The 115343-nt window shown below is 61.9% G+C and carries 94 protein-coding genes, 1 tRNA gene, 1 rRNA gene and 2 pseudogenes; 34 read left to right on the top strand and 64 right to left on the bottom strand.

Translation table 11 applies throughout. The features are described 5' to 3' along the window. The first annotated feature begins 234 nt into the window (after positions 1 to 234). The 8 genes from AC07SI_RS06290 (at position 235) to AC07SI_RS06255 (ending at position 8365) form a co-directional block, all read left to right on the top strand. Positions 235 to 1011: a hypothetical protein gene (locus AC07SI_RS06290; protein WP_495005394.1), complete on the top strand. Its 777-nt coding sequence runs from the start codon at positions 235 to 237 to the stop codon at positions 1009 to 1011. A 187-nt stretch (positions 1012 to 1198) separates the two neighbouring features. Continuing rightward, positions 1199 to 2440 carry an SfnB family sulfur acquisition oxidoreductase gene (locus AC07SI_RS06285; protein WP_495005393.1) on the top strand — a complete coding sequence of 414 codons (1242 nt, stop codon included), beginning with the start codon at positions 1199 to 1201 and terminating at the stop codon, positions 2438 to 2440. 25 nt (positions 2441 to 2465) lie between these two features. Next, positions 2466 to 3659, top strand: coding sequence for an SfnB family sulfur acquisition oxidoreductase (locus AC07SI_RS06280; protein ID WP_495005392.1), 1194 nt, complete (start codon positions 2466 to 2468; stop codon positions 3657 to 3659). After that, positions 3659 to 5011: an LLM class flavin-dependent oxidoreductase gene (locus AC07SI_RS06275; RefSeq protein WP_495005391.1), complete on the top strand. Its 1353-nt coding sequence runs from the start codon at positions 3659 to 3661 to the stop codon at positions 5009 to 5011. Before AC07SI_RS06280 ends, AC07SI_RS06275 begins: the two co-directional genes overlap by 1 nt. A 70-nt stretch (positions 5012 to 5081) precedes the next feature. Then, complete coding sequence (locus AC07SI_RS06270; protein ID WP_065899576.1) at positions 5082 to 5897, top strand: MetQ/NlpA family ABC transporter substrate-binding protein; 816 nt, start codon at positions 5082 to 5084, stop codon at positions 5895 to 5897. Then, complete coding sequence (locus AC07SI_RS06265; RefSeq protein WP_495005390.1) at positions 5894 to 7009, top strand: methionine ABC transporter ATP-binding protein; 1116 nt, start codon at positions 5894 to 5896, stop codon at positions 7007 to 7009. The genes AC07SI_RS06270 and AC07SI_RS06265 overlap by 4 nt, the downstream gene beginning before the upstream one ends. Next, a complete protein-coding gene (locus AC07SI_RS06260; protein ID WP_016974994.1) occupies positions 6999 to 7643 on the top strand; it encodes a methionine ABC transporter permease in 645 nt (214 codons plus the stop codon). Before AC07SI_RS06265 ends, AC07SI_RS06260 begins: the two co-directional genes overlap by 11 nt. A gap of 95 nt (positions 7644 to 7738) precedes the next feature. After that, positions 7739 to 8365, top strand: a complete 627-nt coding sequence (locus tag AC07SI_RS06255; RefSeq protein WP_495005389.1) for a class I SAM-dependent methyltransferase — start codon at positions 7739 to 7741, stop codon at positions 8363 to 8365. 117 nt (positions 8366 to 8482) lie between these two features. Here AC07SI_RS06255 and AC07SI_RS06250 read toward each other — a convergent pair whose 3' ends face one another. Genes AC07SI_RS06250 through AC07SI_RS06240 form a run of 3 tightly spaced genes read right to left on the bottom strand, consistent with a single transcriptional unit; the run spans position 8483 to position 13715 of the window. After that, positions 8483 to 11548: an efflux RND transporter permease subunit gene (locus tag AC07SI_RS06250; RefSeq protein WP_065899572.1), complete on the bottom strand. Its 3066-nt coding sequence runs from the start codon at positions 11546 to 11548 to the stop codon at positions 8483 to 8485. Continuing rightward, a complete protein-coding gene (locus AC07SI_RS06245; RefSeq protein ID WP_106805455.1) occupies positions 11545 to 12615 on the bottom strand; it encodes an efflux RND transporter periplasmic adaptor subunit in 1071 nt (356 codons plus the stop codon). Before AC07SI_RS06245 ends, AC07SI_RS06250 begins: the two co-directional genes overlap by 4 nt. Further along, positions 12612 to 13715 carry an efflux RND transporter periplasmic adaptor subunit gene (locus tag AC07SI_RS06240; RefSeq protein ID WP_495005388.1) on the bottom strand — a complete coding sequence of 368 codons (1104 nt, stop codon included), beginning with the start codon at positions 13713 to 13715 and terminating at the stop codon, positions 12612 to 12614. Before AC07SI_RS06240 ends, AC07SI_RS06245 begins: the two co-directional genes overlap by 4 nt. 121 nt (positions 13716 to 13836) lie before the next feature. Between AC07SI_RS06240 and AC07SI_RS06235 the strand changes: the two genes are divergently transcribed. Next, positions 13837 to 14997, top strand: a complete 1161-nt coding sequence (locus AC07SI_RS06235) for an AAA family ATPase (protein WP_106805457.1) — start codon at positions 13837 to 13839, stop codon at positions 14995 to 14997. Between the two features lie 133 nt (positions 14998 to 15130). Here the strand turns inward: AC07SI_RS06235 and AC07SI_RS06230 are convergent, their stop codons facing one another. The 11 genes from AC07SI_RS06230 to AC07SI_RS06180 all read right to left on the bottom strand — a co-directional run bounded on the left by AC07SI_RS06230 (position 15131) and on the right by AC07SI_RS06180 (position 24518). Further along, complete coding sequence (locus AC07SI_RS06230) at positions 15131 to 15985, bottom strand: transporter substrate-binding domain-containing protein (protein ID WP_106805458.1); 855 nt, start codon at positions 15983 to 15985, stop codon at positions 15131 to 15133. Next, positions 15982 to 16758 carry an amino acid ABC transporter ATP-binding protein gene (locus AC07SI_RS06225; RefSeq protein WP_065899568.1) on the bottom strand — a complete coding sequence of 259 codons (777 nt, stop codon included), beginning with the start codon at positions 16756 to 16758 and terminating at the stop codon, positions 15982 to 15984. Before AC07SI_RS06225 ends, AC07SI_RS06230 begins: the two co-directional genes overlap by 4 nt. Then, positions 16755 to 17414 carry an amino acid ABC transporter permease gene (locus AC07SI_RS06220; protein WP_032884905.1) on the bottom strand — a complete coding sequence of 220 codons (660 nt, stop codon included), beginning with the start codon at positions 17412 to 17414 and terminating at the stop codon, positions 16755 to 16757. Before AC07SI_RS06220 ends, AC07SI_RS06225 begins: the two co-directional genes overlap by 4 nt. Further along, positions 17395 to 18060, bottom strand: a complete 666-nt coding sequence (locus tag AC07SI_RS06215) for an amino acid ABC transporter permease (protein ID WP_057725386.1) — start codon at positions 18058 to 18060, stop codon at positions 17395 to 17397. Before AC07SI_RS06215 ends, AC07SI_RS06220 begins: the two co-directional genes overlap by 20 nt. Positions 18061 to 18752: 692 nt before the next feature. Beyond that, complete coding sequence (locus tag AC07SI_RS06210; RefSeq protein ID WP_063033612.1) at positions 18753 to 19535, bottom strand: MetQ/NlpA family ABC transporter substrate-binding protein; 783 nt, start codon at positions 19533 to 19535, stop codon at positions 18753 to 18755. A 149-nt stretch (positions 19536 to 19684) separates the two neighbouring features. Then, on the bottom strand, positions 19685 to 20605 hold the full coding sequence (locus tag AC07SI_RS06205) for a sigma 54-interacting transcriptional regulator (protein ID WP_106805461.1): 921 nt from the start codon (positions 20603 to 20605) through the stop codon (positions 19685 to 19687). Between the two features lie 49 nt (positions 20606 to 20654). Next, a complete protein-coding gene (locus AC07SI_RS06200) occupies positions 20655 to 21236 on the bottom strand; it encodes an alpha/beta hydrolase (protein ID WP_065899566.1) in 582 nt (193 codons plus the stop codon). Positions 21237 to 21432: 196 nt separating this feature from the next. Beyond that, positions 21433 to 21834 (bottom strand): ExbD/TolR family protein, encoded by a 402-nt coding sequence (locus AC07SI_RS06195; protein WP_010565408.1) that lies wholly within the window; start codon positions 21832 to 21834, stop codon positions 21433 to 21435. A 1-nt stretch (position 21835) separates the two neighbouring features. Next, positions 21836 to 22558 carry a MotA/TolQ/ExbB proton channel family protein gene (locus AC07SI_RS06190; protein ID WP_106805733.1) on the bottom strand — a complete coding sequence of 241 codons (723 nt, stop codon included), beginning with the start codon at positions 22556 to 22558 and terminating at the stop codon, positions 21836 to 21838. Between the two features lie 51 nt (positions 22559 to 22609). Further along, positions 22610 to 23428, bottom strand: a complete 819-nt coding sequence (locus AC07SI_RS06185; RefSeq protein ID WP_065899560.1) for an energy transducer TonB — start codon at positions 23426 to 23428, stop codon at positions 22610 to 22612. A gap of 238 nt (positions 23429 to 23666) precedes the next feature. Then, positions 23667 to 24518: a LysR family transcriptional regulator gene (locus AC07SI_RS06180; RefSeq protein ID WP_120447374.1), complete on the bottom strand. Its 852-nt coding sequence runs from the start codon at positions 24516 to 24518 to the stop codon at positions 23667 to 23669. A gap of 105 nt (positions 24519 to 24623) precedes the next feature. Here AC07SI_RS06180 and AC07SI_RS06175 point away from each other — a divergent pair, with 105 nt between their 5' ends. The 3 genes from AC07SI_RS06175 (at position 24624) to AC07SI_RS06165 (ending at position 27274) form a co-directional block, all read left to right on the top strand. Continuing rightward, a complete protein-coding gene (locus AC07SI_RS06175; protein WP_495005387.1) occupies positions 24624 to 25085 on the top strand; it encodes a nucleoside deaminase in 462 nt (153 codons plus the stop codon). Then, positions 25072 to 26241 (top strand): CynX/NimT family MFS transporter, encoded by a 1170-nt coding sequence (locus AC07SI_RS06170; protein ID WP_262135626.1) that lies wholly within the window; start codon positions 25072 to 25074, stop codon positions 26239 to 26241. Before AC07SI_RS06175 ends, AC07SI_RS06170 begins: the two co-directional genes overlap by 14 nt. 97 nt (positions 26242 to 26338) lie before the next feature. Beyond that, positions 26339 to 27274, top strand: a complete 936-nt coding sequence (locus AC07SI_RS06165; protein ID WP_083221306.1) for a LysR family transcriptional regulator — start codon at positions 26339 to 26341, stop codon at positions 27272 to 27274. Here the strand turns inward: AC07SI_RS06165 and AC07SI_RS06160 are convergent. Then, positions 27165 to 28259 (bottom strand): fatty acid desaturase, encoded by a 1095-nt coding sequence (locus tag AC07SI_RS06160; protein ID WP_495005386.1) that lies wholly within the window; start codon positions 28257 to 28259, stop codon positions 27165 to 27167. The two genes, AC07SI_RS06165 and AC07SI_RS06160, sit on opposite strands and share 110 nt — an antisense overlap. Before the next feature lie 101 nt (positions 28260 to 28360). Between AC07SI_RS06160 and AC07SI_RS06155 the strand changes: the two genes are divergently transcribed. Further along, a complete protein-coding gene (locus tag AC07SI_RS06155) occupies positions 28361 to 29365 on the top strand; it encodes an AraC family transcriptional regulator (RefSeq protein ID WP_065899554.1) in 1005 nt (334 codons plus the stop codon). A gap of 220 nt (positions 29366 to 29585) precedes the next feature. On the opposite strand, the gene AC07SI_RS06150 is transcribed toward AC07SI_RS06155, so the two are convergent. Further along, positions 29586 to 29957, bottom strand: a complete 372-nt coding sequence (locus tag AC07SI_RS06150; RefSeq protein WP_065899553.1) for a response regulator — start codon at positions 29955 to 29957, stop codon at positions 29586 to 29588. 38 nt (positions 29958 to 29995) lie between these two features. Next, positions 29996 to 30682 carry a Crp/Fnr family transcriptional regulator gene (locus tag AC07SI_RS06145; RefSeq protein ID WP_495005385.1) on the bottom strand — a complete coding sequence of 229 codons (687 nt, stop codon included), beginning with the start codon at positions 30680 to 30682 and terminating at the stop codon, positions 29996 to 29998. Between the two features lie 83 nt (positions 30683 to 30765). Between AC07SI_RS06145 and AC07SI_RS06140 the strand changes: the two genes are divergently transcribed. Beyond that, entirely contained in the window at positions 30766 to 31293 is a 528-nt protein-coding gene (locus AC07SI_RS06140) for an Mpo1 family 2-hydroxy fatty acid dioxygenase (RefSeq protein WP_495005384.1), read from the top strand. A gap of 108 nt (positions 31294 to 31401) precedes the next feature. Here the strand turns inward: AC07SI_RS06140 and AC07SI_RS06135 are convergent, their stop codons facing one another. From AC07SI_RS06135 to dibA, 6 genes are all read right to left on the bottom strand, one after another. Further along, entirely contained in the window at positions 31402 to 32382 is a 981-nt protein-coding gene (locus AC07SI_RS06135) for a sulfate/molybdate ABC transporter ATP-binding protein (protein WP_065899550.1), read from the bottom strand. 3 nt (positions 32383 to 32385) lie between these two features. Next, positions 32386 to 33258, bottom strand: coding sequence for a sulfate ABC transporter permease subunit CysW (cysW, locus tag AC07SI_RS06130; protein WP_065899549.1), 873 nt, complete (start codon positions 33256 to 33258; stop codon positions 32386 to 32388). 13 nt (positions 33259 to 33271) lie between these two features. After that, on the bottom strand, positions 33272 to 34090 hold the full coding sequence (gene cysT / locus AC07SI_RS06125; protein WP_065899548.1) for a sulfate ABC transporter permease subunit CysT: 819 nt from the start codon (positions 34088 to 34090) through the stop codon (positions 33272 to 33274). Positions 34091 to 34290: 200 nt separating this feature from the next. Then, positions 34291 to 35301, bottom strand: coding sequence for a sulfate ABC transporter substrate-binding protein (locus tag AC07SI_RS06120; protein ID WP_053137687.1), 1011 nt, complete (start codon positions 35299 to 35301; stop codon positions 34291 to 34293). A gap of 75 nt (positions 35302 to 35376) precedes the next feature. Then, the gene (gene oscA, locus AC07SI_RS06115) at positions 35377 to 35559 is read right to left on the bottom strand and encodes a sulfur starvation response protein OscA (RefSeq protein WP_003170956.1); all 183 of its coding nucleotides are present in this window, start codon (positions 35557 to 35559) and stop codon (positions 35377 to 35379) included. Positions 35560 to 35861: 302 nt separating this feature from the next. Next, positions 35862 to 37772 carry a phosphodiesterase DibA gene (dibA, locus tag AC07SI_RS06110; protein ID WP_495005383.1) on the bottom strand — a complete coding sequence of 637 codons (1911 nt, stop codon included), beginning with the start codon at positions 37770 to 37772 and terminating at the stop codon, positions 35862 to 35864. Positions 37773 to 37938: 166 nt separating this feature from the next. Here dibA and desA point away from each other — a divergent pair, with 166 nt between their 5' ends. Then, positions 37939 to 39123, top strand: a complete 1185-nt coding sequence (desA, locus tag AC07SI_RS06105) for a delta-9 fatty acid desaturase DesA (protein WP_065899546.1) — start codon at positions 37939 to 37941, stop codon at positions 39121 to 39123. Positions 39124 to 39311: 188 nt separating this feature from the next. Continuing rightward, positions 39312 to 40313, top strand: coding sequence for a sensor domain-containing diguanylate cyclase (locus AC07SI_RS06100; protein ID WP_065899545.1), 1002 nt, complete (start codon positions 39312 to 39314; stop codon positions 40311 to 40313). A gap of 98 nt (positions 40314 to 40411) precedes the next feature. On the opposite strand, the gene AC07SI_RS06095 is transcribed toward AC07SI_RS06100, so the two are convergent. From AC07SI_RS06095 to gabD, 3 genes are all read right to left on the bottom strand, one after another. Then, on the bottom strand, positions 40412 to 41620 hold the full coding sequence (locus tag AC07SI_RS06095) for an HDOD domain-containing protein (protein WP_065899544.1): 1209 nt from the start codon (positions 41618 to 41620) through the stop codon (positions 40412 to 40414). 138 nt (positions 41621 to 41758) lie between these two features. After that, entirely contained in the window at positions 41759 to 43036 is a 1278-nt protein-coding gene (gabT, locus tag AC07SI_RS06090) for a 4-aminobutyrate--2-oxoglutarate transaminase (RefSeq protein ID WP_025855478.1), read from the bottom strand. A 181-nt stretch (positions 43037 to 43217) separates the two neighbouring features. Then, positions 43218 to 44660, bottom strand: a complete 1443-nt coding sequence (gene gabD / locus AC07SI_RS06085; protein ID WP_058426343.1) for an NADP-dependent succinate-semialdehyde dehydrogenase — start codon at positions 44658 to 44660, stop codon at positions 43218 to 43220. Positions 44661 to 45031: 371 nt separating this feature from the next. On the opposite strand from gabD, the gene AC07SI_RS06080 reads away from it, so the two are divergent. The 5 genes and pseudogenes from AC07SI_RS06080 (at position 45032) to AC07SI_RS06060 (ending at position 50132) form a co-directional block, all read left to right on the top strand. Then, positions 45032 to 45108, top strand: a tRNA-Arg gene (locus AC07SI_RS06080). A gap of 179 nt (positions 45109 to 45287) precedes the next feature. Continuing rightward, positions 45288 to 45662 (top strand): annotated as a pseudogene (locus tag AC07SI_RS06075) (Arm DNA-binding domain-containing protein); the annotation flags it as partial. Positions 45663 to 46131: 469 nt separating this feature from the next. Then, complete coding sequence (locus tag AC07SI_RS06070) at positions 46132 to 47547, top strand: protein kinase domain-containing protein (RefSeq protein ID WP_495005382.1); 1416 nt, start codon at positions 46132 to 46134, stop codon at positions 47545 to 47547. 21 nt (positions 47548 to 47568) lie between these two features. Continuing rightward, a complete protein-coding gene (locus AC07SI_RS06065; RefSeq protein ID WP_495005381.1) occupies positions 47569 to 48726 on the top strand; it encodes an AAA family ATPase in 1158 nt (385 codons plus the stop codon). After that, the gene (locus AC07SI_RS06060; RefSeq protein WP_495005380.1) at positions 48723 to 50132 is read left to right on the top strand and encodes a hypothetical protein; all 1410 of its coding nucleotides are present in this window, start codon (positions 48723 to 48725) and stop codon (positions 50130 to 50132) included. The genes AC07SI_RS06065 and AC07SI_RS06060 overlap by 4 nt, the downstream gene beginning before the upstream one ends. 478 nt (positions 50133 to 50610) lie before the next feature. On the opposite strand, the gene AC07SI_RS06055 is transcribed toward AC07SI_RS06060, so the two are convergent. Continuing rightward, positions 50611 to 51081, bottom strand: coding sequence for a hypothetical protein (locus AC07SI_RS06055; protein ID WP_106805485.1), 471 nt, complete (start codon positions 51079 to 51081; stop codon positions 50611 to 50613). A gap of 273 nt (positions 51082 to 51354) precedes the next feature. Between AC07SI_RS06055 and AC07SI_RS06050 the strand changes: the two are divergent. Then, positions 51355 to 51522, top strand: a pseudogene (locus AC07SI_RS06050) (integrase core domain-containing protein); the annotation flags it as partial. Positions 51523 to 51566: 44 nt separating this feature from the next. Here the strand turns inward: AC07SI_RS06050 and AC07SI_RS06045 are convergent. The 4 genes from AC07SI_RS06045 to AC07SI_RS06030 form a co-directional block, all read right to left on the bottom strand. Next, entirely contained in the window at positions 51567 to 52160 is a 594-nt protein-coding gene (locus AC07SI_RS06045; protein WP_495005379.1) for a hypothetical protein, read from the bottom strand. After that, on the bottom strand, positions 52157 to 52729 hold the full coding sequence (locus AC07SI_RS06040) for an RNA polymerase sigma factor (RefSeq protein ID WP_495005378.1): 573 nt from the start codon (positions 52727 to 52729) through the stop codon (positions 52157 to 52159). Before AC07SI_RS06040 ends, AC07SI_RS06045 begins: the two co-directional genes overlap by 4 nt. A gap of 22 nt (positions 52730 to 52751) precedes the next feature. Continuing rightward, on the bottom strand, positions 52752 to 54404 hold the full coding sequence (locus AC07SI_RS06035; protein WP_495005377.1) for a vWA domain-containing protein: 1653 nt from the start codon (positions 54402 to 54404) through the stop codon (positions 52752 to 52754). A gap of 96 nt (positions 54405 to 54500) precedes the next feature. Continuing rightward, a complete protein-coding gene (locus AC07SI_RS06030; RefSeq protein ID WP_213552134.1) occupies positions 54501 to 55130 on the bottom strand; it encodes an amidase in 630 nt (209 codons plus the stop codon). A gap of 182 nt (positions 55131 to 55312) precedes the next feature. On the opposite strand from AC07SI_RS06030, the gene AC07SI_RS06025 reads away from it, so the two are divergent. Together AC07SI_RS06025 and AC07SI_RS06020 are read left to right on the top strand one after the other, a co-directional pair. After that, the gene (locus tag AC07SI_RS06025; protein WP_106805488.1) at positions 55313 to 55924 is read left to right on the top strand and encodes a hypothetical protein; all 612 of its coding nucleotides are present in this window, start codon (positions 55313 to 55315) and stop codon (positions 55922 to 55924) included. Between the two features lie 16 nt (positions 55925 to 55940). Beyond that, entirely contained in the window at positions 55941 to 56528 is a 588-nt protein-coding gene (locus AC07SI_RS06020) for a hypothetical protein (protein ID WP_201143293.1), read from the top strand. Positions 56529 to 56580: 52 nt separating this feature from the next. Here AC07SI_RS06020 and AC07SI_RS06015 read toward each other — a convergent pair whose 3' ends face one another. The 20 genes from AC07SI_RS06015 to AC07SI_RS05920 all read right to left on the bottom strand — a co-directional run bounded on the left by AC07SI_RS06015 (position 56581) and on the right by AC07SI_RS05920 (position 85721). Further along, on the bottom strand, positions 56581 to 57015 hold the full coding sequence (locus AC07SI_RS06015) for an RDD family protein (RefSeq protein WP_282396738.1): 435 nt from the start codon (positions 57013 to 57015) through the stop codon (positions 56581 to 56583). 3 nt (positions 57016 to 57018) lie between these two features. Beyond that, the gene (locus AC07SI_RS06010; protein WP_120447362.1) at positions 57019 to 57615 is read right to left on the bottom strand and encodes a hypothetical protein; all 597 of its coding nucleotides are present in this window, start codon (positions 57613 to 57615) and stop codon (positions 57019 to 57021) included. A 29-nt stretch (positions 57616 to 57644) separates the two neighbouring features. Then, positions 57645 to 58124: an RDD family protein gene (locus tag AC07SI_RS06005; RefSeq protein ID WP_106805492.1), complete on the bottom strand. Its 480-nt coding sequence runs from the start codon at positions 58122 to 58124 to the stop codon at positions 57645 to 57647. Between the two features lie 28 nt (positions 58125 to 58152). Then, entirely contained in the window at positions 58153 to 58941 is a 789-nt protein-coding gene (lepB, locus tag AC07SI_RS06000; RefSeq protein WP_213552128.1) for a signal peptidase I, read from the bottom strand. 93 nt (positions 58942 to 59034) lie between these two features. After that, positions 59035 to 59253: a hypothetical protein gene (locus AC07SI_RS05995; RefSeq protein ID WP_065899526.1), complete on the bottom strand. Its 219-nt coding sequence runs from the start codon at positions 59251 to 59253 to the stop codon at positions 59035 to 59037. Then, positions 59240 to 67459, bottom strand: coding sequence for a two-partner secretion domain-containing protein (locus AC07SI_RS05990; RefSeq protein WP_495005376.1), 8220 nt, complete (start codon positions 67457 to 67459; stop codon positions 59240 to 59242). The genes AC07SI_RS05995 and AC07SI_RS05990 overlap by 14 nt, the downstream gene beginning before the upstream one ends. Before the next feature lie 29 nt (positions 67460 to 67488). Beyond that, positions 67489 to 69213 (bottom strand): ShlB/FhaC/HecB family hemolysin secretion/activation protein, encoded by a 1725-nt coding sequence (locus AC07SI_RS05985; protein WP_106805495.1) that lies wholly within the window; start codon positions 69211 to 69213, stop codon positions 67489 to 67491. A gap of 365 nt (positions 69214 to 69578) precedes the next feature. Next, positions 69579 to 70061 (bottom strand): poly-beta-1,6-N-acetyl-D-glucosamine biosynthesis protein PgaD, encoded by a 483-nt coding sequence (gene pgaD / locus AC07SI_RS05980; protein ID WP_065899523.1) that lies wholly within the window; start codon positions 70059 to 70061, stop codon positions 69579 to 69581. Between the two features lie 2 nt (positions 70062 to 70063). Continuing rightward, entirely contained in the window at positions 70064 to 71404 is a 1341-nt protein-coding gene (pgaC, locus tag AC07SI_RS05975; RefSeq protein ID WP_065899522.1) for a poly-beta-1,6-N-acetyl-D-glucosamine synthase, read from the bottom strand. 2 nt (positions 71405 to 71406) lie between these two features. Continuing rightward, on the bottom strand, positions 71407 to 73404 hold the full coding sequence (gene pgaB, locus AC07SI_RS05970) for a poly-beta-1,6-N-acetyl-D-glucosamine N-deacetylase PgaB (RefSeq protein ID WP_201143289.1): 1998 nt from the start codon (positions 73402 to 73404) through the stop codon (positions 71407 to 71409). A 12-nt stretch (positions 73405 to 73416) separates the two neighbouring features. Further along, entirely contained in the window at positions 73417 to 75897 is a 2481-nt protein-coding gene (gene pgaA / locus AC07SI_RS05965; protein ID WP_065899520.1) for a poly-beta-1,6 N-acetyl-D-glucosamine export porin PgaA, read from the bottom strand. 299 nt (positions 75898 to 76196) lie between these two features. Further along, positions 76197 to 77693 (bottom strand): YdgA family protein, encoded by a 1497-nt coding sequence (locus AC07SI_RS05960; protein WP_065899519.1) that lies wholly within the window; start codon positions 77691 to 77693, stop codon positions 76197 to 76199. Between the two features lie 147 nt (positions 77694 to 77840). After that, positions 77841 to 78473, bottom strand: a complete 633-nt coding sequence (locus AC07SI_RS05955; RefSeq protein ID WP_065899518.1) for an NADH:ubiquinone oxidoreductase subunit N — start codon at positions 78471 to 78473, stop codon at positions 77841 to 77843. Positions 78474 to 78554: 81 nt separating this feature from the next. Next, positions 78555 to 79997, bottom strand: a complete 1443-nt coding sequence (locus tag AC07SI_RS05950; RefSeq protein ID WP_065899517.1) for an efflux transporter outer membrane subunit — start codon at positions 79995 to 79997, stop codon at positions 78555 to 78557. Beyond that, positions 79994 to 80884 carry an efflux RND transporter periplasmic adaptor subunit gene (locus AC07SI_RS05945; protein ID WP_065899516.1) on the bottom strand — a complete coding sequence of 297 codons (891 nt, stop codon included), beginning with the start codon at positions 80882 to 80884 and terminating at the stop codon, positions 79994 to 79996. The genes AC07SI_RS05950 and AC07SI_RS05945 overlap by 4 nt, the downstream gene beginning before the upstream one ends. Further along, entirely contained in the window at positions 80881 to 81090 is a 210-nt protein-coding gene (locus tag AC07SI_RS05940) for a DUF1656 domain-containing protein (protein ID WP_012721577.1), read from the bottom strand. The genes AC07SI_RS05945 and AC07SI_RS05940 overlap by 4 nt, the downstream gene beginning before the upstream one ends. Continuing rightward, complete coding sequence (locus AC07SI_RS05935) at positions 81087 to 83165, bottom strand: FUSC family protein (RefSeq protein ID WP_282397482.1); 2079 nt, start codon at positions 83163 to 83165, stop codon at positions 81087 to 81089. The genes AC07SI_RS05940 and AC07SI_RS05935 overlap by 4 nt, the downstream gene beginning before the upstream one ends. Next, positions 83162 to 83572 (bottom strand): MarR family winged helix-turn-helix transcriptional regulator, encoded by a 411-nt coding sequence (locus tag AC07SI_RS05930; RefSeq protein WP_065899514.1) that lies wholly within the window; start codon positions 83570 to 83572, stop codon positions 83162 to 83164. The genes AC07SI_RS05935 and AC07SI_RS05930 overlap by 4 nt, the downstream gene beginning before the upstream one ends. A gap of 265 nt (positions 83573 to 83837) precedes the next feature. Continuing rightward, on the bottom strand, positions 83838 to 84083 hold the full coding sequence (locus AC07SI_RS05925) for a DUF2789 domain-containing protein (protein ID WP_262135595.1): 246 nt from the start codon (positions 84081 to 84083) through the stop codon (positions 83838 to 83840). Between the two features lie 33 nt (positions 84084 to 84116). Beyond that, on the bottom strand, positions 84117 to 85721 hold the full coding sequence (locus tag AC07SI_RS05920) for a glycosyltransferase family 39 protein (RefSeq protein ID WP_495005375.1): 1605 nt from the start codon (positions 85719 to 85721) through the stop codon (positions 84117 to 84119). A 179-nt stretch (positions 85722 to 85900) separates the two neighbouring features. On the opposite strand from AC07SI_RS05920, the gene AC07SI_RS05915 reads away from it, so the two are divergent. After that, positions 85901 to 88066 (top strand): PA5441 family protein, encoded by a 2166-nt coding sequence (locus tag AC07SI_RS05915; protein WP_495005374.1) that lies wholly within the window; start codon positions 85901 to 85903, stop codon positions 88064 to 88066. Further along, the gene (locus AC07SI_RS05910) at positions 88063 to 88767 is read left to right on the top strand and encodes a DUF3142 domain-containing protein (protein ID WP_495005373.1); all 705 of its coding nucleotides are present in this window, start codon (positions 88063 to 88065) and stop codon (positions 88765 to 88767) included. Before AC07SI_RS05915 ends, AC07SI_RS05910 begins: the two co-directional genes overlap by 4 nt. A 107-nt stretch (positions 88768 to 88874) precedes the next feature. On the opposite strand, the gene AC07SI_RS05905 is transcribed toward AC07SI_RS05910, so the two are convergent. The 11 genes from AC07SI_RS05905 to AC07SI_RS05855 form a co-directional block, all read right to left on the bottom strand. Next, complete coding sequence (locus AC07SI_RS05905; RefSeq protein WP_495005372.1) at positions 88875 to 91325, bottom strand: TonB-dependent siderophore receptor; 2451 nt, start codon at positions 91323 to 91325, stop codon at positions 88875 to 88877. A 92-nt stretch (positions 91326 to 91417) separates the two neighbouring features. Beyond that, positions 91418 to 92368, bottom strand: a complete 951-nt coding sequence (locus AC07SI_RS05900) for a FecR domain-containing protein (protein WP_065899508.1) — start codon at positions 92366 to 92368, stop codon at positions 91418 to 91420. Further along, positions 92365 to 92874: a sigma-70 family RNA polymerase sigma factor gene (locus AC07SI_RS05895; RefSeq protein ID WP_065899507.1), complete on the bottom strand. Its 510-nt coding sequence runs from the start codon at positions 92872 to 92874 to the stop codon at positions 92365 to 92367. The genes AC07SI_RS05900 and AC07SI_RS05895 overlap by 4 nt, the downstream gene beginning before the upstream one ends. 74 nt (positions 92875 to 92948) lie before the next feature. After that, on the bottom strand, positions 92949 to 94394 hold the full coding sequence (locus AC07SI_RS05890) for an efflux transporter outer membrane subunit (protein ID WP_495005371.1): 1446 nt from the start codon (positions 94392 to 94394) through the stop codon (positions 92949 to 92951). Beyond that, positions 94391 to 95449 (bottom strand): HlyD family secretion protein, encoded by a 1059-nt coding sequence (locus tag AC07SI_RS05885; RefSeq protein WP_065899505.1) that lies wholly within the window; start codon positions 95447 to 95449, stop codon positions 94391 to 94393. The genes AC07SI_RS05890 and AC07SI_RS05885 overlap by 4 nt, the downstream gene beginning before the upstream one ends. Before the next feature lie 15 nt (positions 95450 to 95464). After that, positions 95465 to 97000 carry an MFS transporter gene (locus AC07SI_RS05880; RefSeq protein WP_495005370.1) on the bottom strand — a complete coding sequence of 512 codons (1536 nt, stop codon included), beginning with the start codon at positions 96998 to 97000 and terminating at the stop codon, positions 95465 to 95467. Positions 97001 to 97213: 213 nt separating this feature from the next. After that, entirely contained in the window at positions 97214 to 98134 is a 921-nt protein-coding gene (locus AC07SI_RS05875) for a LysR family transcriptional regulator (RefSeq protein WP_065899503.1), read from the bottom strand. A gap of 59 nt (positions 98135 to 98193) precedes the next feature. Beyond that, positions 98194 to 99042 (bottom strand): ABC transporter permease, encoded by an 849-nt coding sequence (locus AC07SI_RS05870; protein WP_495005369.1) that lies wholly within the window; start codon positions 99040 to 99042, stop codon positions 98194 to 98196. 11 nt (positions 99043 to 99053) lie between these two features. Continuing rightward, positions 99054 to 99905: an ABC transporter ATP-binding protein gene (locus tag AC07SI_RS05865; protein ID WP_065899501.1), complete on the bottom strand. Its 852-nt coding sequence runs from the start codon at positions 99903 to 99905 to the stop codon at positions 99054 to 99056. A 1-nt stretch (position 99906) separates the two neighbouring features. Beyond that, a complete protein-coding gene (locus AC07SI_RS05860; protein ID WP_495005368.1) occupies positions 99907 to 100932 on the bottom strand; it encodes an ABC transporter substrate-binding protein in 1026 nt (341 codons plus the stop codon). A gap of 14 nt (positions 100933 to 100946) precedes the next feature. Then, the gene (locus tag AC07SI_RS05855) at positions 100947 to 101837 is read right to left on the bottom strand and encodes a TauD/TfdA dioxygenase family protein (RefSeq protein ID WP_213552109.1); all 891 of its coding nucleotides are present in this window, start codon (positions 101835 to 101837) and stop codon (positions 100947 to 100949) included. A gap of 369 nt (positions 101838 to 102206) precedes the next feature. Here AC07SI_RS05855 and AC07SI_RS05850 point away from each other — a divergent pair, with 369 nt between their 5' ends. The 5 genes from AC07SI_RS05850 to AC07SI_RS05830 all read left to right on the top strand — a co-directional run bounded on the left by AC07SI_RS05850 (position 102207) and on the right by AC07SI_RS05830 (position 108795). Next, positions 102207 to 102905, top strand: coding sequence for a GntR family transcriptional regulator (locus AC07SI_RS05850; protein ID WP_495005367.1), 699 nt, complete (start codon positions 102207 to 102209; stop codon positions 102903 to 102905). Between the two features lie 335 nt (positions 102906 to 103240). Further along, a complete protein-coding gene (locus AC07SI_RS05845; protein ID WP_495005366.1) occupies positions 103241 to 103999 on the top strand; it encodes a DUF3050 domain-containing protein in 759 nt (252 codons plus the stop codon). Beyond that, a complete protein-coding gene (locus tag AC07SI_RS05840; protein ID WP_213552106.1) occupies positions 103996 to 104943 on the top strand; it encodes a diiron oxygenase in 948 nt (315 codons plus the stop codon). The genes AC07SI_RS05845 and AC07SI_RS05840 overlap by 4 nt, the downstream gene beginning before the upstream one ends. Beyond that, positions 104940 to 108317, top strand: a complete 3378-nt coding sequence (locus AC07SI_RS05835) for an amino acid adenylation domain-containing protein (RefSeq protein WP_495005365.1) — start codon at positions 104940 to 104942, stop codon at positions 108315 to 108317. The genes AC07SI_RS05840 and AC07SI_RS05835 overlap by 4 nt, the downstream gene beginning before the upstream one ends. A gap of 19 nt (positions 108318 to 108336) precedes the next feature. Further along, positions 108337 to 108795, top strand: a complete 459-nt coding sequence (locus tag AC07SI_RS05830; RefSeq protein WP_282397474.1) for an SRPBCC family protein — start codon at positions 108337 to 108339, stop codon at positions 108793 to 108795. Positions 108796 to 108840: 45 nt separating this feature from the next. Here the strand turns inward: AC07SI_RS05830 and AC07SI_RS05825 are convergent, their stop codons facing one another. Next, positions 108841 to 110721 carry a methyl-accepting chemotaxis protein gene (locus AC07SI_RS05825; protein WP_106805516.1) on the bottom strand — a complete coding sequence of 627 codons (1881 nt, stop codon included), beginning with the start codon at positions 110719 to 110721 and terminating at the stop codon, positions 108841 to 108843. A 278-nt stretch (positions 110722 to 110999) separates the two neighbouring features. Between AC07SI_RS05825 and AC07SI_RS05820 the strand changes: the two genes are divergently transcribed. The 3 genes from AC07SI_RS05820 (at position 111000) to AC07SI_RS05810 (ending at position 115084) form a co-directional block, all read left to right on the top strand. After that, entirely contained in the window at positions 111000 to 111515 is a 516-nt protein-coding gene (locus tag AC07SI_RS05820; protein ID WP_065899492.1) for a sigma-70 family RNA polymerase sigma factor, read from the top strand. Then, positions 111512 to 112495, top strand: coding sequence for a FecR domain-containing protein (locus AC07SI_RS05815; protein ID WP_495005364.1), 984 nt, complete (start codon positions 111512 to 111514; stop codon positions 112493 to 112495). The genes AC07SI_RS05820 and AC07SI_RS05815 overlap by 4 nt, the downstream gene beginning before the upstream one ends. A gap of 93 nt (positions 112496 to 112588) precedes the next feature. Next, positions 112589 to 115084, top strand: a complete 2496-nt coding sequence (locus AC07SI_RS05810) for a TonB-dependent siderophore receptor (RefSeq protein WP_495005363.1) — start codon at positions 112589 to 112591, stop codon at positions 115082 to 115084. A 184-nt stretch (positions 115085 to 115268) separates the two neighbouring features. Here AC07SI_RS05810 and rrf read toward each other — a convergent pair. Continuing rightward, positions 115269 to 115343: ribosomal RNA gene (gene rrf / locus AC07SI_RS05805) — 5S ribosomal RNA — on the bottom strand; the annotation flags it as partial.

The following is a 115343-nucleotide window of genomic DNA, read 5'->3' as shown; positions in this document are numbered from 1 at the left end:
ACGCCCCGCCACACACCCGCTGAAATCCCCCTCACAGTCAGACCCTTCTGAATCTGCAGCAACCCGCCGTTTAGCCCTTTGCCGCCATTGACGCCCCTTGGCCAACCCTCTTATCTAGCACTCAGAGGATTGGATCCTATCCCGGCTATTTTCTGAATCGTTCATTTCGACCCCGTGCGCACCCGCGCCAAGGGGTCGGAACGATTGCTGCTGGCTGCATCAAGGAGATTACTTATGACGCGCACCGCCACCCCGGCCATGCTCAACGCCCCGACGTTGCCCCAGGCACTTCGCAACGGCATCAATGCCCTCGCCGCCACTCAGCTGCAGGTCGATATCGCACCGTACCCCGGCATGGATGAAGGCGACCTGATCGAGCTGTTCTGGAACAACTGCTTTGCGGCTTCACGGCGAGTCACGGCCGGCAAGGTCGGCACGTCGACGCGCCTGCGCGTACCAGAAAGTTTTGTGCAGGACGGCCCGGCGCAGGTGCACTATCAGGTCATGCAGATCGGCCATGGCCCTGCACGCTCGGCGACCACGCAGGTGCGCGTCAAGACCCAATGCCCGGGCGGGCAGCCTGCACAGCTGTACAGCGACGAAAACCACAACCTCGCCCCCGTCGGCCTGCCCGAGACGATCCGCCGCTACGGCGTCAACAGCAGCCAGGTGCGGCGCGGCATTCCCCTGACCATCGAACCCTACCAGCACATGACCACCGGCGATGCCATCACCCTGCGCTGGGGCGATGTGCGCATGGACCTGCCAAGCATCCAGGCCAAGGCCGTCGGCCTGGCCGTGCAGGTCTGGGTGCCGTCGACGGTGATTGTCGAAGCCGGCGACGACTGCCGGCTGGAGGTGACGTACTGCATTCTGGACCGCGTCGGCAACAATTCCCGCTGGGCGCCCGCCCGCACGTTGAGGATCGCCGCCTGGGTACCCGCCAGCCCCGGCGGGGCCGCGCAGAGCTATCAGCCACGCCCCCTCGGTTCACCCTGCGAACCTGGGTGACAGACCTTCTATGCATATTCCCAAAAGTTAGTTTATTTAAATATTTAACACGCTTAGGGTATATGCACCGGACCACCGGACATTCCTGATTTTCCTGTTGTCATTTCATTGAATGCGAGGTCGGTATGGTCAGAATTACCCCGGTGCATAACGCCAGGGCATTACGTGCAGCCAAGGAGCGGCGCTGATGTCTAACTTGGCTCTAACACCCCCCCAGAGTGATCTGGACGTAGCCCCTCTGTTGTTGCCGGCCGTCGTGCTACGCGACGATGCAGAGGCGCTGAACGCCGCCCATGAGCTGGCCCAGGCTGCGCGCCTGCAAGCCGCCAAGCGCGACCAGCAACGCAAGTTGCCGTGGGCACAGATCGAGCAGTTCACCCGCAGTGGGCTGGGCAGTATTTCCATTCCCCGCGAATACGGCGGCCCACAGGTGTCATTCACCACCCTGGCCGACGTGTTCGCGATCATCAGCGCGGCCGACCCGGCCCTCGGACAGATTCCGCAGAACCATTTCGGCATCCTCCACGTGCTGCAGGGCGCCGCCACCGAACGCCAGAAAAAACAACTGTTCCAGAGCGTGCTCGACGGCTGGCGCATCGGCAACGCCGGCCCGGAGCGCGGCACCAAGAACACCCTGGAACTCAAGGCCCGCATCACCGCAGAGGGTGACGGCTACGTGATCAGCGGCCAGAAGTTCTACTCCACCGGCGCGCTGTTTGCGCATTGGGTTGCAGTGAAGGCGCTCAACGATGACGGCAAGCAGGTCATGGCGTTCGTGCGCCGTGGAACCGAGGGGCTGCGCATCGTTGACGACTGGTCCGGTTTTGGCCAACGCACCACCGCCAGCGGCACCGTGCTGCTGGACCGGGTGCCGGTGGACGCCGAGCTGGTGGTCGAGAACTGGCGCCTCGGCGAAACCCCGACCATCCAGGGCGCCGTGTCGCAACTGATCCAGGCCGCCATCGATGCCGGCATCGCCCGTGGCGCGCTGGATGACACCATTGCCTTCGTGCGTGAGCGCTCGCGCCCGTGGATCGACGCCAAGGTCGAACGGGCCAGCGATGACCTGTACGTGATCGCCGATATCGGCAAGCTGAAAATCGAACTGCACGCCGCCGAAGCGCTGCTGCGCAAGGCCGGCCAGGTGCTGGACCAGGTCAGTGCCGCGCCGATCACCGCGCAATCCGCCGCCCGTGCGTCGATTGCCGTCGCCGAAGCCAAGGTGCTGACCACTGAAGTGTCGCTGCTGGTCAGCGAAAAGCTCTTCGAACTGGCCGGCAGCCGCGCCACCCTCGCCGAATTCAACCTCGACCGTCACTGGCGCAATGCCCGCGTGCATACGCTGCACGACCCGGTGCGCTGGAAGTATCACGCGGTGGGCGCTTATCGCCTGAACGGCACCTTGCCGGCTCGTCACTCCTGGATTTAACCGACCAGACCTCTGGAGAATACGCATGACCCTTTCTCATCACGTCGCGGTTATCACCAGCGACGAACAAGCCCTTATTGTCGCCAGCGACCTGGCCGAAGACTTCCGCCGCGACAGCGCCCAGCGCGACCGCGAGCGCCGCCTGCCGCTGCCTGAGCTGGACGTGTTTTCGCGCTCCGGCCTGTGGGGCATCAGCGTGCCCAAGGAATACGGCGGCGCCGGTGTGTCCAACGTCACGCTGGCCAAGGTCATCGCACTGATCGCCCAGGCCGATGCCTCGCTGGGCCAGATTCCGCAAAACCATTTCTATGCCCTGGAAGTGCTGCGCGTAAACGGCACGCCGGCGCAGCAACGCCGCCTGTACGCCGAAGTGCTCGCGGGCCAGCGTTTCGGCAATGCCCTGGCGGAACTGGGCACCAAGACCGCCCATGACCGCGTCACCAGAATTACCCGCGACGGCGACGGCTTTCGCATCACCGGCCGCAAGTTCTACTCCACCGGCGCGATCTACGCCCAGCGCATCCCTACCTCAGTGGTGGATGAACACGGCGTGCAGCAACTGGCGTTCGTCCCCCGCGACAGCGAAGGCCTGAACGTGATCGACGACTGGAGCGGCTTCGGCCAGCGTACCACCGGCAGCGGTTCGGTGGTGTTCGATAACGTCTGGGTCGCCGCGCAAGACGTGATCCCGTTCCAGAGCGCCTTCGAGCGCCCGACCACCGTCGGCCCGCTGGCGCAGATCCTCCACGCCGCCATCGACACCGGCATCGCCCGCGCCGCCTTCGAGGACGCGCTGCACTTTGTGCGCACCAAGACCCGCCCGTGGATCGACTCCGGTAACGACAAGGCCACCGAAGACCCGCTGACCCTCAAGAGCTTCGGCCACCTGAGTATTCGCCTGCACGCCACCGAGGCATTGCTGGAGCGCTCCGGCGAATTCCTCGACCGCGCCCAGGCCGACAGCAACGCCGAGACCGTGGCGGCAGCCTCCATCGCCGTCGCTGAAGTGCGCGCCCTGAGCACCGAGATTTCCCTGGCCGCTGGCAGCACGCTGTTCGAACTCGCCGGCAGCCAGGCCACTCTCGCCGAGCATGGCCTCGACCGGCACTGGCGCAACGCCCGCGTGCACACCCTGCACGATCCGGTGCGCTGGAAGTACCACGCGGTCGGCAACTACTACCTCAACGATGAAAACCCGCCACTGCGGGGGACCATCTGATGGCGAAGAAAAAGATCCTGCTCAATGCCTTCAACATGAACTGCATCGGGCATATCAACCACGGCCTGTGGACCCATCCACGGGACACCTCGACCCAATACAAAACCGTCGAGTACTGGACCGACCTCGCGCAAATCCTGGAGCGCGGGCTGTTCGACGGTTTGTTCATCGCCGACATCGTCGGCGTGTACGACGTTTACCAAAACTCCATCGATGTGCCGCTCCAGGAGTCGATCCAACTGCCGGTGAATGACCCGCTGTTGCTGGTCTCGGCGATGGCGGCGGTCACCCGGAACCTCGGTTTCGGCCTGACCGCCAACCTCACCTACGAGCCGCCGTATCTGTTCGCCCGGCGCATGTCCACCCTCGACCACCTGAGCCGTGGCCGGGTCGGCTGGAACATCGTCACCGGCTACCTCGACAGCGCCGCCAAGGCCATGGGCCTTACCGAGCAGGTCGAGCATGACCGGCGCTACGACCAGGCCGATGAGTACCTGGAGGTGCTCTACAAACTCTGGGAAGGCAGTTGGGAAGACGACGCGGTGCTCAACGACCCACAGGCGCGGGTGTATGCGCAGCCGGGCAAGGTGCACAAGGTTGAGCACCATGGCGAGTTCTACCAAGTGGAGGGTTATCACCTCTGCGAGCCGTCGCCACAACGCACGCCGGTGCTGTTCCAGGCCGGCAGTTCGGAGCGCGGCTTGCTGTTCGCCGGGCGCCACGCCGAGTGCGTGTTCATCAGCGGGCAGAACAAGGCCGCGACCAAGGTCCAGGTGGACAAGGTGCGCGCCAGCGCGGTCGAGGCCGGGCGCGACCCGGACGCCATCAAGGTATTCATGGGCCTCAATGTGATCGTGGGCGCGACCGAAGAACTCGCCTGGAAGAAGCACGCCGAGTACCTGAGCTACGCCAGCCCGGAGGCGGGCGTGGCGCACTTCTCGGCGTCCACCGCGATTGATTTTGCCCAATACGAACTCGACGAACCGATCCAGTACGTGAAGAGCAACGCGATCCAATCCGCCACCAAGAATCTGCAAAACAACGACTGGACCCGGCGCAAATTGCTTGAGCAACACGCCTTGGGCGGTCGCTACATCACTCTGGTCGGCTCGCCCGAACAAGTCGCCGACGAGCTGGAGTCGTGGATCAGCGAAACCGGCCTGGATGGGTTCAACCTCACGCGCATCGTCACCCCGGAAAGCTACGTCGACTTCATCGACCTGGTGGTGCCCGAGTTGCAGAAGCGCGGGTCGTACAAAACCGAATATGCACAAGGGACGCTGCGGGAAAAAGTCTTCCACGGCACTGCGCGCCTGCCCGAACAGCACACCGGCTCCACCTACCGCCACTGAACCCTGGAGGAGCCGGCTCCTACAGTTGATCGCGTTATTAACATCGACACCTTATGACTGGAAAACCACTATGAAAAAGACGCTCCTCACTCACCCAGTCAAAGCACTGGTCCTGGCCTTCGGCTTGTTCAGCTCGGCGGTGTTCGCGGCCGATGCGCCGCTGAAAATCGGCACTACCGCCGCCTTCGCGATTCCGCTCGAAGCCGCCGTGGCCGAAGCCGGCAAGCAAGGCCTCAAAGTCGAACTGGTGGAGTTCACCGACTGGATCGCGCCCAACGTCAGCCTGGCCGCCGGCGACATCGACGTGAACTACTTCCAGCACATCCCCTTCCTGGAAAACGCCAAGGCCGCCGCCGGTTTTGACCTGGTGCCGTACGCGCCGGGCATCATCAACAACGTCGGGCTGTATTCGAAGAAGTACAAAAGCATCAACGACCTGCCCCAGGGCGCCAGCGTGGCGATTGCCAACGACCCGATCAACAGCGGTCGCGGCCTGCAACTGCTGGCCAAGGCCGGCTTGATCACGCTCAAGCCGGGCGTGGGCTACAAGGCCACTGAAGAAGATATCGTCGCCAACCCGAAGAAGATCAAGATCCTGCAAGTCGAGGCCGTGCAACTGGTGCGCGCCTATGACGATGCCGACCTGGTGCAGGGCTACCCGGCGTATATCCGCCTGTCCAAGACCTTCGATGCCGAGTCGGCGCTGCTGTTCGACGGCCTAGACCACCCGGAATACGTGATCCAGTTCGTGATCCAGCCCAAGAGCAAAACCGACCCGCGTGTGATCAAGTTCGTCGACATCTACCAGCACTCGCCGGTGGTGCGCGCCGCGTTGGATAAATCCCTTGGCAAGCTCTACCAAGTGGGCTGGGAAGATAAAAAATGACCGCCGCCCACTCTCAACTGCGCGACCTGGGCTTGCCGCCCAGGGACGCCGAGCAGACAGAACTGCACCCTGACCTGAACCGCGCGCACGTGCGCTTTATCAACCTGGGCAAGACCTATGACGGCAACGTGCATGCCCTGCAAGGCATCGACCTGGCGATCCAGCGCGGTGAAGTGTTCGGCATCATCGGCCGCAGCGGCGCCGGTAAATCCTCGCTGATCCGCACCATCAATCGCCTGGAGCAACCGAGCAGCGGGCGGGTGCTGATCGATCAGGTGGACATCGGCGACTTCGACGAGGACCGCCTGGTGGCGCTGCGGCGGCGCATCGGCATGATTTTCCAGCACTTCAACCTGATGTCGGCCAAGACCGTGTGGCAGAACGTCGAACTGCCCCTCAAGGTCGCCGGCGTGCCCAAGCCCCAGCGTGAGCAGAAGGTGCGGGAGCTGCTCGAACTGGTCGGCCTGCAGGACAAACACAAGGCCTACCCGGCGCAGCTTTCCGGCGGGCAGAAACAGCGCGTGGGCATCGCCCGTTCGCTGGTGCACGACCCCGAGGTCCTGCTGTGCGACGAGGCCACTTCGGCCCTCGATCCGGAGACCACCCAGTCGATCCTCGGCCTGCTGCGCGAGATCAACCAGCGCCTGGGCCTGACCATCGTATTGATCACCCATGAGATGGCGGTGATCCGCGAAATCTGCGACCGCGTGGTGGTGCTCGAGTACGGGCACATCGTCGAGCAAGGCCCGGTCTGGGAAGTGTTTGGCAACCCGCAGCATGAGGTCAGCAAGACCCTGCTGGCGCCGCTGCAACACGGGCTGCCGCAAGAGCTGCAAAACCGTCTGCAACCCACGCCCGGCCAGGCAGACGCGGCGGTCGTGCTGCGCTTGCAGTTCACCGGCAACGACACCGACGAGCCGGACCTGGCCGCCTTGTTCGCGGCCCTCGGCGGGCGCGTGCGCTTGCTGCAGGGCGGTGTGGAACGCATCCAGGGCCACGCGCTGGGGCAATTGCTGCTGGCGGTGAACGGTTCACCGCACGACGCCGACGTGCTGCGCAGCCGCGCCGGTAACTGGGCACAACAGGTGGAGGTGCTGGGTTATGTGGTTTGATCGTTTAGTACAAGGCGCCATCGACACCCTGTTGATGGTCGGCGTGTCTTCGTTGATCGCGTTGCTGGTGGGGATTCCGCTGGCGGTATTCCTGGTCACCAGCGACAAGGGCGGGATCTATCAGGCCCCGGCGCTGAACCGCGTGCTGGGGGCGTTCGTCAATCTGTTCCGCTCGATTCCGTTCCTGATCCTGATGGTGGCGCTGATCCCGTTCACCCGGCTGATCGTCGGCACCACCTATGGCGTGTGGGCAGCGGTCGTGCCGCTGACCATCGCCGCTACGCCGTTCTTTGCGCGCATCGCCGAGGTGAGCCTGCGTGAGGTCGACCACGGCCTGATCGAAGCGGCGCAGGCCATGGGCTGCCGGCGCTGGCACATCATCTGGCATGTGCTGTTGCCGGAGGCGCTGCCGGGGATTGTCGGCGGTTTCACGATTACCCTGGTGACCATGATCAACTCGTCGGCCATGGCGGGCGCGATTGGTGCGGGTGGCCTGGGTGACATTGCGTACCGCTATGGTTACCAGCGCTTTGACACGCAGATCATGCTCACGGTCATCGTGCTGCTGGTGATTCTGGTGGCGGTGATTCAGTTGGGTGGCGACCGGCTGGCGCGGGTGCTGAACAAGCGCTGAGGGTTGGGGGCTGCTCGGGGCAAGCCCGCTCGCCACAGGGTGGGGCGGTCGATTGGGGTATAGTCGGGCCCTCTCAGTGCCCGGTATTGCTCACCATGCCTCTCAAGCCCGACGACCTCGACCAGATCACGTCCACCACCCTCGGCCACTACAACAGCGTGGCCGAGTCTTTCCGCGAAGGCACCCGCGACCACGATGTGAGCCAGAACATCGACGCGCTGCTGCGGCATATCCAGGGTACGGCGCCGTTCACCGTGCTGGATTTCGGCTGCGGGCCGGGCCGGGATTTGCAGACGTTTACCCGCCTGGGTCACATCGCTGTCGGCCTCGACGGCTCCGAGCGCTTTGCGCAGATGGCGCGCGAGGACAGTGGTTGTGAGGTGTTGCAGCAGGACTTCCTCAAGCTGGACCTGCCGGTCGGGCGCTTCGACGGGATATTCGCCAATGCGGTGCTGTTTCATATTCCCAAGCAGGAATTGCCGCGCGTGCTCAAACAGCTGCATGGCGCGCTGAAGCCTGGCGGAGTGTTGTTCAGCTCCAATCCCCGCGGTGAAAATCGCGAGGGCTGGAATGGGCCGCGCTATGGGTCTTATCACGACCTGCAAGCGTGGCAGGCCTTGCTGACGGCGGCAGGGTTCGTGGAGTTGGAGCATTACTACCGGCCGGCCGGGTTGCCTCGGGAGCAACAACCGTGGCTGGCGAGTGTGTGGCGCAAAATCTGAAAGCAGCGTGGCACTGCATTCCAAATGTGGGAGCGGGCTTGCTCGCGAAGGCGGCGGATCAGTCGACACCCCTATGACTGTCACACCGCTTTCGCGAGCAAGCCCGCTGCCACATTTTCAACCGCGTTTTTCCTGTTGCTCTGGCTTCGGCTCGCGAATCTTGTACCAAGCCACATACAACGCCGGCAGGAACAACAGTGTCAGCAACGTGGCGATGATGATCCCGCCGATCATCGCGTAGGCCATCGGGCCCCAGAACACTTCGCGGGCGATGGGGATCATGCCCAGGCTGGCCGCCGCCGCCGTCAGCAGGATCGGCCGGCGCCGGTGTTCGGTGGCTTCCACCACGGCGTCCCACGGCGTGTAGCCGTCGCGCTCGTAGGCATCGATCTGGGTCACCAGGATCACCGAGTTGCGGATGATGATGCCGATCAGCGCCAGAATCCCGAGGATCGCCACAAAGCCCATCGGCGTGCCCGTGGGAATCAGCGCCAGCACCACGCCGATCAGCCCCAGCGGCGCGACACTCGCCACCAGGAACATCTTCTGCACGCTGTGCAGTTGGATCATCAGGAAGGTGGCCATCAAGAACAACATCAGCGGCACCACGCTGGCAATCGGGCCCTGGGCCTTGCCGCTTTCTTCCACGGTACCGCCGGTGGCGACCTTGTAGCCCACCGGCAGGCCGGCGCTGAACTTGTCGATCTCGGGCTTGAGTTGCTTGACCAGGTCGGTCGGCTGCATCTCATCGCGCACCGACGCTTTGATCGTGATGGTCGGCTTGCGGTCGCGGCGCCACACCAGCGGCTGTTCAAGTTCGTAACGCACGGTGGCAAACGCCAGCAGCGGAATCGAGGTGCCGTTAGGCGTGACGATCTGCAGGTTCTGCAGGGTTTCCGGGGTGCCGCGCTCGGCATCTTCGGCGCGGCCGACCACGTTGATCAGGTAGATATCATCATGCACCTGGGTCACCGAGGCACCACTGACCACGCTGTTCATCAACTGCGCGACGTCTTCCGACGACAGCCCCAATTGCCGCGCCTTGTCCTGGGCGATGTCCACCCGCAGGACTTTGCCCGGCTCGTTCCAGTCGTAGATGATCTCGCCCAGGTGGGTGTTTTTATCCAGCAGGGTCGCCAGCTCGATGGCGTGCTTGCGTACCTGGTCGGTGTCTTTGCCCGACACCCGATACTGGATCGGGCGTCCCACCGGCGGGCCCATCTCCAGCGGCTGTACAAAGCTGCCGACGCCGACAAAGTCATCACGCAGGCGTTTTTGCAGGCGCGCAATCAACGCCCCGCGCTCTTCCAGGCCCTTGCTGACGATCACCAACTGCGCGTAGTAGGGGTTTTCCAGTTGCTGGTCCAGCGGCAGGTAGAAACGGATCGCGCCCTGGCCGATGTAGGTGCTCCAACGCGCGATGTCCGGGTCGTCCTTGATGATCGCTTCGAGGCGGTCGACGGCCTTGCGGGTCTCGTTGATCGAGGCGTTTTGCGGCAGGTTGAGGTCGACGAGGATTTCCGGGCGGTCCGACGACGGGAAGAACTGGTTCTGCACAAACTGCATGGAGAACACCGACGCCACAAACAGGCCCACGGTAATGCCAATGGCCCACCAGCGGTTGCGCATGGCCCACAGCATGCCGTAATTGAAGCCGCGCCCGATTCGCCCTGGCTCGTTGCTGTGGGGCTTCACGTTGGCGCTGAGGATATGCACGCCGATCACCGGTGCAAACAGCACCGCCACCACCCAGGACACCAGCATCGCCACGGCAATCACCGCGAACAGCGTGAAGGTGTACTCGCCCGCCGAACTGGCGTTGAGGCCGATCGGTACAAAACCGGCGACGGTAACCAGCGTACCGGTCAACATCGGGAACGCCGTGGAGGTGTAGGCGTAGGTCGCCGCCTGCTCCTTGGTCTCGCCTTTTTCCAGGCGCGTGATCATCATCTCGACGGTGATCATCGCGTCGTCCACCAGCAGGCCGAGGGCGATGATCAACGCGCCCAGCGACACGCGCTGCATGGTAATGCCGCTGTATTCCATGAACACGAACACCAGCGCCAGCACCAGCGGAATCGAGCACGCCACCACCAGCCCGGCGCGCATGCCGAGGCTGATAAAGCTCACCACCAGCACGATGATCACCGCTTCGAACAGCGCGCTGGTGAAGCCGCCCACGGCCTCTTCCACCACTTCCGCCTGGTCCGACACCTTGTGCACGCCGACGCCCACCGGCAGGTCGGCGGTCAGCTCATCCATGCGTGTGTGCAAGGCCTTGCCGAACGACTGGATATTGCCGCCCTTCTGCATGGCGATGGCCAGGCCAATCGCCGGCTTGCCGTTGAAGCGGAACATGGGCCGCGCTGGGTCGACGTAGCCACGGCTGATGTCGGCAATGTCCGCCAGACGATAGAAACGGTCATTGAGCCGCAGGTTGACGTTGGCCAGGTCCTTTTCCGAGGCGAATTGCCCCGAAGTGCGCACCGAGATCCGCTCCGGCCCGGCTTCGATCACCCCGGCCGGCGTCACCGCGTTCTGCGACTGCAGGCTCTGCACCACCTGGCGCTGATCAATGCCCAGCGCCGCAAGTTTGCGCGTGGAGAAGTTCAGGTAAATCACTTCGTCCTGCTGGCCGATCATCTCGACCTTGCCCAAGCCCGGCACCGAACGGATCTCGGCACGCACCTGTTCCACGTAGTCGCGCAGTTGGCGCATCGACAGGCCATCGCCGGTAAAGGCGTACACCGAGCCGAACACGTCACCGAACTCATCGTTGAACGACGGTCCCTGCAGGCCCTGGGGGAAGGTGCCGCGAATGTCGTCGATTTTCTTGCGGACCTGGTACCAGATCTCCGGGATGGCCTTGGCGCTGGTGGTGTCCTTGAGGAATACGAATACCGTGGACTCGCCCGGCCGGGTGTAGCTCTTCACGTAGTCGAGGGAGTCGAGTTCCTCGAGTTTCTTCTCGATGCGGTCGGTGACCTGCTTGAGGGTTTCTTCCTGGGTCGCGCCCGGCCAGCGGGTCTGGATCACCATGGTCTTGATGGTGAACGACGGGTCTTCCTCGCGGCCCAGGTTCATGTAGGAGAACACGCCCATCAAAAGCGCGACGAACATCAGGTACCAGACGAAGGACTGATGCTTGAGGGCCCAGTCGGATAAGTTGAAGCTCCCTTTCATCGCGGGCTGTCCTCGTCGATTTTGACTTTCTGCCCGGGTTTCAGGCTGTTCACGCCGGCAGTGACCACACGCTCACCGGGTTTGACGCCGCCGCTGAGCAAGGCGCTGCTGGCGTCACGGCTGATGACCGTGACGTCACGCGGTTGCACGGTCTGGCTCTGGGTGTCGAGCAGCCAGATGCGGGTCTTGCCGTCGACTTCCTGCAAGGCGCTGATGGGCAATTCGATACGCGGTGCGATGGTTGAACTCAAGGTCACGCTGATCGCGGTGCCAAGACGAAACGCGGGCGGCGTCTCGGCCAGGGTCAGGCGCGCGCGACGGGTGCGCGTGGCGCTCTGGGCCTGGGGTTCGATCTCACGCACGACGGCGGTGGTGTGCACGCTGGGGTCGAGTTGCCCGGCCACCAGGAACACCACATCCGGCGGCAGGCGCTCGGCCAGGCCGGCGGGCAGGTCGATCACCGCCTCCTTGATGTCCGGGCGAGCCAGGGTCACCACTTGCTGGCCGGCGCTGACCACCTGGCCGGCCTCGGCGTTCCAGGCGGTGACGATGCCGGCGTGGTCGGTGCGCAGTTCGGCGTAGTTGAGTTGGTCCTTGGCCTGGTTGACCGAGGCCTGGGCCTGGTCGAGGGAAGCCTGGGTGGTCTTCAGGTCGGTCTGGGCCACGTCCAGCTGGGCCTGGGCACCGACGCCACGGTTGAACAGCTCCTGCTGGCGCCGCGCATTGGCCTGGGCGTTGATGAACTGCGCCTGCACGCGGGCAAGGTCGCCCTGGGCGGCGCGCAACTGGTTTTGCTGGTCGGTGGGGTCAAGCACGGCGAGCAAGGCGCCCTTCTCCACTTCGGCGCCGACGTCCACGGCGCGGCGGGCGATGCGACCGGGCACACGGAAACCCAGGTTGCTCTCGTAGCGGGCCTGGATGGTGCCGGCGAAGCGACCGAGGTTTTCCTGGTCTTCGGACTTCACTTCCATCGACAGCACCGGGCGCAGTGGCTCGGGCGGCGGTTCTTCCTTGGAGCAGGCCATCAGCAACAAGCTGGCAGCGAGTACCACCGTCAACTGCTTCATGGTTGCACTCCTTGCGCCTGGGCCTGATCCGGCGGCTGGGCGATTTCCACCACCATGCCCGGATGCAGCAACTGCCCGCCGGCCACCACGACTTTTTCGCCGCCCTTGAGGCCGTCGCTGATGATGACTTTGCCGGTGAGATAACGTGCCACGGTGACCTTGTGCAGTTGCGCCTTGCCGTCGCCGTCGATCAGCCACACGGCGGGTTCGCTGAGGTCCTTGGTCAGCGCCGCCCACGGCAGTTCGATGCTGGCCTTGGCCGGGCCATTGGCGGTGGCGCTCACCACCGAGCCCAACTGCATGCCTTTGGGCAACGCCTGCAGGGCGATCTTCACTTGCACGGTGCCGGTGTTGGCCGCCACGGCCGGGGTGACTTCGCGGACCTTGCCCACCGCCTTGATGCTCGGATTGTCGAGCAGGCTCACGGTGATCGGTGCATCGGGCGGCGGCTCGACCAGCAGCGATTCATACACGTTGAACACCGCATCGCGCTCGCCATCGCGGGCCAGGCTGAAGATCGGCACAGTGGCCTGCACCACCTGGCCGACTTCAGCCTGGCGCGCGGTGATGATCCCCGGTGCATCGGCAATCAGCGCGGTGTAGCCGAGCTGCTCGCGGGCGTTGGCCAGTTGGGCCTGTGCGGCGGCCAGGGCGCTTTGGCTGCTGCGCAACGCGGCCTGGGCAGAATCGTATTCACTGCGGCTGGTGTAGCCCTTGGGCAACAGTTTTTCCTGGCGCACGAACGCGGCGGCGGTCTGCTTGACCCGCGCCTGCTCGGCCACGACCTGGGCCTGGGCGGAATCGACGTTGGTCTGCAAGTCCTTGGGGTCGAGCCTGGCCAGCACTTGCCTGGCGCTGACGCGGTCACCGACATCCACCGTACGCTGGATGATCTTGCCGCCGACGCGGAACGACAAATCGGTCTGCACGCGCGCCTGGATGTCCCCGGTGAGCGTGACCGCCGCGGCGAAATCCGCCGGCTGTACGGTCTGCACAAACACCCGGGAATGCTGCTTGGGCTCGGCTTTGTCCTGGCCACAGCCGCTCAGCAGCGCCAGGAGGCCAAGGCTCAGAATAATGTTTGCAGTGCGACCGCCCATGCAGGCTCCTTTTGCGTGATGCCGACTTGCCAGTGTGTATGCGACTGTGAGCTTAGATCAGGGTTCCTTATCTGCATGGAGGCTCCCATACTCCAATGGTTCCCAAGCCGACTGAATGCCCATGCTCAAGACCCTCGCGGTGGCCAATTACCGCTCGATCAACAAATTGGTGGTGCCGCTGGACCGGCTGAACCTGATCACCGGGCCCAACGGCAGCGGCAAGTCCAACCTGTACCGCGCCTTGCGCCTGCTGGCCGAAACCGCTCAGGGCGGAGTGATCAATGCACTGGCCCGTGAGGGCGGGCTGGACTCGACCTTCTGGGCCGGCCCCGAGACCATCAGCCGACGCATGCACAACGGCGAGGTGCCGGTGGAAGCGGTCGTGCGCCAGGGTGTGAAGCGTCTGCGCCTGGGGTTTGCCGCCGAGGATTTCAGCTACGCGATTTCCCTCGGCTTGCCGGAGAAGACCCTGTCGTATTTTTCCCTGGACCCGGAGGTGAAGAAGGAATGCATCTGGGCCGGCCACGTCTACCGCCCGGCCAGCCTGCTGGTGCAGCGCTCCGGGCCGATGGTGCGCGCTCGCGAAGGCCGCGCCTGGGATGTGCTGGCCCAGCACACGCCGAACTACCACAGCCTGTTCGACCAGGTCGGCAGCCTGCGCGGCTCACCGGAAGTGTTGCTGTTGCGCGAAAGCATTCGTGGCTGGCGTTTTTATGATCACTTTCGCAGCGATGCCGATGCCCCCGTGCGCCAACCGCAACTGGGCACGCGCACACCGGTGCTGCACCACGACGGTCGCGACCTGGCGGCCGCGTTGCAGACTATTCGCGAGATTGGCGACCCCGAAGCCTTGCAGCGCGCGGTCAGCGATGCATTTCCCGGTGCACGCCTGAATATCCAGCCGTTGCAGGGCGGGCGCTTCGCCCTTGAGTTTTATCAGGAGGGGTTGCTGCGGCCACTCTCGGCGGCGGAGTTGTCGGACGGCACCTTGCGTTACCTGCTGCTGATCGCGGCGCTGCTGACACCTCGGCCGCCGACCATGATGGTGCTGAACGAGCCGGAAACCAGCTTGCATCCGGACCTGCTGCCGGCCTTGGCGCGCCTGATTATCCAAGCGTCACAGCAGTGCCAGGTGTGGGTGGTGTCGCATGCCAGTCGGCTGATTGCGGCGTTGCAGCAAGATGAAGGGTGCAATTCGATTGTGCTGGAGAAGGTGCTGGGGGAGACGCGGATTGTGGGACAGGGGATTCTGGATGCACCGGCTTGGCATTGGCCGGAATAAGAGGGGCCTGGAACGGCCTCTTCGCGAGCAAGCCCGCGCCCACATTTGTCCGCATTCCAAAGGTGGAACTCGGTCGATGTGGGAGCGGGCTTGCTCGCGAAGACGGTAGATCAGTCAGCCAACAGCTGACAGATCAACCCTGCCACTTGCCGCCTTCAACAATCACGCTCTCAGGCTTGGTGTCATCGCTCAGCTCTTTACGCACGTACTGGTCGTACAGCTTGAGCAGGAATTTCTCCTCACCCAACTTCGCCAGCTCGGCATTCACCCAGTCGCGCAGCTCGATGTTGCCTTTCTTCACCGCCGGCGCAATCGGCGCTTCGTCACCGAGTTTTTCTTCCAGCACGCGGTAGCCCGGGTTCTGCTTGGCCCAGCTGAACAGCACCAGGTTGTCCTGCGCGTACGCATCACCACGGCCGGCCGACAGTGCTTGCAGCGACTCGGAGTTTTTCTCGAACTTGAGCAGTTTCCAGTCCGGGTGGTTCTTGGTCAGCCAGATATCGGCGGTGGTGCCGGTGGTAACGATGGTGGTGCGGGTGGCCAGGTCATCCAGGCTTTTCACCGCGCTGTCGTTAGGCACCAGGGCCTGCACCGCGACTTTCAGGTTGGGGTTGGTGAAGTCCACCGCTTCCTTGCGTTCCGGGGTCACGGTCATGTTGGCGAGGATCAGATCGACCTTGTCGCTTTGCAGGAACGGAATACGGCTGGCCGGCTCGACGGCGACGAACTCAACCTTGTTTTCATCGCCCAGCAGGTCCTTGGCGAATTGGCGGCCGATGTCGGTATCGAAGCCCACATAGCGCCCGGCTTCGTTGACGAAGCCGAACGGCGGTTTGTCAGTGAATACGCCGACAATCAGCTTGTCGCGCGCCTTGATCTTGTCCAGCGAACTCACGGCGGCAGCCGCTGGTTTTGCAGGCTCTTCGGCCTTTTTGTCGCAGCCGGCGAGTAATGCGACGGCAATCAGGGGCAGTAGTAACTTTTTCATATCAGCTCCAGTTCCTGGTTCTTCTTGGGCAGTGTTGAAACAAAGGAAAACTTCTCCAGGAACTGCTGCGCGCGTGCGGTTTGCGGGTTCGTAAAGAATTCTTCGGGGGTGTTGTGTTCGAGGATGCGACCGGCCTCCATGAAGACGACGCGGTCGGCGACGGCGCGGGCGAAGGCCATTTCATGGGTGACGATCAGCAGGGTCATGCCATCGCGGGCCAGGCCCTGGATCACTTCCAGCACTTCCTTGACCATCTCCGGGTCAAGGGCGGCGGTGACTTCGTCAAACAGCATGACCTGCGGGTTCATGCACAACGAGCGGACGATCGCGATACGTTGCTGCTGGCCCCCGGACAACTGTCGCGGGAAGGCGTCGCGCTTGTCGGCCAGGCCGACGCGCTCGAGCAGTTTTTCCGCCTGTTCGCGGGCTTCGCGAGGGTCGCGTTTTTGCACTTTCAGCGGGCCGAGCAGGATGTTGTCGAGCACGCTCATGTGCGGGAACAGGTGGTAGCTCTGGAACACCATGCCCACGTCCTGGCGCACCTGGCGCCAGTCGGTGGCTTTGTCCAACAGTTCGTTGCCGGCGAATCGCAGGCTGCCGCTGTGCGCCACTTCCAGGCCGTTGAGGCAGCGCAGCAAGGTGCTTTTGCCGCAGCCGCTGGGGCCCAGGATCACCACCACTTCGCCGCTTTGCACGCTCAAGTCGATGCCCTTGAGCACCTGCTGCTCGCCGAAGAATTTGTTGAAACCCTTAAACTCGATCAATGCGCTCATGCTTGGGCCCAGCGCCGTTCCAGCACCTTGGAGGCGGCCGACAACGGGTAGCAGATAAAGAAGAAAAACAGGAACAGCACGCCATAGATCAATACCGACTCGTAGGTGCGTTCGATGATTTGCTGGCCGACCTTGATCACGTCCACCACGCCGATCAGCACCGCCAGCGAGCTGGTCTTGATGATGCGCGTGTACACGTTGATGGTCGGCGGCGTCATGCGCTTGAGGGCCTGAGGCAGCAGCACATAGCCGTACAGCTGCGGGTCGGACAGGCCAATCGACAAGCCGGCTTCACGCTGGCCACGGGGCAGTGAATGCAACGCGCCACGCACCACCTCGCCCACCTCACTGGCGCCCCACAGCGACAGCACCAGCACGGCGCACCAGAAGCTCGGAATGCTCAGGCCGAAGAAAATCGGCAGTCCGAAAAACAGCAGGTACAACCAGACCAGCACCGGGATCGCGCGAAACAGCTCCAGGTACACCCGCAGGACCGCGTTGATCAGTGTGTTGTTCAAGGTCCGCAGCACGCCATACAACACGCCACCGACGGTGCTGAAGGCGATGCTCAGAAACGAAATCGACAGGGTTTGTGCGGCGCCCTTGCCCAGTTGCGGCAACGACACCCACAACAACTCAAGACCCGAACTGGCCATGCTGGAGCCTCCTTTCCAGGCGGCTGAGCAGCAGCGACAACGGCAAAAACAGCAGTACGCAAATCAGCGTCAGCACGGCGAGCATTTCGTAAGTCTTGTAGTAGAGGGCGATGTAGCTCTTGGTGGTGTAGAGAATCTCCGGCACCGCCACGGCGGAAACCACCGTGGTTTCCTTGAGCAGGAAGATGAAATTGGCGAACAGCGCCGGCAGGCTGAGGATGCCGGCCTGGGGCAGGATCACATGGCGCAGCAGTTGCCAGTCGGAGAGGCCGATGGACTTGCCGGATTCGATCTGCGCCAGCGGCACCGCTTCCACGCCGGCGCGCAGCACTTCGGTGAGGTAGGCACCGCCGAGGAACGTCATGGTGATAATCGCCGCCCAGAAGCCGGAGATATTCAAGCCCAGCGCGGGCAAGGCGAAGTACACGAAGAACAGCTGGATCAGCAGCGGCGTGTTACGCGCCAGCTCGACGTACAGCGCCACCAGGCGCGACAGGTAGGGTGTGCGAAACACCAGCAGCGCGGCGTTGATCAGCGCCACCAGCAACGAGGTGGCAATGGCGATCAGGCCCACTTGCAGCGTCACCCCCACGGCCTTGAGAAACGCCGGCAGGGTGCTGAGGATAAAAGCGAAATCGAAGGTCATCTTGAGTCCATGACGCCGCAAGGGTAATGCAGCGGGCGCAATCCAGTCCGGCGTGGGTAACGTCGGGTAGCGCGAACTCTAAAGGTATAAAAAGCAAAATTTAAATACCCAAATAGCATATTGATATCACCCAAAAAGATAACCGCCGGATTCGCGGGTTTGATGGGTGGCAGCTATGGTTGGGGGGTCTGTGATTCGAGGGAATGAACAATGAACAACACGAAGCCGATTGATCCGCAGGAGCTGGTGAAATGGTTGGTGGCGTTGCGCAGGGCGATCAATAGCCGCGCCGGCTGATTGTGGGAGAGGTCGAGCTGTAGCGAGGCGGCGAAGGCGGCGGCACTGACGGTCCTTCTGTGGCTGACACACCGCCTTCGCGGCCTCGCTGGGGCTCGACGGCTCCCACAGGGGGGGCTGCTGTGTGGCTGGGAGTTGAGCAAGAGCCGGCGTTCGCTGGTTGCAGTTTCTCCAGAGTGTCGCTGTGTGGCAGGGATTCCAGCCCTCCCACCGCCCAACTGTGGGAGCTGGCTTGCCTGCGATAGCGGTCTTTCAGTCGCCGATAGGCAGGCTGACCCGCCGCCATCGCCGGCAAGCCAGCGCCTACCGTCCTGATTGCCTTTGAAGCCCATAAAAAAACGCCGACGCTGTAGTAGCCGTCGGCGTTCAAACCTTGAAGGGGGTTTTGGGTTACATCAGAACGCAGGCACTACGGCGCCGTTGTACTTCTTCTCGATGAAGGCTTTGACTTCCGGGCTGGTCAGGGCCTTGGCCAGTTTCTGGATGGCGTCGCTGTCCTTGTTGTCCGGGCGGGCAACCAGGAAGTTCACGTACGGCGACTTGGCGTCTTCGATGATCAGCGCGTCCTTGGCTGGGTTCAGGCCAGCTTCCAGGGCGTAGTTGGTGTTGATCAGGTCCAGGTCAACCTGGTCCAGCACGCGTGGCAGCAGCGCCGATTCCAGCTCTTTGAATTTCAGGTTTTTCGGGTTGCTGGCGATGTCTTTCGGCGTGGCCAGGGCGTTGGTCGGGTCTTTCAGGGTGATCACGCCGGCTTTCTGCAGCAGCAACAGGGCGCGGCCGCTGTTGGAGCCTTCGTTCGGGATGGCCACGGTGGCGCCATCTTTGAGCTCAGAAATGTTCTTGATTTTTTTCGAGTAACCGCCGAAGGGTTCAACGTGCACACCGACCACGGTGACCAGGTTGGTGCCCTTGCCCTTGTTGAAGTTTTCCAGGTACGGCAGGGTCTGGAAGTAGTTGGCGTCCAGGCGCTTCTCGGCAACCTGCACGTTTGGCTGTACGTAGTCGGTGAAGACTTTGATTTCCAGGTCCACGCCTTCTTTGGCGAGGGTTGGCTTGACCAGTTCGAGGATCTCGGCGTGCGGGATCGGGGTGGCGGCAACCACCAGTTTCTCGTTGGCCTGGGCGAAGCTTGCAGTCAGGGCAGCCGCCAGTGCGGTAAACAACAGAACCTTTTTCATGCAGTGTCCTTATCGAAATTCCGGGGCGTCTCTGACGACCGTTTTTTATGTGGTGTGCCAGCGAAGTGCTATCGCGGCGTGGAATGGACAATACCTAGATTTTTTATTCCCGAACAATATCTTTTATTCACGTTGATATTCCATTTTGTTCATGTAGCGGCTTGCTCACGTAGAAAGGCACGCAAGGCTTCCTGCTCGGCAGGGCTGGCGGCGGCAAAGATGCGCTGCACCTGTTCCAGCGGCGAGCCCGCTACCGGCAGGTTCAAATGCTCGGGCAGAATCTCGTCGCCGCTGCTGACGAGCAAGGCGAAGTGAATGACGTTTTCCAGCTCGCGGGTATTGCCCGGCCAGCTGTGGTGTTCCAGCACCTTTTGCGCCGCATCGCTGATCAGCGGCACCGGCAGGTCCAGGCGCTGGCTGTAGATGCCCAGGAAGTATTCGGCCAGGGACAGGATGTCGCCGACGCGCTCGCGCAATGCAGGCAAGTCCAGCTGGCCTTCGCTCAGGTAATGGAACAGGCGCTCATGAAACTTGCCGGCCGCTACGGCCTGGGCGAGGTCGATGCTGGTGGCCGCCACCAGCCGCACATCCACCGGGCTTGGCTGGTGGGCGCCGACGCGGGTGACTTCGTGATTCTCCAGGGCCGCGAGCAGCTTGACCTGGATCGGCAGTGGCAAGTCGCCAATCTCGTCCAGGTACAAGGTGCCGCCATTGGCCGAGCCGAACCAGCCGGCCCGGCTGCTGGCCGCCCCGCTGTGGGCACCGGCGGCGTAGCCGAACAACTCGGCGTCGGCGTAAGTCGGGCTGATGGCGCCGCAGTTGACCGAGACAAACAAGCCAGTACGGTCGCTGCCCCGATGGATATGCCGGGCCAACAGCTCTTTACCGCTGCCGGTCTCGCCGCGAATCAACACGGGCAAGGCGCGCGGCGCGAGGTTTTCCAGGTCTTCGCGCAGCTGGCGCGAGCGCGGATCGACAAACACCAGGGCCTTGGCGCGGATGCTCAGCGGGCTTTTTTCGGCGTCGGGGAAGGTCAGCAGGGGCTGACCGTAGGTTTCATGCAGACTCATGGCAGGCTCCCGCCCCAAATCCACTCAGGGACGGGGCGTTGAAAGAAGGTCAGGCAGTGCGCCGGGCGTGATGCTCGAGGCGGCTTTGCAGGCGATAGAGGTAGGCGAAGCCCTGCTCCCAGCGCTGGTGACCGGACTTCACATTGATATGCCCGGCCCCCGAGAGGATTCCGGCTTCGGCGCCCCAATTGCGCGCCAGCTCCAGCGCCCGAGGGGCACTGACGGCGCTGTCGTTATCGGAACTGACCACCTGGCTGGGAAACGGCAGCAGGTCGGTCGGGATCGGGGCGAAGTTGCGCAAGGCGGGCGAGCAGGCCGGGCGTTCGACATCGGCCGGGGCCACCAGCAAGGCGCCGCGCACCTGCCGCAAAAACTGCACGGGTGCGGTGGCGGCCCAATGAGCCACTGTGATGCAGCCCAGGCTATGGGCGATCAGGATCACCGGCGTGCTGTCGGCGGCGATGGCCTCGGCCAGCGCGGCCACCCAGTCTTCGCGGCGTGGCGTCAGCCAGTCGGCCTGCTCCACGCGCGCGCTGTTGGGCAGGCTGTTTTGCCAATGGGTTTGCCAATGATCTTCTGGCGATCCTTGCCAGCCCGGCACGATCAGATAACGAATCGACTCGCTGTGCATGGGTGTGCCCTCCTGCAGCGTTTAACGTTGCTGATCAGTATAGGGACGCGGTTTATATTCGTTAAGGAATAAGAAGCTATTTATTAATAACCAAAAGACAGATGCAAGTTGCACGCTGAAAGTAACAAGTTGAAGAGCAAAAAAAAGGCCGCACCCTGCCAAGGAGACGGCCAAAAAATTGTCGAGGCATTTGAAGCTAACGTGCGGTAATCACCGACAACTTGGTAATGCCCGCGCGCTCGATAGACGCCATGGCTCGCGCCACTTCGCCGTAGTTCACACCATCATCGGCCTGCAGTTGTACCCGCACATCGGGGTCCTTGGCCTTGGCCGCCTGCAGGTTGAATTCCAGCAGGTCCGGCTGGATTTCGTCCTTGTTGATAAATAGCTTGCCGGCGCCGTCGATGCTCACCACCAGCGGGTCCTTCTGCTCCACCGGGGCCACGGCCTCGGTCTTGGGCAGGTTGATCGGGATCGCGTTGGTCAACAACGGCGCGGTGACGATAAACACCACCAGCAGTACCAGCATCACGTCCACCAGCGGCGTGACGTTGATCTCGCTCAGCACCTCATCACTGTCTTGCGTGGAGAAGGCCATCTCAGGACGCCTCCTTCACTTTTTGCGGGTTGCCGGCGGCATTTTTGGTCAGGGCCGGGTGCAGCAGCACGCGGAAGGAGTTCTTCTGCGCCAGGCTGTAGAAGTCGTGGGCAAAGTCGTCCAGGTCGGCAGCCGTGAGCTTCAGGCGACGCAGGAAATAGTTGTAGACCAGCACCGCCGGTACGGCGACGGCGATCCCCACACCGGTGGCGACCAGCGCGGCACCAATCGGGCCGGCCACGGTTTCGAGGCTGGCGGAACCGGCCGCGCTGATGCCCTTGAGCGCTTCCATGATGCCCCACACGGTGCCGAACAGACCGATAAACGGCGAGGTGCTGCCGATACTGGCGACCACGGCCAGGCCGGTTTCCAGCGAGCGGCGCTCACGCACGATCTGCTGGCGCAGGGCACGTTCAAGACGGTCCTGGTGGTTGATCGCCTGGCTCAGGTCGGCAGCATGCGGCGCATCGCCAACCTGGATTGCGGCATAGCCGGCCTGGGCTACGCGGGCAGCAGCGCCGGGCTGGGTTTCAGCCAGTTCTGCCGCCGAGTCCAGGCTGGATGCCGCCCAGAACTGTTTATGGAACTTGCGATCCTGCGCCTTGAGGCGACCGAACTGCACGCCCTTGAGCAGGGCCAGGCCCCAGGTGGCGACCGAAAAGACCACCAGCAGCCAGATCACCGCGCTTTCGATGGATTCAAGTGGAGATGCTAATGCCATGATGTTTTCCCTCTGTGCAGGTCGCGGCGTGTGCAACACACCGCAGCCGAATAGTTAGTGAATCTTGAAATCGATCGGTACGCTGACCCAGCCGTCCTGGGCGACATCGCCCTGCTTGGCCGGCACGAAACTCCAACGCTTCACCGCGGCCAGTGCGGCGTCGTCGAGTTGCTGGCGACCGCTGCTCTTCTGGATCTGGATCTCGCCCGGCTTGCCGCTGGCCAGTACATGCACCCGCAGCAGCACGGTGCCTTCCCAACCGCGACGCTGGGCCAGTGACGGATACTCCGGCGCCGGGTTCTTCAAGTACGCCGCGTTCGCTGAAGCGGGCGTTACCGGAGCCGGTGCAGGCGGAGCCACTGGCGCCGGGGCCGGAGGTGCCGGCGTGGGCGGCGCAGGCGGTTGCTCGACGGCCTTGGGTGCAGGTTTCGGCTCAGGCTTGGGCACAGGCTTCGGCTTGGGCTTTGGAATCGGTTTGGGCGGCGCCGGCTTGGCAGCCAACTCGTCCACCACCGGTGGCGGTGGCTCGACCACGGGCGGCGGCGGTGGCGGCGGAACAGGCGGTGGCGGCTCGACCACCGGCGGTGCCGGCTGGGAAAATTCGATGGTCATCGGCGGGATTTCCGGCGGCACAATCGGCAGCACCGGGGTGGGCTTCTGGCTCACCCAATAAATCACCGCACCGTGCAGGGCCAGTACCAGCAACCCGAGCAGGATCCCTTCGCGACGGCTCGAAAAGCGCTTCGGGGTTTTCTGCAGACGCAATTGCCCCAACGGCGCGCGGTGCGGCCGGCCAAGGTCGACCAACTCACCACTCGGTGCCTGGCGCCATTGCGCCTCGTGTGCACTGGCGGCGGTCTGGACATTGCCCATTGATTCACTCCCTACGGTTTTGAAACAAAAAAACCGACAGGCCTGCCTGAGGCCGTCGAGGGCTGAATCATCGGGGCCAGACGCTTATCTCTTAAAGTAATCTTTAAAGTTATACATAGATCTAAACTGAATAAACGAAACATTCGGAAACGCCGAAGCCCCGTCCTGCGGGGCCTGGCGCCGCCGCGCGGTTTTCTGATGCTTTACAGGCATAAAAAATATTCAGAAAAGGCATGGCTCAAGCAGGACTGTTTGCACACAAATCGAGCAATTGACCCTGCAAACTCTGTCCCGCCGCCCCCAGGCCCGTGCGGCCATACAGCGCCAGTCGCACACCTTCCACCGGCGGCAAGCCGCTGTCTGCAGCCACTATCACATGCCCGGCCTGCACCACGCGGCGGGGCAACAGGCTGATGCCCAATCCTGCCGCCACGGCTGAACACACACTGGCCAGGCTTGCGCTGGAATACCCGATGCGCCAGCGCCAGCCGCCGACTTCCAGGTGTTGGAGCATCTCATTGCGGTACAGCCCGCCCACTGGGAAGGCCACCAACGGCAACGGATCGCGGCCCAGAGACGGCGTGCTGCGGCTGTCGACCCAGCACAACGGCTCGGGCCACGAGGCCAGGCAGTCGGCGCTGTCGCCCATCTGCTTGACCAACAACACATCGAACTCACCGCTGCGGTACTGGCGCTGCAATTCAGGACCAAGGCCGCTGGTGACCTCCAGGCGCACCCGCGGAAATGCCTGCACGAACGCCGAAAGCAATGGCATGAGGCGTTCGGCGGCGAAGTCTTCGGGAACGCCCAGGCGCAGCACGCCGTCGCTTTGCTGGTTGATCAACACATCGGCGGCTTCTTCGTGCAGCGCGAGGATGCGCCGCGCATAGGCCAGCAGGCGCTCGCCCTCCGCCGTGGCCACCACCTGGCGCTGGTCACGGTCCAGCAACTGGCACGCCACCGCTTCTTCCAGGCGGCGGATCTGCTGGCTGACAGTCGACTGGGTCAAGTGCAGGCGCTCGGCGGCGCGGGTGAAATTGCCGCAGTCCACCACGGCGACAAAACTGCGCAACAACACGGGATCAAACATCGCTGTCACCATTGCGTTTGCCACTGATTGGCATGGTTATATTTAATTTCAGAATACCTCAGCGGCTGGCCATACTTCACCCCTGCATTCTGCCCAGAGGCCTCCATGACCGACGATCATCAGCACCTGCAACGCGCCATCCGACTTGCACAAGTGAACGTCGCCCAAGGTGGTCGGCCCTTTGGGGCGGTGTTGTCGCGCAATGGCGAAGTGCTGGTGGAGGCCGTGAATGAAATCCACCTGACCCAGGACCCCACTGCCCACGCCGAGCTACTGGCGATCCGCGCCGCAAGCCGGCAGCTCGGCGCGCGCCTGGACGGTTGCGTGATCTACGCCAGCGGCCAACCCTGCCCGATGTGCCTGAGTGCCATGTATTTGTGCGGTGTCCAGCGCGTAGTGTTTGCCGCCAGCAATGAAATGGCCGAGCCGTTCGGCCTGTCGACGGCGGCGATCGGGCAACAGGTGGGCTTGCCCTTGAGCGAGCAACGCCTGCCGATCCAGCACCTGCCGGACGCGGCGATGACCCCGTTGTACCACCAGTGGAAAACCCTGCATGACCCTGAATAAATCCCTCGCTGGCTGGGGCCTGTTGGTGGTGCTCGGCCTGAACCTGCGACCGATCCTCAGCTCCATCAGCCCGTTGCTTGGCGAGATTCGCCAGGCCACCGGCTTGAGTTTCCAGAGCAGCGCCCTGCTGACCAGCCTGCCGGTGGTGTGCATGGGCCTGGTGGCGCTGGTGGGGGTGCGCGTGGAGGCACGCCTGGGTGAGCGGCGTGGCATCGCCCTGGGCCTGATGATGATCCTGCTGGCGTGCCTCGCGCGCTGGCTGATGGGCCAGGGTTCGGCACTGCTGGTCACGGCACTGCTGGGAGGCGCCGGTGTGGCGCTGATCCAGGCACTAGTGCCGGCGATGATCAAGCGCGAGTTTCATCACCGTGTGCCGGTGGCGATGGGCGTGTATTCGGCCTCGCTGATGGCCGGTGGCGGGCTGGCGGCACTGCTCAGCCCGGTGGTGGCCACGCACTTCCAGCAATGGCAGGCGGGGCTCGGCGTGTGGCTGCTGCCGGCGCTGGGGGCGTTGCTGTTGTGGGCCTGGTTGCCCCTCGGCGCGGCGCGAAATCCTCAGGTGGCGCCGGCGTTCCAGGGCCTGCGCAATCGCCGCGCCTGGCTGCTGGCGCTGTATTTCGGCCTGGTCAATTGCGGCTACATGAGCATGGTGGCGTGGCTGCCGGCCTACTATCAGCAACTGGGCTGGGGCGTGTTGCCCAGCGGTTCGTTGCTGGCGTTCATGACGATCTTCCAGGTGATCGCCGCGCTGTTGATGCCGGTGCTGGCGCAACGCGGGATCGACCGCCGGCCCCTGCTTGGCATCAGCCTGCTGGCGCAGACCGTGGGTTACCTCGGCCTGATCCTCGCGCCGCAGGATTATCCGCACCTGTGGGTGGCCTTGTGCGGTTTCGGTCTCGGTGCGTGTTTCGCCCTGAGCCTGCTGCTGACCCTCGACCACCATCGCGACCCGCGCCAGGCCGGGCAACTGGCGGCCTTTGTGCAGGGCGTGGGGTTCTTGATCAATGCCCTCTCGCCCTGGCTGACCGGCTGGCTGCGTGAGCTGACCGGCAGCTTCGTCAGTGCCTGGGTCGTGCTGACCGTGACCGTGGTGACGATGCTGGTGGTGACGCGGGTGTTCAGCCCGGCGACCTACCGCACGGCCCCCGCTCTATAGATATGCATTTAAGATCTAGATAAAACAATAATGCTTCGTTGACGGAATAAGCAGCCGCCTTAAAATCCCGGTTCTCCTACAGGATGCCGGGCACACCATGGATCTTCGCCAACTGCGCTACTTCATCGCGCTCAACGAGCACCGCAGTTTCGTGCGCGCGGCGGATGCCATGGGTATCACCCAGCCGGCCTTCAGCCGCAGCATCCAGGGCCTGGAGCAGGAGTTCGGCTGCGTGCTGGTGGATCGCGCCAACAAAGACTTGCGCCCGACCCCGGAAGGCCAGGTGGTGCTGCAACACGCGTTGAGCCTGGTGCAAGGCGCGGCGCTGCTCAGTCATGAGGTCACGCGCATGACCAAGCTCGACGCCGGTGAAGTGCGCTTGGGCAGTGACGCCGTGGCAGCGGTGAACCTGGTGCCCCAGGCCATGGCGCGCTTTATCACCACCTACCCCAAGGTGCGCACCGCGTTGCAGGTGGATAACTGGGAAAAGCTCGGGCGCAGCCTGAACCGCGAAGAGATCGAATTCTTTATTGCCGATGTGCGCCATTTCGAAGCCGACCCGAATTTCCAGACCCAGGCCCTGACGCCGCGCCGCAGTGCGTTTTTCTGCCGCGACGGGCACCCGCTGCTGGCCAAGGACAGCCTGTCCACCAACGACCTGTTCGGCTACCCGCTGGCCACGCCGCTGATCGCGCCCGGCATTCGCAAGCTGTTGGCCAATCTGAGCGGGCGCGTCGACTTTGCGCCTGCCATCGAACTCGAGCAGTTTGCCGCGCTGGCCAGCATCGTGCGCCAGTCGGACGCCATTGGCCTGGGCGCCGAAGAAGCCTTCGTCGACGCCTTTGCCCGCGGTGAATTGCGCGTATTGCACTGGCGCAACCTGCCCCACGCCCTCGACAGCCTGAGCAACCGCTGCGGCGTGATCAGCCGCGCTGGGGTGCGCTTGTCGCCTGCGGCGAAGGCGCTGATCGAGACGCTGCTGGCGGTGGAAAGCCAAGCCGATTGGCCCGCGCAAACGTCCCGAAATCATTGAAGCGCACGCCCATCTCGGCCATGACTTTATGCGCCACCTTGGCCGTCATCTGGCGGATGTAGAACGGTTCCTTCACCACAAAGTGGTGGATGCCGTGGGTGCTGCCGAAGTTGAAGCAGAACGCCTGCAACGGCCACAGCCACCAAGGGTTCAACACCTGGGTTTGCTCGATCACATTGCCCGGCTCCACATCGCCGTAGTAGTGCATGTTGGAGCTGACAAAGTGCAGGCAAAAGGTGCGCAGCACGTTGGGGCCGATGATCACCACGGCGGCTATATCGATGACCTGCATCATCTGCACAGTGCTGGCCGACCAGTCGATGGGCGTGCCCAGCAGGCTGGCGATGCCGTTGGCGGCATGAAAGCCGAGGAAGACGTACCAGGCACCCCAATGCAGCAGCGCCAACGGCGTGTACACCAGCAATGAGCGCTTGAGGATGCTGAGTTTGTGCTTCCAGGTCTTGGCGCGCAGCATGCGGATGAACGCCGACATGATGTTGTCCCCGACCATCAGCAGCCGCGCGATGCCCCAGGGCTCGCCGTTGGTGATCGCGCGTTCTTCCATATCGGTCTCGGTGCCCGACACCTTGTGATGGTTGAGGTGCAGATGCCGGCGGATCCACGGGTTGATCGTGCTCGGCCGCGCCAGCCACACCAGGCCCATCATCAGGTTGTGGGGCAGGCGCTGCTTGCGAAAGTACATGCTGTGGATCAGGTCGTGTTCCAGCTCATGGGTCAGTGAGGCCAGGAAGGCATTGAGCAGCAGGCACACCCACCAGGCCATGTGCCCAGTGATATACAGCGCCGCCGAGCCGACCATGCCGAGCAGCGCAAAGGCCAGGATGCCCGCGCCCAACGCGTCCTGATGCAGCAGCCAGGGGTGCTGCTCGCGCAACCGGACGCCTTCGGCGAGCACCACTTCACGGATATGCGCCGAGCGTTGTTGTGCGTTCATCTGCTGGGGACTTGCAGAAGTACCGTCCATGCTTCCATCCTCTTGTTCATTGATGGCTACATCCTGCACCAAGCCCTCTTGCCGGACGCTAGCCGCACACGCCAACCTGTTGACCGCAAGCGCCAATCGTCATGACCGAACCCACGTCCCTCGCCAGCTGGACCCGCGCCCTGCGCAAGCAGCTCGACGCCCTGGGCCTCGACAGCGCCGCACTGTGCACCGAGGCCGGGCTCGACCCGCAGCAGATGGACGACCCGAATGCGCGCTACCCGCTGTCAGCCACCACGCGGTTGTGGGAACTGGCGGTGCAGGCCAGCGGCGATCCGGCGATTGGGCTGAGGGTGTCGCGGTTCGTCAGCCCCACCACGTTTCATGCGCTGGGGTATGCCTTGGTGGCCAGCGGCAGCCTGCGCGAGGTGTTCGAGCGCATCGTGCGCTATCACCAAGTGGTCAGCGACGCCCTCGCGCTTGAGCTGAGCGGCGACGGCGAGCGTTACCGTTTTCGCCTGCTGCAACCGCCCGGCAGCCCGGCGCCGGCGCTGGAAGCCATCGACGCGTTTGCCGCGATCTATGTGCGCACCTGCCGCAACCGCCTGGGCCGCGACTATGCACCGTTGGCGGTGTACCTGCGCCGACCACCACCGGCCGATCCCACGCCGTGGCACACGGTCTTTCGCGCACCGGTGTTCTTTGCCGCCGAAGAAGACCGTATTGAATTTGCCGCGCACGATTTCGACAGCCACCTGGACGACGCCAACCCGGAACTGGCCGAGCACAACGAAACCGTACTCAAGCGCACCCTCGCGCAGCTGCAACCGCTGACCTGGGAGCGCAAGGTCCGTGCAACCATCGAGGCGCAATTGCCCGACGGCGAACCGAGTGCCGAGCGCGTTGCCCAGGCCTTGCACTTGAGCCTGCGCAGCCTGCAGCGGCACCTGGCGGATGAAGGCTGTCGCTTTGATGCACTGCTCAATGAATGCCGGCAGAACCTGGCCTTGCTGCACCTGCGCGACCTGCAGTGCTCACTGGCCGAGATCAGTCATTTGCTCGGCTTTGCCGATACCAGCAGCTTCAACCGCGCGTTCAAGCGTTGGACGGGAATGACGCCGGGGCAGTTTCGGGATGGCTTGCGATAAGTAAATCTGTGGTGTGTGTGATGGCCCCTTCGCGAGCAAGCCCGCTCCCACAGGGGAATGCATTCCAAATGTGGGAGCGGGCTCGCGAAAGCGATGGACCAGACACCCCTTACCCTGATCCTTCAACGCCGCATCGCGGGCCAGCCTGCTCCCACATTTTGATTTGTGAACACCTGCCAATGTGGGAGCGGGCTTGCCTGCGATAGCAATGGTTCAGGCACTAGAGTTGCCGGCTCCGGTCCCGCCGAAGCAGCTTCTTCACCCGCGCCACCAACGCCTTGCTCTCGAACGGCTTGAGCAGGTAATCATCTTCATGCAGCTCCAGGCCGCGCAGGCGGTCTTCAATCCCGCCTGGCGTGGTCAGGAACAGCAGCGGCGTGGCGCCCTTCTGCCGGATCGCCTGCTGCAATTTCCAGGCATTCAGGCCGGGCAACATCACGTCCAGGATTACCAGGTCGTACTCGGTGCTTTCGACAAAACGCTGCGCCGCCATGCCGTTGGCGGCGACTTCCACGCTGTAGCCCGCCTCGTTCAAGCCCTGGGCCATCCGCTGTGCCTCTTCGGATTCATGTTCCACTAACAGCACGCGCATAACACACCTCGATTGATCAGGTGTGCAGGCTACCACCCTCAGGTCTGCGCCGCCTCCCGCAGCCGCCGGGCGTCGAGGATTTCGATCTCGCCGTACCCCAGGCGCACGACGCCCTGGGATTGCAGGTCCTTGAGCAAGGCGTTGGTGGTCTGGCGCGACAGGCTCAACATCGCCGCGAGGTCTTCCTGGGGCAATTGCAGCACGCGCCTGGAGTGCTCGATATCGCCATAACCCTCGACGATCATCAACAAACGATGAGCCAGGCGCACCGAGGCTGGCATCAGGCTCAGTTGCTCCAGGCCGATAAAGCTCAGGCGCAGCTTCTGGCTCATCAGCAATGCGAGGTCGCGCCAGTAACGGGGATTTTCATCGAGGACTTTCAACAGCGCCTGCTGCGGCACCTGCAACAGCGTGCACGGCCCGACAGCGCAGGCGTCGTGGGTGCGCGGCAAACCGTCGAACAGGCAGATTTCGCCGAACCAGTAGGGCAGTTCCACCAGGCTCAACACTGCCTCCTTGCCGTGCTCATTCACCGCACTCACCCGCAGCGTGCCCTCAAGCACCGCATACAGGCCACAGGGCGGATCACCGCGCTTGAACAGGTACTGCCCCGGCGCCAGCTGGCGCAACCGGGCATGCGCCAGCAGGCTATGCTGAAACGGTGCGGGCAGGTGGCTGAACCAGTGACCGGTGGCCAACCGGGAGCGCCATTGCTCTACGTCCATGCGAACTCCGAAGATTGTCGCCCAGCTGACAGTTAGTCACAGGCGGACAGGGCATGATCAAACATCCTACAGGAGGAACAACAATGAAAAGCCTCGTCGACCACCTCAGTCAATACGCTGCCTACCACCGCGACCCGCGCAATATTGCCAGCCACTTTATCGGCATCCCGTTGATCGTGGTGGCCGTGGCCGTGCTGCTGTCACGTCCCGAATGGCCGGTGGGCGGCTTGTGGCTGTCGCCGGCGGTGCTTGTCGCGCTGTTTTCGGCGTGGTTTTACCTGCGCCTGGAACTGGCACTGGGTGTGCTGATGACGGTACTGATGGGTTTATCCGTGTGGGCCGGGCATGTGCTGGCGGCGCAAAGCACGCTGGTGTGGCTCAGCAGCGGTATTGGGATGTTCGTGGTGGGCTGGGTGATTCAGTTTGTCGGGCACTATTACGAGGGCAGGAAGCCGGCGTTTGTAGATGACGTGTCGGGGCTGATTGTAGGGCCGCTGTTTGTGGTGGCGGAGCTGGCGTTTTTGCTGGGACTGCGCCAGGGGCTCAAGCAGGAGATTGAAGAGCGGTCGGGGCCGGTGGTGCGCCGGGATCTAAAGCCTGGCGAGGCCTGAATGTGGGAGCGGGCTTGCTCGCGAATGCAGTGTGTCAGTCAGTACATGGGGTACTGATAGACCGCATTCGCGAGCAAGCCCGCTCCCACATTGGGTGTTGCGGTGCCCTCAGGCTTTTTGCCAGACCTTGGGCTTGAAGAACAACGTCTCACCGCGCGCCAAGCCGGTCAGGCTGTCATGATCCTTGACCACTTCAGCTTCGATCAGCTCGCTCTGGCCTTCCACCTTCAAGGTCACCCGCGTGGTAGCGCCAAGTGGGCGAATGTCGCGCACTTCAGCCGCATGGTGATCTTCGAGTTCATGCCGCGACAGCGACACTTCATGCGGGCGGAACAGCACGTGCTTGTCTTCCCCCAGGTGCAGGCGGTTGGAGTCGCCGAGGAAGTGGTAAACGAAATCGCTGGCCGGGTTTTCATACACTTCGCCCGGTGAGCCGATCTGCTCGATCACGCCCTTGTTCATCACCACGATACGGTCGGCGACTTCCATCGCCTCTTCCTGGTCGTGGGTCACGAACACCGAGGTCAGGTTGATGTCTTCGTGCAGGCGCGCCAGCCAGCGGCGCAGCTCTTTACGCACCTTGGCGTCGAGGGCGCCGAAAGGTTCGTCCAGCAGCAGCACTTTCGGTTCCACCGCCAGGGCGCGGGCCAGGGCGATACGTTGGCGCTGGCCACCGGAGAGTTGCTCCGGGTAGCGATCCGACAGCCAGTCCAGCTGCACCATGTTCAACAGCTCATGCACCTTGACCGCGATCTGGCTTTCGCTCGGGCGCTGGTTTTTCGGCTTCATGCGCAGGCCGAAGGCGACGTTGTCGAACACCGTCATGTGGCGGAACAGTGCGTAGTGCTGGAACACAAAACCGACGTTGCGATCACGCACATCGTGGCCGGAGACGTCTTCACCGTGGAACACGATGCTGCCGTCATCCGGGGTTTCCAGGCCGGCAATGATGCGCAGCAAGGTGGTCTTGCCGCAGCCGGACGGGCCAAGCAACGCCACCAGCTCGCCACTCTGGATGTCCAGATTGATGCTGTTCAGGGCCTTGAAGGCGTTGAAATTCTTGCTGACATTACGGACTTCGATCGACATGACTTATTCCTCAGCCGCACTGGCACGCAGGCGATTAATACGGTTCTCGCTCCACTGCTTGAGCAGCAGGATGAAGAGCGCCAGGATCAGCAACAGACTCGCCACCGCAAACGCAGCGACGTGGTTGTATTCGTTGTAGAGAATCTCGACGTGCAGCGGCAGGGTGTTGGTCACGCCGCGAATGTGGCCGGACACCACCGACACCGCGCCGAACTCACCCATGGCCCGTGCGGTACACAGCACCACGCCGTAGATCAGGCCCCATTTGATGTTCGGCACGGTGACATGCCAGAACATCTGCCAGCCGTTGGCGCCGAGCAGGCGCGCGGCCTCTTCTTCCTGGGTGCCCTGCTCCTGCATCAGCGGGATCAGTTCACGCGCAACGAAGGGCACGGTGACAAAAATGGTCGCGAGCACGATGCCCGGCAAGGCGAACACGATCTGGATGTCATGGTCTTGCAGCCATGGGCCGAAGAAGCCCTGGGCGCCGAACATCAGCACATAGACCAGGCCCGCGATCACCGGCGAGACCGAGAACGGCAGGTCGATCAGCGTGACCAGGATGCTCTTGCCACGGAACGAGTACTTGCTCACGCACCACGCGGCGCTGACCCCGAACACCACGTTGAGCGGCACCGAAATCACCACGGCGATGACCGTGAGTTTCAGCGCCGACAGCGCGTCGGGTTCGAGGATCGCGGTGAAGAATGCGCCGAGGCCATTCTTCAACCCCTGGGACACCACGATAAACAGCGGCAGCAGCAGGAACAGGAAGAACACCAGCCAGCCGAGGCTGATCAGGATGCGTCGCGACACCGCGCTGCCACGACGGGCAGCGTTGGCCGAGGACGCGGCGGAAATAGACGATTGGGACATGTTCCGCGCCTCCTTATGGATGTTCGATGCGACGCTGCAGCAAGTTGATCAGCAGCAGCAAAATAAAGGAAACCACCAGCATCAGCACACCGATGGACGTGGCGCCGTGGTAGTCGTACTGGTCGAGCTTGACCATGATCAGCAGCGGCAGGATCTCGGTTTTCATCGGCATGTTGCCGGCGATGAAAATCACCGAACCGTACTCGCCGACGCCACGGGCAAAAGCCAGGGCGAAACCGGTCAGCCAGGCAGGCAGCAGCGCGGGCACGAGGATGTAGCGGAACACTTGCAGCGGCTTGGCGCCCAGGCAGGCGGCGGCTTCTTCGATTTCCCGGGGGATATCGGCGAGTACCGGCTGCACGGTGCGCACCACGAACGGCAGGGTGACGAACGTCAGCGCCAGGGTGATGCCCAGCGGGGTGTAGGCGATCTTGAAGCCCAGGTCAGTGGCAAACTGGCCGACCAGGCCGGTCGGCGTGTACAGCGCCGTCAGCGCGATACCGGCCACGGCGGTGGGCAGGGCGAACGGCAGGTCGATCATCGCATCGATGATCTTGCGTCCGGGAAAGGTGTAGCGCACCAGCACCCAGGCCAGCAGCGTGCCGATCACGCCATTGATCAGCGCGGCATACAGCGCGGTGCTGAAGCTCAGTTTCAACGCCGCCAGCACGCGCGGTGCGGAAATGATGTTCCAGAACTGATCCCAAGTGAGTTGAGCGGCGTGTACAAACATCGCCGCGAGGGGGATGAGTACGATCAGGCTGAGGTACACCACGGTGTAGCCCAGCGTCAGCCCGAAGCCGGGTATGACGGGGGAAATACGACGCGACATAAGAGTCCTTGGTTAGCGGGTAGATACCACTGTAGGAGCGCGCTTCCTGCAGGAGCTGGCGCTTGTGTGGGAGCCGGGCTTGCCCGCGATGCAGGCACCTCGGTGTATCAGTCGCACCGAGGTGATGCTATCGCAGGCAAGCCCGGCTCCCACACCAGCCCAGCTCCCGCCGAGAGGCGGGCTCCTACAGGTAGTTTGGCTTACTGCGCCGTGTAGATCTGGTCGAACACGCCACCGTCATTGAAGAATTTCGGTTGGGCAGTTTTCCAGCCGCCGAAGTCTTTGTCGATAGTCACCAGGTCCAGTTTCGGGAACTGCTGGGCGTATTTGGCGGCAACTTTTGCATCGCGTGGGCGGTAGAAGTTCTTCGCCGCAATCTCCTGGCCAGCCGGGCTGTACAGGTGCTTGAGGTATTCGGTCGCGATCTCGGTATTGCCCTTTTTCTCGGCGTTCTTGTCAACCACGGCCACTGGCGGCTCCGCGAGGATCGACAGGGAAGGCACGACGATGTCGAACTTGTCGGCGCCGCCGTCTTCTTTCAGGGCCAGGAACGCTTCGTTTTCCCAGGCCAGCAACACGTCACCCTGACCGTTGTTGACGAAGGTGATGGTCGAGCCACGGGCGCCGGTGTCGAGGATCGGCACGTGCTTGAACAGCTCTTTCACGTATTCCTGCGCCTTGGCTTCGCTGCCACCGGATTTCAGGCCGTAGGCCCAGGCGGCGAGGAAGTTCCAGCGCGCACCGCCGGAGGTTTTCGGGTTCGGGGTGATCACCGAAACGTCTTTCTTGATCAGGTCGCCCCAATCCTTGATGCCTTTAGGGTTGCCCTTGCGCACCAGGAACACGATGGTCGAGGTGTACGGGGTGCTGGCGTCCGGCAGGCGGGTCTGCCAGTTTTCCGGCAGGGTCTTGCCCAACTTGGCGATTTCGTCGATGTCGCCGGCCAGGGCCAGGGTCACTACGTCGGCGCGCAGGCCGTCGATCACTGCCCGGCCTTGCTTGCCCGAGCCACCGTGGGATTGTTGGATCTTGACATTGTCACCTGGGTGGGACTGTTTCCAGAAGTTGGTGAACTCAGCGTTGTAGTCCTGGTACAGCTCACGGGTCGGGTCGTACGAGACGTTGAGCAACTCGTAGTCCTTGGCAACAGCGGAACCGGCAAACACGGCACTGGCCAGGGCGGCCAGGGCATAACGGCGAATCGACGACATAGAAGGCTCCTGAAATTCTTGGGTGTTGGCTTTTTCTTATAGTTGCGGGTCTAGCATGCGAATCGCCGTTTTTGCTTAGCTCGGTTTGTTACCCGGGTTCTGCAAACGGAATTTTTCTTTGCGTTCGATCTGTACCACTTGGGCGTTGTGCACAGTAATTTCCACCGCGCCAAACCGCAGATCGCGCAGGGCGCTCTGGATCTCACGCAAAATGGCTGCTTCGTCCTGGCCGTCGACGCTACGTAGAGATGCGCTCATGGTCTCGCTCCTGAAATGAATAGTGCCTCGCAGTGGCGGCACTGCTTGCGGCGTGAGGGCGATAGTAGATAAGCAGGGATATTCTTAAAAATACTATTTAAGAATGTTTATATAACCAGAAAGAATTTTCTGGTGGGGCGCGGGGTTGCGAGGACTTTGGCCATGAAAATACTCACGCACAGGCGCCGCTGAACCCTGTGGGAGCCGGGCTCGCCCGCGATGGCGGTGTGTCAGGCGGCGAATATTTCGCCTGACAGTTCCTCGTCGCGGGCAAGCCCGGCCCGGACATTGACCGAGGGTGCCTAACGAATGGCAGGGGCCCTTGACCAATCAATCTCCTGCGCCGGCATCGGCCGCCCGAACCAGTAGCCCTGCCCCAGGTCGCACGCCTGCTCCAACAGAAACCGTGCCTGCTCCACCTGCTCGATCCCCTCGGCGTGCACTTGCATGCCCATGCTCTTCGCCAGGGCGATCACCACACGCACAATCGCCGCGTCATCCTCGTCCCACGGCAGCCCGGCGACAAAACCCTGGTCGATCTTGAGCTTCTGCACCGGCAGGCGCTTGAGCCGCAGCAGCGAGGAATAGCCGGTCCCGAAGTCGTCGATGGCCAGGCGCAAGCCCAGCTCACGCAAGCGATGCAGTTGCTCCAGGGCCACTTCAGGGTCGTCCATCACCGCGCTTTCGGTGACTTCCAGCTCCAGGAAGGCCGGGTCGAGGCCGGTTTGATGCAGCACCTGGGCGACCTGCTCGTACAGTTCGCGCCGGGCAAACAAGCGGCTGGACACATTGATCGCGATAAAGCTCAACGGCGTACCCTCGGCCAGCCACTGGCACATCTGCCGACAGGCCTGGTGCATCACCCAGCCATCGATGTCGGCAATCAGCCCGGTGCGCTCGGCGATGGGGATGAATTCGCCCGGCGGCACCAACCCGCGTTCCGGGTGTTGCCAGCGCACCAGCGCCTCGACGCCGATCAGCCGGCTGGTGTGCAGATCGTGGACCGGCTGGTAGTACACGCGCAGTTCCTGCTGGTCGAGGGCACGCCGCAGCTCACTGGCGATTTCCACACGGTTCTGCGCATGGGCGGTGAGTTCTTCGGTGTACAACGCGTAGCCTTCACGCCCGGCGCTCTTTGCCTTGAACAACGCGGAGTCGGCGTTGCGCAGCAGCTGTTCGGCGCTCAGGGCGTCATTGGGGAACAGGCTGATGCCAATACTCGCGCTGATAAAAAGTTGGTGACCGTCGAAAATGAACGGCTGTTTCATCGCCTCCAGCATGCGCTGCGCCAATGCGGCCGCCTGGACCACCTGCGAGCAGCTTTCCGCGAGCACGGCGAACTCATCCCCGCCCAGCCGCGCCAGGGTCACGCCGGGGCCGAACAGGCCCTGCAGCCGCTCGCCGACCAGCTTGAGCAATTGGTCGCCGACGTTGTGGCCCAGGCTGTCATTGATGATCTTGAAGTGGTCGAGGTCCATCAGCAGCAGGGCGCAGCCGCGCTTGTGCAGTTGCGCCGAGGCCAGCGCCTGCTCGGCGCGGTCGGTGAACAGCAGGCGGTTGGGCAGGTCGGTCAGCGGGTCGTGATGGGCCAGGTGAGCCAGTTCGTGCTCGGAATCCTTGATGGCACTGATGTCGGAAAACACCGCGACGTAATGGCTGACGCGGCCCTGGTCATCGTGGATCACACGGATGGTTTGCCACTGTGGATAAATTTCACCGCTCTTGCGCCGGTTCCAGATTTCACCGCTCCATTCGCCGGTGCGTTCCAGGCTCTGGAACATCTGCTGGTAAAAATGCGACGAATGGCGTCCGGACTTGAACAGGCTGGGCTGCTGGCCCATGACGTCTTCGCGCCGATAGCCGGTGATCTCCATGAAGGCCCGGTTGACGTGCACGATCAGCCCCTGGGCATCGGTCACCAGCACGCCTTCACGCGTGCAATCAAACACTGCGGCGGCCTGGCGCAGGCGTTCGCGGTTTTCCTTGAGTGGCTGCTGCAACTGATGCGCGCGGGCAAATCGCGCGCACATCAGGTAGATGGCCAGTGCGCTCAAGGCCACCCACACGTACCCGCGCACCTGCAGCCAGCGCCCCAACTCCCGCGGTTCATCGAGAAAGTTGATCAATAAATGGTTGCTGAGCTGGAGCCACACAATGGAAACCAGCAGGTATACCAGCCCTGCACGCAGGGCACCTCGGTATGAAAACAGCATATGGTCAGTAATCCTTACCCAAAAAACACAATCGCCCTACAAAGGCTGCGGATTATAGAATAAGAAACATCCAGTCACTCCTATCTGAAAGGGCTGCTGGTTTTCTCTGTAGGCTTAGTGATAATGCGTGAGCTGTTCTTTTCTTTTTCTGAGGGCCATACAGCCTATGTGGTACAACGGTTTTCTTGACTTGTCAGCCTGGCAACTGGTGGCAGTCACTCTGTTGATGACCCACGTGACCATCGTCGCGGTCACCGTCTATCTGCACCGCTATTCAGCCCATCGTTCCCTGGAACTCAATGCTGGCCTGAAACACTTCTTCCGCTTCTGGCTGTGGCTGACCACGGCGCAGAACACCCGCGAGTGGACCGCTATCCACCGCAAGCACCACGCCAAGTGCGAAACCGTCGATGACCCGCACAGCCCGGTGATCAAAGGCCTGTCCACCGTGTTGCGCAAAGGCGCCGAGCTGTACCGCGCCGAGGCAGAAAACCCTGAAACCCTGCGCATCTACGGCAAGAACTGCCCGGACGACTGGATCGAACGCAAGATCTACACGCCCTACCCGCTGCTGGGCGTGGCGATCATGGGCGTGATCGACCTGCTGCTGTTCGGCACCATCGGCATCACCATCTGGGCGATCCAGATGATGTGGATCCCGTTCTGGGCCGCCGGCGTGATCAACGGCCTGGGGCATGCCGTGGGCTATCGCAACTTCGAATGCCGTGACGCCGCCACCAACCTGGTGCCTTGGGGCATCATCGTCGGCGGCGAAGAACTGCACAACAACCACCACACCTACCCTAATTCGGCGAAGTTGTCGGTGAAGAAGTGGGAGTTCGACCTCGGCTGGGCGTGGATCAAAGTGTTCAGCTTCCTGCGCCTGGCCAAGGTGCAGCGTGTCGCGCCGATCGCGCACCGCGTCGAGGGCAAGGGCCACCTGGACATGGACACCGCCATGGCGATCCTCAACAACCGCTTCCAGATCATGGCCCAGTACCGCAAGTTGGTGATTGGCCCGCTGGTCAAGCAGGAGCTGGAAAAGGTCGATCACTCGGTGCGCCACCAGTTCCATCGCGCGAAGCGCCTGCTGTCCCGCGAGACCAGCTTGCTGGATGACCGCCACCACGTGCGCATCCAAAGCATGCTGGAGCACAGCCATGCCCTCCAGGTGATCTACGAAAAGCGCCTGGCACTGCAACAGATCTGGCTCAAGACCAGCTCCAATGGCCACGATATGCTCGCAGCCATCAAGGAATGGGTGCATGAAGCCGAGGCCAGCGGCATCCAATCCCTGCGCGATTTTGCCCACCAATTGAAGACCTACTCACTGCGTCCTGCAGCCGTCTGAGAGTGCGGCGGGAGGGCCTTCCCTCCCGCCAATCAGCTTTTTGGCGTCATTTCTCGGTCACCGTCAATCGGTCCAGTTGACGGAACTTCACTGCAAATCCCCTCTCTCAATGAACACTTCGCCATCATGGTGGCCCCTTGTAGTGACCGCTGCTCCATCCTGCGGCGCGCCCAGAGAGAGTTGTGCCGATGGTTCACGAAAAGTCCTACTTACACGACGCCCCCACTGCTGAGCATCCGCGCCCAGCAGCGGCGGCGACCCTGCTGGCGCTGATGCATGCCCAGGGTGAAGTCGAGCGGCTGAGTGAGCGCGAGCAGTTGCTGAGTTCGCTGCTGGTCAGCGTCAACGCCGTGCTGTGGGCCATCGATTGGGAAACGCGCCGCGTGCTGTACGTGAGTCCGGCCTACGAGCGTATTTTCGGCCGTTCCGCCGGCCTGCTGCTGGCCGACCATCGGGAATGGCGCAACAGTATCCACCCCGAAGACCTCGACTACGCCGAACACAGCATGGCCCGCGTGCTGGAGCAAGGTGCCGTGGAGGACCGCGAGTACCGCATCATCACCGCGGACGGCCAGATCCGCTGGCTGAGCGACAAGTGCTACATCAACCAGCAGGTCGAGCCCGGCGAACCGGTGATCGTGGTGGGCATGGCCGAGGACATCACTGAAAAAAAGCAAATGGAACTGGAGCTGCATCGCCTCGCCACCACCGACGTGCTGACGCAGAGCAGCAACCGCCGGCACTTCTTCGAGTGCGCCAACCAGGCCTTCGACAGCGCCTGTGCCCAAGGTGCCCCGCTGGCTTTCCTGCTGCTGGACATCGATGATTTCAAGGACGTCAACGACACCTACGGCCACCTGGAAGGCGATCAGGTGCTCAGGCGTATCGCCGAAAGCGGTCGCGGTGTATTGCGCCGTGGCGACTTGTTCGGGCGCATTGGCGGCGAGGAATTCGCCGCCGTACTGCCAGGCTGCGCACCGGAAATGGCGCTGCAAGTGGCCGAACGCCTGGGCAGGGAAATTCAGGAGCTGAGCTTCAGCTATGAAGGCCAGGCCTTCAGCGTGACGATCAGCCAGGGCCTGGCCAGCCTCAAAGAAGAAGACTCGACCCTGGACAGCCTGTTCGCCCGCGCCGATGCCGCCATGTACGAGGCCAAGCGCCTGGGCAAGAACCGCGTGATCGCGGGCTAACCCCGATCAACTGTAGGCGCCGGCTTGGCTGGCGATTTCGGTGTGTCAGTTACCACGACTATCGTCGGCAAGCCGGCTCCGACAGGAAGGCGCGGACTTCAGGATTTGCGCACTCGGGTCAGTTCGGACAGGCCTACTTTGAGCAACCGCGCAGTCTTGCTCGCGGCCAGAGCTTCCAGCCCTTCATGCTCGGTCAACCGCGCCATTTGCGCGGCCAGGTTCACCACCAGCGCGTCCCGCGCATACACCCCGCCTTCCAGGGAGTAGATCGCCGCAATCAATTGACGCAGCTCCAGCGGCAAACGCCAGCGTGCACGCAGCGCCGAGCCATAGGCGGCGCCAAAGGCATACAGCGACTCACCAATCGCTTCGTCATCCAGCGCACCACCGCCCTGTCGCCAGTCTTCCAGGCAGCGCAACAAGGCCAAATCGCCCAGCCGATGCAGGATGCCGGCGGTGTAGCAACGCTCGTGATCCAGCTCCAGCATGCGCGCCAGGCGCCGGGCGTAGTCGGCAGTGTCCTGCGAGAGTTGCCAGTGGCGCTCGGCATAGGCCACCAGCGCCGGGTCGCCCAGCACCACGTTGTGCTTGAGGGCCAACCCCAGGATCAGGTTCATGCTCTGTCCGGCCACCAGCTTGTGCAACGCCGCAGGCAGGGTCTGTACCGGCGTGCCGTGGTGGCCGGCGCTGTTGGCAGCGGCGATCAGCACGGCAGTGATTTGCGGGTCCATGCGCACCTGGTCTTCCAGGCGCTTGAGGTCCAGCCCGTCGGCGCCGAGGCTGTGCTGCACGGCCGCCTTGACGTCGACGCGCAATGGCGCGCCGTCGCAGGCATCACGGCGGCGCTCAAGGAAGACAGGCAAGGTCATGCCAGGCGCCAGCGGCGGAATCTCGCAATACACGCTCTCGCCTTCGTTGAGCAGCAGGTCTTGCAGGCGCTGGGTCAGGCCTTCCATGTTCAAGGGTTTGGTCAGATAGGCGGTGGGCGCCAGCGGCAAGGCTTCGCGCACGCTGGCGCTGTCATTGCGACTGCTCAGCAGAATAAACGGCAAGGCCGGCGTACGGCGCTTCTGGCGCACGCTACGCAACAAGCTCAGGCCATCAATGCCGGGCAGCTCCCAATCCGCCAGGATCAGGTCGTAGGCCTTTTCGCGCAGCAGCGTGGCCGCTTGCTGCCCATCGGCACACACGTCCAACCGTGCGTCACAGCGCACAGTCAGTAACACTTGCTTGAGCAGATCCCGTGACCAGGGGTCTGCCTCGGCGATCAACACTCGGGGTACAGCGGGTAAATCAACAGCAGTCATCTGCACGCTCCATCGGCAATGCTTGCACCTTAGACAATGCAGGCACCTACGTACAATGAACAACACCTGAATGTGCCGCAATGGGCACAAAAAAACCCGCCGAAGCGGGTTTTTTCTGTCGATCAGATCAGCTTGTGATTACAACTCGGAGAAGCACTCTTCGATAATCGCCAAGCCTTTGTCCAACTGCTCGTCCGGCGAGGTCAGCGGGACCAGTACGCGCAATACGTTGCCGTAGGTGCCGCAGGACAGAAGGATCAGGCCCTTGTCACGCGCCTTGGCAACCACCGAGGCAACAGCGGCAGCGTTTGGCTTGTGGCTGTCGCCGTCTTCGAACAGCTCGACTGCGATCATCGCGCCCAGGGCACGCACTTCGCCGATCACCGGGTACTTGGCTTGAATGGCTTTGAGGCCAGTCACCAAGCGCTCGCCGACAGCCTTGCAGCGGTCCAGCAAGTGCTCTTCTTCAAACACTTCCATTACGGCCAGGGCCGCGGCGCAGGCGATCGGGCTACCGGCGTAGGTGCCGCCCAGGCCGCCTGGGGCGATGGCGTCCATGTACTCGGCCTTGCCGCACACACCGGCGAGCGGGAAGCCGCCAGCGATGGATTTGGCGAAGGTGGTCAGGTCGGCAGCAACGCCCATCTGTTCCATGGCGAAGAAGGTCCCGGTACGGCCGGCACCGGTTTGCACTTCGTCGGCGATCAGCAGGATGCCGTGCTTGTCGCACAGTTCGCGCAGGCGCTTCATGAAGGCTTTAGGCGCGACGTAGAAACCGCCTTCGCCCTGTACCGGCTCGATGATGATCGCAGCGATATCACGCGGCTCGGCATCGTTCTTGAAGATGCGTTCGATGCTGGCGATGGAGTCGTCGACGCTCACGCCGTGCAGCTCGTTCGGGTACAGCGCGCGGAACACGCCGCCAGGCATCAGGCCCATGCCAGCGGAGTAAGGCACGACTTTACCGGTCAGGCCCAGGGTCATCATGGTGCGACCGTGGTAGGCGCCGGTGAACGCGATCACGCCGGCACGGCCAGTGGCAGCACGGGCGATTTTCACGGCGTTTTCTACGGCTTCGGAACCGGTAGTGACCAGCAGGGTTTTCTTGGCGAAATCACCAGGGACCTTGGCGTTCACTTTTTCGCACAGTTCCACGTAAGGCTCGTAGGCCAGTACCTGGAAGCAGGTGTGGGTCAGCTTGTTCAGCTGCTCGGTCACGGCGGCGATGATTTTCGGGTGCACGTGACCGGTGTTCAGCACGGCGATGCCGCCGGCGAAGTCGATGAACTCGCGACCTTCAACGTCAGTCACGGTGGCGTTCTTCGCGGATTCGGCGAAGATCGGGTGAATCTGGCCAACACCGCGCGGTACAGCGGCTTCGCGGCGTTTCATCAAAGAAGCGTTGGTCTTGCTCATAAAGTCCTCATTCGCCACTCATCGGGTGGCGTAGCTCAAGGAATACGTGGCGGGGAGGCAACTACGGCAGCATGCGATGATCGACTGCCACAGCTTTCCCGGCCACTACGAATAACGTTTTGAAACACGCAAAGGGTCAGCGCTCTCGTGCCCTTTGCGTTTGCTGCGATCCCTTCCAGGCTTAGATGCCCAGGCAGAGGTATTTGATTTCCAGGTAATCCTCGATCCCGTACTTGGAGCCTTCACGGCCCAGGCCCGACGCCTTGATGCCGCCGAACGGCGCCACTTCGTTGGAGATCAACCCGGTGTTGACGCCGACCATGCCGTATTCCAGGGCTTCAGCCACACGGAACACACGGCCCAGGTCGCGGGCATAGAAGTAGGAAGCCAGGCCGAACTCGGTGTCGTTGGACATCGCGATGACTTCGGCTTCGTCCTTGAAGCGGAACAACGGCGCCAGTGGGCCGAAGGTTTCTTCCTTCGCCACAGCGGCGTTTTTCGGCACGTCGACCAGAATGGTCGGCTCGAAGAAGTTGCCTTCCATCACCTTGCCACCGGCCAGCAGCTTGGCGCCTTTGCTCAGGGCATCAGCAATATGCTCCTGAACCTTGGCCACGGCTTTTTCGTCGATCAGCGGGCCGGTGGTGGTGCCGTCTTCCAGACCGTTGCCGATCTTCAGCTTGGCCACCGCGACCTTCAGTTTTTCCGCGAACGCGTCGTAGACCGAATCCTGGATGTACAGGCGGTTGGCGCAGACGCACGTCTGGCCGTTGTTGCGGTATTTGGAGATGATCGCGCCTTCGACGGCCTTGTCCAGGTCCGCGTCGTCGAACACGATAAATGGCGCGTTGCCGCCCAGCTCCAGGGAGACCTTCTTGATGTCCTTGGCGCATTCGGCCATCAACTGGCGACCGATTTCAGTCGAGCCGGTGAAGGACAATTTACGCACGATCGGGTTGCTGGTCAGCTCGCCGCCGATGTCGCCGGCGCTGCCGGTGACCACGCTCAACACGCCTTTAGGGATACCGGCACGGTGCGCCAGCTCAACCAGGGCCAGGGCCGAGAACGGGGTTTGCGAAGCTGGCTTGATCACCATGGTGCAACCGGCGGCCAGGGCCGGGCCGGCTTTACGGGTGATCATCGCGGCCGGGAAGTTCCACGGGGTGATCGCAGCGGTCACGCCGATCGGCTGCTTGATCACGATCAGGCGCTTGTCGGGCTGGTGGCCGGGGATCACATCACCGTAGATGCGCTTGGCTTCTTCGGCGAACCACTCGATAAAGGAGGCGGCGTAGACGATTTCGCCCTTGGCTTCAGCCAGCGGCTTGCCTTGCTCGAGGGTCATCAGGCGACCGAGGTCTTCCTGGTTTTCGATCAGCAGTTCGAACCAACGGCGCAGCTTGTTCGCGCGTTCCTTGGCAGTCAGCGCGCGCCAGGCCGGCAGCGCCTTGTCGGCGGCTTCGATGGCGCGGCGGGTTTCAGCGGCGCCCATCTTCGGCACGGTACCGAGGATTTCGCCCGTGGCAGGGTTGTTGACCTTGATGGTCTGACCGTTGTCCGCATCGACCCAAGCGCCATCGATAAAGGCTTGCTGGCGGAACAACTGGGTATCTTTGAGCTGCATGTCGGCTTTCCTTAACAGCACCGCGCGCACGCGGAGCGAATTAGAGTTGTTGAAAGGCGCCTTGTGGGCTGCCGTCAGGGAAATCAGCCCCAGCGCGCGGGATCAGTGAAAGGGCGCACGGGAGACAGAGCGTTTGAAATCTCAAACGAATCCTAGGATCAATGGGGGTACAGGGCAATAGTCTGTTCGAAAAAAAGAACGAAAACCGCGCATTTGCCGAATCTTTCTGATCAGCGTAACCGGGACCGGTTCCGCCACACCGACCGCTGGCGCCCGTCGCAGGGCCACTGTACGGAAAAATCCCACCCTTAAACGTCCAAAGACCGGCATGGACGCCCAAGGACGACATGGGTATGATGTCGCCCGCACAAGCATCCGTAGCTCAGCTGGATAGAGTACTGCCCTCCGAAGGCAGGGGTCGTGGGTTCGAATCCCGCCGGGTGCACCAAAATGATGTTTCTGGTTGTCTCCTGATGACTACGAAACGCCCCGGAAACGCCCCGCAAAGCCCGCCCTGTGCGGGCTTTGTTGTTTCTGCTTGTCTACCTTTGTCTCCCCTCATACTGTAGCTCTGTGTATCCCACGGTGTATCCTCAGGCATCTCTAGAACCGAGGGGATACAAGGGCGTGAAACGGTCAGAAATCAAACGCAGACCACTCAGTGACACCGCGCTGGCAAGCATCGAACCCGAGACCGGGGAATATCGTGAGCTCGACGGTAATGGCCTGTATCTGCGCGTTAAGCCGGATGGCCAGAAGTCCTGGCAGCTTCGGTATAAAAACCAAGCAGCCAAGTGGAGCTGGCTTGGCCTGGGCGGCTATCCCGAAGTCAGTGGCGCACTGGCCAGGAAAAAAGCAGCCGAGTATCGCAAGGAGATCGCCAACGGCGGCGACCCTATCGCTGCACGCAAGGCCCGAAAAGCGGCCGAACTCGAAGCAGCAACAAACACATTCGATATCCTGGCGCGCGAGTGGATCGAAATTCGCAGCCCTGGCTGGGAACGTCCTGAATTCGATCCCACACACAGCATGCAAGCCGCCTTAAGGCGGCTTTTTTGTTTTCGATGAGATTCCCCACTAGTTCAATGGAAGTGCTGGCCATGGCGCCAGGTGAGCTGCTGAGAGCCAATTTCTGGCTGATCCCACTGGTCGAGCTCCCGGCGCTGGATGGCAAGCCTCCACCCCGGCGCGCGCTGTTGTCCCCCCACCACACCTGGGGTCCAAATAGGCCAATTTTTCTGCACTCCTCCGAAGGCTGATTCGCCGGGCCAGGTATGGGCTAGAACTGCACCGGCTGTAAGTAATTTTCCCTGCAAAACCCTGCACATGCAGCCCGCTATTTAAACGGTAGGCAACCTAGACGGGGCGTAGTAATGTCAGATCGTGAGGGGGAGCCGTCCCAGCAGGGCTTCTCGGCGCTTGGCCGGACTTGAAACGTCCCAACCTCACGAATCGACTGAGAGGGAAAGGAATGCCGGATTTATCTCATGACGTGATCCAAGATATTGAGCATCGCCTGATTGCTTATCTCGAGGATCTGGAGGGCTACGGGGCTCCAGAATTTCTTGATGCCGGAGGGTCGGCTGCAGTTTTTAAGGTTCCTACACCAACAGGTGCGAGGGCTTTCAAGGTATTCGATCCTGCACTGATTACTGACGGCGAAGACTCTGCTGATAGGCGCCGACTCGAGCTGCAGCGACAACTAATCGGTCATGACTGCCCATACTTGATACAAACGTATAAAGTTGAAACTGATATGGGCACTGCATTTGTAGAAATGGAGTTCGTGGACTGGCCACAGTTGAAAAAACAAATTCACGCCATACCGGATGAAAATGTCCCAGATCTTATCGGCCAACTCGTGGACGCCGTAAAATATTTAGAGCAAAAAGGTATAGTTCATCGAGACATAAAACCTGAAAACATCCACATATCCAACGACTTCAAGTCGTTAGTATTGTTGGATTTAGGCGTAGTACGGGAATTTGAACCTGAGCCAGGGCGCCCCTCGACAGATAATGAAAAACAACGTCTATTTCTCGCGACAGCACAATATAGTTCGCCTGAATACCTATTCAGGCTCGACGAACCTTCGCCAAGATTATGGAAAGGGTTGAACATTTATCAGGTTGGCGCTGTATTACATGATTTAATTATGCGTAGACAACTTTTCTCGGAAGAAATAGAGCTAAAGAACAGATGGTTAATAGCAAGAGCGGTATTGACGAAAACTCCTTCATTTGACGAAGGCAACCCCCAGCGACTTTCCCAACTTAAAGCTCTTTCCGCCAGGTGTCTAGCTAAGAGTTTAGACACTAGGTTGCAAACAGTTACTTGGGACGATTTTATACTCGAGAACAATGACGACCCTCTCAAGCGTTTAAGGGGGGTTGCGGTCAGAACAAAAACTAAGGCTGGCGTCGTTGAACGAGAGTCGCTCCTTGCTCGGTTAAACTTTGATCGAAGTGAGTTCTGGAGGCGCGTGTCTGAAAAGGTGAGAGCCGAACTTCAGGCATCTTGCGGTCCTGAGCTTCCCACTAAAGTGAAATTACCACTTTCGGTATCAAATGGAAATTTAGAGTGCCAGGTAAACTACGGGACCATTGCTAGCGTCGAAATATTGATTTACCTGAAATGGAGAGATGGCATATTTGAGAAAAACGCCGATGCATACATCTGCTCTAGCATCGTTCTACCGTCACTCCCAACAGCAAAAAAAGAATGGAATTCCAGACTAATTTGCGAGTGCAGCATGACCGAAACCGAAGCTCAGCTTATCACCAACATTTCCAACGCGGCCGCCGAATCGATTATGAGGGGACTGGATATCATAAGCCATGTTGAAGAGATTGAATCAGTTCATGAGCTTGATTTACAAATCCCCTGATAGCAGCAAGGATAGCTAACAATGAATACAAGCTGGTGGCGAATACTCAATCAACTGAGTGACTCACAAAAACTTTTCATCGGACTGCCACCGTATGGCAAACACCTTCTTGAAGGCCCTCCGGGCTCGGGAAAAACCAACTTGTTGCTGCTGCGTGCAGAATTCATGGCAGGGAGTGGTTATCCTAATTGCTTGATTATCACGTATACAAACACGCTTGCTAATTTCATCAGGAGTGGCATCAGTGCAAAACAACTAATCAGCTCCAACCAAATAAGGACATACCACTCTTGGGCTTACGATCATATAATGCTCAGTTTAGGTGAGAGGCCGATGCCCCCTAATGCAGAATTTGACGAGGCGTCTCGAAAGGAGTTAGCAAAACTTGTCGCCGAGTCCAACGCATCTCTGCCATCCCTCAAAGTTTACGACGCGATCTTCGTTGACGAAGCTCAAGACCTGACTTGCGAAGAATTGCAGCTGCTGCTCCAGCTTAGCGACAATGTATGTATTTGCGGTGATACCCGGCAGGGAATCTATAACCGTGATGGGCTAGAAGTGCCTGAATTCGTTGCATTACAGCGGCATACCTTGACCGAGCACTTCCGAATAGGACATAGGATCGCCCGTGTAGCAGATCGACTGATCCCTCCCAATCCAGGAACACCATCACTAGAAGAAACCTCAAATTACAATCCGCAGTTGCAAGGCGAATCCAGCGCCAATCTTCATAGCTGTACTACACGCGACGAGCAATTTCAGCAAATGTTGGATCTAATAAAAATTCAACTAGTGGCTTTTTCCGGAGACTCCATTGGCATTGTTTGCGGCAAAAAAGACACTCGAAAGGAACTTCGAGAGCGCTTCGACGGCACCGATTTAGCGACCATGGTTTACGTGCATGGAGTAGACAAAAACCCAAACTTCTTGGAACGACCTATACATGTATTAACCATGCATGGATCGAAGGGCACTGAGTTCCGTGCATTGCACATGTTTGGGATAGAAGAATTAAATGATAACTTGCTTCGTCGCACCAAGTTGAGTTACACCGCAGTGACTAGAGCGAAAACATCTCTCAACGCTTACAAAACTGGTAGTACAACAAAAGCCTTGGAAAGTGCGTTTTCCGAGCCTAAGCATTTCAATTTGACTGACCTATTCGAGGATGCCAAATGAATCGTACATTCCGATGGCACTTGGTTAGCAAATCTGAGGTCGCTAGTGGTCTGCTAGGTGAGTTCCTCTCGCTATATGGATCATGGACTCTTTCGGAATATGATCTTGATCGAGATAAGATAGCTGTCGGCGTTGCTACCACTGATTATGGCAATGGTGCAGGCCCAGCTCTATTAGTTATGCCCGAAAAGTATGCCCACGAAGCGTTCGCATGGTTTAACGTATATGCTCCGGAAATTTCACCGCTAAGCCAAATATTAAGGGTGGTAACGTTTCAGGACTGGGAGAAATACCAACCCAAGGAGAGCTACGCCAACAACATAATACGAAGCGCACAATGGGCATGTTTAACACTTGGTGAAATTCTAGCGCAAGGTGACAGCGGTCTCGATATCCCAACGATACCTCTATCTAGAGCGCAGGCTTGCTTCTCACTCACGGTGGGAAGAACAGCGATGATTTATCAGGATATAGAGATCACTCAAAATTGTATCGACCGATTAGCGAAGGTTGAGCGGAACAATGGTTTCGTGCAACGTCCAGTGACAATTCATGAACTCTATCCAATGTGGAGCATGCTTGAGAAACTGACTTATAGCAGGGATGTGGCAAAACTCAATGTTTTTGACGTCATCGAAAATTTGGAAAGAGATCATGGGCGGATTGGACGAAAAGAAAGCCTCACGTCGTTTTCTGGACTACTTAGCGACTCTGTTGAAGAAAGGGTTATAGCTTTCAACAAATATATTGAGACAGTCGTAACTCCTAATACGAAGCTGCGTAACGACATAGTAATCAGCTCCAGTCTCGCGGCTGCGGCCTTTCTCGTTGGTCGCGGGACCTCGCATCTTTTCATGCTTCGCCCCTGGACAAATCAAATGCCATTAGCACTGGTATGGTTCAGTTTCTTCGCAGCATATGGAGGACCTTTATTCTGGGACTTGAACTGGACTAAGGCAGTCAAAAGTATCGAGCGGTCGATCAGCGGAAAATTTAGCTGGGAAAACTCTGCACCGGTCGACCTTTGTTGGGCAGAGTATCTATGGAGAACAGATGTATTCGGAGAGAGCTCATTTTCACAAATACCCAAGCTTTACCCTAGAGTACTTTCAATAGAAATCATGCCAGGAGCAAGTTGCCAGTTGCGATTGAATATTCCGGTCAGCCCGAAGAGTGCCGACGTTGCTCGGCAAAAACTTGAAGCTAACAACCTAGAGCTCAAGGCCGCTCTAGATGGGCTGCTAACGCTGGCTAGCAAAGCCAGAGACATGTTGTCAGGCACGAACCCACCACCGTCTTCAGGTCATCAAAGGTCGCTAGGATTTGAAACAGAGCAAGATTCTGCGCCTGTCACCAAGCGAGGTGGCAGGTCATCTGGAAAGGGCAAACACCGCGAGGACGGCTAGACCTTACAGGGATACGGGGCCAAAGAGCGCCGAGAGGGAAGGTTTGCCCCAAGCCGGAACTTGACAGCGTCACTTATTGCTCGCGCTTCGGACCTGCTGGCGTGTGGGACCGGAGCCATGTATCCCCCTCTGTATCCCCCAGATATTAACAATAGGATATTGCACTTAAGATCAATAACTTACATGCCGAGTTAGAACCCCGCCGGGCACCACATACTGGTTTCTGGCTGTATCAGACAGTCTATGAAGCCCAACGAAGCCCGCCTTGTGCGGGCTTTGTTGTTTCTGGCTTTTAATCGTCGCTCTTAAGAAGATCGACCGGTGTGATCCACTGCGAAGCGCAAATGCGCCAACGGCGGCACAATTCAAGGCGCTGGTGGAGCGCAGCCAGTCGTTCGCATCGGATTTGACCAGCACACTGGGTGGCCTGATTGGCAGAAGTCGCCCCAAAGCGGGCATCCACTCGTGACTTTTGAGATCATGCGCCCACGTCATTTATCAGTTCGCGCCAGGCATCCCTTGCGTTCTGCTCCGAGGTAAAGACTTGTACTTTTGGATGCCAGAACTGCCCCTCAATTACGATGCATTCCAGGGTAGAGTCCTGAAACGTGAAGACATAATGGATGGCATCTTTAAGAAACCGCTGTCTATCGTGTCGCGGATGAATGGCGTTTCTCTGCTCAAGCTCTGCTAGCCAAGGCGAATTATCTATTCGATGAATTTGGTAATGCTTGAGACCAAGTCCAATAAGCGGATGACCGCCCAAAGCCTCGTCGTTTGGTGAGCCGAACTGCATTTTCCTAACTAGGGGAAAATGAATTACAGCTATTTCTTCCCCTGCGGTGCAATACCGTAAACATAGCTGCGTGTCCGTGGCAAACACGATGGGTTCGGGCGACGTACTTGGCTGTGGCCAGGAGTCAAGCAGCACTACGGTTGCGAATGACATAGGGAAGCCTAGTGAATAATAGGGGGGAAACAGAGTGCGAGAGCGACGCGTTGTCGTCAAACGTTACTGATCGCGATGGGCTGCTTCTGGGTTTTTTTGCCGATCAAGGCCACCCAGTGTGCTGGTCAAATCCGATGCAAACGACTGGTCAAGTCCATGCAACTACGCATCTAGGGAATCAGGATGACCAGCGTTATTTCTGATCACCAGGTGGTGAGGACAGCTGATATGCAATGCGACTGGCTCGAGGTAGATTGACTACCTGACAACACGGCGGAGAGGATAAACGGCATTTTGAAGACCGAGCTCCTGCTGTATCGCCCTAAAGATCTGGCGGACGCAGTGAAAATGGTGGATGAGTCGGTGCTGATCTACAACGGGGAACGGCCACACCTGTCCCTGAAATACAAAACGCCCGATGCAGTGCATCGGGCGTTTTGAGACTGAAATAGGTGTAAACCTATTTCAGGACTAGACATGTTGATTCAGTGCTTCTCCAACGCCTCCAATCGCGCCGGCAGGTCTTCCTCGGGGAAGCGTTGATGCAGCGCCAGCAACTGCTCGTCCGCCGCCCTGCTTTCTCCCGCCGCGCGCAACCGCAGGATTTCGCGCAAGCCTTGCTCCAACGATGGCAACGCCACCGGCGCACGCTTGCTCAGTTGTTTGGCGGCCGGGGCATCTGCCAATGAGCCGGCGATTTCCGCCTGGGGCGGTGGGGCGACGGCCAGGCGGGCCATGGGGGCAGGCGCAGGCGCCGAGAACGCTTGTGGCGCCGGGCGTGCAGTGTCCTGTTGAAGACCGGAGAAGGTCGCGGTGGATATCTCGGGCTGCGGCACCGGCGAGCGCATCACCACGCCGATCATCAGCGCGAGGCCTGCGACGGTAGCGAATGCCATCTGCCAGCGCGGGCGTTGGCAGGCTTGCAGCCAGCGTTGCCACAGGTTTGGCTGCGGCGCCGGGGCTTCGCGGCGGGCGGTGGCGAGGATGAAGGCGTCGAGGGACGCAGGCGGTTCGCCCGTACTGTGTTGACGAAAATGCTGGATCAGCTCGTCGTCAGGCATTTGTCGTGAGTCGGTCATGCGGGTATCTCCTCGGCCAGCAGGCGGCGCAGTTTCTGCTGGGCGTAACGCAGGCGGCTTTTTACGGTTTCCAGCGGGGCGCCGGTGAGGGCGGCGATTTGCGGCACCTCAAGGTCGCCGTGCAGGCGCAGCAGGAAGACTTCGCGCTGGTCTTCGGGCAACGCCTGCAGCGCGGCGTCGAGGCGCGCCTGGTCGCGGCTCAGGCTCAGTTGCTGCTCGGGCCCGGCGCTGTCGTCGGGCTGGGCGTGCAGTTGCTCGTCGTAGCTGTCGTGCCGGGGGTTGTGAATCCCGTGCTTGCGCCAGTAATCGATCAGGCGATTGCGGGCAATCTGGAACAGCCAGGTACGAAAACTCGCCCTCCCCTGTGGCTGCGTGTTGCTGCGGATCAGGCTGAGCCAGGTCTCCTGGTAGATTTCCTCGGCCAGTTCGGCCTTGTTGCTCAGGGACACCAAAAACCGATACAGGCCCTGGCGGTGCCGCGCGTACAGGGCTTCGAACGCGGCACCATCGCCGGTTCGGTAGCGGGCCAGCAGCGATTCGTCGCTGGGCAGGTCGTTTGGAGCGGGCATATCGATGGCTAACTCCCTTTATTCACTGTTTAGCCGGGGCTTTGAGGCTCTGGGCCAATTCCACCAGTTGTACAAACTCGTTACGCAACCCGAACGGGTCATCCCCGCGCGCCGAGCGGGCCAGTGCGGCGGTGTCCTGCAAACTCATGCTGCCAGTGTAGCGGCCATCGCCCTTGAGCTGTTGGGCGAAGGCCGCCACGGCCGCCGAGAAGCGCAGGTCGTCACTGGCCGCAGTGGACGCGTTGACGATCGGGCGTTCGATCAGCCGGCTGTCCCCGCCTGCCGCCGGCTTGTAGCGCACCCGCAGCAGCGCCAGCTCGCCGGTGTTGTGCGCCACCTCAGGCGCTGGCGCGTAGCGCAGCGGCTCCAACCAGCCTTTCTCGCCCTTCGGCACAATTTCATACAGCGCAGTGACGGTATGCCCTGCACCGATTTCGCCGGCGTCGATCTTGTCGTTGTTGAAATCCTCACGCTTGAGCGCACGGTTTTCATAGCCCAGCAGGCGATACTCGCTGACGCGCGCCGGGTTGAATTCGACCTGCAGCTTCACATCCCGCGCCACCACCGCCAAGGTCGAGCTGAGTTGCTCGACCAGCACCTTGCGCGCTTCGCGCAGGGTATCGATGTAGGCGTAGTTGCCGTCGCCGGCATCGGCCAACTGTTCCATCAGGTGTTCGTTGTAGTTATCCACGCCAAAGCCGAGGGTGGTGAGGGAGACGCCACTTTTGCGCTGGTCTGCGGCCATTTGCTTGAGGCTGTCGAAGTCGCTGACGCCGACGTTGAAATCACCGTCGGTGGCCAACAGAATGCGATTGATGCCCTTGTCGATAAACCCTTCGCGGGCCATCTGGTAAGCCAGTTCGATGCCGGACGCACCCGCCGTGGCACCGCCGGCAGTGAGTTGGTCGATGGCGTTGCGGATCTTGGCCTTGTCTCGCCCGGAAGTGGGCTTGAGCACTACGCGGGACTCACCGGCATAGACCACCAGCGAAACCCGGTCCTGGTCGCGCAACTGATCCACCAGCAACTTCAGGGTGCTTTTGACCAAGGGCAGACCCTCGCGGCGGTCCATGGAGCCGGACACATCCACCAGGAACACCAGGTTGGCCGGGGCCAGGTCCGCCACGGCGCGGTCGGAGGCCTTGATGCCGATGCGCAGCAATTGGGTGTGCGGGTTCCACGGCGTGGTGGCGACTTCAGTGGTGACACCAAAGGGCGAGCCATCGGTGGGCAGCGCGTAGTTGTAGGGGAAGTAGTTGACCATTTCCTCCAGTCGCACAGCGCCTTCGGGCGGCAGGCTGCCTTGATTGAGGAAACGTCTTACGTTGGCATAGCTGCCTGTGTCGACATCGACGCTGAAGGTGGACACCGGCGTTTCGGCCACGCGGTGCACAGGGTTATCCGGCAGGTCCTGGTATTGCTCGCGGGGCTCACTGCGGTAGGCCATCGCTGCCGAATCCTGCATCACCAGGCGCGTGGTCATGGGGGCGGGCGACGGCATGCGCTGGCTCACGGCGCCCTGCACGGCGGCACTTTTCAACTCGGCGACCGGCGCAACGTTGGCAGGCTTAGCCACATCATGCGAGGCAGACAGCCCGCAGCCAGCCAGCGCCACCAACAAGGTCACGGCAAAGCCCTGGGCAGCAGGACGCAGGAAGAGCGGGGAGTAGGACATGGGTCTGAACCTCGTGAATGAATGATCCGTTCACAAGGTCAGACGCAAGCTTCAGGTGGTTCGGGTTAAGCCGTGTCTACTCAATCGACCCGCACCTCAACGGCACGGGCGATCGGCTGCCAATGTCGACTCCATCGCCATCGGGATGCCCTGGTTCGGCGCCAGCAACTCGTAGACAAAGAAGGGGCAGCGCACACCCATCTTGCCCTCGGTATCCGAGCCATACACCATGCCGACGTAAGCCTCGTACTGGCGGCCCTTTTCAAAGGTGTACACCCGCGAAAGCGCCGGGCACTTGCTGTAGGTGCTGCCGTAGCTGCCCACCGCCAACTCCTCGCGCACCATCAGAAACGGCTTACCCGCCGGCACCTGGTATTCGGCAACGATCTCGGTGTACATCCCTTCGGCCATGCTGGTCACACCAAGGTATTCGGCCATCTTCGGCAGCACGCGCGGGGCCATGCCCAACTTTGGCGGCACCAAGGGTGATTGCGGGTAATTGATGCTCGGCTTGACCACGTCATAAAAACGCCCGGCCTTGGCCAAGCCTTGCTCATTGCCGACGCAGCCGGTGTACGCGCCGCCCCGCACTTCGCCATTGGTGATCACACGCAACTTGGCCGTGTCAGTACCGGCGGGCGGTGCAACATAGGGCACCCAGGGTTGGTGGTTGCAGGCAGACAGCAGCAACAGCGTGCTGCACAGGGCGAGAGGTTTCAGGTCCATTGAGCGGGTTTCCATGCAACGAATGCGAGGGGAATGTCAGGTAACGGGCGCGACTTTACTCCTGTGCCCCGCCGCTCGCAAAGCCGCCCGAGGGCCTTTTGGCGAAATAAACAATGGAGGCTCAAGTTATCCCCGGATGGGTCGAGACACTGACTTGGTTCGTTCACTTATAGGGATATTGCGTGCTTAAACTTCTCCTCCGGGCCGCGGCCGTGATCGCGACGCTGTCGATGACCGGCTGCGTCTCCTACACCGTCACCGGCCCTATCGGCGCCCCGCTCCACCCGGCAGCGGCCAGCAGCCCGCGCAGCGCGCAAATCGCCGATGTGGCGGTAAGTGACGCCGACGTCAACGAGGCCAACAAGACGGCGATCAGCCGCTCCCTGACGGCCCAGCTCAACCAGTACGTGCGCACGGCGGGTTACTTCAAGCAAGTCACCGAGTACCCCGTGCGCCTGGAAGAAAACGACGTCGTGCTCAAGTTCAACATGACCTCCCTCAAGGGCCATCGCAGCCCGCACCCGGCCTACGTGCCCGGCGCGCTGCTGACGCTGACGATCTGGATCTGGGTCAACGGCCCGATCTATGTCGACAGCTTCGACGTCGCCGGCGACCTGGTGATCGTCGACCGCAACGGCAAGGAATTGGCTGCGGCCAAGGAATCGATCAAGTTCGAGCACAACGTCGGCCTCTACAGCGGCGAGTATTGGGCACCGTCCATGGGCGCCCAGCAATTGAGCAAACTGGTCGCGCAACTGCTCGACACGGCCACCGCCAAACTGGCCAAGCCATAACTTCAAGGAGCACTGCATGAAAGGATTGATCAAACACTGCCTGGTACTCGCCGCCGTCCTGTTGACGGGCTGCGTGTCGTACTCGCAACACGAACTGCCAGCCGTGCAGACCTGGCCACCGACCGCCAATGCGCCGGAGCAAAAACCTACGGTGTACGTGCGCACCACCGCGCAGAACCACGTCAACGGCGGCCCAGGCAATGCGGCGGCGGGTGCACCGGCGGCGCTGTGGGAAAAGACTGTGGCGGATACGTTTCGCCAGTCCAACCGCTTCGCGCGGGTGAGCACTGACAAGGCCGACTCGGACATCTATGTGGATGCCACGCTGCACAACAATGAAGAATACAGCCCGGTGTCGGCGTTCATTACCGGCTTCACGTTCTGTGTCATCCCGACCACCGCGAAGAACATCTTCACCCTTGAAACGGTGTTCAAGGACAAGGATGGCAAGGAACTGGGCCGGGTCAAGAAGAGTGAATCGGTGCGCACCTGGGTGCATCTGGTGCTGATCGTGGGACTGCCGTTCCAGAGCGATACACGCGAAGTGGTCGACGCATTGACGCGCAGCACGCTCGACGAGGCGGTGCAGCGCAAGTTGCTGTAACACGCCTGGGATCAGGATGGGAGCTGCCGCGCTCCCACCTTGAGCGCCCGCGTCAGGTATTGATAACCACCGTCTTGGCCAACATGTCGCCCAGGCGCCGACGCAGTCCCATCAATACGAACATACCGTCCAGCACACTGAGCAACAGCTTCGGCAGGTTGCGCAGGAACGACTGCACCACGGTGCAGTTCGTGGGGTATGGATAACCCACGACCGCCGTGCGGCACACGCGCTTGCCCAGGCTCTGGCCCTGGGGCAACGCATCGCAAAAGAGAAGATACCCAATCGCCAATAAGGTCAGCGCGGAGCTGGCGTATTGGAAAAGCATCAGGCTCGTCGCCGTGTGGGCATACAGGGCTGCATAGCCGAGCGGCGTCTTCAACAACAGCAAGCCAAACGCCACGCCCATATCGATGAGGTAGCCCAGCAGCCGCTTGACCGGGCTGGCCAGGTTATCGCTGCCGGCCACCGACGCTGAGTCGCTCATCAGTCATTTATCCTTAAGGGGTTGAGGGCGGCACACGTTGTGCGCCTGGTTCTCGGCGATGTCTTCCATGTGCTTGCCGACGATGGGGTTGAGCACCAACAGGCGTTCCGACTTGCCGGTGGGGCGGTAGGCCGGGCCCTGGGCATCGGTGTGCAGCGTGAAGCCGCTGGCGGCCAATGCCTTGACCAATTGCGTGCGCTTGAGCACGTCGCCATTGCCACGGAAGTCGCTGACGGTGAGGAACACGATACGGTCTTGCTGCAGCAGCCAGATCGGCCGATCACTGGTCTCGCTGTCGAAGATGTACGCACAGTCCACCGTGGCCACGGGAAAGCTGGCCTGACGCACATAGTGCCCGCCCGCATAGCCCACCAATGTGATCAGGCCCGGCTGCACCACGGCGATTGCATCCTCGGTCTGCTCGCCCTTCATCACGCCGTAGTTCGTGTACGCCCAACGCAACCTGGTGAACTCGGCGGGCGTCGCCGCAAGCTTCAGGTCAGCCGTGATCCGCGCCTGATCTTCGGCGCCGCGATAGGGAAGGCCCTGGCATCCGGCGAGGGCTGCCAGGCACAGGAGGATAAAAGCTCGGTAAATCATCTGACGTGTCCTTGTCCGTTAAATAACCATCAGCCACGGGAAGTGCCGTTGTCATAAATGTCCGCCAGGCTGCGCACCGTGGTCAGGTTGCCGGTCTGGACCACGATGGTCTTGGCGAACATATCCCCCAGGCGCGTGCGTGACTCCATGAAGATCCACACCCAATCGATCACCACCAGCACCCCGGCATTGCGGGTGAGCGACTGCGAAAGGGTACAGCCCTTGCGGGTCTTGCGGTCGACGGTGGCAATGCTCAACAGGCGCTTGCCGAGACTCTGGCCATTGGGCAATGCATCGGCCAACAGGACGTAGGCGAAGCCGGCAAAAAAGCCCGAGAGAATGCCACGCTGGGACGTTATCGCAGGCACATAGGCAGACACCGCGTCGGCGCCGGATTTGACGATGAAAAAGATCAGCACTGCGATGGCGCAATCAATGATACGAGCGGCCAGGCGGCGGCCGATGCTGGCCAGGATGGTCGCCCGTCCGGTGGTGTTCGGGACATTCATAGGGTGTTGCTCCAGCTTCAAGAAGGTATCAAGGGAATGTCGTGCCGATCCGCGTCCGGTCTTTGGAGGACCAGATACCGGTCACCTTGCCCACCACGTCCTCAACCGCGACCTGGCCCATGAAGCGGCTGTCATTGCTGTTGTGGCGGTTATCGCCCAGCAGGTAGACGTGCCCCGGCGCAACCTTGACCGGCGCGAGCGTCAGCGATTCCGGGCCTTTCACACGGTCGGCCTGGGCATGGAACAGCCCGAGGTTTTCGCCATTGTGGATCAGCTCGCCGTTGACGATTTCCAAGGTGTCCCCGGCGACGCCCGCCACGCGCTTGATCGCTTCGGTGCCATTCCAGCGGTACACCACGATGTCACCGACCTTGGGTGGCCCCGCGCGCAGGTCGGACACGATGTAGTCGCCGATCGACACGGTGGGCGCCATCGAGGCTGTCGGTACGAAGTAGGTGTTGAAGCCCAGCAGCGGTGCACGCAGCACCGAGAGCAAGACCAGCGTGACCACCACCAGCACGCCCACATAGAGCACGTGGACACGTTTGCGCGGCACATTCAGCGGGCCGGTGTAGCGGCGCGCCAGCACCGCAGCGGTGACCGCCGAGGCAAGCTTGACGCTGATGATGAAGCCCAACAGGACATACAAACCGAGCGGCGTCGAGATCAGCCCGCACAGGCCCAGCAGCACGATGCCGATATACATCAACGCCGCGACGCGGATGCCCCACTGGATGCGGTCGACATACACCAGGCCCCAGCCGGCCACCAGGCAGGACATCAGGAAGGCCTGCAGGGAAAGTTTTACGGGTTTCATTCATCGTCCTTGAAAAGGTAAAGGCGCCTAGCCGAACAACGGGCCGGAGTTTAACGCAGTGTCCGCCTGATACGCTCCGCTGCCCGTGGATAATCAGCGCACATTAAAGAACCAAAGCACCCACCCCGCGATGAATCCAACCCCGGCCACTTTCAGGTACAGCAGGCTGTTTTCCTTCACCAGTCCGATGACATCCTCGCCACCACTCAACCAGTACCCCGCCACCTGGAAGAACACACTCATGAACAGCAGCGCCAACGCAAAGGCACACGGCAGATAAATGGCGACCCACCAGGGTTCATTTCTTCTCATTGAGGTCTCTTTTCTTCATATAGTACTCAACGCTTTTGTTGAAAAGCCCGGAGGCCGTGGAGTCACCCAAATTACCCGCGATGGAAGGAATGGAGCTTGGCGGGGCGGGCTTTGTAATAGTCCATATTCCGGCCGGTACCCACTCGTACTGCTTGGACAAAGGGTTAAGGCCCTTCTCCAAGGGTAATTTGACCATGTTACCAATGCCGAACCCTACGGTTGCGCCCGCTTTACCTACCAAGGCCGCCATGAACGGATCATCGCCCTTCATTTCAGCCTGATAATAACTACCTGTTGCATTCCACGTGACCGTAGGGCTGTACCCTTTACCGGGGGTGATGGCCCCGACTATCCCAGAGCCAATCACGTCCGCCAGTGTCACCTTGCCATCCGTCACGTATTGGATACCGGCGCCAACACCGGCGGAAACGCCCACGGAGACTAACTGTTCTCGCCCTTTGGTCACTGCATTGGTGAGAATGGATTTACCGCCCATCAAAATGGCAGGCCACGTGAACGGATCGATGACAACCGACATCACGCGGTCTGAGTCGGTAATGTTTTCCTTCAGAAACTTGAGGTCCGCGCCATTCAGATAATTAACCAGCGCAATGGCCTCGGGGTTCTTCAACTTTTCACTCATGCGGAACTGTGAGGGATCGGCATCTCTGGCAACATTGGTACTTGCCTGGATTTCCTCTTCGCGCGGGACACACGTCCATCCCCCGCCCGTACAGCGACCCGCCATTCTTTTACTGTTTTCATTACTGATATCGATGTATTTCTTTATCACCGGCGCGCAGTCTCCACCCCTGACGTTTTTACAGGCTGTCAGTTCTTTATCAAGTGCACGGGCTTCTGTCTCGCTCAGCCAGTTATTTTCCACCGCATTACGTCCTGCTTGAGCGCCGGCGACAGCGCCGAACATGTCACCGCCCGCGAGCCCTCCGCCCACACCCGCAGCCAAGCTCGACAGCGCGGAAACCGTTGCCTTTTGCGCCTGGGTCAAGTCAGCGGTCGTAGTGCCCGGATACAGCTGACGGGCAATAAATTCGCCGGTTGCAGCACCGGCTGCCCCTGACAACGCCGAGTTACCCTGGGCTTGCGCCACCACCGCACCCAGCACTGCGTGAGCCATCAGGTTGGCGTAGGGGTCGCCTTCAGTCTGCTGCTTGATTTCATGGGCCAGGTACGGTGCCGCCGCACCCGCCAGCGCACCGCCAACACTGCCACCCATGACCGCCTGCACCACGGCCGTCACGGCCTGGCTGGCCTTCTGGAAGCTGCTGCCGACGCCATAATCCTTCTGGGCTTGCTGGCTGATCTGCGCCGGTGTCGGGTTAGCGATACCGTCCTCAATCAGCTTCTGCCGTGTGGCTTTATTGATGTCGCTGTTGGGGTCATTGGCGGCATTGATCCTGGCGGCGGCGATGGCGTCGCCGATCCCCTTGGTCAACTCCATCGAGCTTTTGATCAGGTCCATACGTTCTTGCATGGCCTTCTGGTCAGGTTTGTCGAGGTGCTGGTTGGCATTGGCCGTGTCGCGGTTCAGGCCGATCAGGTCGCCCGCGCCTTCCGGGTTGCGCACCACGATCGTGCCTTCACTCACGGCACTGCGGGTGTGGCTGTGGTCCGAATCATTCAGCGCCATGCCATACAGGGCCCCGGGTGTGAGCGTACCGACACCGCCACCGTAGGAACCGGACACACTCATGCCCGCCGATCTGCTTTCGATCTCGCTCTTGTTCTTGATGTCACTGACCAGCAGACGATCGGTGAGCAGTAAATTCCTGTCAGCCGTGGCTTCGCTGGCAATCACCGCACCCTGCAGGGTGGTGTTCTTGGCCACGTCGATGGTGTAGCCGCCCTTGCGGGCAAAGAACCCGCTCTGGTCGGTCACCGCCTGGTAATCGCTGTTCATCTTCGACGCCGCCAGGTTCGCCGACGCCGCCACGGTGGAGCCGTAGCAGAACGGCGGGATACAGATGCTCGCCCCGAAGCCTGCGCTGTCCTGCTTGCTCTTGGAGGTCTCGGTGTCCTGTCGCGACAGGATGTTGAGGTTGCCGCCGATGTCGGCATCAATGCGATCAGCCCGTACCTGCGCTCCCGCCAAGGTCGTGTCCTGGCCGCTGCGCAGCACCAGTGAACCGGTGTCCAGGGTGGTATTGACTTGCGTCACCGAGCCACCCGACCCCAGGTTCTTGGCGGTTTGTGCGCCGAGGTCGAGAGTGAAGCCGTTTTGCTCGCCAATGTTGAAGCTGGCGCCGATGGCAGTCCGGTTGCGCGAGCCATCGTTTTTACGCTCAGTGGTGTTCTGCGCGCTTTGCAGCAGGATGTTGTTTTTCGCCGACAACAGAGTGTTGCCCGCTTTCAATGAACTGCCGGTGATCAGCAGGTCGCCCAAGGTCTGCGGCGCGTCGCCCGCCGCGACAATCAGCAGGTTTTCACCCGCATTGAGACTGCTCTGATGGGCGGTCTGGGCTGTGTATTCACTGCTGCTTTTGGTCCGCGTGTTGGCCAGTTCAGTCCCAATCTTGATCAGCGAGCCGTTACCGGCGGAGCCGCCGGTCTTGTCCTTGAAACCGGTGCTTTGCTTATTGAGCTCGCCCGCCTGGTTATTGAGGTTGTAGACCGACAGCGCCGCCTGGGCGATTTTCACGGCCTTCAGACGCGGGTCGTCGGAGCTGCGCGCTGCCTCGGCGGCATCACGGATACTTTTAGTGGTATCGACCACGGTGCCCGCGATCACACGGCCTACCGCCAGGCTCTTGGAACTGTCCTTGCTGGTCTGGCTGGCGGTTTCCATGCCGGCCGTAATGCTGACGTTCGCACCGGTGAGCGCCATGTTTTTGGTACTCACCAGATCACTGGCAATCACCGCCAGCTCACGCCCTGCAGTCAGCGACACATTGCCTGCACTGGAGCCAATCGTGCTGCCGGTCAGGGTCATTTCATTGGCGGTGCCGTTGTGCTTCGAGCTGTTGATGTAGAGTTTCTGGTTGCCGGTGATGTCATCCAGGCCCAGCGTGTTGCCGGTCAACACACCGGTGAGGTCGCGGTTTTTTTCCTTGTGCATGTCGGTGCGGGCGAAGGTGTTCTGCGCCGCATCGATGGTCAGGTCGCGGCCGGCCTGCACGGCGAGGTCGCCGGTGCTGACCAGCGCGGAGCCGGTGACCACGGCATCGCGCTTGGCCGCGACGGTGACGGTTTCGCCGGAGACCATGCTGCCCATGGCGGTGGTGCGTTTTTCGTCGACCTTGTCCTCGACCTTGCTCGCCTTGAGCCCGCCCCAGCTGCTTTTGCTCTCTTGGCGCTCGTGGCGGGCGCTGTCCGAATTGCTCACCGCGAGGATGCTCACGTCCTGCCCGGCGACCAAGTGCGCCGCGCCTTTTTCGGCGGTGACGGCACTGCCGGCCAATAGCAGGTTTTCGCCGGCGACGACCGTGCTGTGAGTGCCAGCGCTGACGAGGCTGCCGACGTTGTTCACGGCGTCGGTTTCGTCGAGGCGAAATTTCTTGCCCTGGGAGGTTTTCTTGGTCTTGCTGTAGAAGCTGTAGTCCTGGTCTTCAGCGGTTTTAAGGCTGAGGTTTTTACCCGACACCAGATAGGCCTCGCTGCCGGCATTGACCTGGCTCGCCACCAGTTGCAGGTCCTGCCCGGCGCTCAGGCTGGCGTCGCCACCGGCCTTGATCACGCTGGAGACTTGCTGGACGTGGTCCTCGATGCGCTTGACCTTTTTCGAGTTGAACGTCGAGTGCTGCTCATTGGCCGCTGCTCCCGCGTTGAAATCGCGGGTGGCAACCAGGTTGATATCGCGCGTGGCTTGCACCTGGCTGGCCACGATGCTGATGTCGCGCCCGGCGGCCACGTGCAGGTCGCGACCGGCTTCCACCACGGAGCCTTGCTGCGCGATGGTCTTGTAGTTGGAGCGCGTGCCGATGGCGCCGCTGTCGAGGGTTTGCGAGGCGCTGATGTTGACGTCGCCCACGGCTTGCGCGGTGGTGTCCGCGCCGCTCTTGAGCACACCACCGACGTTGTTGAGGTTGGCCCCGGCCTGCAAGGTCAGTGCGTTGGCTGACTCGATGCGCGCGGCGCTGTCGACGAAATCGCTGCGCTCGGTGCGATAGGCACTGGCGCTTTCGTGGGTGGTCACCGTGCGCTCGTTGAGCAGGTCGGTGCCGGCGGCGAGGTTGACGTCGTGCCCGGCAATGACACCGCCCGCGCGGTTGGTCAGGTTGTTGCCGCTGAGCAGGTCGAGACGCCCGCCGGCTTCCATCAAGCCGCTGTTGGTGAGGTTGCTGCCGACATTGGCCAGCAGGCTGCCGTTGGCGCGCAAGGTGCCGGCGTTATTGAGGCGGCTGCCGCTGATCAAGCTGACGTCTCTACCGGTAATCAATGCACCATTGGGCGCCAGGCGGTTGCTGGCCTGGGCCAGGTACAGCACCGGGACCAGCACTTGCTGCCCGGCGACGGTAGCGTTTTCCAGCCACACGATGTCGTGCGTCAGGGCCGCAACCTGTTCGGCGGTGAGGCTGACACCCACCGACAGGCTGAGAGCGTCCTTGCTGCTGATGGCGTTGTCCATCAGGTGCTTGAACAGGTCGGCATCGCTGGTCTGGCCGTCGATGAAACGCTGGCCGGTGCGCGCAAGCACGGCCTGCTGGATCAGGCGCTGTTCGTAGAAGCCGTCGCCGAGGCGCCGTTGCGCGGTGTCGGGGTCGTAATCGAGCTTGCTGAGCATGTAGTCCGAGCTCATGAACTGGCGCATGTCGGTGAGCAGCGGGTTGGTTTCGATCAGGTATTTGTGCGGGTTGGCCGCGAACTGGCTGGTGGGCACGCCGTTCACGCCGTTGCCGTCATTGAGGTGGAACAAGCCGTTCTGCCCGGTGGGCAGGTCGAAGCCTGGCAGGCCCAACGGGTTGACTTGTTGCTGGGCGACGTCCGGCGGCAGCTGGGGGTTGAGGCTGACCTCGGTCGAGTAGCCCGGCGCATGGCTGTTGGCGCCGCTGCCGACGTAGGTGTAGCCGCCGCGCACGACGTTGTTGTCGATACCGGCCTGGGCCTGCACATTCACAGCGCCACCGGCCTGGATCACGGCCGCGTAGCTCTGGTCCACCGGTGCCAGTTCGGTGGTCTTGCGCAGGGGGAGCTTCTCCATCTGCATCGCGCCGATAAACGTCGCCAGCGACGCTTCCAGGCCGCCGAGGTTATTGGCGTCGTACCGAGTGCCGCCAATCGAATATTGGTCAGTGAAGTTCGCGGCGTAGCGGTACCAACCCTCTGGCTTGCGCTCGCGATCGGAAGTAAACACGCGGTCGTACTGGGTGTCGTGGGTCACCACACCGACGTTGGTCAATTGGTTGACCCGCACCGTCATGTTGCCACCCGAGGCGATGCTACTGCTGCTGTTGAGCAGGTCGCCGCCGGTCAGCAGCATGTCGGCGCCCGAGGTAATGCTGGAGGCCGCCGTCGCGTCGCTGACGATGAAGCGATCGCGCTGGGTGATCTGGAACGGTCGGTTCTGCTTGCCACCGTCGCAGTCGCCACCGGTCACGCCCTCGACACAGGCGATAGGGGTGATGGAGGCGCTGTAGATGCCCGATTCGGTGGTCAGCACAGTACGGATGTTGTCGATTGTGCTGGCCGCCAGGACCAGGTTGCGCTCGCTTTCGATGGTGCCCGAGCTGTTGATGATGCTGGTGGCCAGCCCACCCTGGCCGTCGCGGTCAACGCGCAGGTTGCCCATGGCGTAGATGCTGGCGCCGAGGTTTTTCAGGCGGTCGACCTTCAGGTTCATGTCGCCGCCGCTGAAGATCAACCCGTGGTCATTGAGCAGGTTGCCCACCGACAGGTCGAGGCTGCCCTGGCTGGCAACGGAGCCGCCCACTGTCCAGTCCTGGCCGCTGCCGACCAGGCTGCGGGTACCGAGCAATTGCCCGGTGGCCGTCTGATGCAGGTTGTCGACATTCACCGTCAGGCGCCCGGCCTGAATCGCGGTGCTGTTGGTCCAGTGGGTCTTGTCGAGGGTCAAGTCGCCCTGGGTCACCAGGCTGCCGCCGACGTCATCGAGGCTGATGCCACTGAGGTCGAGCACGCCGGTGCCGACGTGCAACACCTTGCCGCCGGTGTTCTGGAAGGTGCCGGCGGCGAGGCTCAATTGGTCGTTGGCGGTCTCCAGGCTGCCGCTGTTGTTCAGCAGGCCACCGATGGCGTAGCGGGTCTTGCCGACGACGCCGAGGGCGCGCATTTGCCCGCTGTTGGTGAGGCTTGCGCTGTCGACATCCAGGGTCGTGGCGCTTTCGATCAAGCCACGGTTGACCAGCGCGCCACGCAGGCTGACGTCGACCCGGTTGGCGGCGATCTCCCCGCCGTTATCCACATTCACGCCACTCAGGCGCACGCGGTCACGGGCGAACAGGTTGCCACTGCCGTTGTTGAAATCCGTGGCATCGATAAGCGCATCGCCGCCTTTGGCCGCGATGCGTCCGCCGTTGTTATCGAGGGTGCCGGCGGTGATGCCGAGGCCGGCCTTTTCGCTGTGGATCAGGCCGTTGGTGCCGTTCTGCACGCCTTCGGAGGCGGTCAGGCTCAGGCCATCGTTGGCGGCCAGGGTGCCGCTGTTCTGGTTGTCGATGCTGGTGGCGAACACCGTCAGCAAGCTTTGGCTTGCGAGCTTGCCGCCCTGGTTGTCGAGGTGGGCCGCACGCTGGACCAGCAAGGGCCCGACACTCGCCAGCTTGCCGTTGCGGTTGATCAGGTCACCGAGCAAATCCAGGGTAAGCGTGCTGGCGCCGGTGAGGTTGCCGGCACTGTTGTCCAGGGTATTGCCGTGCAGGGTGAATGCGCCCGTGCTGTCGATGATGCCGCCCTGGCTGTTGTCCAGCAGGCCGCTGACGTTGAGGGTTTGAGTGCCGTCGCTGAGCAATTGGCCCTTGTTGCGGTTATCGAGGCTGCCGGCGGTGATGTTCAGCGCTTGCTTGGCGCTCATGCTGGCGCCTTGGTTATCCAGGTCTTGGGTGACGGTCGCGGTCAGGTTGCGATTGGCGATTACGGTGCCGGTGTTGGTGACCTGCTGGCTGTCGAGCGTGACGTCGCCCCCGGCGTTGCGGGTGTTGTCGGCGTTGACCCCGGCTTCGATGATGCCGTTGTTGGTCAGCTTGCCGTTGCTCGCGAGGGTGATGCTGTCACGGGCAGCGAGGCTCTTGCGGTTTTTCAGCTCGCCCTTGGTCTTTGCCTTCAGGGTGGTGCCGGCGTAGACCGGGCCCTGGGCATCCAGGCTTGCCGCCTTGATGTCCACCGCACCGCTGGAGGCGGCCTGGGCCATGCTCAGGTGGCCGTTGACATCGAGTTGGATATCGCCGCCGCTGGCGGCCAATGTGCCGTCGAGCTTCACGCCGACGCCGGCCTCGGTGCCCACCAGCTTGATGGCGCCGGCGTACATGCCGCCCAGTGCCGAAGAGTCGATCGCCAGCTCCGGCTTGGCGCTGCCGTCGTCGGCGCGCGCGGTGGTTTTCAGGCTTTTGGCATCGACGTCATTGCGACCGGCGATCACCGTAAGCTCGCGTGCATTGATCTGCGCGTTGATCTTGGCCGAACGGGTGATGATCTCGAAATGGTCGACGTTGCTCGCGTTCAAGCCCTTGCCGTCGATGGTCACCGCACCGCCATCCACCTGGTAATGGTCCAGGCGGCCGACTTTGTCGATAACTGGCTTGCCGGTGGTCAGGGTGACATTCGGGGTGTTGATAAAACCGCAGCCGTTGCAGCTGATGCCATACGGGTTGGCGACGATCACCTTGGCCGACTGGCCCGCCACTTCGGTGTAGCCGCGCAACTGGCTGGGGCTGCCGCCGTTGACTTCGTTGAGGATGACATTCGCAGCGCCGCCCTTGAGGTTCGGGTTACCGACGATGATCCCGCCCAGCTGCGTGTTCTGGACCATGCCCGTGGCGTTGTTGAGGATCACGCCATTGGGGCCGACGTTGTAGTCCTGGAACTGGTTATGGGACAGGCCGCTGCCATTGGGCGTGGCGATGTTCACCACCGGCACGCCGTTGCCCGCCTGGCCGACAGTCGTGCCCGGACCGCTGACCACGATACCGTCGGCCTGGGCCAGCAGCGGCTGCCAGAACAGCGCATTGGCCAGGATCAGGGCCAGGCCACGCTGGGACAGGGTTTTCAGGGCAACAACAGGGCGAACGTCCATATTCAGAATCTCACGGCAGCGGCGTTGAATTACAGGAAGAAATCCAGGCGGAAGTAGATCGGCGCTTCGCGCTCGGTCACCACGCCAGGTCGCTCCAGGGAATGGGCAAACGTCACACTGGTGCTGACGTATTTGCCCCGCGCGAACAACTCAACGGAGTTGCTCGACACCCGGCCATGCTGGGTGTCGTTGTAACGGTCATTGCGAATCACGCCCTGGTCGTAACCGACGCCGGCGCCGTATTCGAGCAAGGCCGGGCGCAGCCAGCCGACCGTGACCGGACGGGTCCAGCGCAGGTCGTTGCGCCAGTAGCCGCCGCTGTCACCGTTCAGTTGCTGGTCCTTGAACCCGCGCACCGAGTAGGAGCCGCCCAGGCTCATGCGTTGCGACGGATACAACACATCTTCACTGCGCTGCCCGGTGGCCAGGCTGGTGAAACTGAACGACTCGCCCCACAGCGTGAACGGCTGCAGGTAGCTTGCGGTGGCTGTGTATTTACGGTAGCGAGGGGTGGGCGTGAGGTTGCCGAAGCCGTCGCGACGCTGTTCGTCTCGCTGGGCATCGAAGGCGCCGATGCCGTTTTGCATGCCAACGTCCAGGTTGACGAAGGCACTGGCGATCCGCCGCCCGTGGCTGAGGCCGACCTGGAACTCACTGAGGCGGTTGCTGCTGACGCCCAGGCGCTCGTCGTTGATGTAGTTGTTGGTGCGCAAATGAGTGAGGCCGACGTTGACCGAAGTCTTGCTCACGTCATCGCGATGCACCACGCGCTCGGCGCGCAGCTGGTGGTTCTGGCTGTCGCCCGTCTGCTTGTATTTGTAGCCCTGGAGGTCACCTGGCGTGCGGTAGTCGCTTTCACTGTAGCTGTAGCTGAAGTTCCACCAGCCCCACGGCAGGTTGTAGTAGAGCATGCTGCTTTTCGAGGTTTTCTGGTGGTCGCTGATCGCGTCGTGGCCGCCGCGCACTATCAACTGGTCAGCCAGGCCCAGCGGGCTGTCCCACTCCAGGCCCGCGCCCCATTGCTGTTCGCCGGTGCTTTTCTGCCCGTCATTGTTGCGCGACAGGCTGGCGCGCCAGGGCTTTTGCGGCTGGTTTTTCACCACCACTTCGCTGCCGCCGACCTGGCTGCCGGGGATCAATTCCATCTGCGCCTGCTTGGACGGCAAGCGGCTGAGCTGGTCCACCAGTTGCTCGACTTCGCGCAGGTTGAGCGCCTCGCCGACCTTGCCGGGAAACGCCATGGCCAGTTCACGGTCGGTCACGCTGCTGCCCTCGGCGCCCTTCAGGCCTTCGAGCTTGCCTTCCACCACCAGCACCTGGAGGTGACCGCTGGAGAGGTCTTGTTGCGGCAGGTAGGCGCGGCTGGTGACCCGGCCCTTGGCGATGTAATAGTCGGTGATGACCTTGAGCAGTTCATTGAGCTGTGCCACGCCCAGGCACTGGCCGATATAGGGCTTGAGCAGGCGCGTGCGGTCGGCGGCGGACAGGCTGTCGGCGCCCTTGAGTTCGATATCCTGGATCGGGAAGCAGCGGGTATCGACGGGCGTGGCCGGCGCCTGGGCCTTGGTGTCTTTGCCGGGCAGGTCCTGGAGTTCTTCCAGGCGCCGGCGCTGCTCTTCGAGAAGGCGGTTCTGGCGGTCGCGAATCAGGTCCTGATCCCCTGGCGTAGGGGCGGCCATGGCACTGTTCATACTCAAATAAGCGAGCAGGAAAGTGCACAGCAAATACCGAGTCCGTGGCGATAACAAAAACATGTTCGATCCGTCGAAAATCAAGGGGCGGCAAACTAACATCGAACTTGCGCCAACCCAAGAAGCTGGATTAGTTGCACAGCCGTACTAGTTACTCACTTAACCTATTGATTAATAACAACTAAAAATCATCAAAAAGAAATACAGCCTGTGACTGGCGGTATTATTCCGACAAGCGGCAATAGTTTTGATAGCGATTCGTCGGAGAACTTTAAAGTTGCCATTAGTTGGCCATCAAGTTCTTGCCGAGATAAGTTAGTACCGGAAAAGGCAGAAAAGTTCGCGGCGTTTTTGTGAATTGGATCCCACTTATCGGTATTACCCAAGAGTGTTCCCACATTGCGCGGGGACACTCTCCAGCGTAAATCCTAGCTGGCGTCCTTGTTGCGATCCTGGCCAGGCACCAGGGTCAGTCCCGGCTTTTCCACATCCCGCGAGACATGGGATTTGACCTCCGCCACCCCGCCGTCGTCGTCATTGTGGATCACCAGCACGCCAGGCCGGCGCAGTTGCTCCAGGTCGCCCTCGCCGAGGCTGAAGCTGTCGCTCAGGTTCTGGTCGGTGAGGGCCTTGGCCTCGGCGCGACGCTGGGCGAACTTGCGGCCCCGGCGTTGCTGGTAGCGCGCCCAGCTGATCAGGATCACGGCGTTGAACAAGGCAATCCACAGGTAAACCTGCAGGGTGTTGAGCGCCGCAAAAATCGGCGCCTCGATACGCGGACCGCCGTGGGTGTCGAGCATCGAGGTAATCCCGCGAGCCAGTAGCCAAATCAAGCCGGCCCAGGCCATCAGGGTCAACAGCACATCGATGATCCACATCACGGAGCGTTGGCGGGTTCTGACCAGTTTCATGCTCACGCCTCCTCTTCAAGGGGTTTGATACCGCGATCCGGGCTGACCCAGCGGGCGCGCTTCTGGTGCTGGTTGAACAGCACCTTGGGGAAACTGACCAAAGTGGTGAACAGGCTGACCAGCCAGAACACCATCGGGTACCACACGGTCCAGAACAGGGTTTTCCACAGGTCTTTCTCGTAGCGCCGGTCAATCAGGATGCTCACCGCAAACTGCACCAGGCACACCATCGCCAGCACCAGCCCGGTAAACGCCGGCGGCACCAGGGAGTCCACGGTAATTGCCTGTGGCAGCGGGATGAATTTACCCACGCCCCAGAAGATCACCGACAGCAGGAAGGTGAAGGCCCATCCGGTGGACAGGCAGTACTCGAACAGCAACGGCCACAGGTAGCGATGGCGCCACTGCCAGATGCCACGGATATTCTTGAACAGCACCTCGGCGCCGCCCTGGGCCCAGCGCAGGCGCTGCTTCCACAGGCCGCCGACGGTTTCCGGCATGAGGATCCAGCACAGGGCACGCGGCTCGTAGAAGATGCTCCAGTGATCGAGCTGCAGCTTCCAACTGACGTCGATGTCCTCGGTGATCATGTCGGTGCTCCAGTAGTCGATGCGGTCCAGCGCTTTCTTGCGAAACGCCACCACCACACCCGACACCGTGAAGATCCGCCCGAACACCCGCTGCGTGCGCTTGATCAAGCCGATGATCGACGAGAACTCGCCCACCTGCACCCGCCCGATCAGCGTCGAGCGCGTGCGAATCCGTGGGTTGCCGGTGACGGCGCCCAGGCGCGGGTTGTCGAGCATCGGCGCAACCATGTAGGCCGCCGCATTCTTATCCAGCAACGCGTCGCCATCGATGCACACCAGGTATTCGCTGCGCGCGGCGACCGCGCCCATGCGCAACGCCACCGCCTTGCCCTGGTTCTGCGCCAGGTGCAATACGCGCAGGCGTGGCTGCTGCAAGGCCAGGGCATCCAGTACTGCGGCAGTGTTGTCGGAGGAACCGTCGTTGACCGCGATCACCTCGATATTCGGGTACACCTGGGCCAGCGCGGCCTCCATGGTGTCGGCGACGTTTTCTCCCTCGTTGTAGCAAGGGATGATGATCGAGATCAGCGGGTTGCCGGCCAGCACCGGCGCCGGGGTGTCTTCTTCCCACGGCCAGTGGCGCTCCCAGTGCAACCAGAAATACAGCCCGCCGGCGATCCACAGCGCCGACATGAACAGCGGGTAGAAAAACACGAAGTCCATCAGGAACTGCCCGGTGACCAGGAAAATCAGGCCCAGGGGCACACCCAACACCAGTGCCAGCACGAATAACGCCAGGATTCTGTCGAACATGGTCAAGGGTTCCATTGGTTGGAAAGGGCCGGACGCACTGTCTTCAGATCCGGCGAGTTTTCCAGGAAGTTGTCCGGGTAATAACCAAAACTCGTGACCCCCTGGCGTTTGAGTACACCCATCCACTGTGCCATCTGCGCCCCGTCGATATCGGGCGCGGCCTGGGTGCGCCAATCCTTGGCTTGCAGTTCGAATACGGTCCGTTGCAGCGCACCGGGGCGCGCCTTGACCGTGGCGACCAATTTTTCCAACCAGGCATTGGAGTTCTTCAGCGTTTCGCCTTCCATCAGCGGCATGGCCATGGGCGCGGTCCAGTCGTAGGTCTGGAGGAAGTCATCTAGGTTCTGCGCGAACCAGGCTTCGCTGCCGGGGTTGAGCATCGGCTCGGCGAAGATATTGCGCGCGGTCTGCACCTGCGGCCCACGGATGGCGCGCACCTTGGCAGTCAGCTCCTGGGTGAAGTCGATCAGGTAGCGACTCTTGAAGCGTGTCCAGCGTTGCATCACGGCCGGGTCGGCGCGCAGGGCGGCGATGGTGTCGGGCAGGCCGTTGGCGGCGTAGGCCTTGAGCGCCGCCGGGCTCGCGTCTTCGAAGTCCGAGAGGATCGCATCATCGTGGAACAGCACGCCGTCGACAGCGGTGTTGCGCGCCAGGTCTTCGTAGATCTCACCGATCTGCTGGCGCACTTTCGGATCGAACGGCGACAGGCGCTTGTACTGGTCCGGATCAAGGCCGAGCTGGCCGGTCTTCGGGTCCCACCGGGTGACGCGCGGCAACGCCGGGTCGAGGGCAAAACTGAGCACCGGCATCCACGCGAAGATCGCCACATGACCACGGGTGCGCAGTTGCCAGGTCACGCGGTTGAACAGGTCGCGGCGCACCGGCAGGTGGCGGTTGGGGAAGTACAGCGAATGCACCAGGCCGTCGCCCTTGGGGTCGGCGAAGGCTTGCAGGAACACGGTACTCACGCCCATGTCCACCACGCGCTGCACCAACTGGTCGAGGTTGCGCGCCTCCTGGGCCGGGTCAGGGTCGTAGACGTTGTCGAGGTCGACATGCAGCACGCGCATCGAGGCCTTGGTCTCAGTGCCGACAATCGCGTTGGCGTAGTGCTCGCCGTCCGGGTCGGACGCCACCAGAAAGCGCGGGCTGCTCTTGAGGTTGGCAAGGTCGTCGAGGCCGTCGTCCAGGGTCAGGGCCATCTGGTAGCCCTGCTCGCCCACAACGGCCAGGGACGTGCCATCGGCGGCGCCATAAGGCCACACCCACACACGCGGCGCCTTGCCGGTGACGGCGCGCAGCTTGTTGGAGATGGCCGTCACGTCGGCACGCATCCGCGCCTGGAACTGCGCGTCGGTTTCGTACTTGCCGGTAGCGGCATCGTAGCGCCGTGTGGCGGCGGCGGGCTCCAGGTTGCCCTGGGGGTTGGCCAGGATGCCGGTGTGGCTGGCGTCGGTATGCGCGGCGATTTCGACCAGGCCCGATTGGGAAATCTCCTTCACCTGCTGCCAGGTGAGGAAGTCCGAGCGCGCGCGGGGCGTGCCGGCGAAGTCCACCGGTTTGTTCAGCGGCGTGTCGATCCAATAGCCCACCGGGGCCAGGATCGCCGGCCAATGATAGGCCCGCAGGATCGGCATCACGCGGGTGTAGAAACTCGAATAACCGTCGTCGAAGCTGAGCAGGATGGCCTTGGGCGGTAGCTCACGCCCACCGCTGCGTGCAGCCAGGATCTGGTCGACGCTGACCGGCTGGTAGCCGTTCTCGCGCAGCCAGGCCAATTGGTCGATCAACCGCTCGGTGCGCACCGCCACCACCGCCTGGTCCGGGTCGCGATCCTCGACATCGTGGTAGGCGATGCCGAGGAAATGGTTCTTCGGCCACGGCGCCTCATTGGGCGGCGTCGGCCGCTCGGCGGGTGGGGTGTAAGGCGCGGGTTGCTGGGCGCAGGCACTGGCCAGCAATACACCCAGGACCAACAAGCAACGGCTGAGGACGGTCATGGTCAGGCTCTTCTAGAAACGGTAAGTGAGGTCGACGAGCAGGCGCAGATCGCGTTCGCGATCGCCGTCATAAGGTCGGCTGATCAAGCTCAGGTTGGCGCCGGCTTCCAGCACGTCATTCCAGCGAATGCGTTGGCCGTAGCCGATCAGGCCGACCCCGCCGGTGGAGTAGTCGCGCTGGCTATAGGTACCCGCACCGACCTGGAACTGCTGACTCCACTGGGTCTCGTAGCGGTGATAGAGCACATGATTGACGGTGACGCTGGGCAACACGCTGAGGTCCGACTTGGGGTTGAAGTACACCGTGTCGTCCTTGGTGTTGCGGCTCGCGCCGACCTCCAGGCCCAGGTCGACTTGCACATGGGGCGAGCTGTAGATGCCCTCGCGGCCGGTGAGCAAGGCTTCGAGCCGATTGTTGCCGTCGCTGAAGTGGGACGGGCTCAGGGACAGTTTCCACTCGCGGCTTTCATTCGCGCGCCAGCGGATAAAGCCGCTGCCGCCGTTGGCGGTGACGTCGGCGTTCAACGCCCGCAACGGCGTGGTGGCCAGCAGGTAGCCGAGGCTGCCGCCGTATTGCCAGTTGTCGTTGATGTCGCGGGTGATCGACACCGCGGCGCCTTGCTTGGAGCCGTAGCCGTAGGAATGGTTGGAGACTTCAGCCTCCAGGGTCATGTCGCGGGTGCGCTGCTCCACGCCAACCCGCTGGAAACGGTGCTGGCCGGTGCCTTCGGTGAAGTCGGCGGTGGCATAACCGGCGCCGGCGAACACGCGCCAATCTTCATTGATGGGCGGGCTGTAGAGCACGCTTTCGATGCCCCAGTCGCGGCTGCCCGCGACCGCGCCCACGTCGTCATTGCCGCCACCGCCGTAGCTTTTACCGGTGTAGGCCTCGACACGCAGCTCGGCCATGTCGTGTACATCGCGCAGGCGGCTGAGGCGCTGCACCTGGCGGTTGTCCGGGTTGCGCGCGAGCACGTCGTCGGTCAGCGCGTCCATTTGCCGCCATTCCTGCAGATCCATCGCGGTGTAGGCCTGGCTCACTTCCAGGCCGATGTCGCGCGGCGCCTGGGCTTCGGTTTCCTTGAGGCTGCCCTCGGCCCGACGCGGCCATTCACGGGCGCGGTACATATCGGCCTGGGCCAGGCGCAAGCCGACGTTGCCCGGGGCCTTGGCCACCAGCGCTTCGAGGCCGGCTTCACTGCCTGGCAGGTCGCCGCCGTAAGTGCCGGCCTGGGCCGACAGTTGTTGCGCATCCATCCAGCTGTCGTTGGGGTTGCCGATCGGCAGGCCCTTGAGTTCCACCCGTGGGTTCTGGCTGTCGGCCAGGTTGCTGGCGACCTCGCGCGCTTCCATCACCTTGTCGCTCTCGAGCAAGGCATAGAACAGCGCGGTGCTGTCTTCGACGTGGTCCGCCGGGTCGGCGTCCGGCGCCGTGATGGCCTGGCGATAGAGTGGCTCGGCCTTTTCCGGCTCGCGCTGGTCGAGGTAGGCGGCGGCGACCCAGCGCACGGCATACGTCGGCAACTGCACGCCTTCGCTCTTGAGGGTTTCGTATTCGCGGATGACCTGCGCCATGCGCGCACGGGCCTTGAGTGCACCGAGGCGGTCGATGCGCCAGCGCACGACGTCGTCATGCGCAGTGGGGTCCGGGGTCCAGCGAGCGAGCAGCTTGTCGTAGTCCTGCAGCGCCCGGTCGGCGATGACATAGCGTTCCTGCTCCGTGCGCGTAGCGAACTCGGCCATGCGCACACGCTCGGCCGCCACGTCGCCTTCCAGGCGGCGCTGGGTGACATCATCCAGCAGGCCCGGACGCTTGGCCGACAGGCGCAGCGCGGCTTCCGGCAAGCGCGCCTTTTGCAGCGCGACGATGTACTCGCGAGCGACTTCAGGCTTGTCGCCGGTGCGGATAAACGCCTGGTCGAATTCAAACAGCGCGTCGTAATTGAGACCGGCACGGGTCAGCGCGTAGCCCAGCGCCATGCGGCGGTTGGGATCGTCCGGCTTGGCCGCCACCAGCGCGCGGGTGCGCTGCACGGCTTCGTTGGCCTGGCCGCCGTCGGCCTGGGTGAGCGCAAGGCCCAGTTGCAGGTCGACATTGTTCGGTTCACGCAGCAGCGCACGGCGATAGACTGCCTCGGCCTGCGCCCACTGCTTCTGGTTGCGATAGGTGCGCGCAACAGTGGCCAGCGCCTGGGAGGTCAGGTTGCGGTTCGCGCCCTGGGCCTCGTAAACCTTCAGCACTTCAGCGTCTTGCCCGGCCCAGCCGGCGATCACCAGATGGTCACTGATCTGGCCTGGCGTCTGGCGCTCGGCGGGCCATTGGCGCAGTTGCGTGAGGGCGGGAGTGAAGTTGCCGTTGCGCGCCTGAATGATCAGGGCGTCATAGGCCGCATCGGCCATGGCGAAGGTGGGGACCAGCAATTGGCTGCACAAGGCGACCCCGATGAGCAGTCGCAACCGTCCTGTGGCACTGAGTGGTAGGTTTCGCAACATATCGTGAGCTTCCTTACACACGGAAAGCTGTAACGATAGGTGGTCCTGAGCAATTTGCCTCAGGGTGTCGGCGTCTCGTGACCCGACCTAGCTTTCCTGTAGGAACTATCCCCGACGCTTGTATCGAAATGGACAATTCAGAACAATTGTTCAGAATTGCCGCAGATTCTGAAAAGCGAATGGGGGAGCGGGGTTGCGTGCGATAAGGGGGTGACGGCAAGGCTACGCGCCGACCGTTTGACCCTTATCGCAGGCAACCCCGCTCCCCCATTATTTATTTCGGGGTGATGGCGAAATTCTTACTGCGCGCCGCTCACCGCACCGACTTTGGACATCACGAAGCCAATGAACTGCTCAACGGTCATCTTCTGGCCGTTGAAGGTCACTTCATTGTTGGCGTAGTGCAGCTTGGACACCACGTCGCTGCCGACCAGGGTCGCCAGTTGCGTGCCGACCGCCATGCCGCTGACCATCTCGCTGGCCATCTGGGATTGCTGCTCGATGGCTTTAGGATCGGTCACGCCACCTACCTGCGCTTGCAGGGCGGCCACGTCGGCGATCATTGGCTTGGACAGGGTCAGGTTGGCGTCCAGCAGGGACACCATCTGCTTGCCCAGCTCGATCGGCGGCAGTTCCATGGAGGCCGGCTTGGCCAGGTCCACGACCAGGCTGAGCTTGCTTTCGCCGTGGGTGGTTTTCAACGACAGGTTTTCCAGCGCCAGGTGCGGCTTGGCGGCCAGCAACTGGTTGACGTTGGCTTCGGCCAGGGTCTGCTCGGCTTCGGTCAGTTGCAGCTCCGGCACCGGTTGGCCGGCAGCGGCGGCGGCTTGCACCGGCTGCATCTTGTCCTGGTACAGCTTGGTCAGCACCAGGCCCGACGGCACGTCGATGTTCTTCAGGCTCACGGCCATGGCAGCGGAGCCAACCGGTTTGCCCTGGTAGCCGATCTCGTCGATCTTGTAGTCAACGCGGCCATCCATGCTGTTGTCTTTGATTTCGCTGGTGTCTTTCTGCTCGAAGCCCTTGAGGGTCAGCACGGCTTTCTGCGGACCGAAGGTCAGCTTGCTGTCGGTCAGTTCAACGGTGTTCTGCCCGGTGTAGAAGCCGAAGGTGGATTTCTCCAGGTTGCTGGCGACGGTCAGGCCTGCAAACTCGGCGTCGAACGGCGTGCCATTGGCATCGATCACGGCGATCTTGAGGCTGTTCATGTAGCCATCGGCCTTGACCTTCTTGCCTTCGGCGGTGCTGTCGAAGTCCAGGTTGGCGCCGGAGAAGCTTGCCGAGGACGTTTCGTCCTTGTACTCCAGGGGCAGCAGTTCGAGGTTACCGCTGACCGAACGGTTGTAGCCGATATTGGCCACGCCCTTGAGCGGCGACACGTCCTTGGCGGCGGCGAACCATTTTTCGGTGGTGGCGTTCTTTTCCAGTTCGTAGTGACTGGTGGCCATGACCGGCAGCCATTTCAGCGACACCAGCCGCGAGAACGGCAGCGGGCCGTGTTCGATATGGTCGACAAACAGCAGTTCGGGATTGGGGTTCTGCTCGCCGAAGAACGAGCCTTGCGCCTTGAGGCGGTAGTGCGCGGTGCTGCTGAACAAGCCACGGTCCAGGGAGACCAGTTCCAGGGCGACGCTGCCGTCGACGCCGGCCATGGACCGTTGCAGTTCCTTGTTGGCGTCCTGCACCGCCGTTTGCAGCACGGGCTCCAGCTGCTTACCGGTGTACCAGGCGCCGCCTGCACTGACGACGCCAACGGCGACAACGAAACCCAAAAGAACAACTGCTGGCTTATTCATGAAGTGACCTGATCAAATCCTGTGAGAAGTGGGCTGTCTTCCTTGAACCCCAAAGGGGTTGGCTCAAGCCCGCCGAAAGCGGGGGAAGATTAGCACTGGCGGCCGCGGACGGCCCAGCTTTTCAGAGGGGTCAGGCGTGCAGTTGGTTCACGAGTACTCCAATTCGATCTCGTCGAGCTGGTGGTCAAAACTCTTCAGACGCGCGGTCCAGGTGTACACCAACACCTCAAACTCGCGGTGTATGACGGCATTGCCCGGGGTGTCGGTCTTGGGGTCGCAGAAGTCCAGTTGGTAGCGCTCGCGGGCCATCTGCGTGGCGACATCGGACAATTCCCGCGCGTTATTCAGCCAATGCCTACCTTCGGCGACCTGCTGATCGAGGGCCACACATTGTTTTTTCAGGACTTCGAGGCTTTTTTCCAGGGGCGTGCCAGTGAGGTCGCCCATGACTTCCTGAAAGGTGCGCCCAGGCTGCCAGTAGCTGCCCCAGAAATAGCGGTCGAACACGGTTTCGACCCGGCGCAGGGCAACCTTGGTGTCCCAGATGGCCACGCGGGTCTTGCCTTGTTCGAGGAGCTTTTTCTTCACGCGTTGATTTTGGTAGGAGGCCCACGCCACGACGCCGATGGACAGCGTGCCAATCACCAGGCACGCGCTGTCGAGAAACACCATGGCCTTGTCGATCTGATGGGCAAGCATGACGCCGTAGAAATAGGCAGCCGATAACAACACCAGTGCGAAGCACACGCACCAGAAAGCGGGAGCATAAGGGTTTTTCATTATTGGAATCCCCATGAGCAAACGCGAGCAGTGTCAGGCGGATCGTCACGGCGATCCACCTGACAAAGCATAGCTACCTGCTCAGGGTTTGCTGCCCTGTGACGCTTGCGTTCGTCCGCTTTCCCAACCACCGCCCAGGGCCAGGAACAGATCGATCTGGCTCATGGCAACCTGGGTGTTGGCCGCGGCCAGTTGCGCGCGGACGTCGGTGTAGGTGCGGGTGGCCTGCAGGTCGGCCAGGAACGACGCGCGGCCGGCCTGGAAGAAGCGGTGGGTCTGGTCGGCGGCTTCCCGTGCGGACTCGCCGGCCTCGGCCAGCGCGTCGCGCCGTTGCAGCTGCGCGGTGTATTGCGCGAGGCCGGTCTGGGTCTCGCGGATGGCATTCAGCACCACGCCATCGAAGTGGGCCAGGGCACCCTGGGTCGCGGCTTCGGCTTCGTGGATGCGCGCACGCGCGCCATTGGTGGGTAACGACCAGCTGATCAGCGGGCCAAAGCCCCAGCGGTTGGTGGGAGCGGTACCCAGGTCGTCGAGGATACCGACGGTGCCCACCGTGGCGCCGATGCTGATGTCCGGGTACAGCGCACCGGTCGCCACGCCGATACGCGCGGTGGCGGCGGCGAGTTGACGCTCGGCCTGGCGCACGTCGGGACGGCGCTTGAGCAGGGCCGCGCCGTCGCCCACCGGCAACAACTGGGCGATGTGCGGCAGCTCGGCGCAGGTGGCGGTGCCGGCCGGCAGTTGGTCCAGCGGCTTGGCCAGCAGCATCGACAGGCGGAACAGCCCGGCCTGGCGTGCGGCTTCGTAGCGCGGCATGTCGGCACGCAGGGATTTGTATTGGGTCTGCGAGCGGGTTACCTGGGTTTCATCCCCACGCCCGGCGTCGCGCAGGCGCTGGGTCAGCTTAGTGCTCTGGCCTTGCAGGTCGAGGGATTCGTTGGCAATCGCCAGCTCTTCATTGGCCGCGCAGACCTGGGTATAGGAGCGCACCACATCGGCCACCAGGGTGATGCGGGCGATATCGGCGGCGGCTTGCGCGGCGTCGGCGCTGGCCTGGGCGCTTTCGATACCGCGTTGCAGGGTGCCGAACAGATCGAACTGGTACGAGGTGCTGATGCTGGCGCTGCCGATGTTGGCCACCGGGACTTTTTCCGTCAGCAAATAGGCCTCACCCGACTCCTGCAGGCGCTGGGCCTCGGCCTTGGCGCCGGCACTCCAACCGCCGGCGGATTCGGCTTCCTGGGTCTGGAAACGCGCGCGTTGCAGGTTGGCGGCGGCCACGCGCAGGTCAGTGTTGGAAGCCATGGCCTGGCGCACCAACTCATCCAGGCGTGGGTCCTTGTAGAGCTTCCACCAGTCAGCCGGCACCGGCGCCGACACCACATTGTTGCCCTCGCCCGCCAGCTGCCCTTGCAGGTCGCCACGGTTGACGGCGGACTTTTCCGGCAGCTTGTAATCCGGCCCTACCACCTGGCAGGCCGACAGCAACAACCCCAACGCAGCGGTTGCCAGGAGCTGCTTCATGGTTTGTCTCCATCTTTGACCTTGTCACCGATGATCGACACCGTCGCCGTACGCCCGGCGATCATGCGAAAGTCCGCCGGCACATCGTCAAAGGCAATGCGCACCGGGATCCGCTGGGCCAGGCGCACCCAGCTGAACGCCGGGTTGACGTTGGGCAGCAGGTTGGAGCCGCTGGTGCGGTCACGGTCTTCGATACCGGCGACGATGCTTTGCACATGGCCGCGCAGACGCGCGTTGTCGCCGATCACGCGGATGTCCACGCTCATGCCGACGTGGATACCGTCGAGCTTGGTCTCCTCGAAGTAGCCGTCGATATGGAACGAGTTGCTGTCGACCACCGAGAGCACCGGGCGCCCGGCCGTCACGAACTCCTGGGCACGCGGCGCGCGGTCGTTGACGTAGCCGTCCACCGGGCTGCGGATCACCGAGCGGTCGAGGTTGAGCTGGGCGGAATCCACCGTCACCTGGGCTTCGGCCAGGGCCGATTGGGCACGGGCCACGCGCGATTGGCTTTCTTCCAGTTGCTCGCTGGGCACCAGGTTGCCGAGGCCGCGGTTACGCTTGTACTCGCGCTGGGCCTGGGCCAGGGTTTCCTGGCGGTCGGCCACGGCGGCCTGGGCTTGGCGCAGGGCCAGCTTGAAGCGGTCCTGGTCGACGGCGAACAGCACCTGGCCCTTGGTCACCAGTTGGTTGTCGCGCACCTCTACCTGCTGGATCAGCCCGGACACGTCCGGGGCGATTTGCACGATGTCGGCACGGATGTGCCCGTCACGGGTCCAGGGTGCAAACATGTAGTACATGACCATGCGCCACACAACGACAACCGCAAACGTCACGATCAACAACGTGAGGACTACACGGCCGATGGTCAAAAAAGGTTTTTTCATGTCATCAGGTATCGACTGAGTGAGTCCACCGCGCCCAGCAACAGCGCGTAGAGCCCCACATTGAACAATGCCCGGTGCCAGACCAGGCGATAGAAGTGGACGCGGGTCAACAGCCCGTGCACCACCAGGAACAACACGTACGTAATGCCCATCAGCACCAGCAGCGTGGGCAGGAACACCCCGCTGATATCCAGATCACCGATCATAAAGGCGCTCCATCAGGCAGCGGCGCTTCCATCTCCGTGCCACCAATAAATTCCACCCCCGGCAGCAGCGACAGGCGCAGGCCGGCCAGCGCATGCAGCAGGTGCAGGCGGGTGTCGTCTTCGTCTTGCAGGCCCTGGCCGTTGAGCGCGCGCCGGGTGCGGTCGAGGGTCATCAGCAGACCGCTGGGCGCGGGCAAGCGTTCACCCGCCTTGAGGCAGGCCTTGAAGTAACCGCCCACGCCTTCCACCACCTGGTTGAGCAGCACGCGCGGCACGCCGTAGATGCGCGGCGAGTACGCCAGCAGATCGAGCAGGTTGAGCGCCACGCGCAAATCGCGCAGGGCGGTGCCGGTGTCCTGGTTGATCAGGGCCAGGCGCGGCAGGTGCTGCATCAGGCGGTCGAGCATCTGCACGGCCATGTGCCGGTGTTCGGCCAGGGTCGCAGGCTCGGTGAGGCTGACGATGTCGCGCCAGCTGAAACGGGTCAGGCGCTTGGCCGCCAGCTCGGCACCGAAGGGCCGCGCGATCAGCGTCCACACGAACGCGAACAGCAGGCCCACGGGCCCGGCCAGGTTGACGTTGGCGAAGTTGAGGAAGTCCGCGTCGTAGGCGCCCTGGATGCTGATGAACGACGAGGTATTGACCAGCGTCAGCAGCATGCCGAGGTAGAAACGCGGCTGCACCGTGAGCGTGCCGATGCAGATAAACGGCACCGCGAACGCCAGTACCAGCATCGGGAAATCATGCAGGTTGGGCAGCACCAGGAACAGGTACAGGCTGGCGAACAGCACCGACATGGCAGTCCAGAAAAAGAACCGGTAGATCTGCGGCGCCGGGTCGTCCATCGAGGCGAAAAAGCTGCAGGCTACGGCGGCCAGGATCACTGCACTACCGCCGTCGGTCCAGCCGAGCAGGATCCACAGCACCGAGGCGACGATGATCGCGGTGACCGTGGAAAACGCCGAGTAGAACATCAGGCCACGGTCGAGAAACGGCGTGAGCCGGCCCAGGCGCCAGTGGCGGTAGACCGCGCGCCAGGTGTCCTGGCTTTCGCACTGGATGGCGGCTTGCAGGCTGCGGCAGTCCTGCCACAGGTCGATCCATTCGCCGAGGCGATACAGCGCATTGGAAAACAGCAGCGTGTGGCGGTCGTCCAGGGCTTCGCTTTCGGGTTGCAGGGCGTCGAGTTGGTCACGCAGGGCACGCCAGGCTTCGAGCGGCGCAGCGTGCGTGGTGCTTTCCAGCCATTGCCGGGAGGCTTCCAGTATCGGCGTGATGCGCTCGAGAAACTCCGGCGCGCGATGCTCCAGGGCATACAGGGCATCGTCGAGGGCATCCACCACCGGCAACAGGTGGATCATGCGCCCGCGCAATTCCTTGGTGTTGCGCACCGTCTGCGGCCGCGCGCCTTCGTGAGGCAACTGGCCGATCATCAATTCCAGGGTGTTGAAGGTGGCGACCATGCCGCCACGCAAGGTGCTGACCTCTTCCGGCTGCACATTGCGGCTAAGGAAACGCAGGCTGTAGACCTGCGCGTCGGCAAACCACTTGGCCACCGAGCCGTCGAACACCGGCATCAGGCGACGCGGCCAGAACATCGCACCGACCACCGCCGCGACCGCGATGCCCAGGAAGATTTCTTCCGTGCGCGCCTCGGCCACATCCCACACGGCCAGCGGGTTATCCACCACCGGCAGGGCGATCAGCGGCAAGGTGTAGCCAGCCAGCATCAGAGCGTAGTTGTTGGCGGTGCGCAGGTGCATGGAAAGGAACAGCAGAATCCCGGTCCACAGCGCGATCACCACCACCAGCACGTAGGGCGACTGCACGAACATCGGCACAAAAACCACCGCCGCCGCCGCGCCCATGAAGGTGCCGATGGCGCGGTACAGGGCTTTGGAGCTGGTAGGCCCGACAAACGGGCTGGAGACGATATACACCGTGGCCATCGCCCAATACGGGCGCGGCATCTGCATGAGCATGGCGATATACAGGGCGATCATCGACGCCGCAAAGGTGCGCACGCCGTAGAACCAGTCGCGGGCCGGTGGGAAACCGGTAAAAAATCCGTTCAAAGTGTCGCCGCCTCAAAGGCACGCAATACCCGCAGGGCCGCTTCCAGGTCGTTCGCAGCGATGTCCGCCAGCACGTCCTTGCGCAGGCGCACCAGTTGTTCTTCAACCGCTTGCACCAGCTCGCGCCCACGCTCGGTGAGGCTCAAGGCCTTGGCCCGGCGGTCGTGGACATCTTCGGTGCGGCACACGTAGCCGCCGCTGCACAACTGGTCGAGCAGGCGCACCAGCGACGGGCTTTCCATGCCGGAGGCCTGGGCCACCTTGACCTGATGCACACCGTCGCCCAAGCGGCCGATCATCAACAACGGCACGGCGCAGGCTTCGGAAATGCCATAGCTCACCAGCGTGGTCTGGCAGATTTTGCGCCAGTTGCGGGCGCCCACCACCATGCTGCTGCTGAGGTTCATCTGGAGTTGTTCGAGGGTCTGGGACACTGAATAATTCGCATACAGTTAGTTTGCTAACTATCAATATGGTGGATGGATCCAGAGCCGTCAAGTTTTGAAACAATTTGCCGGATGGGTGGTGGAGACGCAGGGGTAAGTAAAGCGGGATTCGGCGCCGGCGCTGGATTTTCAGCGGGGAATGCTACTTGGCAGCACCTCTGTGGGAGAGGGCTTGCTCCCACGTGCAGATCAGTGATGGATTCAAAGCGACTGAGGCACAGGGCGCCTAGCCCCCTCGACCACCGCGCAACATCAGGTTCAACTCATCCACCACTTCAGCCCAATCCGCATCCTCCAGAATCTCCTCGCGCAGAAACGCGCGCTGACTCTCTGACCAGAAAAACGCCTCCGCCAGGTTCAAATCCGGCTTGAGCGGCGAATGCACCGCCACAAACTGCTCGATACTCACCGGGTCATCCGGCAACCCCAGTTGTTTGAACAGTGACGGCAAGCTGTGCACGGGCGATTCCATGATGGGCTCCTGATGGAAGGGGTTTAACCGAGTCTAGCGGCAGCCCTCGGGTTGCGCCGACGGCACGTTGCACAACACAAACAGACGCGCCCTCGCGCCGCCGCCGTCCTGACGACTCAGCTCGCGCCAACCCTCGGGCAGCGGGGCGAAGTCATCCGGCGCCTCGTTGCTGCTGATCAGCCACACGCGACGGCTTTCGACAGGCAGCGCCGATAGACGGTCGAGGTAGATGCGCCCGCCGTCCTGGTCCACCAGGGTGCCGAAGCCGTAGGCGTTCGGCCGGGTGGGCGTACCGTCGGGCTTGGGCGGGGTGTAGAGCTGCAATTGCGCGTCGGTCTGGTCGTAATACACGTAGCTGAGGTACCACAGCATGTCGCTGAGGACGATGCGGTCACCTTCCTGGTAGTTGCGGTTGACGAACTCCACCGGCACGTTGAATTGGTCGTGCTCATCCACCGTGAAGTTGTTTTTGAGGCCCACCAATTCCACGCCGACAAACAGCACGAACAGCGCCGCCCCCAGCAATGAAAAACGTGCCGGCAGGCGGTCGATGGCCAGCGCCACGAGCATCGGCAAGGCCAGGGCATAGGCGGTGAGATAGCGCTCGATAAACACCGGGGAGATGAACGACACCCCATACACCAGCAACAGCGGCAGCAGCAGGAACAGCGCCAGCAGGCAGGCCGGACGGTAACGTTCACGGTCACGCACGGCGGTGATCACCACCACGGCAACCAGCAGCAGCGGGTACAGCCAGAACAGCAGGGGCCAGAAACCGACGCCTTCATCCTGAAGCACGAACTGCCAGATCATCGACGGCAGGGAGAACAGGTTGACCGGATCTTCCCAGCCAATATCACCGCCGACCTTGAGCTGGTCGACGTGCTGGACCAAATCCCACAGGTTCGGCAACCACGGCAGGTACAGCAACACAATCACGGCGTTGGTCACCCACCAGGCCGGGCGCGCGAGCAAGCGCTGGCCGCGCGGCTGCGTGCGCCACAGCACACCGAGGTAGGCCCAATGCACCAACACGCACAGTGCAGTGAAGTAATGGGTGTAGAAACCGGCAGTCATCAACAGCACATACACCGCCAGGTAACGCGTGCGCCCGGGGTGGCGCACCCAGTACACCAGCGCCAGCGTGGCAGCCAGCAGCCACACACCCAGCAACGAATACATGCGCACTTCCTGGCTGTAGCGCACTGCCGTGGGCAGCAGCGCCAGCAGGATCCCCGCCAGCACCGCGGCACGCCGGGTGGACAGTTGCCGCGTCAGCCAGATCCCCAGGCCCACGGCGATCACGCCGGGGATCGCACTCATGCCGCGAATCGACAGGATGCTGTCACCGAACAGTTCGATCCAGCCGCGCAGCAGGAAAAAGTACAGCGGCGGGTGCACATCGTGGGCCGCGTGAAACCACAGGTCGGCCGCCGCGTACTCGCTGAGCAGCAGGCTGGAACCTTCATCGCCCCAGATCGCCGCCGAGGTCAGGCCATAAAAACGCAGGCCCACGGCCAGGGCCAGGATCGGCACCCACCACAATCGGCTGAGCCAACCGGCACCTTCCCACGTGAGTCGATTGAATGCGGGCAACGTCCCGACCTTTTCGTTTTGCTCTACCACAGACCGACGCACCTCGATTTCCCTAGCACTGCCCTGATTGCCTCAGTGCAAACACCGCCACTCTAGGACAAAAGCCCCCGGTTCGCTTCTGGAATCGGACAAATCAGCAATTTGTGTAGGGCTTCACCGAAGCACCCGCAGGAACAGGCTATTATTGGCGCCCTCCAAGGACTCAGGATCAAGGACACGTCATGCGCATCGGTTTTCTGTCACCCCTGGCACTGGCACTGCTCGCCGGTATTTCCCAGCCGGCACTCGCCAGCTCCGACGACTCGTGCTACCCCGACTGGCGGGTCTCGCATGACAGCCTCGATGCGTGCAGCAACCAGCCCTTTCTCAGCCCGGGCAACGACAGTCGCGTGAACCTGCGCTTGCTGCTGGCCGACAAAAAGGCCGCGCCCCTGGCGCCGAATGCCTTGAGCGAGGACGACCTCTCCCAGGGATTCGGCCCGGTGCCGTTCCCGGCATACCGCCTTGTACCGATTCCCGCTGCGAACGAAGCGTCCGACACCCCGCCGGGCAACTCGCGTACAGCCGAACTCGAGACGTTGCTGCAACCCCTGGGCATCCCGCGCGGCGACGTCACGCCCGCCGGTGACGCCTTCCTCAACGGCGAAGGCAGCCGTTGCCGCAGCAACAACGAGGACAGCGCCACCGCGTTTATCCGCCAGGTGATCAAGGCCGACATGCCGCCGGCCGAGCGCGACCTGCTGATCAAGGCGCGCCTGCAGTTGCTCGGCACCTGCACCTGGGAGGGCCAGGTGCTCGACGCGCAGCAGACCTCGTCACCCAATGCACAACTGCTGCGCACTTACCTGCAGGCCGCCGCCGACTTCTACAGCGGACGCTTCAGCGATGCCGAACGGGGCTTTGCCGCCGCCAGCAGCAGCGAGCTGCCGTGGCTGAAGGAAACCGCGCTGTACATGACTGCGCGCGCGTCACTCAACCAGGCGCAGGCTGAGGCGTTCGACCAATACGACATGCCGCAGCTCGACCATGTGGATAAGTCCGCGCTGGGCGATGCCGAAGCGGGCTTTCTCGGCTATCTGAAAACTTATCCACAGGGCGCTTATGTGGCCTCTGCCCATGGCCTGCTGCGCCGGGTGCATTGGCTGGCGAACGATGACGACAAGCTCGCCGCCGACTTTGCCTGGCAACTCACCGACGCCAGCGACGCCCAGCGCAATGTGTCGGTGGACGAACTGGTGGAGGAAGCCGACCTCAAGTTGCTGATAGGCAGCAGTCGCCTCGGCGACCCGATGCTGCAGGCGGTCAGGGACCTGATGCTGATGCGCACCCAAAACCCGCCGCGCTTGAGCCGCGAAGATCTCGACAAGCAGAAAGCCACATTTGCCAACGAGCCGGCCCTGTTCGACTACCTGCAGGCGGTGTACGCCTTGTACGTGGAACATCAACCCGAAAATGCCTTGAAGCACCTGCCCCGGGACGTGCCGTCAAACCTGGATTACTTCGCCTTCAGCCAGCAGACCCTGCGCGCCCTGGCGCTGGAAGCCCAGCAAGACTGGAAAGGCGCCGAGGCGCTCTGGCTGCAACTGCTGCCGCTGGCCAAGCAACCACTGCAACGCGATCAGCTGGAACTGGCCCTGGCCATGAACTACGAGCGCAGCGGCCAGTTGGCCAAGGTGTTTGCGGCCGACTCGCCGATCAGCGCCAAGCAGGTGCGCTACATCCTGCTGCGCAACGTCGCCGGGCCTGAGTTGCTGCGTCAGCAAATTGCCCAGGCCAGCGACCCGCTGGAGCGCCAGACCGCGCAATTCGTGCTGCTCTACAAAGACCTGCTGCACGGCCAGTTCGCGACCTTCGCCGAGGACTTCAAGCAACTGCCCGCCCAGGCGCCGGAAGACAAACTGGGCACCAGCCTGGGCTACGTCTACAGCGCCAGCCAGAGCTTGAAACTGTTCCAATGGAACGGCGACAAAGCCGAATCCGGCTATGCCTGCCCGAGCATTTTGCACACCGCCGGGATGCTTCAAGCCGACGCGAAAAACCCTCAGGGCCTGAACTGCTTCGGTGAGTTCATCCTGCGCAACGGCCTCGACGGCATGCCGCTTGAGCAAGCGCGCGCCGCCGGTAGCCTGGGCAGCACTGCATCGGACTTCAAGGGTGAGACCTTCTCGCGGCTGGACGGTTACAAGCTCGTCATCGGCAATCCCAAGGCGCCGAAGAATGACAAGGCCTATGCACTGTTCCGCGCCATCAACTGCTACGCGCCCGCCGGCTACAACAGCTGCGGCGGCCAGGACGTCGAGCCGGCCGTGCGCAAGGCCTGGTTCCGCCAGCTCAAGAGCGGGTTTGCCGACACCCAGTGGGGCAAGTCGCTGCAGTACTACTGGTGAAGCACCTGTGGCTCGGCTTGCTGTTGCTGGCAAGCCCGGCCTTCGGCGCCGTCGACGCGGGTGACTATGACGCCTTCTGGCTGTGGAGCGGCGTCGCACCGCAGCCGGTGCTCAAGCAGGCCAAGACCCTGTACATCCTCCAGGGCCAGATCAACGCTACACGCCGCGCCCCGCAGCGCGGCGTGCAACTGATCGCCCAGGGCATCAGCGTGCCGCGCCTGAGCCGCGGTGCAGTCTGGGTGGTGTATCGCGCCCACACCCTTCACTGGCCGGAGCGCGTCTACACCCAACTGCTGGGCCAGGTGCAACGTTGGCGCGACGCGGGCAACCCGGTGGTCGGCATCCAGATCGACTTCGACGCCCGCACCCAATACCTGCACGAATACGCCGACTTCCTGCGCGACCTGCGCCAACGCCTGCCGGCCGACCTGCGCCTGAGCATCACCGGCCTGATGGACTGGAGCAGCAACGCCGACCCCGCCGCCATCGCCCAGCTCAAGGGCGTGGTGGACGAGGTCGTGGTGCAGACCTATCAAGGGCGCCAGAGCATCCCGGACTACGCGGCATACCTGCCCCGCATGAATCGGCTGGGGCTGCCGTTCAAGATCGGGCTGATCCAGGGTGGGGAGTGGGATGAGCCTGGGTATTTGCAAGGGAGTGAGTGGTTCAGAGGGTATGTGGTGTTTCTACGGAACCCGTGAAAGGCACAAAACTGTAGGAGCCCGGCTTGCCGGCGATGGCGGCCTGAAGAGCTGAGGTGCTTTCAGACCTTATCGCCGGCAAGCCGGGCTCCTAAAGGTTCAGGGGGTCACCAGTCATACGTCAGGCTTGAGACCACCGTGCGCCCTGCTCCGTAGTAGCAATCCAGGTCGCTGGTGCACTGCGACACATACGTCTTGTTGGTGAGGTTCTGCACGTTCATCGCCAGTTTCACGCCCTTGAGCTTGAGCGGTGAGGCGCCCAGGTCGTAACTCAGGCTCGCGTCGTAGACGCTGTACGACGGCACGCTGAACGCGCCTTCGAAGTAGTCGCCCAGGCTTTGGCGCGCATAGCGAACGCCCAGTCCGGCGCCGACGCCGGCCAGCGGCGTATCGCCCAGCACGGTGTAGTTGACCCACATCGAGGCAGTGAGCGGCGAGATCCCGGCAGGATGGCGGCCTTCACGGCCTTCTTCATCCTTGGTGTACTTGATGTCGTTGCGCGAGGCCGAGGCGATGACCTCCCAGGCATCGCTGAGGGCCGCCTTGGCTTCCAGCTCCACACCGCGCGAGCGCATGGCGCCGCTCTGGGTGCTGAAGGTCTCGGTGGGGTTGGTGGTGATCACGTTTTCCTGGTCCAGCTGATACACCGACACCTGCACAAAACTCTTCTGGCCCGGCGGCTGGTACTTCATGCCGACTTCATATTGCTTGCCGGTGGAGGGGTCGAACGGTTTGCGCTGGGCGTCGGTACCGGTCAGCGGCAGGAACGACTCCGAGTAGCTGACAAAAGGCGCCAAGCCGTTATCGAACAGATACACCAGGCCCGCGCGGCCGGTGAAGGCTTCGTCCTTGCTGGCAAAACGTGTGCCTTGCAGCGGTTCCTTGTTCACCACGCTGGCCCAGTCATAGCGACCACCGAGCACCACGGCCCACTTATCCAGTTTGATCTGGTCCTGCACGTACAGCCCGGTCTGGCTCAGGGTGCGGTCCCAACGATACGGCTGGCCGAAATCCAGGCGTTGGCCGTAGACCGGCTTGAACAGGTCGATCACCGGCGGATTGCGGTCATACCGGCCATGGAACAGGGAACCGGAGTGGTAGTAATCCAGGCCGATGATCAGGGTGTGAGCCAACGCCCCCGTGTCGAATTCGGCCTGGGCAATGCTGTCCACGCCAAACACTTTGTTGTTCTGCGCCCAGTCCACGCCGAAGCGTTGCAGGTAGCGTTGGTCCTGCACGCCGGTGGCCGGGTTGGCGACGAAACGGTAGCCGTGCAACGGTGCGGTGTAGCGGTCATCCACCTCGGCGTAGCGCGCGTTTTGCTTGAGGGTCCAGGTGTCGTTGAGGCGATGGGAAATCTCGTAGCCCAGCGCGTACTGCTCGCGGTTGTACTGGTTGACGCCCGGCTCGCCGAGGAACAAGTCGCGCTTGATCTTGCCGTTGGGGTTCGCCCACAAGGTGCCGGACGCCGGCAGGCCTTGGGCTTCGGGCACGCCTTTGTCTTTCTGATACTGGGCGAACAGCGTCACGCGGGTGTCGTCGTTGGGCTGCCAGGTGAGGCTGGGCGCGATGAACTGGCGCTTGTTTTCGACGTAATTGATCTCGTCCTGCCCGTCGTTGGCCAGGCCGGTGAGGCGGTAGAGGAATTGCCCCTGCTCATCCAGCGGGCCGCTGAGGTCGATGGCCGCGCTCTTGTGCTCATAGGTGCCGGCTTGCAGCACCACCTGGTGCACCGGGGTTTCGCTGGGGCGCTTGCTGACCATGTTAACGATACCGCCGGGCTGGTTCTGCCCATACAGCACCGAGGCCGGGCCCTTGAGCACTTCGATGCGCTCCAGGGAGTAGGGCTCGATCTGCAACGCGCCACCCGTGCTGCCGCCGCCGTAGGGCAGGTGCAACCCGTCGAGGTACAAGGGCGTTGGCGTGAAGCCGCGCGAGGTCGGCTCGTCGAACAACTTGACCCGGTCAGCAAAGCCGCCGGCGGTCATGCCTGGGGTGTAGAGCAACGCCTGGGTGACACTCTGGGCACCGCGCGCCTTGATCTCGGCGGCGGTGATCACGTTGATGGTCTGGGGAATTTCCACCAGTGCCGAATCAGTCTTGCTGCCGGACGCGCTGCGCGTGGCGACGATACCGTCCACCGGTCCCCAGGCGCTTTCCTGGGCCTGCTGGCCGCTGATCTGGGTGGCACCGAGCTGCAACGGCCCGCCACCGGAAATCGCCTGCAACGACCACCCGCCCTGGGCCTGCACCGCCACCAGGCCGCTGCCCGCGAGCAACCGCTCCAGGCCCGACCCGACGCCGTAACGCCCCTGCAGGCCGCCACTGCGTTTGCCCTCGGTCAATGTGGCGTCGACCGATAACAAAATGCCCGAGGCACTCGCGAAATGGTTCAAGGCCTGATCGAGACTGCCCGCCGGGATGTTGTAGGCGCGCGTTGCCTCAGTGGTGTCTTCGGCGTGAACCTGGATCGGCAGCATCGGCACCGTCGCCAGCAGGCTGACAAACAAGCCACGGCGCAGGGCGCGGGCCAAGGGTTGGATTGGGTGGTGCAGCATTGCAGGACTCCCCGTGAGAACGCTTCTTGATTGGCTTTCAAGAGGTATCCCGAACGGATCGCGCAAACCGACAAGAGCTGAAGAAAAAATAATCAGGCCCGCGCCTTGATGGTCACCCAGTAGCGCGTCACCGACTGTACCTGCACCGGCAGCGAACGCTCCAGGGCCGCGAGGATTGCGTCGGTATCGTTCAGGGGGAAGACGCCGGTGAGCAACAGGCCCGATACCGCCTGGTCACAACGCAACAGGCCCGGGCGGTAACGGCTCAGTTGCGCGACGAACTCGCCCAACGGCTGGCGCTCGGCGATCAGCCGATGCTCGGTCCAACTGCTGGCTGCGGCGCTCACTGGCGGCAGCGCTGAACTGTGCCGCGCATCGAACCACAGGCTGTCGCCGGCATTCATCTGCACCGCCGGGCCATGTCGCGGGGTCACTCGCACGCGGCCTTCGTACAGGTCGACGCGGCTCCCCTCGGGCAGTTCGCGCACGGCGAAACGAGTGCCCAGCGCCTGCACATCACCGGCAGGCGTTTCGACGATCAGCGGGCGCACCGGGTCGTGGCCGCTGGTCAGCAGGACCTCGCCACGGATCAAGCGAATGCGCCGCTCGCTGGCGCTGAAACGCAGGTCCACCGCGCTGTCGCTGTTCAGGTCCAGGCGCGTGCCGTCGCTGAGGGTAACGTGGCGAATCTCGCCGGTGGGGGTGCGGTAGTCGGCGAAGGTGGCCTGCCAGGGTTCGCTGCGTTGCACCAGGTAGCCGCTGCCGCCGGCCACCAGCAGCAGGCCGAGCAGCTTGAGCGCGGCGCGGCGCTGAGTGTCCGGGGTGTCGCGCAACACCGCGCGGGCGCTGTCGACCGGCACGCCGCCGAGGGTTTGCTGCAGGTGCTGCAAGCGTTGCCAGGCGCGGCGATGCTCCGGATCGGCGGCCTGCCATTGGGCAAACGCCTCGTGCTGCTGGCCCTGCAGCTCACCGCCCCACTGCAGCATCAGCCATTCGCTGGCCTGCTCGACAATGGCCGGGGCGATGGGCGCGTCATGCCTCATTCTGCGTACGCCACCTGGTAGCAGGCGACGATGGCGCGGGTCATGTACTTTTGCACCGAGCTGACGGTCACGCCCAGGCGCTCGGCGATCTGCGCATAGCTCAAGCCTTCGAACTGTGACAGCAGGAATGCACGGCGCACATTATCGGGCATGCGGTCGAGCATGGCGTCGATCTGCATCAGCGTTTCGAGGATCAGCGCGCGGGTCTCCAGCGACGGCGACTCAGGCTCAGGCAAGTGCGCAATGCTTTCCAGGTAGGCGCGCTCGATGCGCAGGCGACGCCATTGGTCGATCACCAGGTTGCGCGCGATCTGTGCCAGGTAGCTGCGGCTTTCCTTGTCACCGGGGAAGCGCCCGGAGACCAGCAGGCGCAGGAAGGTGTCCTGCGCCACGTCAGCGGCATGTTCACGATCGCCCAGGCGCTTGCGCAGCCAGCCTTGCAGCCAGCCGTGATGATCGCGGTACAGGAGGTGAAGCTGTTGCTGGCCGTTGGTCGCGGTGTCCATGAAAAGCTCAGATACACTATTGAGAGCAATTATCATTACACCTTGTTTCGCGGCTGGCAAAAACTCTTTGCGGTTCAGCGCCCGGCCGTTTGCAGCGGATACACCGATTCCCAGCCGCCACCCAGCGCTTTGTACAAGCCGACCATGGCCAGCGACACCCCGGTAGAACTCTCCACCCACTGCTCCTGAGTCGCGAGCAGCGCGCTCTGGACGGTGAGTACGTTGACGAAATCCACCACGCCTTCGACGTACTGTTGTTGTGCCGTGCTCAGGGCGATCTGGTTCTGACGCACCGCTTCGGCGAGGCTGTCGCGGCGCAGTTGGCTGGCGTTGTAGCGGGTCAGTTGGTCGTCGATTTCATGCCAGGCGCGCAGCACCGTCTGCTGGTACGCGAGGGCCGCTTCCTGCTGCTGGGCTTCGCGCAGGTCCAGCATGCCTTGCAGGCGCCCGCCGTTGAACAACGGCAGGCTCAATTGCGGGCCGAAGGCAAACGCGCGCGAGCCCCACGAGCCAAAATCCGACAGCTGCATGGCCTGCGAGCCGAGGCTGCCGGACAAGGTGATGCGCGGGTAAAAATCACCCTTGGCCACGCCAATACTGGCGGTGGCGGCGTGCAGGCGCGCCTCGGCCTGGCGGATATCCGGACGACGCTCGGCCAGCTCCGACGGCAGGCCGATGGCAACCTGGCGCTGGGTCTGCGGCACGCCAGCGTCCTTGGACAGTTGCGCGTGCAAGGCCTGGGGCGGTTCGCCCATCAACAGGCTCAGGGCGTTGATCAATTGGTCCTGGCGTTGCTGCAGATCCGGCAGGCGCGCTTCGATGGCGGCGACCTGGGCGGCGGCTTCGGCCACGTCCAGGTCGGTGGCCACGCCGTCGGCCAGGCGCAGTTGCGACAGCTTGAGGCTGTGGCGCGCGACGTCGAGGTTTTGCTCGGTGACGGCGCGGGTGTTCTGCACGCCGCGCAGTTGGATGTAGTCCTGGGCAGTCTCGGCGAGCACCGACAACAGCACCGCGCGGCGGTCGTTTTCGGCCACTTGCAGGGTGGCGTCGGCGGCTTCGGTTTCGCGTTTGACGCGACCCCAGAAATCCAACTCCCACGACGCGGTGAACCCCATGTCCCACTGGTTGAAGGCCGACCGGCCATTTTTGCCGGACGGGTCGCTCAAGCCTTTGCCGCTGTTGCGCTGGCGCAGGTAATCGCCGGTAGCGTTGACGTTGGGATAGCGCTCGGCGGTGGTCACCTGGCGCACCGCGCGGCTTTGTTGCAGGCGGCTGCTGGCGAGCTTCAAGTCGAGGTTATCGGTCAGCGCACGGCGTGTAAGTGCCGACAGTTGCGTGTCGTGGAACACATCCCACCAGCGCTCCTGCAGCGGGTCGCTGACCGCGCGACTGGCGGCCTGACGGCCCTGCGGCTCGGCCCATTGCGTCACCTGCGGGCTCTGGGGCCGCTGGAAATCCGGGCCGACGGTGCACGCGCTCAGGCTGATCAGGCTCACGGTGAGCCAGGCAAGGTGTCTCATTGCTGGGCCACCTCACGCTGCTGTGCGACAGGCCGGGTGTCGACACTTGCTTCCACCGACATCCCCACGCGCAGGCGCTCGGTGTGGGCCTGGTTGGGCTCGAGCACGATCTTCACCGGAATGCGCTGCACCACCTTGGTGAAGTTGCCGGTGGCGTTGTCCGGCTTGACCGAAGCGAAGGTCACCCCGGTCGCCGGCGCAAGGCTTTCCAGGTGGCCGTTGAGCAACTCGCCGTCGAGGCTGTCGACGCGCACCTGCACGGCCTGGCCGGCGTGCATGTGCGAGAGCTGGGTTTCCTGGAAGTTGGCCACCACGTAGGCCTCGGCCAGCGGCACCACCGCGAGGATCTTGCTGCCCGGCGTCACGTAGGCGCCGACCCGCACCGCACGCTCACCGACCATGCCATCCACCGGCGCGACGATGCGCGTGTAGGACAGCTGATAACTGGCCATTTCCAGCGCCGCCTGGGCGCGCTTGAGCCCACCTTCGGCGGCATCGCGCTGGGCCGTGAGGATTTCCACCTGCTTGCGCTCGGCCGCCAGCACCGCCGTGGCATTGGCCAGGCGTGCGGTGGCCTGGTCGATGCGGGTCTTGGCTTGCTGAGCGTTTTGCACGGTGCCCGCGCCGACGCCGGCCAGATGGTTGTAGCGATTCAGTTCGTGCTCGGCGAAGGCCACTTCAGCGCGGTCTGCCGCCACGGTGGCCTGGGCCTGGGCGATCACCGAGCTTTGACGCTCCAGGGTCGCGCTGGCGTTTTTCAGCTGGGCCTGGGCGACCAGGGTGTCGGCATCGGCCGCTTGGGCGGCGGCGCGAAAATCACGGTCGTCGATCAGCGCCAGCAGTTGGCCGGCCTTGACGCGCTGGTTGTCTTCCACCAGCACTTCCTTGATAAAACCGGCCACGCGCGGCGCGACCAGGGTGAAGTCGGCGGCGACGAAGGCATCGTTGGTGGTCTGGCGCTTGCTGCCCAACACACCGGGCGCCACCAGGTACACCAGCACGCCGACGGCGAACACGGCGATTACGGAGACGGCAATTTTGTCTTTGCGTTTCATGAAAATTCCTTGTGGCTAGGTCGGTGCGCGAGGCGGGAAAATCCGCGTGGGCATCCAGAAAATCAGCAGGATCAACGCCACCGCGACGGCGGCCATGACGTAGTAGAGATCCGAAGAAGTGAGCACCACGGCCTGCTCGTGCAGGCGGTGGGCAAGGCCCGGCGCATCACCCTCGGACAGCGGCGAGTTGCCAAGGCCGTCGACCAGCATGGTCGAGTGAAAATGCAGGCGCTGGGTCGTCAGCGCATCCAGCACGCCGGTGGCGATCACGGCGGCCAGGCCTTTGACGGTGTTGAACCAGGCCGAGGCGAACGGCCCGTCCGCCGGCTGGATACTGCCGGTGGAGAGCATCAGCAGCGGCAGCACGGCCATGGGTTGCCCGAAAATCTGCAGCAGGTACAAGCCGTAGAAATCGTCGCGAATCCACTCCGATGTGAGGTGCGCACTGCCGACGCAGCACAGCACCAGCATGCCCAGCCCGGTGCCCAGTACCCAGCGGCAATCGATCCAGCGCAGGTTGCACAAGGCGGCTACCAGCGGCAGCGCGATCAATTGCGGCAGCGCCATCAACAGCATCACCGGCGCGGTTTGCAGCGGGCGATAACCCTGGACCTGGGCAAGGAAACTCGACGGGATGATGATCACCGAGGTCAGCACCATCAGCACGCCGGCCAGCACGATCAAGGCAAACGACAGATTGCGCAGGCCGAGCATCTGCAGCTTGAAAAATGGCATCGGGTGCGACCATTCGTTGAGCATGAACAGCACCAGCAACACGGTGCCGCCACTCAGCAGGAAGGTGATCAGGCCCGACTCGAACCAGTCCAGGCGATTGCCCTGCAGGATGCCGATCACCAGCATGCAAATCGCTGGAAACCCCAACAGCAGGCCGCGCCAGTTGAACTGCTTGAAGCGCTCCAGACGCACGGGGTCCTGCGGCAAGCCGTAGGCCACGGCGGCCATCGCCACAAGGCAGGGGCCGACGATCTGCCAGAACGCCCACTGCCAACCGACATATTCGGTCCATAGCGCCGCCAGCGGCGTGCCGAGGCTCGGACCGAAGGTGGCAGTGAGCGCATAACCGGCCAGACCATACAGCTTGACGTTGGCGGGCAGGAAACGCAGCGCCACGGTCATCAGCATCGGCGGCAACGCCCCGCCGGCCAGGCCTTGTACGGTGCGCAGCACCAGCAGGCTTTCGTAGTTCGGCGCAAACGGGCACAGGATGCCGAGCACAGTGAACAGGCCGATGGCGCACAGGGTGAAGCGGCGCAGCGAGAAGGTCACCGAGCACCAGGGCGCAAAGGCCATGGCCGACACCGAAGTGGCGGTGTAGGCGGCAACCAGCCAGGTGCCTTCGTCGAAACCGATGTAGAGCGCGCCGCGAATATCCGCGAGGGCCACTTTGGTGACCATCTCGTTGAGACCGGAGACCAGCACGGCCAGCAACACGCCGACCAGGCCGATGATGATGCGCGGGCCGAATACAGGCGGGGTGATAGCGGTGGGCTTGGCTGCGGCCTGGAGTGCGGGAGCAGCGAGGGAAGTCATGAACAGGCAACTCGGAATGGTAAATACCCGAGCAGTTTAATCAGGCGTACACATGACAAAAAGTTACTTGTCGGCAGGTTATAACTGCACCAGACGTAATCCTTAACTCACTATGAACTCGTGCTTGGGGCGATTGCGGCCTGGTTCACGTAGAGGTATTCGCCGAGCCTGCGCTATCGCCGGCAAGCCGGCTCCTACAGGGGCTATGGGGTGTCAGGTGGGTTGCGCTTCGAGCCAGGTGGCGTGGCAACTCTCGCGCATGGTTTCGCGCAGCCATTTGTGGGCCGGGTCTTTGTCGAAACGCGGGTGCCAGGATTGGGCCAATACCAGCGTCGGCAGCGAGATCGGCAAGGCAAACGCGCGCAGTGGCAGCTTCAGGCGATTGGCGCTGAGCAGCGCTTCCTTGGGCACCGGCAGCAGCAGGTCGGAATCGGGCAGCATGAACATCGCGCCGTGAAAGCCCGGGGCGATCATCGCCACGCGGCGCTCCAGGCCCTGGGCGTTCAACGCGGTGTCAATCGGGCCGCGGGCGATGCCACGCCGCGAGATGCTGATGTGGGAATAGCTGGCGAAGCGCGCTGCGGTGATCTCTTCGTCGAACAACGGGTGATCTTCCCGCGCCAGGCCGACGAAAGTGGTGGAAAACAGGTTCTGCACTTTCACTTCGGGACTGACCGGCATGGTGTTGCTCACGCGCAAATCCAGGCGCCCTTCACGCAGCGCCTCGTCGTCGGTGTCACCCTCGGGCACGAAGCACAGCTCGCACAGCGGCGCCATGCGCTCCATGGTGTCGAACAGACGACCGCCATACACGCCGATAAAAAAGTCGTTGGCGCGCACGCTGAAGCGCCGGCGCAAGGTGCTCAGGTCGACCTGGTCCGCCGAACGAAACAGCAATGCAGCCTGCTCCACCACGTTGCGCACCTGGCCTTGCAACTGCAGGGCCTTGGGCGTCGGCACCAGGCCGCGACCGGCGCGCACCAGGATCGGGTCGCCTACCGCCTCGCGAATACGCGTAAGGGTGCGGCTCATGGCCGCCGGGCTGAGGTTCATCCGTCGCGCGGCACCGACCACGCTGCCCTCGTCGAGTAATGCGTCGAGGGCGACCAGCAGGTTCATGTCCGGTAGTTGCATGCCAAGCACTCGTGATCAGTGGGGAGTGAGCGGAATGCAATCCTAGCAGGCCGGACGAATCAGCGCTGCATGCCCCAGCGCTTTACCGTCAGACGCTCGAAGGTGTCGAACACCAGGTTTTCCACGAGCAGGCCGATCAGGATCACCACCGCGAGCCCGGCAAACACCTTGTCGGTGTAAAGCTCGTTGCGGTTCTGGAAGATGTACCAACCCAGGCCGCCCTTGCCGCTGGTAGCCCCGAACACCAACTCGGCGGCGATCAGCGTACGCCAGGCAAAGGCCCAGCCGATCTTGAGGCCGGCGAGGATCGACGGCAGCGCCGCCGGGATCAGGATGAACAGCACAAAACGCATGCCCTTGAGCCCATAGTTGCGGCCGGCCATGCGCAGGGTTTCGGAGACGCCGAGAAATCCCGAATAGGTGTTGAGCGCCAGCGCCCACAGCACCGAATGCACCAGCACGAAGATCAGGCTGTTCTGCCCCAGGCCAAACCACAGCAGCGCCAGCGGCAGCAAGGCGATGGCCGGCAACGGGTTGAACATCGAGGTCAGGGTGCTGAGCAGGTCGCGGCCCAGTTGCGTCGACACCGCCAGGGTGGTCAGCGCGAACGCCAGCACGATACCAATCAGGTAGCCCTTGATCAGCACCACCAGCGAAATGCTCACTTTGCTCAGCAATTCACCGCTGAGCAAGCCGTCGTACAGTGCGTGAGCGGTCTGCAGGAAACTGGGCAGCAACAGGTCGTTGTTCTGATAACGCGCGACCGCTTCCCAGAGGATCGCGAGCACGATCAGGATCAGGCCTTTGCGCAGCCAGCCCTGTTGCCACAGGCGTTGGCGCAGGGGCAGCTCGCGTTCCACGGGAACGCTGAGCAGCGGCTCGAGAGTAATTTTGTATTCCTGGCGCATGGGTTGTCCCTTCAGTAAGCGATGCGGATATCGGCGAAACCCAACTCACGTTCGGCCTCGGGCGCTTCATCGAACAACAGGCGATGAATGCGTCGCGCCGACGCCTGGAACTCCACGCCGCCGAGGCTGTGCAGGTCGTATTGATGGCTGTGGATTTCCGCACGCACCCGCCCCGGATGCGGCGACAGCAACAGGATGCGATTGCCCACCACCAGCGCTTCTTCGATGGAGTGAGTGACAAACAACAGGGTGAAGCGCACCTCCTCCCAGAGCAGCAGCAGCTCTTCCTGCATCTTGCGCCGGGTCAGGGCGTCGAGGGCGGCAAAGGGTTCGTCCATCAGCAGGATTTTCGGCTGCATCGCCAAGGCGCGGGCGATCGCCACGCGGGCTTTCATGCCGCCGGAAAGGGTGTGCGGGTAAGCGTCGGCAAAGGCGCTGAGGCCAACCTTATCGAGGTAATGTAACGCGCGCTCTTCGGCCTCAGCACGCTTGAGGGTTTTCGACGCCAGCAACGGAAACATCACGTTCTGCTTGACGGTTTTCCAGGGTGGCAGTTGGTCGAATTCCTGGAACACCACGATGCGGTCCGGGCCCGGGTGTTCGACCTTTTGCCCCAGCAGGCGGATCTCGCCTTCGCAGGGTCTGATAAACCCGGCGATGGATTTGAGCAAGGTGGACTTTCCGCAGCCCGACGGGCCCAGCAACACGTAGCGATCGGCCGGATCGATTTCGAAACTGACCTGGTGCGTGGCCCGCACCACGCGCTCGGGGGTGCGATATTCCAGGCTGACTTTATCCACCGCCAGCAGCGGGGCGGTGGTGTGCAGGTTGCTGGCCGTGTGGCCTTGCAAGGGCGCGTTCATCTCAACTTCCTTGCAGGGGCTTGGCGTCCTGGAAGAAGTAGTCCTTCCACGATTCCGGCTTGTTCTTGATGGCGCCGACGCGGTAGAGGAATTCCGCCAGCGGGTAGGTGTTTTTCGGCGTGACGCTGAACTCGAACTGCGGGTTCTCGATGATTTTCAGCAGCTCGGCGCGGTCGATCTTGGCCTTGGTCACGCGGATGTAAGTGTCGGCGGCGGCGCCTTTGTCGTTCTGGGCGAACTGCGCCGCTTCGGTCAACGCTTCCACGAATGCCTTGTAGGTCTTCGGGTTGTCGTTGCGGAATTTTTCGGTGGCGAACAGTACCGTCGGCGAGTTCGGGCCGAGCAGGTCGTAGGTGTTCAGCACCACATGCACGTTAGGGTTGGTGAGGGCCTGCTCCTGGAATGGCGGGTTGGAGAAGTGCCCGGTCAGTTCGGTACCGCCGGCGATCAGTGCCGCCGTGGCGTCCGGGTGCGGGACGGCAACGGTGTACTTGTCGAGGCGATTGAATTCCTTGTCGCCCCACTGCTTGGCGACGGCATATTGCAGGAAGCGCGACTGCACCGAAACACCCACGGCCGGCACCGCGATGCGGTCCTTTTCAGTGAAATCGGCGATGGTCTTGACCTTCGGATTGTTGCTCACCAGGTAGTACGGGAAGTTACCCAGGGACGCCACGGCCTTGACGTTCTGCTTGCCGTGGGTGCGATCCCAGATGGTCAGCAGCGGGCCGACACCGGCCCCGGCAATGTCGATGGAACCGGAGAGCAACGCGTCGTTGACCGCCGCGCCACCGGACAGCTGGGTCCAGTCGACCTTGATGTCGATGCCTTCTTGCTTGCCGTATTTCTCGATCAGGTTCTGGTCGCGTACGACGTTGAGCAACAGGTAGACGATGCCGAACTGCTCGGCAATGCGGATCTCACCTTCGGCGTGCGCAGCCGCCGGAGCTACCAGGCTGCCGGCCAACAGGCTGACACCCAGGCCAACCGTCGCGGCCAATCGTGCAAATGGGATTTTCCTGGACATGGTCATGCTCCGAATCAGAAAGGCGCGTCGCCCTGGATGGTGGTGCGATAGAGCTTGCGGCGCAGATTGCTCGGGCAACCGGCGGCCAGGTGGATCAACGAACGGTTATCCCAGAACACCAGGTCATGGGGCTGCCATTGATGACGGTAGATGTTGTGTGGCAACACGCTGTGGGCGTAGAGCTGGGCGAGCAGGTCACGACTTTCGTCTTCCGGCAAGCCAACAATGCGGGTGGTGAAGCCTTCACTGACGAACAGCGCCTTGCGTCCGTTTTCCGGGTGGGTGCGCACGATGGGGTGCACGACCTCGGCCACCTGGGCGAGCTGCTCGGGGGTCAGCGTCGGACGCCAGTTACCTTCGAATTTGGTTTCGCTGTAGCGCGCGGTATAGGAGTGCGCGGCGCTGCGGCCTTCAACGGCTTTGCGCAGGTGCTCGGGCAATTGGTCCCAGGCCTTGTGCATGTCGGCGAACAACGTGTCGCCGCCTTCGGAGGGCAGCTCCTGGGCGTGGAGCATCGAGCCCAGGCTCGGCAGTTCTTTATAAGACAGGTCCGAATGCCAGAATTTGCCCGCATCCCCCAGGCCGATGGATTGGCCATTTTCGATGATGTTGGAAACGATGAGGATTTCCGGGTGATTGGCCAGCAGGAACTGCTTGAGCACGTGGATCTGCAGCACACCGAAGCGGCGACTGAAGGCGATCTGCTGCTCGGGGGTGATGCGCTGGTCGCGGAAGACCACCACGTGGTGGTCCAGGTGGGCGCGGTGAATGCGCGCGAAATCCTCGTCGCTGACCGGGCGGGACAAGTCCAGGCCGATGATCTCGGCACCAACGCTGCCGGGCAGTGGATGAATCTCGAATGTTTGGGCGGTGGTCGCTGTTGGAACAGTAGAGGTGGCGGACATGAGGTCACTCCCGATCAGACAGGAGAGTGACTTTATAGATATAAGAACAGCAGTTTAAATACCGTTAGTGAATATCGATATGCGGGAATGTAGCGGCGCAACCCCGCCCGGCGCGTTATCGATGCAATAAACAGCGGGGTAGAAGAACGTTGAGTCCAGGGCAACACCTGCGGCGATTGCCGACTCGGCGGGCGGCTCTTGAAACCGGGTCGCGTAAGACGCCATAAAGGCTGGATGTGGGCGCCGGGAGCGCTGTGTTGAACCGCTTACAAGCCGAAACCGTGCCCGTTTGACAAGCCTATAAGCAGTCTCTAGTGTGCATTGGATCCAATTAGCCACCCCTATTCTAATAAGGAGGATAGCGTAACCGTGACGCAGAAGCCGAACCCATTGAACAGCATCAAGATCAGCGGTCCTATTCCCGCCCATCTCGCTCGCTCCGTGATTGAAGAAACCTTGCGCAATGCCATCCTGGATGGGCGATTGCCTTGCGGTACTGCCATGCGCCAACAGGAGCTGGCCAGCCTGTTCGGGGTCAGCCGCATGCCGGTGCGTGAAGCCCTGCGCCAGCTCGAAGCCCAGTCGCTGCTGCATGTGGTGACACACAAGGGCGCCGTGGTCGCACCGTTGATCGAAGATAACTCGGCGGAAACCTATGCACTGCGAATGTTGCTGGAGTCTGAAGCCCTGCGCTTGTCGATCCCCTTGCTCACCGAGGCCGATATTGCCGAGGCTGACGCCTTGATCTGTGCGCTGGAGCAAGAAAAAGACTACGCCGAGATTGGCCGCCTCAACCGCCTGTTCCACATGGCACTTTATGGCAAGGCACCCAACCAGCGGTTGCTCAAGTTGGTGGAGCACGGGTTGAATGAGGAGGAACGCTTCTTGCGTTTCAACCTGGAAGCGATGGGGCTGAGCGAAACCTCCCAGGAAGACCACCGTGAGCTGCTGCAACTGGTGGCCCAGAAGAAAATCGATGAAAGCATCCTGACCCTGCGCAATCACCTGATGCGTGGCATGGAAGTGATTACGACCTACCTCAATGGCCTGGACAAAGGCGGCAACTAAGCCGCGCACCTCTGTTTACTCCTACTGCCCTTCAAGAGCTATGCCCCACCGTCGGACAGGGGTGTAGCACTGAAGATACCTCCTACTTGCAATAGAGCAACTTACTGACAGCACATATTATTTAGAAAAACTTCTAACACATTTATATGCTCGCCAAACTGTTTAACCCGCTTATTATCTTTTATCACTAAACCAGCCGCCCTCTTCAACAGCGCCACACCGCCTGTGGGCGGCCGTGCGCATCACGCCTGGTTTACATCCGCTTTTCTTTATTGCCGATCACAATAGCCCCTCGCTGTTCCTACAGCAGACGCAACAACTTATAGGCATCAACCATGTATCAACCGTTACTTGAACAGACCAAACTGCAGTTATGCAATCACCCGTTATTTGCAGAAATAACTTCTCGCCACAAGTTACAACTTTTTATGGAAAGTCATGTATTTGCGGTGTGGGATTTCATGACCCTCACCAAACGCCTGCAACAGGACCTGGCCGGTACTCGCCTGCCCTGGCTGCCACCTGCCGACCCGCACGCTGCGCGCCTGATCAATGAAATTGTACTGGGCGAAGAATCGGACCCGCATCCCCGACAAGGCTATTGCAGCCACTTCGAACTGTACCTGGAGGCCATGGGCGAGGTTGGCGCCAGCACTTCGACGATAGAGCATTTTATCGCGCTGCTGCGCCAGGGCCTGGAGGCCGACTCGGCGTTGCAGGCGGTCGATGTGCCTGCCGGTGTTGCCCGCTTTGTCAGTGCCACGCTGCACATTGCATTGAACGCGCCCACTCATTGTGTCGCGGCGGCGTTTCTTCACGGCCGTGAACGGGTCATCCCGACGATGTTCGAGCATCTCCTGCAAGCCGATGAACTCACTCATGACCCGGCGCCTACCTTCCAGGGCTATCTCAAGCGCCATATCGAAGTGGACTCCCAGGAGCACGGGCCGGCGGCCGAGCGGTTGCTGGAGCGCCTGGTCAGCGCGGATCCGGATTACCCGCGACAAGCCTGCGAGACAGCCCTTGCGGCGGTGCAGAGCCGCCTTGCCTTCTGGGATGAGGTGCGGGCCTCGCTGCACAGGGTGCGCCCATGAACAGCACCGACTACCCCTCCATTGCCGACGACTGGGAGCGCCGCGCAACCATTCGCACCCGCCCCCGTCGCTGGCTCGAAAACGATGACAAATTGATCTATCCCCTGAGCCGCCAACCCCTGGTTCTCAGCGCGACCTTTCTCGAACACTGTGCGCATTGGCGCGACTTCGTGCTGGTGCAGAGCTTCTACAAATTCATCAACGACGTGGTGATTTTCGAAACCGAAATCGTCGACAAGACCGCGCGCAGCATTGCCAAGAATCGCTTCTCGCTGCCCTTCCCGCTGGCCTGCCGCGTAGACGCGATGACGGTCGTGGTCGACGAGGATTATCACGCGCTGGTCGCGCTGGATTTCCTGCAACAAACCGTGGCCATGACCGGTATCCAACCGCTGGACCTGCCAGGCCAGATCGAATTGAGCCACGCCCTGCCGGCGGCACAAGCGCAGGTACCCGCTCACCTTCGCGATGCCGTGGAGCTGATCGGGGTGGCCATCGCCGAAAATACCGTCACCCAGGAGGTGGCGGCGTTCTCCAAGGACAGCAGCGTCAAGGCCTCTGTCCGTGGATTGATGGCCGACCACCTGTTTGACGAAGGTCGTCATGCGCAATTCTGGACGCGGCTGGTGCGCCTGTATTGGCAATCCGCGAGCGCGGCCGACCGCGACAGCATCGCTCAGGTACTGCCGACGTTCCTCGCCCATTACCTGACCAATGACTTGCAGAAAAACTTCGACCTGCACCTGATTGACCACCTCGACATCAGCCACAGCTTGCGCAATGCACTGCGCGATGAAGTCGCCGCGCTGGCGTTCCCCATCCACCGCCAGCATCCCTTGCTGGGAAATATCATGGGCTTCCTGCAGCACAGCGGCTTGCTGCAGACACCCAGTGTGGCGCTGGCGTTGAAGGACTATCTGCCGGTGCCCGGGAGGCCGATATGAGGCGCCTGGAGATCGGCTGGAGCGGCACCAGCAGCGCCCTTGGTGCTATCCGGCAAGAGCTGGAACGGTATGGGCATATCGCGGGCGACGAGGCCATCGACCTGTTGATTGAAGACGGTAGCCAGGCATTGCCGACACATGCGGACCACCACCCGATGCTAAGCCTGCGCGCCGGCATGGGGCCGTTGAACGAGCACGGCCTGCCCGCCCTGCAACTACGGGCCTACGGGCATGAGCGGCAACTGCTGGCGGTGCTGGACATCGCCGATGAGCCCAGTGGCAACGGCCAGCGCCTGCGCCAACAAGTGACCGGTGCGCTGGTTGAATGGATCGCGCTGCACGTCAGCAGTTTCTCGCGGGACCCTGGGTACTTCTGTTCGAGTGCGGTAGCCAACGACTGGCCGGAGCACGACTTGCGAGCGCTTGAGGCGCTGGCGTTCATACACCGATTCAATCAGACCGCAGACCCTGCATTGCTGCAGGAGGCCCGGGTCCCCGTGATCGAACAGGTGCAGGCCAGCCTTCAAACGTTCGCCGACAGGCCTGCGTTGAATATCGCCGGACGCCAGGTGACCTACCGCCAGTTGCAGGTCCTGACGCTGGCGATCCAGCGCCGGTTGCGCCCTCTGCTGGAAGCAGTCGAGACGCCAGCGGTGGTCGGCGTATACCTGGAGAAATCCATCGAGCTGTACGCCAGCATTCTTGCAGTGTTGGGCTGTGGGGCGGTGTACCTGCCCTTGGGCCTGGAACAGCCTCCCCACCGCCATCAGGGTATGCTCGACAGCGCGGGAGCACGGGTGTTGCTGGATGCCGGCCAACACCCCTTGCGGGGGCACTTCAGTGCTTTGGATGTGAGTAGGGTGAGCCCGCACGATGCCGACACCAACGCGGCACTGATGCACCCTCGCCACTGCCCCGATGCGCCTTGCATGGCGCTCTTCACCTCGGGCACCACCGGCCAGCCCAAGGGCGTGCTGCTCAGCCAGGGCAACCTGGCGCATTTCACGGCCTGGTTCAGGTCCTGCATGGACATGGGAGAACACAGCCGTGTGCTGCAGTTTTCGCCGTTGAGCTTCGATTCGTCGCTGATCGATATCTTTCCCGCGCTGATAGCAGGCGCCGAGCTGATCGTCCCCAGCGAAGCGCAACGACGCGATCCCCGGCAACTGCTCGACCTGCTGCGCCGGCAACACGTCACTCACGCCTTTCTACCCCCGGCTTTTCTCAACATTCTGCCGCTTGATCAACCACTGGGCCTCACGCACCTGCTGACCGGAGGCGATGTCTGCGAGCCCCATGTGATCGAGCAGTTGGCGGGACAATGCCAGTTTCACAACCTCTATGGCCCCACCGAGGCCACGGTGCTGGTCTGCCATCGCACCTTGCGCCCCGGCGACAGCAATCGCAGCCTTGGCCAGCCTATCGCCAACAGCCAGGTGCTGATCCTCGACGACCAGCTGCAACCGGTGGATGAACAGGTGATGGGCGAGGTGTATATCGTCGGCCCCGGTGTGAGCCTGGGGTATGTGAACGTACCCCAAGGGGCCGCCAACCCTTTTGTGACGCTGGCGGTGCCTGGCGGCCAGACCCTGCCGGCCTACCGCAGCGGTGACCTGGCCAAGTGGACTGCCGACGGCATTGTGTTTGGAGGGCGGCGCGATGATCAGGTGAAGATCCGTGGTTTTCGGGTCGAGCCCCAGGACATTGAACATTGCCTGCGCAACAGTCAGCTGTATCGCCAGGTGGCGGTGGTGATCGACCGAGACGGCAGCATCCGGGCGTTCGTCGCCCAACCCCGACCGGGCGCCACAATCGCGGCCCTGCAACAGCATGCGCGGCAACAGCTACCGGATTACATGCAGCCCGGTTGCTGGAGCGAGTTGCCCTGTATGCCGCCCACCAGCAACGGCAAGGTCGACCGACAGGCTCTGCGGGCCCTGCCGATGCCAGCGCCGACGCAGCCCAGCCAACGCACTGCACGCACCCCGTTGCAGGTGCGATTGACCCACCTGTGGAGCGAACTGTTGGCAGTACCCGCCGGTGGGTTGTCTATCGATGAGGGGTTCTTCGACCTCGGTGGTCACTCCATTTTGCTGTCGACCTTGTTGCTGCGCACTCGCGAGCTATTCGGACGCAGTTTCGCCTTGAGCCATTTCATTGAAGTCCCGACGATTCGTACGCTTGCGACCTTGCTGGAAGATGGTCAACGACCCGACTCTCCGTCTGGCCAGGCAGTGAAGGATGCTCAACGGCAGCGGGTGATCCACACACTGCCCGAGGACCGCGCAGGCGACGCGCACAAAGTGATCGTGACAGGCGCCAACAGCTTCGTCGGCGTGCATATCGTCGAAGCGCTATTGGCCGGTGGCGCAACCGAGGTGGCGTGCCTGGTAAGGGAAGAACCGGGGCACACAGCGATGGCGCGCTTCCAGCATGCGTTGCGCGAATACCACCTGGAAGGTCTCGACCTGAGCCGAGTACGGGTGTTCGCGGCCGACATCAGCCTGCCGCTGTTGGGCCTGGCCAATGAGGTGTATGACGCGCTTGCCGAAGACTACGGCGTGTTGGTGCACAACGCCGCGCGCGTCAACCACGTGATGGAATACGCCACGCTGGCCAGGGACAACGTCGAGCCTATCTTCGAGTGCTTGCGCCTGTGCGAGACCCGCCGCAAGAAAGTCTTCAATTTTATCTCGACGCTGTCGGCCTGCAGCAGCATCGACGCCTCGGGGCACGTGCTCGAAGCGCCGGCATCAGAAACGTTGCCGCTGTATCTGAAGAACGGCTACAACCTCTCCAAATGGGTTGCCGAACGGCAGTTGGGGCACGCGGTAAGCCAAGGTGCCTGGGTGAATATCCATCGCCCCGGAAACATCAGTTTCAACAGCCGCAACGGTGCCTGCCAGCCGCAGAAAAATCGCCTGATGCTGATGCTCAAAGGCTCGCTCCAGTTGGGCCTGCTACCGCGTCTGGAACTCAATTTCGACCTGATGCCGGTGGACTTCCTGGCCCGGTTCATTGCGTTCCACTGCGCCAGCTTTCAAGCAGGCGCAAGCGTGTTCAACCTGCACAACCCACAGCCTTTGAGTTGGGCGCACTACCTGGATGCCTTCAGCCAGGCGGGCCACAGGTTCGAACGGGTGAGCGTCGCGCACTGGCAGCAGGCGCTGCGTACGGTCAACCAGGACAACGCATTGTTTGGCGTGCTCGGCTTTTACCTCGACCGCCTGGACGAAGACATCGGCGACACCTCAATGATTCGTCATGACAACGCGCGGCAAGGCGTCCGGCAGATGGGGAAGCAGTACCCGGAAAAAGACGCGGCACTGTTGAGCAAAGGCTGCAATTACCTCAAGGCCATCGGCTTTCTTTGAAACGCCTCAGGACACCCTCATGAAACCACTGCAACCCGATACATTAATCCGCAACCCGAGCGCCCCGCCGATCGTGGCCTCTGTCGTGGTCGACTGCCCTGCCGCCCGCCTGTGGAGCATGGTGGGGCAGTTTGCCGGCTTCAACGTGTTCATCCCCGCGCTCACGCATATCGAAATGATCGGCACCGGCGTGGGCGCTTTACGTCGCAAGTTTTTCCGCGACGGCCACTGTGTCGTGGAGCAACTCAACAGCCGCGACGAACACGCCATGCACATGACCTGGACCACCCTTTACAACACGCTGGGCGTGGCCAGGTTGTGGGCGGCCATCCAGGTGGAAGCCATGGGTACGGAGTGTTCCAGGGTGACCTGGACCCTCGTTGCCGAGCCCATGGATGCAGCACAGGCTGGATTCGAACAGTTCTTGCAGGGGTTCGCCGACAGTGCGCTGGAGAATGTGCGGCGGTTGCTGGGTTGAGCGGCAGGAGCAGAATGCTCCGCGCCTGCCAGGTTGATCAGCGGTTCAAATCTTGAAGCTGTCGACCAGTTGCTTCAACCGATTGGCCTGCTGCGACAGCGCATCGCAGTCCTTCAAGGTTTCATTCAGGTTGGCCACACCCTGCTGGTTCAGCAGGTTAATCTGGTTGATGTCGACGTTGAGTGTTTCCACTACCGCGGTCTGCTCCTCGGTGGCCGCGGCGACGGATTGGTTCATGCCATCGATCTCGACGATCCGCTGCGTCACGCTGACCAGGCGCTCACCGGCCTGGTTGGCGACTTCTACGCTCTCTTCGCTGGATGCCTGGCTGGCATTCATGGTGGTCACCGCTTCACGCGAGCCCACTTGCAGCGAGGTGATCATCTTGTGGATCTCTTCGGCCGACTCCTGGGTACGGTGAGCCAGGTTGCGGACCTCATCGGCGACCACTGCAAAACCACGTCCGGCCTCGCCAGCGCGCGCTGCCTCGATGGCGGCGTTGAGCGCGAGCAAGTTGGTTTGCTGGGAGATGCCTTTGATCACATCAAGGATGTGGCCAATATTGTCGGTGCTGGCATTCAGGGTTTCGATCTGCGTGCAGGACAGGCTGATCTTCTGCGACAGCGCAGACATCGCCAGGATGGTCTGCTCCACCACTTTGCGGCCATCGTCGGCCTGCTCACTGGCACCGCTGGCATGCTGGGAAGCGTCGGCGGCGTTACGTGCAATTTCCTGGGTGGCCGCCCCCAACTCATTGATCGCGGCGGCCACGCTATTGGTGCGGGCGCTTTGTTCGTCGGAGCCGACGATCGAGGCGTTCGAAGACGCCATCACGCGCTGCGACAAGTCATGCACCTGGCGAGTGGCCGAAGACACTTCGGAAATCGAGGCGTGAATGCGCTCCACGAACTGATTGAACGCACTGCCGACTTCGCCGAACTCATCCTTGCTGGTGACAGCCAGGCGGCGGGTCAAATCGCCCTCGCCCTGGGCAATGTCCTGCATGGCCACACCCATGGTGGTCAGAGGGCGCAGCAGTACCTGGATCAGCAAGCTCAGCAGCACAGCAATGACGACCACGGCGATCAGCATGGCGATCAGTGCGGAAGTACGGAATTTACCCAGCGGTGCGTAGGCTTTGTCTTTGTCGATCGACAGGCCGATGTACCAATCTGCACCCGGCAACCCACTGATAGGGGTGAATGACAAGATCCGGTCCTGACCATTGAGCACCACATCCTGGCTGACTTTCTCGATACGGACGTGGGTGCCTGGGTAGATGTCCTTGAGGTTTTTCATCACCTGGTCCTGATCCGGACTGACGATGACCTGGCCGTCACCACTGACCAGAAACGCGTGGCCAATACCGCCGAAATCCACCGAGTTGATGATCTTCACCAAGGTCTGCAGGCTCAGGTCGCCACCGACCACACCGAGCAATTCGCCGTTCTTTTTCACTGGCATGGCGATGGTTACGATCTGCCCACCCACTGCGGCCATGTAAGGCGGCGTGAGCATCGGCTTATCGGCGGCCACAGCTTGCTTGTACCAGGGGCGCTGGCGAGGGTCATAGCCGTCGGGCATCTTTGCGTCCGGGCGTTGGGTAAACACACCGTTGGTTTGCCCGACATAGGTGAACTGGAAGTTGGAGGTGAAGGCCGCCTGATCGACCAATCCTGGGAGGTCGGCACCACTGCCCTGATGGGCAATGTTTTGCGTCAGGCTTTCGAGCACCAGTATTCGACCACTGAGCCAGTTCTGCACACTGCTGGCAGTGAGTTCACCGGATTGCTGGATAGACGATTCCAGGTTCTGCTTGATGGTGCTGCGTTGCAGGTAGTCGTTGTAGAGGGTGAATAACGCGAAGGCCAGAACCACGACGCCTGACGCGGCCAACAGAATTTTATGACTGAATTTGAGATTCATTTCATCGACTTCTTTTGCCAAAGGGGGGTGAGCGTGCCGAGTGGAACATTCCATGTACGGTATAGGCAGCTTCTGGGGCTGCTCTATTTCGGTGCACGCATGGCTCGTCAGGCTTTCGGCCAGGCCCCGGCAAAACTTAGGAAATTGTGAGAAGGATCCTTATTTTGCGTAGGAAACCGACAAGTGGTTGTCGTACAAGGATCAGAGTTGCAAAATTTTTCAGCCTCCCAAACAATGCGACTAATTATCATTTGTAACGTTTGGCCAGGTCAGTTTGAATGCCGTCTTCTGAGTACCTCGCGTGTGAAAATGTCGTGCACACGCTTTACAGCACCCATCACCACTGGCTGAAGACCTGGCTGCGCGGGCGCCTGGGGAATGCTGCGGATGCTGCCGACCTGGCTCAAGACACCTTTGTGCGGCTGCTGCAAAAAACCGAACGGTTTGAACTGAGGGCACCTCGGGCTTTCCTGCGCACCATCGCACGCGGCTTGGTGATTGATCACTGGCGTCGCGAGGAGATCGAACGGGCCTACCTTGAGTCCATCGCCCATTTGCCGGAAGCATTGGCCCCGAGTGCCGAAGCGCGGGCATTGGTGCTGGAGTTGTTGGAAGAGGTCGCCCGGCTTCTTGAAGGACTGAAGCCAAAGGTGCGTAAGGCTTTTCTATTGGCTCAGTGCGATGGATTGACGTACAAGCAAATCGCACAACAGATGGACGTGTCGCTGCGCTCGGTCGAGCGATACGTCGCCGAAGCGCTCTACCACTGTTACGTGCTGCGGTATGAATCATGACGCCGATGGATAACGTCGCGCGTTCCGGGCCGGATCCCCAGGTGGTCAAACAAGCTATCAGCTGGGCACTGCGCCTGCGTAACAACCGCGCCAATGTGCGCCTGCGCGCGCAATGTGAGCATTGGCGCGCCGCTCACCACGACCATGAACTGGCCTGGCAACGGGTGCAGGCGCTGCAACAGGAATTGAGCAGCCAACTCACGGCGATTCCCGGGGCGCATAGGGCGCTTGAGAACAGTGCGCAAGGGCTGGGACGACGGCAGGCGCTGAAGCTGTTGTCGGGTGTTGTGCTACTCGGATCCGCGGCCTGGATCAGTCGCGACCTCACCGGCTGGCAGCGCTGGACCTCCGACCTCGCTACGGCCACCGGCGAACGGCGCAGCATCCAGTTGCCGGATGGCACCCGCCTGCAACTCAATACTGACAGTGCAGTGGACCTGGACTTCAACCCGCAGCAGCGCCTGATCACCCTGCTGCGCGGGGAAATCCTGGTGACCTGCGGCGCGGCCGCATCCACGCCGTTGCTGGTGAAAACACGCCACGGCTTGCTCGAAGGCATCGATGGCCGGTTCGCCGTACGCCAAGACAGCGAATGCACGCGGCTGAGTGTGGTCAGCGGCAATGTCGCCATTCATTCCCCGCACCAGGCAGATGGCCTGTCAACGCAGGTTCACGCGGGCCAAAACTACCTCGTGAGCCCGACCCAGGCCACCCTTGTCCCCTCCCTGGATATGGACATCAGCGCCTGGGCTGATGGGCTGATCGTGACGCGTGCCATGCGCCTGGGTGATTTCCTAGCGGAAGTAGGACGTTATCGTCATGGCTATCTGGGTTGCTCGGCAGATGTCGCCGACCTGCGGCTATCGGGGGTTTTCCGCCTGGAAGACACCGACAAGTTGCTGGCGATCTTGCCGCAGACCCTGCCCGTCCAGGTGCGCTATCGCACACGTTGGTGGGTAAGCCTTGAGCGGTCTGTCTGATGTGCTGACTTTTTTTGGCGGCTTTTTCCCGTGAGACCGGCTTAGACAGTAAGCCTTTCAATCTGCCCTCACCGGCCTCTACGGACCTTGATCATGACTGTGCGTTTTCCCCGCAACTCTTCCAACTCTTCCTACCCGTTATTGAGGAAAGCCGTACGCGCGGCAATGCTGTCGACAGCGATGGGCATCAGCGTGGTATCGACCAGCAGCATGGCCGCAGAGGCAGCTGCCGTACAGGTCAGTCAACACTATGAGATTCCCGCAGGGCCGCTGAGCGACGCGCTCAATCAGTTCGCCCGGCAGGCAGGCATCACTCTTTCCGCCACGCCTGCGCAAACTCAGGGCCGACAATCGACCGGACTGCAGGGCGAGTACTCCGCCGAACAGGGCCTGAATCATTTGCTCAACGGCTCCGGCTTGCAGGCCATTTCCGAAGACGGTGTCAGTTTCGTGCTGCAGGCGACGCCGCAAAGTACTGCGCTCACGTTACCGACCACTGATATCAAGGGATTTGCCTTGGGTAACGCACTGGGAAGCATGGAAGGCTACAACGCGACTCACAGCCAGATCGCGACCAAGACCAGCACCGCATTGCTGGAAACCTCGCAAACGGTTTCGGTCGTCACGCGCGAGCAGATGGACGACCAGGGCTCGCAGACGGTTGCTCAAGCCATGCGTTACACCCCTGGCGTGTTGACCAACCCATACGGCGCCACTCATCGATATGACTATGTGGCAATGCGCGGCTTCAACGATGGCTCTGTGGATAACATTTACCTCGATGGGCTGAAGTCCATGGGGGACAGCGGTACGTACAGCACGATGCAGGTGGATCCGTACTTTCTGGAACGCGTGGACATTCTCAAGGGCCCCTCCTCAGTGCTGTATGGACGCAGTTCGCCCGGCGGCCTGGTGGCGCTGACCAGCAAGAAGCCATTGTTCGAGCCTTATCACCAGGTGCAGGCAACCGTGGGCAGCAACGGGCAGCGCGGCATGGGCTTTGACTTCAGTGGGCCTGTGGATGATGACAAGCGCATTGCCTATCGACTCACAGGGCTAACGGATAAGTCCGACACACAGTTTGATCACGCCAAGGAAAAGCGCTTCGCATTGGCGCCGACGCTGAGCATCGATTTTACCGATGACACTTCGCTGACGCTGCAAGCGTATCTGCAGCACGATCCCGACGGCGGCTACCACGGCGGGATGCCGGCAGATGGTGCATTACATCAGCGCAATGGTCAGCGGATCTCCAGCCACTTCTTTGAGGGTGAGCCGGGGGTTGATGGCTATAAGCGCGATCAGCAGTCGTTTGGCTATCAGTTTGAGCATCGCTTCAATGATGTCTTCACCGCGCGCCAGAACTTTCGTTACCTGGACTCCAAGGTAAAGTTGGATCAGGTATACGCCTACGGCTGGACCACACCGACCAGCAATGAACTGAATCGCTACTACTCGGGCGGCGATGAGAAGCTGCATGCGTTCATCATCGATAACATGCTGCAAGCCGAATTCTTTACGGGGGCCACCAAGCACACCGTGCTGATGGGCGCAGATTATCAACGACGTAAAACGGTGGTGGACTGGACGAGCGGGTCACTGCAACCGATCAATGCGTTCAACCCGGTCTATGGCAACTCGGCTATCAGCTACTACAGCCCGACCAGTTATCTGCGACGCCTGGAACAGACCGGCGTTTATTTGCAGGACCTGATCGAAATGGATAAGTGGCGTTTTTCCCTGGGAATGCGCCAGGACTGGGTAGAGACGTCCGATGAAAATCGTATCGCTGAGGCGGGGCGACCACTTGGCACTGAGATCAGTGACAAGCGAACCAAGCTCACCGGCCGCGCGGGCGCGCTGTACTTGTTTGATAGCGGCCTGGCGCCGTATGTCAGCTACTCCGAGTCCTTCAATCCGAACTCTTATTCAGACAGCTCGGGCAACCCTCTCGCGCCTACGGACGGGACGCAGTGGGAGGTGGGGCTGAAGTATCAACCGCCGGGCACTGACAACCTGTTTACGGCCTCATGGTTCCGCATCGACCAGGAGAACCTCGCGACCAAGTTGCCACAGGAGAACTTCTATCGTGCCGTAGGCGCTGTGCGCTCTCAGGGGTTGGAGTTGGAGGCTCATATGCAGCTAACCGATAACCTGAAGGTCTTGGGTAGCTACACCTTCACCGACATCGAGTATTCCAAGTCGATGGTGAGTACCTTGAGTACCGCGGACAACGTGATTGAGAACAAGGGCAACTCGCCGACACAGGCACCTCGTCATATGGCCTCGGTGTGGGCGGACTACAAATTTGATAGTGGCGCCTTGGACGGATTGCGGCTTGGAGGCGGTGTGCGCTATGTCGGGTACAGCTGGGCAGATGCGGAGAACACCATGAAGGTACCGTCCTACACCTTGTTTGATGCTTCGCTGGGTTACGACTTAGGCAAGGTCGGCTTGAAGGGTGTGGATGTGCGACTGAATGCCAATAACCTGACCAACGAGACGTATGTAGCCTCCTGTGCCAGCCTGAACTTCTGCTATCTGGGGGAAGAACGCAACGTCAGCGCAACGCTGAGTTACCAGTTCTAATCCGATAGCGTTCAAACCCAGCCAGTGCCTGATAGCAGGCACTGGCTTTTTTGTGTCTGCAATATGGGTTGCCCTTTGGATTGCCTCTCTCGGATGCCCAGGCCTTCGAACCACAGAGGTTTCCATCTTCCCATAAACGACAAAACCCCTGTCTGCGCTAGCAGACAGGGGTTTCGGAATTCAATCTTGACGATGACCTACTCTCACATGGGGAAACCCCACACTACCATCGGCGATGCATCGTTTCACTGCTGAGTTC

It is taken from the genome of Pseudomonas sp. GW821-FHT05D12, assembly GCF_059419825.1.
Note: the sequence above shows the minus strand (reverse complement) of the source record. Positions and strands in the feature narration are given on the sequence as shown.

Coding starts and splice junctions, on each gene's coding strand:
- pgaD (WP_065899523.1), bottom strand. CDS start 70,061: ATGAAACTGGTCAGAACCCGCCAACGCTCCGTGATGTGGATCATCGAT.
- cysT (WP_065899548.1), bottom strand. CDS start 34,090: ATGTCGCGTCGTATTTCCCCCGTCATACCCGGCTTCGGGCTGACGCTG.
- AC07SI_RS06135 (WP_065899550.1), bottom strand. CDS start 32,382: ATGTCGATCGAAGTCCGTAATGTCAGCAAGAATTTCAACGCCTTCAAG.
- AC07SI_RS06070 (WP_495005382.1), top strand. CDS start 46,132: ATGCCGGATTTATCTCATGACGTGATCCAAGATATTGAGCATCGCCTG.
- AC07SI_RS06100 (WP_065899545.1), top strand. CDS start 39,312: ATGGTTCACGAAAAGTCCTACTTACACGACGCCCCCACTGCTGAGCAT.
- AC07SI_RS06185 (WP_065899560.1), bottom strand. CDS start 23,428: ATGGGCAATGTCCAGACCGCCGCCAGTGCACACGAGGCGCAATGGCGC.
- AC07SI_RS05945 (WP_065899516.1), bottom strand. CDS start 80,884: ATGAAAAAACCTTTTTTGACCATCGGCCGTGTAGTCCTCACGTTGTTG.
- AC07SI_RS06155 (WP_065899554.1), top strand. CDS start 28,361: ATGACCGAACCCACGTCCCTCGCCAGCTGGACCCGCGCCCTGCGCAAG.
- AC07SI_RS06280 (WP_495005392.1), top strand. CDS start 2,466: ATGACCCTTTCTCATCACGTCGCGGTTATCACCAGCGACGAACAAGCC.
- AC07SI_RS05840 (WP_213552106.1), top strand. CDS start 103,996: ATGAACAGCACCGACTACCCCTCCATTGCCGACGACTGGGAGCGCCGC.
- AC07SI_RS06045 (WP_495005379.1), bottom strand. CDS start 52,160: ATGACCGACTCACGACAAATGCCTGACGACGAGCTGATCCAGCATTTT.
- AC07SI_RS05870 (WP_495005369.1), bottom strand. CDS start 99,042: ATGCGCCAGGAATACAAAATTACTCTCGAGCCGCTGCTCAGCGTTCCC.
- AC07SI_RS06160 (WP_495005386.1), bottom strand. CDS start 28,259: ATGGACGGTACTTCTGCAAGTCCCCAGCAGATGAACGCACAACAACGC.
- AC07SI_RS06015 (WP_282396738.1), bottom strand. CDS start 57,015: ATGAGCGACTCAGCGTCGGTGGCCGGCAGCGATAACCTGGCCAGCCCG.
- AC07SI_RS05900 (WP_065899508.1), bottom strand. CDS start 92,368: ATGAGGCATGACGCGCCCATCGCCCCGGCCATTGTCGAGCAGGCCAGC.
- AC07SI_RS06055 (WP_106805485.1), bottom strand. CDS start 51,081: ATGTCATTCGCAACCGTAGTGCTGCTTGACTCCTGGCCACAGCCAAGT.
- AC07SI_RS06140 (WP_495005384.1), top strand. CDS start 30,766: ATGAAAAGCCTCGTCGACCACCTCAGTCAATACGCTGCCTACCACCGC.
- AC07SI_RS06215 (WP_057725386.1), bottom strand. CDS start 18,060: ATGACCTTCGATTTCGCTTTTATCCTCAGCACCCTGCCGGCGTTTCTC.
- AC07SI_RS06210 (WP_063033612.1), bottom strand. CDS start 19,535: ATGAAAAAGGTTCTGTTGTTTACCGCACTGGCGGCTGCCCTGACTGCA.
- AC07SI_RS06120 (WP_053137687.1), bottom strand. CDS start 35,301: ATGTCGTCGATTCGCCGTTATGCCCTGGCCGCCCTGGCCAGTGCCGTG.
- AC07SI_RS05955 (WP_065899518.1), bottom strand. CDS start 78,473: ATGAAAAACCCTTATGCTCCCGCTTTCTGGTGCGTGTGCTTCGCACTG.
- lepB (WP_213552128.1), bottom strand. CDS start 58,941: ATGAAACCCGTAAAACTTTCCCTGCAGGCCTTCCTGATGTCCTGCCTG.
- AC07SI_RS05860 (WP_495005368.1), bottom strand. CDS start 100,932: ATGTCCAGGAAAATCCCATTTGCACGATTGGCCGCGACGGTTGGCCTG.
- AC07SI_RS06065 (WP_495005381.1), top strand. CDS start 47,569: ATGAATACAAGCTGGTGGCGAATACTCAATCAACTGAGTGACTCACAA.
- AC07SI_RS05960 (WP_065899519.1), bottom strand. CDS start 77,693: ATGAATAAGCCAGCAGTTGTTCTTTTGGGTTTCGTTGTCGCCGTTGGC.
- AC07SI_RS06275 (WP_495005391.1), top strand. CDS start 3,659: ATGGCGAAGAAAAAGATCCTGCTCAATGCCTTCAACATGAACTGCATC.
- AC07SI_RS06260 (WP_016974994.1), top strand. CDS start 6,999: ATGTGGTTTGATCGTTTAGTACAAGGCGCCATCGACACCCTGTTGATG.
- AC07SI_RS05825 (WP_106805516.1), bottom strand. CDS start 110,721: ATGAATCTCAAATTCAGTCATAAAATTCTGTTGGCCGCGTCAGGCGTC.
- AC07SI_RS05925 (WP_262135595.1), bottom strand. CDS start 84,083: ATGGAATCGCCCGTGCACAGCTTGCCGTCACTGTTCAAACAACTGGGG.
- AC07SI_RS05890 (WP_495005371.1), bottom strand. CDS start 94,394: ATGAGACACCTTGCCTGGCTCACCGTGAGCCTGATCAGCCTGAGCGCG.
- AC07SI_RS06245 (WP_106805455.1), bottom strand. CDS start 12,615: ATGAAGCAGTTGACGGTGGTACTCGCTGCCAGCTTGTTGCTGATGGCC.
- AC07SI_RS05875 (WP_065899503.1), bottom strand. CDS start 98,134: ATGCAACTACCGGACATGAACCTGCTGGTCGCCCTCGACGCATTACTC.
- AC07SI_RS05830 (WP_282397474.1), top strand. CDS start 108,337: ATGAAACCACTGCAACCCGATACATTAATCCGCAACCCGAGCGCCCCG.
- AC07SI_RS06205 (WP_106805461.1), bottom strand. CDS start 20,605: ATGAGTCTGCATGAAACCTACGGTCAGCCCCTGCTGACCTTCCCCGAC.
- AC07SI_RS06060 (WP_495005380.1), top strand. CDS start 48,723: ATGAATCGTACATTCCGATGGCACTTGGTTAGCAAATCTGAGGTCGCT.
- AC07SI_RS06170 (WP_262135626.1), top strand. CDS start 25,072: ATGACCCTGAATAAATCCCTCGCTGGCTGGGGCCTGTTGGTGGTGCTC.
- AC07SI_RS05985 (WP_106805495.1), bottom strand. CDS start 69,213: ATGTTTTTGTTATCGCCACGGACTCGGTATTTGCTGTGCACTTTCCTG.
- AC07SI_RS06150 (WP_065899553.1), bottom strand. CDS start 29,957: ATGCGCGTGCTGTTAGTGGAACATGAATCCGAAGAGGCACAGCGGATG.
- gabD (WP_058426343.1), bottom strand. CDS start 44,660: ATGCAGCTCAAAGATACCCAGTTGTTCCGCCAGCAAGCCTTTATCGAT.
- AC07SI_RS06095 (WP_065899544.1), bottom strand. CDS start 41,620: ATGACTGCTGTTGATTTACCCGCTGTACCCCGAGTGTTGATCGCCGAG.
- AC07SI_RS06165 (WP_083221306.1), top strand. CDS start 26,339: ATGGATCTTCGCCAACTGCGCTACTTCATCGCGCTCAACGAGCACCGC.
- AC07SI_RS06195 (WP_010565408.1), bottom strand. CDS start 21,834: ATGGCCTTCTCCACGCAAGACAGTGATGAGGTGCTGAGCGAGATCAAC.
- AC07SI_RS05940 (WP_012721577.1), bottom strand. CDS start 81,090: ATGATCGGTGATCTGGATATCAGCGGGGTGTTCCTGCCCACGCTGCTG.
- AC07SI_RS06175 (WP_495005387.1), top strand. CDS start 24,624: ATGACCGACGATCATCAGCACCTGCAACGCGCCATCCGACTTGCACAA.
- oscA (WP_003170956.1), bottom strand. CDS start 35,559: ATGAGCGCATCTCTACGTAGCGTCGACGGCCAGGACGAAGCAGCCATT.
- AC07SI_RS06225 (WP_065899568.1), bottom strand. CDS start 16,758: ATGAGCGCATTGATCGAGTTTAAGGGTTTCAACAAATTCTTCGGCGAG.
- AC07SI_RS05930 (WP_065899514.1), bottom strand. CDS start 83,572: ATGAACCTCAGCAGCAGCATGGTGGTGGGCGCCCGCAACTGGCGCAAA.
- AC07SI_RS05815 (WP_495005364.1), top strand. CDS start 111,512: ATGACGCCGATGGATAACGTCGCGCGTTCCGGGCCGGATCCCCAGGTG.
- AC07SI_RS05915 (WP_495005374.1), top strand. CDS start 85,901: ATGCGCATCGGTTTTCTGTCACCCCTGGCACTGGCACTGCTCGCCGGT.
- AC07SI_RS05810 (WP_495005363.1), top strand. CDS start 112,589: ATGACTGTGCGTTTTCCCCGCAACTCTTCCAACTCTTCCTACCCGTTA.
- AC07SI_RS06200 (WP_065899566.1), bottom strand. CDS start 21,236: ATGCACAGCGAGTCGATTCGTTATCTGATCGTGCCGGGCTGGCAAGGA.
- AC07SI_RS05835 (WP_495005365.1), top strand. CDS start 104,940: ATGAGGCGCCTGGAGATCGGCTGGAGCGGCACCAGCAGCGCCCTTGGT.
- AC07SI_RS05995 (WP_065899526.1), bottom strand. CDS start 59,253: ATGAGAAGAAATGAACCCTGGTGGGTCGCCATTTATCTGCCGTGTGCC.
- AC07SI_RS05855 (WP_213552109.1), bottom strand. CDS start 101,837: ATGTCCGCCACCTCTACTGTTCCAACAGCGACCACCGCCCAAACATTC.
- AC07SI_RS05950 (WP_065899517.1), bottom strand. CDS start 79,997: ATGAAGCAGCTCCTGGCAACCGCTGCGTTGGGGTTGTTGCTGTCGGCC.
- AC07SI_RS06270 (WP_065899576.1), top strand. CDS start 5,082: ATGAAAAAGACGCTCCTCACTCACCCAGTCAAAGCACTGGTCCTGGCC.
- AC07SI_RS05990 (WP_495005376.1), bottom strand. CDS start 67,459: ATGGACGTTCGCCCTGTTGTTGCCCTGAAAACCCTGTCCCAGCGTGGC.
- AC07SI_RS06145 (WP_495005385.1), bottom strand. CDS start 30,682: ATGGACGTAGAGCAATGGCGCTCCCGGTTGGCCACCGGTCACTGGTTC.
- AC07SI_RS05845 (WP_495005366.1), top strand. CDS start 103,241: ATGTATCAACCGTTACTTGAACAGACCAAACTGCAGTTATGCAATCAC.
- desA (WP_065899546.1), top strand. CDS start 37,939: ATGTGGTACAACGGTTTTCTTGACTTGTCAGCCTGGCAACTGGTGGCA.
- AC07SI_RS06290 (WP_495005394.1), top strand. CDS start 235: ATGACGCGCACCGCCACCCCGGCCATGCTCAACGCCCCGACGTTGCCC.
- cysW (WP_065899549.1), bottom strand. CDS start 33,258: ATGTCCCAATCGTCTATTTCCGCCGCGTCCTCGGCCAACGCTGCCCGT.
- AC07SI_RS06030 (WP_213552134.1), bottom strand. CDS start 55,130: ATGGACCTGAAACCTCTCGCCCTGTGCAGCACGCTGTTGCTGCTGTCT.
- AC07SI_RS05895 (WP_065899507.1), bottom strand. CDS start 92,874: ATGGACACCGCGACCAACGGCCAGCAACAGCTTCACCTCCTGTACCGC.
- AC07SI_RS06240 (WP_495005388.1), bottom strand. CDS start 13,715: ATGGGCGGTCGCACTGCAAACATTATTCTGAGCCTTGGCCTCCTGGCG.
- AC07SI_RS06040 (WP_495005378.1), bottom strand. CDS start 52,729: ATGCCCGCTCCAAACGACCTGCCCAGCGACGAATCGCTGCTGGCCCGC.
- pgaC (WP_065899522.1), bottom strand. CDS start 71,404: ATGTTCGACAGAATCCTGGCGTTATTCGTGCTGGCACTGGTGTTGGGT.
- AC07SI_RS06235 (WP_106805457.1), top strand. CDS start 13,837: ATGCTCAAGACCCTCGCGGTGGCCAATTACCGCTCGATCAACAAATTG.
- dibA (WP_495005383.1), bottom strand. CDS start 37,772: ATGCTGTTTTCATACCGAGGTGCCCTGCGTGCAGGGCTGGTATACCTG.
- pgaB (WP_201143289.1), bottom strand. CDS start 73,404: ATGACCGTCCTCAGCCGTTGCTTGTTGGTCCTGGGTGTATTGCTGGCC.
- AC07SI_RS05885 (WP_065899505.1), bottom strand. CDS start 95,449: ATGAAACGCAAAGACAAAATTGCCGTCTCCGTAATCGCCGTGTTCGCC.
- AC07SI_RS06220 (WP_032884905.1), bottom strand. CDS start 17,414: ATGGCCAGTTCGGGTCTTGAGTTGTTGTGGGTGTCGTTGCCGCAACTG.
- AC07SI_RS05820 (WP_065899492.1), top strand. CDS start 111,000: ATGCCGTCTTCTGAGTACCTCGCGTGTGAAAATGTCGTGCACACGCTT.
- AC07SI_RS06010 (WP_120447362.1), bottom strand. CDS start 57,615: ATGATTTACCGAGCTTTTATCCTCCTGTGCCTGGCAGCCCTCGCCGGA.
- AC07SI_RS06230 (WP_106805458.1), bottom strand. CDS start 15,985: ATGAAAAAGTTACTACTGCCCCTGATTGCCGTCGCATTACTCGCCGGC.
- AC07SI_RS06255 (WP_495005389.1), top strand. CDS start 7,739: ATGCCTCTCAAGCCCGACGACCTCGACCAGATCACGTCCACCACCCTC.
- AC07SI_RS06035 (WP_495005377.1), bottom strand. CDS start 54,404: ATGTCCTACTCCCCGCTCTTCCTGCGTCCTGCTGCCCAGGGCTTTGCC.
- AC07SI_RS05905 (WP_495005372.1), bottom strand. CDS start 91,325: ATGCTGCACCACCCAATCCAACCCTTGGCCCGCGCCCTGCGCCGTGGC.
- AC07SI_RS06020 (WP_201143293.1), top strand. CDS start 55,941: ATGAAAGGATTGATCAAACACTGCCTGGTACTCGCCGCCGTCCTGTTG.
- AC07SI_RS06265 (WP_495005390.1), top strand. CDS start 5,894: ATGACCGCCGCCCACTCTCAACTGCGCGACCTGGGCTTGCCGCCCAGG.
- AC07SI_RS06285 (WP_495005393.1), top strand. CDS start 1,199: ATGTCTAACTTGGCTCTAACACCCCCCCAGAGTGATCTGGACGTAGCC.
- gabT (WP_025855478.1), bottom strand. CDS start 43,036: ATGAGCAAGACCAACGCTTCTTTGATGAAACGCCGCGAAGCCGCTGTA.
- AC07SI_RS05880 (WP_495005370.1), bottom strand. CDS start 97,000: ATGACTTCCCTCGCTGCTCCCGCACTCCAGGCCGCAGCCAAGCCCACC.
- AC07SI_RS05865 (WP_065899501.1), bottom strand. CDS start 99,905: ATGAACGCGCCCTTGCAAGGCCACACGGCCAGCAACCTGCACACCACC.
- AC07SI_RS06250 (WP_065899572.1), bottom strand. CDS start 11,548: ATGAAAGGGAGCTTCAACTTATCCGACTGGGCCCTCAAGCATCAGTCC.
- AC07SI_RS06005 (WP_106805492.1), bottom strand. CDS start 58,124: ATGAATGTCCCGAACACCACCGGACGGGCGACCATCCTGGCCAGCATC.
- AC07SI_RS06180 (WP_120447374.1), bottom strand. CDS start 24,518: ATGTTTGATCCCGTGTTGTTGCGCAGTTTTGTCGCCGTGGTGGACTGC.
- pgaA (WP_065899520.1), bottom strand. CDS start 75,897: ATGTTGCGAAACCTACCACTCAGTGCCACAGGACGGTTGCGACTGCTC.